Source organism: Xanthobacteraceae bacterium (assembly GCA_019454205.1).
Classification (GTDB): Bacteria; Pseudomonadota; Alphaproteobacteria; order Rhizobiales; family Xanthobacteraceae.
The window spans coordinates 2430575-2541677 of the sequence record CP075369.1 but is presented as its reverse complement, the minus strand read 5'-3'; the positions used below and the strand labels follow the sequence as shown (position 1 = coordinate 2541677).

Sequence of the window (111103 nt, the reverse complement as noted above, 5' to 3'; positions counted from 1 at the left end):
GACGGCGCTCGAATTCGGTTTCGTCCTTGATGCCCGCGCCGCGGCCAATGAAGACCTGCACGTGCACCGGCTCGGTCGGCTTCACGGACTCGCCAAGCGTCGAGTTGTCGGTCGGCACGTCGCGCCAGCCGAGCAGCTTCATGCCTTCCTCGGCAATCGCCTCGGCATAGATGTCGATGATGACCTGACGCCATTGCGGCTCGCGCGGCAGGAACAGGTAGCCGATCGCGTACTTGCCGGGGGCGGGAAGCTCGAAGCCGAGCTGCTTGGTCTTCTTCGTGAAAAACTTGTGAGGAATCTGGACAAGGATACCGGCACCGTCGCCGGCGCGGGGATCAGCGCCGACCGCACCGCGATGCTCGAGGTTAAGCAGAATCGTCAGCGCATCCTCGACGATCTGGTGCGACTTGCGGCCCTTGATGTCCGCGATGAAGCCGACGCCGCAGGAGTCTTTTTCGTCGCGCGGGTCGAACAGGCCCTGGGCTTCCGGCGCACGCCAATCCGCGCGCACGGTTTTCGTGCCAAGGGCCTTGGTACGATCCTGCGATCCCGATCCTCCGCGCCAAGCCGTCTTCATTGCCTTGCCCCTTTAACCTTTGTTTTTTCGCGGTACCCCGCAACCCGCGCCAACTTCGGCTCGTGGTCCGGTCCCGCGATTTGTTTGATCACGCGGTCTGCCAAGTCTCACGCCTCGGCAGGTCCGCCGTGCAAAGTCTGCGCCGGGCCGGCGAACCGGCTTTTTCCTGACGCTTCCGGCTTGTTTTATCGGCGAGCCGGTCGCCTTAGCCGCCTCTAAACTAGGACAGCATTGCTGTCTAATACCCTGACAGATTTTTTCCTGCCCCACAAGCGAGCAGATCGCTTTTCTTGCGGGGCCGCAGGTCCCCACGAAATAAACGGTATGTGGTGAAGCCGCCGGGCGCAATGTCATTGCGGGCAGGGTGCCGCATAGGCAGGTTCGGAGCTTGCGGTTAGGTTCTTCGCAGGGGGCCGTTCGTGCAGAAGTTCAGGGCAGGCGTTTTCTACGGGTGGCGGCGGCCGGTGGGCTGGCTAACTTCCTATGCGCTCGTGCTTCAGCTCGTCGCCGCGGCGCTGGCGGGCGGTGCGCTCTCCGCCCAGGCTGCGGAGCAGAACTGGTCCTATTTTGAAATATGCTACGGGCAGGGTGCCTCGGACGGGCAATTGCCCGACGGCGCGCCTGCGAAGCACAACAGCAAGTGCGCATCCTGCGTGCTTGCGGCGGCGGGTGGCGTAGCACTCCCGACGGAAGCCGCCATGTTCGCGGCTCCGGCTTTCGTCGTCACCAGTGCGGTCTGGATTCAGCGCGAGCAGCATCTCGCGCGTTCCGCATATTCACTCTCCCAACGGCAAAGGGCGCCCCCGATCGCTGCGTGAAGACCGGCCGACGCCGGACTCGTTCGCAGTTCTATCACTTTCAATTCGGGGCTACCCATGTCTTTTGTTCGCGCACTCGGTTGCGCGGCGCTTGCGCTGATCATCAGCGCTGCCGCGGCTTCCGCACACGTCGTACTCACCCAACGTTCGGCGCCCGCCGACAGTTATTTTCGCGCCGCTTTCGTCGTGCCGCATGGCTGCGACGGTGCGGCGACCACCAAAATCTCGATCTGGCTGCCGGAAGCGATCCTGCAAGCGCGCCCGCAGGTGAAGCCGGGCTGGCAGATCGAAATTGTGCGCGAGAAGCTCGATAACGAAGTCACCGGCCCGCATGGCGAGAAGATCACGCACCGTATTGCCAAGGTGATTTTCTCCGGCGGCAACGTGCCCGATGATTTCTTCGACGAGTTTGTCTTGCAGCTTCGCCTTCCCAAGCAGGTGGGCGTGTTCTCGTTCCCCGTCGAGCAGCAATGCGGCGACAAGGTTCGCCGCTGGAGCGAGATTCCCGCACCGGGCCAGAGCGCACACGATCTAGAGAGTCCGGCAGCGCAACTCACCGTAACCGAGAAGCGGTGAGAACGATGAAAAGGGTATTCATCGCCGCGCTGCTATGCGCGGTGGCAGCCGGCGCCCGTGCGCAGACGATGCTGCCAACCATCACTATCGAAGCACCGCGTACGCAAAACGATCAGGCTCCCCGCGGTCAGCAACCCGCGGCGGCTCCCCTGCAGTTGCCGCAATCGCTGACGGTGCCGAACGTGCTGGAGGCGATTCAGCAGATCCAGCGCACGCCGGGCGCGGTCAATGTTGTGCCGCGCGAGCAGTTTGGAAACAAACTGTCCGTCACGCCAAAAGACATTCTCGATTATGTGCCGGGCGTGTTCGTGCAGCCGAAGTGGGGCGAGGATTCGAAACTCTCCATTCGCGGCTCGGGCCTGTCGCGCAATTTCCACCTGCGTTCGACGCAACTTTATATGGACGGCATTCCGATTAACACCGCCGACGGTTATGGCGATTTTCAGGAGCTTGATCCGAGCGCCTATCGCTATGTCGAAGTCTACAAAGGAGCGAATGCGCTGCGCTTCGGTGCGAACTCGCTCGGCGGTGCGATCAACTTCGTGACGCCAACCGGCTATGACGCAAAGCGCCTGAGCGCGAGCGTCGATTTCGGTTCGTTCGGGTTTCAGCGTTTCCAGTCGAGCAGCGGCGGCGTGTTCGGTCCGGCGGATTATTTCATCACCGGCTCGTTTCAGGAGCAGGATGGTTTCCGCGATCACAGCTACGGCGACTCCATCCGCGCGTCCGCGAATTTCGGCTACAAGCTCTCTCCGGTTTTCGAGACGCGGTTCTACATCAACTCGAATACGATTCGGCAGCGGATTCCGGGTGAGGTGGACCGCAACACGGCGCTGACCTCGCCGCGAACCGCGAACGCGGACAATGTGAACCGTGATTTCCAGCGCAACATCGAATCGCTGCGCATCGCCAACAAATCCACGCTGCGTCTGGAGAACACCACGATCGAGTTCGGGGTGTTTGGCGTCGACCGGCACCTGAAACATCCGATCCCGGTATGGCTGGATTACGCTTATCAAGACTATGGCGGCTTTGTTCGTGCGGTGAACGAAAGCCAGATTGCGGGCTTTCGCAATCGTCTCATCACCGGCCTCAACATCCATAACGGCGAAGTGGATGCGCAGACGTTCGTCAATCTCGCGAATGCGGTGAAAGGCCCGCTGATCGGGCGCACGCGCGACAAGTCGCAGAACTATTCGGCGTATTTCGAAAATGCGTTCTACTTCCTGCCGGATGTGGCGCTCATAACGGGTACGCAATATCTGCTCGCTATCCGCGACCGCGTCACGCTGAACGGCGCGGCTGTGCCGGGGCGCACCAACCACGATCTATGGAGTCCGAAAGCAGGCCTGCTGTGGGACGTGGACCGCAACTGGCAGGTTTTCGCCAACGTCTCGCGCAGCGCCGAAGCGCCCAGTTTCGGAGAAGGCTCCGCGTTGTTTGGGCCGTTCACGGCGATCCGTCCGCAAAAGGCGACGACCGTCGAACTCGGCACGCGCGGCAATCGCGAAACCTATGCGTGGGATTTGGCGGTCTATCGCGGTAATTACCGCGACGAACTTCAATGCCTGAACAGCGGCGGCGGCATCTGCGAACTGACCAATGCCCAGCGCACGATGCATCAGGGTATCGAAGCGGGTTTCGGCTTTGCGTTGTTCAGCGGCCTCGCCGCGCCGGGCAAGAAGCCGGACCGGTTGTGGCTGAACACGGCCTATACGTTCAGCGATTTCCGCTTCGACAACGATCCGCTATGGGGCAACAACCTGCTGCCCGGTGCGCCACGGCATTATGTGCGCAGCGAATTGATGTACCGGCATCCGGCGGGATTCTCGTTCGGGCCGAACATCGAGTGGGTGCCGCAAGCTTATTTCGTCGATAACGCGAATACGATGCTGACCGCTTCCTACGCGCTGCTCGGCTTTCGCGCGGTGTACGAGGCGAACAGCAATTTCACGTTCTATCTCGATGCTAGAAACCTCACCGACGAGGCCTACATCTCGTCGGTCAGCATCGCGAACGTATTCGGCGTCGGTCCGACCAACCTGTTCAATCCCGGCAACGGCCGCGCGATCTATGGCGGGGTTCGCATCACCTACTGACAAAAATCCCGGCGCGGGCTTCCGGCCCGCGCCGCTCTCCAAATTGACGAGTTTTCAAACCGCTGACTACAAAGCAGCAATGAAAGGAGTACCGGCCATGCGAATGGTGAAGCACTTTCTCCTCTTGATCCTTCTGGCGATGCCCTCGGCGACGATGGCGCAGCAGGTCTACACCAAGGGCAACATCGAAATCCAAAGCCCATGGTCGCGCGCGACACCGGGCGGCGCGGATGTCGGCGCGGGCTATCTTGTCATCACCAACAAGGGCACGCAGTCCGAGCGATTGGTGTCGTTCACGACCGATCTCGCCGGTCAGCCGGAAATCCACGAAATGGGAATGGACGGCGGCGTCATGAAAATGCGCCCCTTGCCGAAGGGTCTCGAGATTCCTCCGGGCGCCACTATCAAGCTACAGCCCGGCGGCTATCACCTCATGCTGCTGAAGCTGAAAAAGCCGCTCTCGCAGGGGCAGCGCTACAAGGCCACGCTGGTATTCGAGAAGGCGGGGCCGATCGAAGTAGAGTTCGAGGTCCGCGCCATCGGCGGCAACAATCCAGGCGGCCACAAACACAATCACTGAGTCTTTCCGCGGGAGATCGCGGAAACCGCCGGAAAGTGCGCTTTCGCTTTCGCGAAAGCGCACGATTCCGGTCCCAACACCGCCGCAATCGAATTGCGAAATCCGGTCCCGGTGGGGGGCGGCTCGTCTTACAGGGAGAGCTGCCGTGGCTAGACGTTACGGGTTCTTGCGTACTGCGTTCGCGGCGATGCCTGCGGCGCTGGTGCTGATCGCCGGTTCGATACCGGCTTCCGCTCAATATCATTATCGCTGGGGACCGGACGCGCCGCCGCCCGGTTATTCCGGCCGAATCCCGCCGCAACATATCGAGGCGATGGTGCGCTCGCTCGGCTTCACGCCGGTCGCGGAACCGCGCCCGCGCGGGCCGCTTTGGGTCACCCATGCGGTGGACCGCAACGGGATGCAGGTGCGCGTCCTGATCGACAGTTTCTCCGGGCGCGTCATCGACGTGCTCAGCCGTCCTACGCCGCCGCGTCAGGTTGCGATGGTGCCGCCGCCGAACGGTCCGCGCGATTACCGGCCCTATGCCGCGCCCGACGACGAAGACGACGGGCCGGATTACGATTACCGCGATCTTCCGCGCAACCAGCAGCAACTGCCGCCGCGCAGCAATCTGGGTCCGCGCGTGAACGAACGTCCGCAAACGCCGCAAGGCCCGCACGTAATTCCGTACGGCGAGCGCGACCAGAAAGTGATGCCGCAGCGTAATTCGCAGAAGAAGGACGAGCCGAAGAAAAAGAAATCGGCCGCCATCGAAAAAGAAAAGCCGGAGAAGGAAAAGAAGGCCGCTACTCCGAAGGCTCGTCCGGCCGACGCGCCGAAAAGCGCGCAGAACATGCCTGCGACTGTTCCGCAGCGTTCCGAGATGCCGAACGATCCGAAGAATACGGGCACCGTTCCGCCAGCGCAGGGACTGGAAGTGAAAAAGGATGACGCGCCGAAGGGCGTGCCGCCAGTGCAGCCGCCGTTCTGATGCGGCCGGTACCCAAAATAAAAAGCGCCCCGGCAAAAACCGGGGCGCTTCTTCTTCAGGAGCGTTCCGCGTGCTTACGCGGCTTTCGCCTCGATGGTCTGCGCGGAAGCGGTGCCGATCGGAATCTGGCGCGGCTTCTTGGCTTCCGGAATACGGCGAACGAGATCGACATGGAGAAGGCCGTTCTCGACGCTCGCGCCGGTGACCTCGACATGGTCGGCGAGCTGGAAGCGGCGCTCGAACGAGCGCGCCGCGATGCCCTGATAGAGCACTTCCGGCCGGTCCTGCGTTTCGCTCGCGGTCCTGTCGCCGCGAATTGTGAGCGCGTTTTCTTTTACTTCGATGTTGAGGTCTTTATCGGTGAAGCCCGCGACCGCGACAGTAATGCGGTAGGCGTCTTCGCCGGTGCGCTCGATGTTGTAGGGCGGGTAGGTCTGGGCCTGACCCTCGAAAGCGCCGTCGAGCAGCGAGAACAGACGGTCGAAACCGACCGTGGAGCGGTAAAGGGGGGTAAAGTCGAATCCACGCATGGCATATCCTCCTTGAAGCGACATGCATTTGGTTGCGCGCCCGCAAAGCGGGCTTGCCGAAGCCAAGCCCCGCGGACGGTGCGGCCGGATGGCCCGCACGAACCGGATATGGGCTGGGGAAAGCGGCTTTCAAGCCCCGCCAGCCTTCCTCGCCGTGCTGAAAATGAACGGCTCCTGAAGGCGCTTTTCGGTTGACGTTCATGCTGCGGAGCGCAATTTGCAGTCTGTGCCCGCGGTTCGCCGGAACAACGATGCAACTCCGTAAATTTCTCCCCGGATTTCTAGTGCTGGCGGTGCTCTGCACCGGCGCAGTGGCCGGGAGCGTGTCGCACAAGGAAGAAAGCGGCAGCGCGCCGGTTTCTTTGCCGCACAAGTCGGGCAATGTGATCGCCCAGCGCGCGCCGACCGTGGAAGGCGCTATCCGCCTGCTGGAGCGGCAGGGCTATCGCAACATCACGAACCTGGTTCGCCGGGGTGAAAATTTCGTGGGGCAGGCGACCGATTCGTTCGGGATGCGGGTTCGTATCGTGATGAATGCGCGCACCGGCGACATCGTCGGTCTCTCGGCGGTCATCCCGAAAAAGAAATAACCGCCTCGTCATTTGCGGGGTGTGCCGCGCCATTGTAGGGCTTGGCCCGTTCAAGGCGCATCCGGAGCGGCCGGCCGTTCATGTCTCTCGTTTCCATTCCATCGAACCCGGTGCCGGAAGGCGCAGTCTCCGGAATGCTGACCGCCGCCGACGGCGTGAAGGTGCGCTATGCGCGCTGGCCCGCGACCGGCCCGAAGCGCCTCGGCACGGTCTGTGTGTTTCCGGGCCGTGCGGAAATGATCGAGAAGTATTTCGAGGTCGTCAACGAGTTGCGTGCGCGCGGCTTCGCGGTCGCGGCGCTGGACTGGCGCGGGCAGGGCGGTTCGGCGCGCGCGTTGCCCGATCCGCGCAAAGGTCATGTCGGCGACTTCGACGAGTATCAGCGCGATCTCGACGTATTTCTCCGCGACGTAGTGCTGCCGGATTGTCCCCCGCCGCATTTCGCGCTCGCGCATTCGATGGGCGCTGCGAATATTCTGCGCGCGATTCATGCTGGCAAACGCACCTTCGAGCGTGCGGTGCTGTGCGCGCCGATGCTCGACCTGTGGCTGCCGAAGTATCCGAACCTTTCACGCCGTTTCGCATGGCTGATGACGCTATTCGGCATGAAGCACCGCTATATCGCGCGCGGCGGACCGGCGGCGGTCACCAACCGGCCTTTCCTCGGCAATCCGTGCAGTTCCGATCCGGTGCGCTACGAGCGCGGCGCGAAGATAGTGGAAGCAGAACCGTCGCTCGGTCTGGGTTCGCCGACGTATTCATGGACGGCGGCTGCGTTCCGCGCGATCGAGGAATTCGCGTCGCCGACCTATCCGTCCGAGATGAATCATCCGGTGCTGATCCTCGCGGCAGGCGAGGACCGCCTGGTTTCGACGCCTGCAATCGAGAAGTTTGCGATTCGTCTGCGTGCGGGTGCGTTCTTCGTAATTCCGGGAAGCCGTCACGAAATCCTGATGGAGCGCGACTCCATCCGCTCGCAATTCTGGGCCGCGTTCGATGCGTTCGTGCCCGGGTCCGCGGCGCAGTCGCGTACGCGTTAGCTGTTCAGAAGTTTGACCGCGGCATCGACCAGCCGCTTGTCACCGGCCGCGATGATCTGTCCGCCGCTCGCGGCGCTGCCGCCTTGCCAGTTCGTCACCGCGCCGCCGGCGCCTTCGATGATCGGAATCAGCGGAACGATATCGTAAGCGTCCAGCCCCGCTTCGATCACGAGATCGACGTGACCGGCCGCGACCATGCAGTAGGCGTAGCAGTCGCCGCCGTAACGCACGAGACGCGCCTGCTTCTCTGCCTGGCGATAGCGCTCGCCTTCTTCCGGCGTGAACAGGTGAGGGCTGGTGGTGAAGAGGAGCGCTTCTTCAATGGAGGCGCAGGCGCGGGTCATCAGCTTTCGCTCGCCCGCAGGACCGCGATATTTCGCGCGCGCCCCGTCGCCGGTGAAGGACTCGCGGATGAAAGGCTGCGCCATCATGCCGTAAACCGGTGCGCCGTCTTTCATGAGGCCGATCAGCGTGCCCCAAACCGGCATGCCGGCGATGAAGGATTTAGTGCCGTCGATCGGATCGAGCACCCAAGTGTAGGGTGCGTCGCTTTTCACGTCCTCGAATTCCTCGCCGACAATGCCGTGGGCGGGAAAATGCTTCCGGATCAGCGCGCGCATCGCGGTTTCGGCGGCCCGGTCGGCCGCCGTCACCGGGTCGAAATCGCCCTTGCGTTTCTTGTTATCGATCGCAAGGGCGGTCCGGAAGAACGGCAGGATTGCGTCCCCCGCCGTGCGGGCGAGTTCATCGACAAACGCAGCGAAGTCGACTGCGCTCATGACGAACTAGCCGCCGAAGGCCCGCGCGTTGCAAGCGGGGATGATCGCCTTGATCGCGCGCGTGCGGACCGTGTCCTGGTTGCCGCCGAGTTCTTCGTTGAACTGGCGATAGCTCTGCGAAACGGCTTCCGAGCCGAGGCAGGCGCAGGAGCAATATTCCGGGCAGCGGTTGCGCTGGCTCGCGGAGACGTTCGGGTTCTTTTCGCAAGTCGCCGTGCAGCTGCTGCGGCAGGCCGAACGCTCGGCGTCGGTCCACTGCGCGGAAGCCGGCTGCAAGCCTGCGGCCAGCGCGAAGAAGGCGAATGCCGCGATGACGGCGAAGTACGATTTACGGATCATGGTTTTCTCTCCCTTTATAAAAAGTGTTCTGCTTATCCGCCGAAGACGCGCGCGTTGCACCCGGGGATTACCGAACGGAATGCTTCGACCGCAGGGCTGTTCGGATTCTTTTCGAAGTCTTCATTGAGTTTGTCGTAGTCGGGCGCGACACGCGCGCCGCCTTCGGCGACGCAGGTGCAGTAGTTCACGCACTTGTCCTTGTTCGGACCGGTGACGTTGTCGTTCTTCCGGCAAGAATCTTCGCAGCCTTCCACGAATTCTTCGATCTGGTCCTGGCTCCACTGGGCGAAGGAAGGCCGCGGACCAATGGCGAAAATACAGACGAGTGCGACGAGCAGCAGCGTATTGCGAATGTTCATGGGCGCTACCTCGGCCGGTTTTCAGCGCGCGAAGGCGCGGGCGTTGCAGCCGGGAACCAGTCCGCGGAATGCCTTTACTTCGTCAGTATCCTTGTTGGCGATGAAATCGCTGTTGAGCCGGTCGTAATTCGGCGCGACGCGTTCGCCGCCTTCGGCGACGCAAGCGCAATAGTCGACGCACTTCGTCTTCTGGTCGGCGGGCACCTTGTCGTTGCGCTGGCAGGAGGAGATGCAACCTTGTGCGAACTCGGATTTCTGGTTTGCATTCCACTGCGCGTTCGCGAACTGCGTGGTGGCGGCAAGGGCGAGCGCAACCGCGAGAGCGCGCATGCTGACGGAGATCATTCGGCTTTCCTTATATGAAAGGCCGGCACATTGCCGGCCCGTGACTTCAGATTTTAGCGCGAGAACGCGCGGACGTTGCAGGGCTGCGACAGACCCTGAAACTGCTTCACCCTAGGGGTCTCGTTACGCGCGGCGAAGTCGCGTTCGATCTGCTGGTATTCGTTTTCCGAGAACAGTTTCTGGCCTTCGTCGATGACGCAGTTGCAGTAGTCGGTGCAGCGCGGCTTCTGCGCATCGGGGACACGCGGGTTCTTCAGGCATGCGTCGTTGCAGCTTCCGAAGAATTCCCGCTTGAGGCCGTCCGACCACTGGGCGGAAGCCGGCGCGGCAAAAGCCACCAGCGCGGCCAACACGGCGCCCGCCAGAATCGAACTGCGAAGTTTCATGGATCGCTCCCCGGAAAGTGCGCAATCTATGCAAGCCATGTGTTCCCGGCAACGGCCTGCTGCGCCACAGCCGGTTGCCCGAATGGCCTGCCCATGGCACTCGCATTTGCTCACAAACAGGGCGAATGCCCGGAATATTGCAGGGAGACGACAGTGGGGGGCGAACCGAAATCCGGTTCCGGGGGGCCGGACGCGCCTGCGCCGCTGATCGACTTCCGCGCCGGGATCTGGCTGGTGCTGGTGCTCTCCACCGCGCAACTGGTCAGCCAGTTTCTGCGCAGCGCGGTCAGCGTGATCGCACCGAATCTCGTGACCGAACTGAACCTGAGCGCGGCGGGACTGGCGCTGCTTTCTAGTTCCTTTTTCCTCGCCTTCGCGGTCGCGCAGATTCCGGTCGGTATGCTGATCGACCGTTTCGGCCCGCGTTTCACCATGCTGATTTCGACCGCCATCGCGGTCGCGGGCTGCATTGTGTTCGCGCTCGGTCCTGATCTGAATACGCTGGTACTCGGCCGCGTATTGATGGCGCTTGGCTGTTCGAGTTTCTATGTCGCGCCGCTTGCGATCTATTCGCGCTGGTTCAAGCCGCAATATTTTTCGACCGTGGTTGGCGCACAGCTCGGCCTGTCCTCGCTCGGCCTGCTGGCTGCGACCGCGCCACTTGCTTTCGCCGCCGCGACGATGGGCTGGCGCGCCAGCTTTCTCATCGTCGCGGTGCTTGCGGCTTTGTCCGGGCTGGTAGTCCTGTGGTGGGTCAGCGACGATCCACCGGGGAAAGAAAAAGCAGCCGGAAAAAAAGAGACGCTCGGCGAAAGCCTGCGTGGGCTGCTCACCGTGATGCGCATTCCCTCGTTCTGGCCGATCTTCGCGCTACACATCACCAACTACGCGGTACTGATTTCCATTCTCGGATTGTGGGGCGGTCCGTATCTCGCGCATGTCTACGGCCAGAATCTCGAAACGCGCGGTTTCTATCTGTTTGTGCTCGCACTCTCGAGCGTGGTCTCGGTGTTTCTCTGGGGACCGGCTGACCGCGTTTTCGGAAGCTACCGGACCCCGGTGCTGATCGGGTCGCTCTCGACCCTCGTCATGCTGACGTGGATCGCGTTCGCGGGAAAACTGCCGCCGTCGCTGCTGCTGTTCTGGTTCGCCGTCTACGGTCTGGTTACGGGGTTCCCGCCGGTACTGACCGCGCAAGGCCGCTCGCTTTTTCCGCCGCAACTGGTGGGGCGCGGGCTTACGCTTCTGAACCTCGCCACCATGGGCGGGGTTTTCGTGTTTCAGTTCGTCACCGGGATCATTATCGAGGCTCTGGCACCGAATCAGACGGTCTATCCGGTCGCGGCCTATCAGGCGGCGTTCGGAGCCATGGCGGCGATGCTGGCGTTGTCCATTGGGTGCTACCTGTTTGCCAAAAAATCTTAGGCCAGCGCGCTTCTGGCGCTAAGGCTTTGATTCCGTTGCGGTTTGCTTCCGGCAATGGGCCTGCCATTCCCGAAAAAGTTATGTCAGGGCTACTTGCTTATTTTGCGGTGCGGGAGCATATTGTTGCGGTGCGATACGCGATGGCGTCGTGTTTTCGCCGCCCTCCTTGGGCGTTTCCTCCCTAGACTTGGGCCGCTACAGGCAACTGTAGCGGCCTCTTTCTTTTTCAGGGGTTCGGAGCCGGTTATTCGGCTGCGTCGGGCAGGGGCCGGGTTTCTGCCAGCGCAAAATGCGCGACCGCCTCGATCATGCGTCCCAGGTCAGCGCGCAGGCGATGGAAGGCCGCCGTCTTCTCGTAGAGCGCTTCATCCATATAGAGCGCCCGGTTCACTTCGATCTGGAGCGCGTGCAGGCCGGTGGCCGGATCGCCGTAGTGCTCGGTGATGAATCCGCCCGCGTAGGGTTTGTTGCGCAGAACCGTATAGCCCTGCGCGCGCAGGGTGCGCTCGATCAGGTCGGTAATGCCTGGCGCGCAGCTTGTGCCGTAGCGGTCGCCGAGCACGAAATCCGCGCGCGGCCGCTCGTCGCGTCCGCCCGCGTTCGACGGCATGGAGTGGCAGTCGAGCAGCAGCGCGAAACCGAAAGCTTTCTGCGCACGCGTCACCAGTTTGCGGAGCGTGCGGTGATAGGGCTTGTAGAAATTCTCGATGCGCGTGAGCGCTTCCGTCACCGGAATCCGCTTCGGATAAATTTCGCGCTGGTCGCCCACCACACGCGCCACCGTGCCGAGGCCGCCGGCGACGCGGAGCGAACGGGTGTTGGCGAAAGCGGGCAGGCGTCCCTCGAACATGCGCGGGTCGAGTTCGTACGGTTCGCGGTTCACGTCGAGATAGGCGCGCGGAAAATGCGCCCGCATCAGCGGAATTCCGAGGCCGGCGGCGTCGCCGAACAATTCGTCCACAAAGGTATCTTCGGAGCGGCGCAGCGCCGCCAGATCCAGCCGGCTCAGTTCCAGAAACGATGCCGGATAGGCCCGTCCGGAATGGGGGGAATTGCACACCACCGGCCCCGTCAGGCGGGCCGGTTCCTCCACGTCGAATGCCGGGAGCAGTTCGGTGACGATTTCAGCGCTCATTCCGGCCTACACACGCGCAGGTTAAGGAAAATGTCAGCTTCTCTTTGTGGCAAGCCCCATAGGCCTTGTGAAGGCCGGGGGTTCCTTTATGCACCTTCACCGGCCATTTACCGGATCGGCCCCAAATGGGCGCCGGAAAACGGCCGGAAATATGGGGCGTAAGGCGGCAATGCCGAAGATTCTGATCGCGGAAGACGACAACGACATGCGCCGGTTTCTGGCCAAGGCGCTGACCACCGCAGGCTATGAGGTCGTGCATTTCGACAACGGCCGCTCGGCCTACCAGCGGCTGCGCGAGGAGCCGTTCGAGCTGTTGCTCACCGATATTGTCATGCCGGAGATGGACGGGATCGAACTTGCGCGCCGCGCCACCGAACTCGACCCGGACATCAAGGTCATGTTCATCACCGGCTTCGCCGCCGTCGCTCTGGAAGCCGCGAACAAGAAGACCCCGGAAGACTCCAAGGTTCTCTCCAAGCCGTTCCACCTCAAAGACCTCGTCAACGAGGTGGAGAAGATGCTGGCGGCCTGAGCGCGCGCCTCTGGCAGCGCTTGCCCCTGCCGGGGGCAGCCGATATAGGGGGCCTCCCTTCGCGATGCGCGCGTAGCTCAGCGGTAGAGCACTACCTTGACATGGTAGGGGTCACAGGTTCGATCCCTGTCGCGCGCACCATTCCTTCCCATTTTCCGATCTGAAGGCCGTAAACCGCCGCTATCCCGCGACAGGTACGCGCATCTGCCGATTTTTTAGCCAGAAAATATTGCTCCGCCGCGGACCCCCGTGGCAAAGGTCTGACGCTTTTTTGAGCAGTCACGCCAAGTTTTTCAGGAGCAATGATGTCCGGTGAGAATCTTCTCGATATAGCCCTCGTTCGCCTCGACGACGCGGCACGTCACATACAAATCGACCCGGACGTTCTCGAAAAACTGAAATATCCGCGCGAAACCACCAAGGTTCGCCTGCTGATCCGCATGGACGACGGCTCGCGGAAATCCTTCCTCGCCTGGCGCTGCCGCTACGACGATACGCGCGGGCCGACCAAGGGCGGCATCCGCTTCCATCCCGATTCCACCGCCGACGAAGTCGAGACGCTGGCGTTCTGGATGACCTTCAAATGCGCCGTGATGAATTTGCCCTATGGCGGCGGCAAGGGCGCGGTGCGTATCGATCCGCGCAAGCTCTCCAAGTCCGAACTGGAGCGCCTCTCTCGCGCCTACATGCAGGCTTTCTCGCGCATCATCGGACCCGACCGCGATATTCCCGCGCCGGACGTCTACACCAACTCCATGATTATGGGCTGGATGGCCGACGAGTATGCGCAGATCGTCGGCGAGAATTCGCCCGCGGTCATCACCGGCAAGCCGATCGCGCTCGGCGGTTCGGTCGGCCGCGACGATGCGACCGCGCGTGGTGGTTTCTATCTGGTGCGCGAACTCGCGAAAGATCTTGGCCTCGGCCAGCAAATGCGCGTGGCGGTGCAGGGGTTCGGCAACGCGGGCCAGTTCATCGCGAAGCTGCTCGCCGCCGACGGCCACAAGATCGTCGCGGTCTCGGACTCGTCGGGCGGAATTCACTCGGCTGCCGGTCTGAATGTCGATCAGCTCATCGCCGCGAAGGCGGCCGGCAAGCCGGTCTCGTCTCTCGCAGGCGGCGGCATCCCGACGCTCGATCAGGACGGATTGATTGCCTGCGACTGCGATCTCCTGGTGCCCGCCGCGCTCGAGAACATGATCCACGAAAAGAACGCGGATCGTGTGAAGGCGAAGGCCATCCTCGAACTCGCCAACGGTCCGGTGACGCCGGAAGCCGACGCAATTCTCGCGAAGAAAAATATCATCGTGTTGCCGGACATTCTCGCCAATGCGGGCGGCGTCACGGTTTCCTATTTCGAATGGGTGCAGAACCGGCAGGGCTTCTACTGGCCGCTGGACGAAGTGCATCGCCGTTTGCAGGAAATCATGGTGCGCGAGGGCCGCGCGATCTGGAAGGTCGTGCAGGATAAGAAAGTTACCTGCCGTACCGCCGCCTATGTTCATGCGCTCGGCAGGCTTGCGAACGCGATCGAGGCGCACGGCACGCAGCAGTTCTTTACGAGCTGAGCGCGTAACGCGGCCTGATTTCGCCGTAGTCGAAAGTTATCTAGAAGCGGCGGGGACGACCCCGCCGCTTTTCATTTCACATTGCAGGGACGGCCCTGCGCGCATGGAGCTTCTCTCATGGCGTGGGCAAGCCTTTTTGTCGCCGGCCTGTTCGAAATCGGCTGGGCGATCGGACTGAAATACACCGACGGATTCTCGAAGCTGTGGCCTTCGGTTTGGACGGCCGCCTCGATGATCGTCTCGCTGCTCTTTCTCGAATATGCGCTGCGTACGCTTCCCGTCGGTACTGCCTATGCGGTGTGGGTCGGCATCGGCGCGGTCGGCACCGCGATCATGGGCATGTGGTTGTTCGGCGAGTCGCGCGACATCGCGCGGGTCGTTTGCCTTATGCTGATCGTGGCGGGCGTGATCGGGCTGAAGTTTGTGACGCCGAACGCGGGCTAACTTTCGCTCTCGATGATCTGGCGCAACGCTGCGACGTGCTTGGCGAAGGCGGCGCGGCCCGCAACGGACGCGGTCACGGTAGTCTGCGGCTTCTTGCCGACAAAGGCTTTCGTGACCGCGACGTAGTTCGCTTTCGAGAGTGTCTCGATATGCGCGCCGAGATTGCCGTCGGTCGCGCCGGTCAGCTTTTTCAGGTGGGAGAACTCAAGTCCCTTGCCCTTCGGCAGCGCGTTGAGCGCGGCCATGATCTTCAGGCGCAGCGGCTGGTGAATGACGTCGTCAAGTGCGGTCACTCCGTCAACTCCGCTGCATCCAAATGCCGCCGAGAATCAGTCCGATGCCGTTGACGAAAGCCATCCACAGGCCGAACCAGTCGCCGGAATAGAAATAGCCGATGAAGGTCAGCGCCATCACCGCCGAGCCGATCGCGACGAAAGCCCAGCCCAGCCAAAGCCCAAGCAGGATGTAGGGCAGCATGAAATAGCTGGTCCAGAATGCGCCGAGCTGGCGCGCGCCGAACTGGCCGATGGCGACGCTCCAGACAAATCCGAATGCGATGAACAGCACGAAGGCCGCAAATATGCGCGCATTGAAATTGTTTACGCCTTGACGCCTGGCCGTGACGACGCCGATCACGACCGATCCGGCGATGCCGAGGATCATGATTGCAATCCAGATATAGCGTGACACTTGTGGGGCGAAGAAGGTGATGAGGTATCCCGCGAAGGTCAGCGCTCCCCATAAAATGAGCATTGCGCTTGTCCGCCGATAAAAGAGAGATTGGCGCACGCGGGCGCCAATCTCTTCGATGTCAGCAAGAGCAGAATTTGCCTCGCGGCTGTCTATCATGAATGCCCCTCATCTCGTGGCGACGTCCTCCGCGATCAGGGCGGTTACGCGCGCATTGCTGACGACGTCCATGTGGTTGGTGTCCGGCAAGATCCGGACATCGACCTTGGGTGCCGTGCCTTGCACCGTTTCAGCGTATTTCTCGGAGAACATCAACTCGTCGTTCGCGCCCGCGATCAAGGTCAGGGGGCCTTTGACGCCGTTCAGGTCGACGCGATAGTCGCGATGCGCACTGAAATTCGCAAGCAGCCGGAACGAATACTGCGACGTCAGAATATTTTGCAGCTTGTCCGGCACGGCGAAGGCAATCACGGGAAGGTCTTCGCAGCAGAGGATTCCGGCATTGCGCAGGATGCTGAGCGCGATGATCCGTGGGATGTTGGGACTGGCCCAGCCGCCCGCATTGGGGCGTGTCGATGGCTCGTTCACGCCGAGGAATGGCGCAAGCAGGACAGTGCGCACGAACAGATTTTGGTTCGGGGATCCCGCGACCCGCAACGCGAAGCCGCCGCCGCTGGAATGACCCACCAGCGTCAACGGTGAAGCGACGCCGTTGCTGCGGATATGGGCGACAAGATCCGCCATGTCGTCGTCGAGCTGGCCGATATATGCGATGTCGCCGTGGGTGCCGGAAGCGCCGTGCCCGCGAATATCGGGCACGAAACTTTCGATGCCGCGGGCCGCGAGCGACTTGGCCAGCGGATGCATGGCGACGCTCGAGCCGGAAGAGCCGTGAATGAGTACGGTTACGCGGCCTGTCGCCGGACCCGTAGCCGGATAATGGCGATAGGCCAGATACGACCCGTCGCGCGCGCGGAAAAAGCGCATTTGCGGCATGCCGTCATTGTCGGACGTGCGTACGGCGTCAGCGATGAATGGCAATGCCGGCGGCAGCCTGAGCGGGTTTGCAATCATTGCAGCCAGTATCAGTGTCACGAGGCCGACGGCGGCAAACAGCCAGCGAGCGCCTCTCAAGATTCCCCAAACAGCAAACATTGTGCTTCTCCAAAATCAGCGGGTTTTTTGCTTTAGTAGAGTACTCTGTATTACAGAGTATAAACCAAAGCAAGGGGCTTTCTGAAGGGGTTTTTGATCTGGGACGGGGGGCGTGCGGATATAGTGCCGGGCTGGCGGAGCGCGGGAGACAGGGAGCGAAAAAGCTTCCGGGCGCGCGGAAGGAATGAAAACGCGCGGCTACTTTTCTACCAGCGCCTTGAGCTGCGCGAGGCCCTTGTCGAATTCCGCATTCATCATCTTGTTCATCGAGAACAGGACACTCATTGCGCGGAACATGAACGGCATCGGACCCTGAATCGCCCACGTCACGTCGGTGCCCGCTACCGACGGCCGCAGCAGAAACTCGATCTTATTGTGCGCCTCGAACGGGCGGGTGAAATCGATGTCGATATCGATGCGCTCGTTCGGCTTCGACGCCGTGATCTGCTGGCTGCCGGCGCCGATCTGCTTGTTGCCGTCCCATTCATAGCGCGCCCCGACGCCGGTATCGGGACCGCTATAGGCGCGCTTCATGCCCGGATCCTTCTGGTCCCACGGCGACCAGTAACGCTGCTGCTTCAGGTCGTTGAGGATCGGAAAAATCCTTTCCGCCGGCGCATTGATGCAGATGGAGCGCTCCACGCGAAAATGATTGGGCTTGAACGCCGCGATCAGCAGGATCGTGGCGAGGGCCGCAATGATCAGCGCGCCGAGGGTCAGCACGATATAGAAGGGCGTGAACATCATGGCCGGGTGTCTCCTTCCTCGCGACGGTATCAGCTTTTCGCGAGCGTGTGCGCGAAGCTCCACGAATGGCCGAACGGATCGACCACCTGCGCGTAGCGGTCGCCCCAGAAGGCGTCGTGCGGCGCCATGATCGTTTCCGCCCCCGCTTCGACCGCGCGCCGGAAGGCAGCATCGCAGTCGCTTACGTTGATATGGACGGTCGTGGACGTCGAACCCATGCGCGCAGGCGAACCGATTTTGTCGGGGCGGCATTCCTTGTATTCGGGGAAATCGTCGTGAAGGAAAACCTGCGCGCCGCCGATGTCGAGAGCGGCGTGCATCAGGCGTTTGCCGTCTTCGTGGGGCACGCGCATTACTTCGGTCGCGCCGAGCGCCTTTTTATAGAATTCGACCGCGTCGGCGGCGCCGTGAACACAGAGATGCGGAAAAATGGTTTGCGCTGTCATCGTCTCATGCTCCTTGCGCGTCAGGTTACGATGGTCTTGAAGCCGCCGAAGATCATGCGCTTCGTGTCGAAGGGCATCGCCTTCGGGTCCATCATCTTGGCGAGGCGTTTATCCTTCATCACGTTTTTCATCACGGCGTCACGGTGCTTGCGCGACTTGTACGTGATCCAGGAAAACACCACGGTTTCGTTCGGCTTGCGCTTTACGCTGCGCGGAAAGGAAGTCCGCTTGCCCCACGTCACGTCATCGGCGACACATTCGCGATAGTCGAGCGCGCCGTGATCGCGCCAGACCTTGCTCGCGAGTTTCGCGATCTTCTTGTATTCGTTTACTTTCTTTTTCGGTACCGGCAACACGAAGCCATCTACATATTCCATTTTCATCTCCTGCGTTGTCTTGTTGTTACGCCGCCTTGCGATAGGCAGCTTCAATGTCGGCGACGATGAACTTCTTCATCTTCATGAAGGCGTCCATCACGCTCTTCGCCTGTTCCGGCGTTCCTTCCGAAAGAATTCTGGTCATCATGGCGGGGAAGACCTGCCACGAGAGGCCGAAGCGGTCCTTCAGCCAGCCGCAGGGACCTTCCTCGCCGCCGCCTTCGCGCAGCTTGTTCCAGAAATAGTCGATCTCATCCTGCGTCTCGCACATGAGCTGGAACGAGATCGCTTCCGAGAACTTGAATTCCGGGCCGGCGTTCAGCGCGGTGAAGGTCTGACCGTTGATGCTGAATTCCACGGTGAGCACCTTGCCGGCATCCATGCCGTGGATTTCTTTGCCGGTGTCGGGGTAATAGGCGATCTTGCCGAGCTTCGAATCCGGAAAGACCGAAACATAGAACTCCGCGGCTTCCTTGCCGTTGCCATCGAACCAGAGACATGGCGTGATCGGGGCTGCGAGCTTCATGGTCGTACTCCTTTTCACTTTCTTGCTTATGCCGCGGCCAGCTTGCGCTGCGGTTTCGGATCGAGCGGGAAGAAGTTGAAGAACGGCTCGGCTTCCGCAAGCGCGCGCGAATAAGAAGGGCGCCCCATCAGCCGGCCGAGATAGGCGCGCGCTTCGGGATATTCCTTGCCGAGCGGATAGATCGTGTTCGCGTAGAACAGCGAAGGGGAGGCGGCGCAGTCGGCGAGCGAGAAATGCCTGCCGATCCATTCGCGGCCTTTCATGTGCCAGTCCAGCAGCGCGTAGAACTCGAAGATGCGTTTTTTACATTCCGCGACGCTGTAGGGATCGTGGCTGCCGTCGCTGCGGAACGAGTCCGCGACGACACGCTGCATGCTGTCATGCAGGTAGTTGTCGAAGAAGCGATCCCACATCCGCGTTTGCCAGGCTTCGTCGGCATCGGCAGGGACGAACCGGATCGCGCCTGGATAATGCGCGTCGAGATATTCGATGACGGTGGTGGCTTCGTTCACGACATGCCCGCGCGTCGTATCCTCCAGCGCAGGCATCTTCCCGAAGGGGGAGATCTTGCGGAACTCCGCCGCCGCTCCCTTGTCCATCAGGTTGAGCACGACCGGCTCGAACGCGGTGCCGTTCTCATAGAGTGCGATCAGTACCTTGTGGCAGTACGACGAGAGCGGATGAAAGTGCAGGCGAAGGGTCATGTGCGATCTCATGCGAATTGGGCTGCGAGTTTCTCAAGCGTGCCGGTCCAGCCGCGCTTGTGGCCGTCGGCGGCAGCCTGATCGAAGAACTGTTCGTGGAGGAGGGTGAGCATCGAGCCGTCGCCATCCGGACGAATGGAAACGGTGACGAGCGATTCGCGTTCCGGCGTCGTGTGCCACGCCCAGGTGAATTGCAGGCGCTCCGGCGGAAACACCTCGCGATAGGTTCCGCCGACCTTGTGGAAGTCGCCGTCGTCGGTGTTGAAGCTCACCCAGAACTTGCCGCCAACGCGCACATCCAGCTCTGCCTTCACGGTGTCGAGCAAAGTCTGCTGCGGACCGAACCAGCGCACTATTTTTTGCGGGTCGGTCCAGGCTGCGAAGACCTGCTCCGGCTTTCCGTTGATGTGGCGCTTGAGGGTGACGCTTGGCTTGGCGAGCATGTTTCGTCCTCGATGAACTTGGCGAGACGGTCGAGCTGCTGGGTCCAGAACTGTTGGTAGCGGTGGAGCCACTGCATAGCTTCCTCCATCGGGCCGGCGGTGAGTTGCACCGTCACGGTGCGCCCCGTCTTGGTGCGCGAAATCAGCCCGGCGTCGCCCAGCACGTCGAGGTGCTTCATCACGGCGGGAAGCGACATCGAGAACGGTTCTGCGAGTTCGCTGACGGACAGCGCGTCCTGCCCGGTGAGGCGCGCCAGCAGCGCGCGGCGGGTCGGGTCGGACAGGGCGGCAAAGGTGCGGTCGAGGCTGGGAACAGAAGGTGTCATCGCTGGTCAGGAGCTGGTTTATTACTTAACTAATTGGTTAAGTATTTCGGATGGTCTATGGAGTCAAGGAAAGAATGCCGGAACGCCTGCTTGGCTCCGGTAACGGGCAAAAAGGGGCAAAAGACGTTTGACAGGGCCGGTTACGGCCCCTAGAAACCCCGCCGAACCAAGGATTTGGCTATGAAAGTCCGTAACTCGCTGCGGTCCCTCCGCAAGCGCCACCGCGATAATCGCCTCGTGCGCCGCAAGGGCCGCGTCTACATCATCAACAAGACGCAGAAGCGGTTCAAAGCCCGTCAGGGCTGATTTCCGGCTTCCGAGAAGCGTTTTGCCCGGCGCACGAAAACCGTGCGCCGGTTTGCGTTTGTCTGCGCCCATTTTCGCCTTGCCGCGGCCCCGAACGGGCATAGACTCGAACGCATGAAGTTCGTCCGGGTCTTTGCCCTGATCGCTTTTGCCGTCGCGCTATGCGCGGCGCCCGCGGCTGCGCAGACCAGCGGACCGCCTGCCAAGAAGCAGGTGCAGAAAAAACAGCAGAAGAAAAAACTCGACCGCGCCCAGCAGCTCGACGGGCTGTTTGCCGCGCTGAAAGCCGCGCCGAACGCCAATATCGCGAAGGCCATCGCCGCGCGCATCGACGCCGCGTTGCTGGTGACCGAAAGCGATACGCTCAATCTCCTGATGGTGCGCGCGCGCACGACCATCGAGGCAAAGGAATTTCCGGTGGCGCTCGAACTGCTCGACGCGGCCATCGGCATCAACCCGCGCTACACCGAAGCATGGGCGCAGCGCGCGACGGTTTATTTCGTGCAGAAGGATTATTACCGCGCGCTTGCGGATTTGCGCGTCGTGCTGGCGCAGGAGCCGCGCCACTATCAGGCGCTCGCAGGCCTCGGCATCATCCTGCAGGATCTCGGCGAGGATAAGCGCGCGCTGGAAGCCTTCCGCCGCGCGCTCGAAATCAACCCGCATATCGAGAACGTGCCGGACCTCGTGAAGCGTCTCAAGCTGAAGGTTGAGGGACGCGAGATTTAATCCGCGCCGCCGTCGTCGGAGATGTAGGCGATCCTCACCATGTTGGTCGCGCCCGGCGTCCCCAGCGGAACGCCGGCGACCAGAATCACGCGCTGGCCCAGTTTCACGATGCCCTCGCGATAGGCGATGCTGCACGCACGCTTGATGGTGAGATCGAGGTCCTTCTCGTCTTCCATGTAAACGCAGTGCGCGTCCCACAGGATCGAGAGGCGGCGCACGGTTTCCAGCTTCGGCGACAATGCGATGATCGGCGGCTTCGGGCGCTCGCGTGCGACACGCATGGCGGTCGCGCCCGACGAGGTGAGGCAGAGGATCGCGGCGAGGTCGAGCGTTTCCGCGATCTGGCGCGCGGCCGCCGAAATCGCGTCGGCGCCGGTTGCCTCCGGCGCGAGGCGCTGCGCGGCGAGGCCTTCGAAATATTCGGACTCGCGCTCCACTTCCTCCGCGATCTTGTTCATGGTCTCGACCGCGAGAATGGGATGTGCGCCCGCCGCCGACTCCGCGGAAAGCATCACGGCGTCCGCGCCTTCGTAGACCGCGTTCGCAACGTCGGAGACTTCCGCGCGCGTCGGCACGGGCAGCGTAATCATCGACTCCAGCATCTGGGTCGCGACCACGACCGGCTTGCCGGCGCGGCGCGCGGCGCGAATGATCTTGCGCTGGAGCGCGGGCACGCGCTCCTGCGGCATCTCCACGCCGAGATCGCCACGTGCGACCATAAGAGCGTCGGTGAATTCGAGCAGTTCGGGCAGGCAGGCGATGGCCTGCGGCTTTTCGATTTTCGCGAGCACTGCCGCGCGGCCGCGCACCAGCTTCTTTGCCTCCGCGATGTCGTCGGGGCGCTGGATGAAGGAGAGCGCGAGCCAGTCCACGCCTGCTTCGAGACAGGCTTCGAGATCGGCGCGGTCCTTCGGCGTCAGCGCGGATACGCCAAGCGTGGTGTCGGGCAGGCTGACGCCCTTACGGTCGGAAATCTTTCCGCCCACCTCGACCCGCGTCACCGTGCGATCTTTCGCGGCGGACGTAACCGTCAGGCGCAGCTTGCCGTCGTCGATCAGCAGGCGATGACCCGGCTGCAATGCTTCGAGGATTTCCGGGTGCGGAAGATGCACGCGCTTCGTGTCGCCGGGCGCGGTATTTGCGTCGAGCACGAATTCGTCGCCCGCTTTCAGTTGCGCCGAGCCGCCCTGAAACGCGCCAAGGCGCAGCTTCGGTCCCTGCAAGTCGGCGAGGATGCCGATGGCATGGCCGTTGCGCTCCTCAATGGTGCGAATGGTGGTGATATAGGAGCGCATCGCCTCATGCGGAGTATGGCTCATGTTGATGCGAAACACATCGGCGCCGGCGAGAAACATCTTCTCGATGACGGCGGGGTCCGACGAAGCCGGTCCCAGCGTCGCCACGATCTTGGTACGGCGTTGACGTCTCATTGATTACGAAGCGACTGCGTTTTTGGATTGAGGCCGGGACCGCGCGGACTCTGGTTCTGTTCGGTGAGCTGGACGGTCCAGTTCTTCTGGTCGAGCGTATCGACTTCGAGAAAACCGGTGCGATTATACCCGCGTGCGAGACAATCCGTAACCCCTTGAATGGTGAACTCCTTGTCGCGCGTGCAGAGGTAGGCGCGGCCGGTCCACTCGCCACCCTGATCGTAGTCCTGTGCGTAGAGATAGTAGTAGCGGGCGATCAGTTGCCCGCGCACGAGCGTCTCGCAGGTGTTGGCCGGTATATTCCACCAGCCTTCGGTGACCCAGTGGTCGCCGTCCTTGTAGCCGAGCGCGACGCCGACGCGGCTGTCGGTTCGGTTGCAGACGCGAAAATCCGCAAGCGCGGGCGAGACCGCGGCGAAGAACGCGGCGGCCGCGAACAGCGTGCTCAGGATACGCGCCTTACACATCGGGCGGATCGCCTCGCTCCGTTTCTGCCACTGGAAGGAATGTGCGGTTTTTGTCCCGCTCACTCCTTGCTGTCAACGAGGATAGCCCGGAGGTCGTTTACGTTGGTGAAGGTCGGGCCCGGATTCAGCAGGTCGCCGAGCCGGTCAAAAAAGAAGGTCGAATTGTTGTCGGCGAGAATCCGGGCAGGATCGAGGCCGAGGTTTCGTGCGCGCGATAGCGTGGTTTCGTCGATGAATGCGCCTGCGGGATCGTCGGCATGGCCGCCGCCGCCATCGGTGCCATCGGTATCGCCCGCGACCGCCGCAATGTTCCTTGCGCCGCCGAGCGCGGCGGCTAGCGCCAGCGCATATTCCTGATTGGGTCCGCCACGGCCCTGGCCCCGGATGGTGACGGTCAGTTCGCCGCCCGAAAGAATCGCGGCGCGGCGATTTTCCTTCTGTAGCTGCAACGCGAGACGCGCGTGTTCGGCGGCAACATCGCGCGCTTCACCTTCCACATCCGCGCCGAGCACGACCGGCTCGTAGCCGGCGGCCTTCGCGGCTTCGGCAGCGGCCGCGAGCGATTGCGAAGGCTTCGCGACGATCTCGAAGCGCGTATTGGCGAAAGCCTTGTCGCCGGGCTTCGGCGACTCGTTCGCGGGATTTTCCAGCGCGCTCGCAACGGAGGCGGGCGGCACGATGTTGCGATCCGCGAGAATCTTCCGCGCATCAGCCAGCGTCGTCACGTCGGGCACGGTAGGACCGGAACCGATCACGGACGGATCGTCGCCCGGCACGTCCGAGATCGCCAGCGTCACGACATGCGCGGGCGCGAGGGCAACCGCGAGCCGCCCGCCCTTGATGCGCGAGAGATGCTTGCGCACGCAATTCATCTCGGTGATGTTCGCGCCGCTCCTGAGCAGCGCGCGGGTCAGTGCGCGCTTGTCGTGGAGGGTGATGCTCTCGGCGGGCGCGATCCAGTTCGCGGAAGCACCGCCGGACATCAGGATCAGCGCAAGGTCGTTCGCAGTCGTGCTTTCTGCGAGCGCGAGCGTGCGTGCGGCGGCGGCAATGCCTTCGGCGTCGGGCACCGGATGCCCCGCTTCGACCATGTCGATCCTGCGGAGTTTCCTGCCATAGCCATGGCGCGCGACGGCGATGCCGAGCATCATCTCGCGAGGGAAATTATGCCGGTCGAGATAGAAGGCTTCCGCCGCTTCCGCCATCGAACCCGCGGCCTTGCCGGCAGAGAAAATGAGGATGCGCCCATTCGCGGGCGGTTGCGGCAGATGCGGCGGCAGACAGTTCGCGGGTGCTGCGGCATCCACAGCCGCCCGATAGATTTTCTGGAGAATGTCGCGTTTGTTCATAACGCCGCTCCCGGTGCTTTGGCGCGCGGCCGCGCGACCCAGATGCCGAGCAGGATCAGCACGCCGCCGAGCCATTGCAGCGGGCCGAGCGCTTCGTGCAGTACCAGCCAGCCCAGCGCGGCTGCGCCGACCGCTTCGAGAAAGATCACAAGCGCGGAGAAGGTCGCGGGCAGCTTGCCGAGCGCGACCGCGAGCAGGCCTTGCCCCAGCACCTGCGAAACCAGCGCGAGTGAGAGCAACGTGAGCCAGCCGTTCATGGAGCGCGGAAAGAAATTCGTCTCCAGCAGCATCGCGACCACGAACATGCAGGCGCAGGTGATCGCCGCCGACATGAAGGCGAGGGAGCCTGCGCCGATTTTCAGGCGCATGCGCGCATTGCTGATAGCCAGCATGTAGAGGCCGAAGAAAAGAGAGGTCGCGAGCGCATAGCCGTCGCCGGCCAGCCGCTTCGGCGCGAAAGAGTAGCTCTGTCCGATCAGCGCCGCGCCGCCGAGCAGGCACAACGCGAGGCCGAGAAAGTTCCCCTGCGAAATCCGCTCGCGGAATACCAGCCAGGCACCGAACGCCACCCAGACCGGGGCCATGGTTCCGATGAAGGTTGCGTTCGCAACCGTGGTGGCGAGGATCGCGAGGTGCCAGAAAAACAGATCGCCTGCGAAGAACAGGCCGGAGAGCACGACCGCACGGTCGGTCGAGAACATTGCGCGGCTTTCCTTTGGTTCGCTCAGCGCCCAGAGCGCGAGGAAGGGAAGCGCGAGAAAGCAGCGCCAGAATGCGCTCGCATACGGGCCGACATCGGCGAGCCGCACGAAAATCGGCGAAGCGCCCATCGCGAAAGCGCCGACGACAAGCGCGGCGAAGGCGAAAGCGGTCTGGCGGGCGGGAATGGCAGCGGCGTTCACGGAGTGCTTCTTTTTGTTACGGCCTAGGTAAGCCAAGCCCGTGCAGGAGTCACGCCGCCGTTTACGATGCGGCGTCAGCAGGCTGGCGCACGCTGCATTGCATCATTATTATTTCCGTCATGCTCCAGCGTGTGGGCGATTCCGTTTCCGGCCGGGCGGATTCGTTCGAGATCATCGAAGGCCCCGCGGCGTCGCGTTACATTCTCGTTTGCGATCACGCATCGAACGCGATCCCGCCTGAATACGACAATCTCGGTCTCGATCCCGTACAGTTGAAGCGCCACATCGCTTACGACATCGGCGCGGCGGATCTCACGCGCACGCTTGCGCAGGAGATGGGTGCCCCCGCGGTGTTGTCGCATTTCTCGCGTCTGCTGATCGATCCCAACCGCGGCGACGACGACCCGACGCTGGTGATGAAACTCTCCGACGGCGCAGTCGTGCCGGGGAATGCGAAGGTCGATGACGCGGAAGTCGCGCGGCGTATTGCGCGTTTTTCCGCGCCCTATCACGCGGCAGTGGATGCCACGATCGACCGCGCGCTGGCGGCGGGGGTGCGGCCTGTCCTGTTTTCGATTCACACCTTCACGCCGGTTTTCCACGACGGACCGCGGCCGTGGCATTGCTCGGTGCTGTGGGAGCGCGATCCGCGCCTCGCATCGCCGCTGCTAGCGGCGTTGCGCGCCGAAGGGGACATCGTCATCGGCGAAAACGAGCCTTACGCGGGCGCGCTGGAGGGCGATTCCATGACCCGGCACGGACTGGACCGCGGTCTGCCCAATGCCATCGTCGAGGTGCGGCAGGATTTGCTCGACAATGCGCAGCATGTGGCGAACTGGGCGAAGCGCTTCTCCCGGATACTCACAGGGCTGAAGGTCGCCTAAGACTCCGCCTCTTTCGCCCGCTATAGAGTGGGGCGAGAGTTCCGGAGTATCCGCGATGGGCGCCATCGACGACAAAACCCGCACCGAACTGGAAGCCGCCGTGTTCCGCCGTCTGGTCGAACACCTGCGGAACCGCACGGATGTGCAGAACATCGACCTGATGAACCTGTCCGGGTTCTGCCGTAACTGCCTTTCGAACTGGTTGAAGGACGCAGCCGATGCGAAGGGCGTGGCCATGACCAAGGATGAAAGCCGCGAGGCGATCTACGGCATGAGCTACGAGGAATGGAAATCGCGGTACCAGAACGAAGCGAGCGCCGAGCAGAAAGCCGCGTTCGATAAATCCAATCGTCACTGAAGCAAGAGAACATGGCCGTCGCAAAGAAGAAAGAAGCCGCCGAAGAGGCGGAAAGCCACAACTTCGCGAAGTCGCAGCTTCGCTCCATCGTGGAGCGCATCGAGCGCCTCGAAGAAGAGAAGAAGGCGCTCGCGGACGACATCCGTGAAGTCTATGGCGAAGCCAAAGCCAATGGCTTCGACACCAAGGCGTTGCGCGCGGTGGTGCGGATGCGCGCGCAGGAAGCGAGCGAGCGGCAGGAGTTCGAGGCGATCGTGGATCTGTATCGCGATGCGCTCGGCATCGGCGGCAAATAATAAGGCGCGTTAGCGCGCCGCCTGCGCGGGCGGCGCGTCGAAGCCGATCACGTTCAGTTCAGGACGGCTCTTCTGGAAGCCGTGCGTCACCAGTTCGGGGCGTGCGCCGCTTTGGAACGTCATGTCGACAGCGGCCATTGCCGGTTGCGCAAAGCCGTGCAGCTTGCGTGCGTCCGGAGCGGCGAACTCTCCGGATAGATGGATCAGTTCGTTGCGGGTGACGCTGCGGTTTGGCTTGTCGGCGCCAGGCGCGAACGGTGCTGCGGTCAGCTTGCCCTGCGGGCGAATCTTCGGCGGGAAGGTGCGGTCGTTTTCGCGCGCGTAGCCAAGCGGCGCAGCCGTCCCGGTGGTCTGGGGTTCGTTGACGGCATTCGGGCCGGTGTTCCAGCGCAGTTTCGGTTGCGCGGCAGGCGGCAGTTGCGGCGTCACGCTCGCGACCTTGGTGTTTCGCTGCGGCTGCGGATTGTTTGCGGGCGGCGTTTCTTCATCCGCCTCCGCTTCCACTTCCACGTTTTCCTGCTTGCGGTTCGCGCCGAAGATCGACGCGATGAAATTCTTCAACTGGTTGCCGTCACCGGCGGTCGGCGCTGCGTTGGCGGTAACGATCGCGTCACGTTCACCGAACTGCCCGCGGCGCTGCAATTCGGCCACCGCCTGCTGGAAGTTCTTCATCGGGCCGCTGGCGGAGAGATGCACGGTCTTGCCATCCGGGAATACGCGCGCGAGCTGGTCGTGGCTCATGCGCGGCCAGTGACGGATCGAGCCGGTGTCGAGATGCACGAAGTTCGAGCCGGGATAGAAACCGACGCCACCGCGCTGCAGCCGCAGACCGGCGGCGCGCAGATCGGCAAGTTCGACATCCGGCAGGAAGAAGTCGATCGCACGGCCCTGCATATGCAGGCTGTATTGCGCAACGCCGCGCGAACGCGAACGCAGCATGGCGTTGGTTTCCGGCGAACGGAAGCTCGATACGATGTGGATCGGCTTCTGGGCCTTGGTGTCCCGCACGACTTCCCAGAGGATGTCGAACAGATGCGGGTCCATCTTGATTTCTTTGTCGTTGCGCCAGTCGCGCAGATAATTGTTGAGCTGTGCCAAAGCCGCTTCGTCGTAGCGCCCGTTACGCTTGAACGTGATGGTGATCGCGTCCTTGCGATGCGTATGGAAGAACGAGAGCGTGCGCGTGTCGCCGTTGGCCTGCACGCTTTGCAGCGCGTTCGTCGAGAGTACGAGCGCGAGCAACCCTGCGCCGGCAGCGCATAGGCTGCGGCGGGCTTTCCAGTCGATGCGACGGGCAGCGAAGGCTGTCAGCGGCAAGTATAAAATCCGGCGTGAGCGAGTTTCGCGCCCGGCCGAGGCCGCCGCAAAACGGGGTGAACGCAGTCTTGCCGGGTCCGGTTAACGAGGGGTCACCGGAATGCCCCCGACTGCATTTATCGCTACGCAGCGAAAGTGGCAGAAAAGGGTCGGGTCGTTACCGGGAAGTTAACGCCCTCGCGGCGCTGTCTCAGGATGCGGCAGCGATCCGTTTTTTCATCGCGGTAATCAGCTTGTCGCGCTGAACCGCCGGGGCGAACAGGAACCCTTGCGCAATGTCGCAGCCCATACTGCGCAGGGTCTGCGCCTCGCTGGATTTCTCGACGCCATCGGCCACGGCCAGTTTGCCGAATTTATGCGCGAGTTCGATGGCCATGCGGCTGAGGGAGGCCGCTTCGGCATCCTCGCCGCAGTTCGAGACCAGGCTGCGGTCGAGTTTGAGTTCCGAAAACGGAAGTTCCTTCAGGCGTGCGAGATGCGAATAGCCCGCGCCGAAATCGTCGATGGCGATGGAGATTTTATAGAGCCGGAGTTGCGTGGCGATCTCGTGGATCAGGTGGATGTCCTGAATCGCCTGATCCTCGGTGATCTCGATGATCATGCCGGGCCAGCGGTCGCTTTTCGGGCGATGCTCGCGCACGATCTGCGCGATTGGCAGTTTGACCAGCGTGGCTACGGACATATTGATGGAGATCTTGAACGGAAAACCGGCGTCATCGAATGCAGGCCAGTCGCTCAGGGCGCGGATGAGCTGGCGTTCCGCGAGCTTTGCCATCGTTGGCTCTTCGGCGCCGGGCAGGAAAGATCCCGGCATGACTAAACCGAATACCGGGTGGACGCAGCGAGCCAATCCTTCGACCCCGGCCGGTTTCATATTCTGGAGATCGATCTTCGGCTGATACCAGAGCTGAATCCAGTTGTTGCGAAGCACCTCGTCGAGTTGAAGTTTCTGATAGGTGGGATTGAATGAAGCCGCCTTGCGCGGCGTGTCCTGCATCAGTTCGGCGAAATTGTCCTGCACCAGTTGCCGGATCGTGCTCGCACGAAACGGCTTTCGCAGGGGAGGTAGCATACCGAGTTCGTGACGTTCGCCCACGAGACGCAGGTCGTTCAGCACTTCGGTATCGCTGCCGCTGATCAACTGCACCTTGCCGCGAAAGTGCGCGGCTCCAAGCCCGCGCATCACCTCGACGGCATCGGAACCATCCAGCGAGGCATCGAGAAAAACGAGATGTGGACGGGTCTTATAGATTCCCGCCAGCGCCGAGGTTGCATTCCTGAACATCTCCACTTTCACGCCGATCGGCGTGATTGCGGCGGCAATCAGATTTTGAATCGCTGGTTCGTCTTCGACGATAAAACAGACGAGTTCTCCGGCCTGCGCCGCAGGATGCCCGGGTGTAATACCGGAAGTCTTGTCCAGTTCCTCGTCGACATCGAGACGAGCCAGCAATTCCGGGTCGGTGGACATGTGTCACCGTGAGAAAATGAGCGCCGGGACTTTTCCTTCGGTTAGCGGCGGCAGGTTTGCTTTCCGGTACTTACACAGTGTTCTTAATTTTAAGACACGAATTTCGCGTGTCTTAATCGCTTGCACTCAATGTTTCGTTAGCGTGGAGAAACTTCGAATCACGCTTCTCTAATTTTCTGCGGGGAATAGGATCATTCGCAATACTTAACTTCGTTTGTCAGGCACAACGTGAACTCTCGGCAGTTTCTGGATACCGCTGAAGTACAAAACCGTGCTGCGCAGGAAGACGGTTTGCTGTCTTCGCGGCCTGCGGGGCGAAACGCAAAGATCGTCGCCGCCATGGTGGTCGCTGTTTCCCTGGCGTTTTTTCTTACCGCGATACCGTATGTGCGTACGCCATTACCTAAGCTGCAATCCTTCATCCCGATGTATGAGGTCGCGCTGATCGTGACGGATACGATCACGTCGATTTTGCTGTTCGGTCAATTTTCGCGCACGCGTTCCTGGGCGATGCTGGTGCTGGCATCAGGCTACCTTTACTGCGCGTTCATCACGATTCCGCACCTCCTGACGTTTCCCGGTGCGTTCACCGAAACCGGTCTGCTAGGCGCGGGCAGTCAGAGCACGGCCTGGCTTTATACCTTCTGGCACGCTGTTTTTCCGATGTTCGTGATCGCGTATGCGCTGCTGCGTAATCGTTCCTATGAGGAGATTCCGCAATCGCGTGTCGCAATAGCGATTCTGCTTGCGGTCGGAACGGTGGCTTCGATGGCCGTCGTCTTCGCGGCACTCGCCACGGCGGGAATGGATTTTCTTCCAATCGTTATGGAGAAAGACAATTACTCCAAACAGGTGACGAGCGGCGTCAGTCCGGCAACTTGGGCGTTGAGTGCGTTGGCCTTGATCGCATTGTGGCGGCTTCGCCGCGTCAGCACGCTCGATCTCTGGCTCATGGTCGTGATGTGCGTATGGATTTTCGATGTCGGGCTGTCGGGCGTGTTCGGTTCGGCGCGTTACGATCTCGGCTGGTATGCGGGCCGCAGTTACGGACTTCTGGCTGCAAGCTTTATCCTGGGCGTGCTGCTCGTGGAAACCAACCTGATGCACGGAAGGCTCGCGCGAACCAAGTCGCTGCTGTCGGAAGCGCTGGAAAAGAACGCGGCACGGTTCAAGGAGATTTTCGATAACGCGCCGCTGGTCGTGACGGTCAAGGATCTCCAGGGCCGCTATATTTTCGTCAATCGCGGCACCGAACAGTGGACCGAGCACACGAACGAAGAGCTGATCGGCAAGACCGTACGCGATCTATTCGGGGATTCCGATTACACGCGCACCCACGAAGCCGCCGATCGCGAGGTGATTGAAACGAAGAATTCGATTCAGCGGGAATTCATCACGCCGCATCCTTTGGGGCCGCAAGTATCCTTGTTCGCGAAGTTTCCGCTGTTCGACGGCCGCGGCGAGGTCGAGGGCGTCGGTTCGATCGCGCTCGATATTACCGAGCAGAGAAAGGCCGACGCGGCACTCAAACGCTTCTTTGAAACCTCTGTGGACTTGATTCTGGTTACCGATCGCAAGGGCGTCCTGCAGCGTGTCAGTCCGAGCGTCGAGACTGTGCTTGGCTACAAACCCGAGGAAATGACCGGCCGCAGCGCGATCGATTTCATCCATATCCCCGATCTCGAAGCCACACGGGAGCAGATGCGTCAGGCGCGCGTCGGCAAATACGCGCGCAATTTCGAAACGCGCTACCGTCACCGCGACGGCCGCATTGTGCTGATTTCGTGGACCGGTGTCTGGAGTGAAGATCTGCAACAGCATTTCTTCATCGGGCGCGATATGACCGAGCGGCAAAAGCTCGAACAGGAATTGCGCCAGTCGCAGAAGATGGAGGCGATCGGCCAGCTGACCGGCGGCCTCGCGCACGATTACAACAATCTGCTCACCGTCATTCTCGGCAACGCCGAATTGCTGCTGGAATCTTTAAGAGATCGCTCCGATTTGCTTCCGCTGGCGCAGGCAACAGTGGACGCGGCAGAGCGTAGTGCGGCGCTTACGCAACGGCAGCTGGCGTTCGGCCGCCGTCAGGCGCTGGAGCCGAAAACGACCGATCTCAACATGCTCGTTACCGGCATGATCGATCTCGTTCGCATAACCATCGGCGAGCAGTACAAGCTCGACCTCGCGCTGGAAGACGGTCCCTGGATTGTCGAGATCGACCAGAATCAGCTCGAAACCGCCCTTCTGAATCTCATCGTCAACGCGCGCGACGCCATGAAGGGCGGCGGGACGCTACGAATCGAAACAGCCAAGTCGACCTTCGACAAGGAGATGGGATCTGTCGTTCCCGGTGCCCGCGAAGGCGATTTCATGATGGTCGCGGTGCATGACAACGGCACGGGCATGGACCCCGAAACGCTGAACCGCGTGTTCGAGCCGTTCTTCACTACCAAGGCTCCGGGCAAGGGAACGGGTCTCGGCCTCAGCATGGTCTACGGTTTCGTGAAGCAGTCGGGCGGGCACATCACGGTCTATTCGGAAGTCGGTTTCGGGACGGCGGTGAAGCTTTATTTCCCCCGTTCCGAAAGTGCCGTTGCCGAGCGTCCGGTTCTTGAGGAGGAGAACTATCCTCGCGGCCAGGAGACGGTGTTGCTGGTCGAGGACGACGAGCCGGTTCGCATCAATACCGAGCGGCAGCTCGTATCGCTAGGCTATCGGGTCGTAGGCGCGCCAAACGGCAAAAGTGCAATCGATCTTCTGGAGAAGGGCCTCAGGCCGGATTTGCTGCTGACCGATGTCATCATGACTGGCGGGATGAACGGACGCGAACTCGCGGATTATTGCGGGGAGCGCTATCCGTCGCTGCGCGTATTGTTCATGTCGGGCTATACGTCCGGCGTGCTCGCCGATGATAGCGGCGCGTTACCCGCGAGCGTTCACTTCCTCGGTAAACCGTTCCGGCGCGGCCAGCTTGCGAAGGCCGTGCGTGAAGCGCTGGACACTTCGAAAAGCCCCGTTCCAGCCTGATCGTTTTCGTGCGCAAAAAAGAAGGGCCGCGAGAATCGCGGCCCTTTTTTATTTTAACTTCGGGTTCTGATCAGTAGGAGCGGAACAGACCGAAGAAGTCGAAACCCTGACTGCGGGGACTGTAGCCGTCGAGAGTGAGCTGCTGACGGTTCGGTGTCGGATCGGCATGCTTGACCGCGATCTCAAGCTGGCGGCGCTCGTTGCCGGTAGCCTTGAGGTTCTTGATCGTTGCCGCATCCACTTTGTAGAGGTCCTTGCGGATGATCAGTTTGTCATCGCGGACTTCAGCGGTGTTGTAGACGATGTGAACGGGAATGTTGTTCTTGAAGTCGAGCTTGTGCTCGGCGGTCCCGTACAACTTCTTGATCTTGTCCTGCGACCAGCCTTCGCCCGGACGCGCCATGTTCATCAACAGCTCGGCGTACTTCAGCGGATCCTGAACACGGATGCAGCCGGCGCTGTAAGCGCGTTCGTCATGCGCGAACAGGTGCTTCGTCGGCGTGTCGTGCTGGTAAACCAGGAACTTGTTCGGGAAGTTGAAGCGGAGGCGTCCGAGCGCATTTCCGTCGCCCGGCGGCTGCGAGAGGTGCAGCGTGCCGTCGGGACGGGTCTGGATTTTGATGCCCATTTGCTTCAGCGCGTCGGGATTGTTGCGCAACGCCGGAATGTAGTCCCGCGCGATGATCGACGGCGGCACGTTCCAGGTCGGGTTCACCGTGATGAAGCTCATCTCCTGGGTCGTGATCGGCGAAATCTTGGTCGGTGCGCCGACAACGACGCGCGTTTCCCAAACTTCCTTACGGTCCTGGAACACACGCAGGTAATAGCCGGGGATGCTGGTGATGACGTGGTTCGCGCCGAGATCGCGGGGCAGCCAGCGCCAGCGTTCCATATTGGCGATGATGATGTCTTCGATCTTGTCGGTGTTCGCCGGATTGAGCGCGGCGACAACGTCGTTCGTCAGCACGCCGTCGCCTTTACGTTTCCTGGACTTCTGGAATTCGGCTACAGCCTGCGCGAGTTCCTCGTCGTAGACCTTGTCGTCCTTGGCCTCGAGTTTGAAGCGCTGACGCAGCAGCGGCACGCGGGCATCTTCCTGATGCTTCTTCGCCTTGGCGTTGAAGCGTAGCACCGCACCATTCGGAATCCGGATCGGCTCGGCCTCGCCTTTGTTGCGTAGCTTCGCAAGCTCGGCTTTCAGCAGTTTGTACTGCTCGTGCGAAGGGTAAAAACCCGCGAGCGTTTCGCTCAGGTTCGCGGCGGACGCGATCTGGTTCAGGCTGTCCTGCGGATCAAGGCCGTCATGCTTGTACTCGACGTCGCGGAAGGTGCGTGACGGATGGATGCGGCCCGAGGATGCGTGACGCACGAAATCCAGCACTTCGCCCGTATAATTGAGTTCGGCTTCCGCGAGCTTGTCGGCGTCTGTCAGGTCGAAATTCGGAGCCGCGTAGTCGGCAGGGTTGAGGCCGTCTTCATCGACCTTCTTCAGGAACGCGATGGCTGCGTCGGCGCGCGGATTGAGTTTGCCGTTCTCGATCCAGAGCGGCTTGAAGCCGCGATCGCGATAGAACACCTCGACCGCGGAGAGTTCGTTCTTGCGCGAGAAGTAGCGCTCGCCGCGCTGCGCGAGAATTTCGCGGATCTTCTCGGCGATGGCGAGATCGGCGCCCGTGAGGCTGGCGACCGGTGCTTCGACGAGCTTGCGGCCGGTCAGCTTTTTGATCTCTTCGGAGACAACCGGCGCGGCGGCAGGCTGTTGAGGTTTCTGCTCTGCTGCAGGCGGCGGTGCCGGGGTCTGCGCGGCGGGAGGCGTGGTCTTTTCTTCCTTGCCATCGAGTCCGACCGGCTGTTCGTGCCGCGGCTCGGGGATCTGATTGATGAGTTCGCGATCACTCGGCGTATTCTGGCCGAAGGCCGGGCCGGCGAGCGCAGCCGCCACCAACAGACCACACGAAACGAGGCCTAAGTGCCTGTTCGGGTTCATTTCAATCTCCCGCGGAAATCTGGTTCCAATCGCTTTTGGCAAGTCCGGCAGCCCCCTTCAAGGGTACAATTACCTCGCAAGGGTGCTCGTTCCGAATTAGAGCCATTCTGTTACCCGCCAGCCACGCGGGCGCGTCACACATTCCCGTGATCGGCTCCGGCATCGGCCTCCAGACCGAGTTCCTTGAGCTTCCGGTACAGGGTCGAGCGCCCGATTCCGAGGCGGCGGGCGACTTCGGTCATCCGGCCCCGATAGTGCGCGATGGTGTAGCGGATGATTTCTGCTTCGAGCTGTTCCAGTGGGCGGACATGGCCGTGGAAATCGACCACATCCAGCCGTCCCGGCACGGGAGCGCTGGAAGCGCTTTCCTCGACAACCAGTAAGGGTGCGGCGGGCTGGGTCGCAGGCGAGGCTACAACCGGGGCGGGTGCTACGAACGCCGCCGCCTCGTAGCCCGGCACCTGTGCCGCGATCTGCGGGAATTCCAGCACGCCGATTTCGTCGGCCTCGGCCAACACGACCGAACGGAACACCGTGTTCTCGAGTTGGCGCACGTTGCCGGGCCACTTGTATTCGCCCAGCAGGCGCACTGCTTCGGCCGAAACCGAGCGCACGCGCTTGCCTTCTTCCGCCGCGAAGCGCGCGACGAAGCGGCGGACCAGATCGGGCACGTCTTCCATGCGCTCGCGCAGCGGCGGCAACGTCACCGGATAAATGTGCAGGCGGTAAAACAGGTCCTCGCGGAACGAAGCCTGGCGCACCAGCGCCATCAGGTCGCGATTGGTCGCGGAGATGAGGCGGAAGTTCACCTTCACCGGCTTGCGCGCGCCGACCGGATCGATCTCGCCTTCCTGCAACGCACGGAGCAGCTTTACTTGCGTGTCCTGAGGTAACTCGCCGATCTCGTCGAGGAACAGCGTACCGCCGTCGGCTTCCAGAAACTTGCCGATCTGCCGCTCGGCCGCGCCGGTGAACGAACCCTTTTCGTGGCCGAACAGGATCGACTCGACGAGGTTCGCGGGGATTGCGCCGCAGTTGACCGCGACGAACGGCTTTTTCGCGCGCGGACCGGCGGCATGGATGGCGCGGGCCAGCAATTCCTTGCCGGTACCGGACTCGCCTTCGATCAGGACCGGGATGTCGGAGGCGGCCGCTTTTTCCGCGAGCGTGAGTGCCGCCTGCATGCGCGGGCTTTTTGTGGTGAGGTCCTTCAGCGCGAGCTTGCCGTCGGCGGAGCGCTGCATGCGGCGTACTTCGTCGGCGAGCGTCGCCTGTGCCAGCGCATTGCGGATCGAAACCTGCAAACGCTCGGCGCGCACCGGCTTCACGCAGAAATCGACCGCGCCCGCGCGCATCGCCGAAACCACGGTGTCGATGGAGCCTTGAGCGGTCTGCACGATCACGGGAAGCGTGCTGCCGCGCTCACGCAGGCGGCCCAGCATGCCCATGCCGTCAAGGTCGGGCATCACCAGATCGAGCACGATACATTCGATGGCAGCGCCGTCGGCGCTATCCAGCGTTTTCAGTGCGGCTTCGGCGCTCTCGGCCATCACCGGCTCGTAGTCGAAGCGCTTGATCATCGCTTCGAGCAGCCGGCGTTGCACCGGATCGTCGTCCACCACCAGAATTCGCGCGCTCATCAGACCCCGCCCGCTACGCAAATGTGCCGTTTCGGGGCACATTGGTGTACGGGCGTTAAGAGAGTCTGAATCCGCCTATGCCACTGCAAAACCGCGTCGATCCGTTCGGAAACCTGTTCGCCGATGCCTCGCGCGGCACGCTGTTCGGCAATCGCGGCGGGAAGTTTCATAACGACGACCGCACGCTCGGCTCACGGCGTTATGCCTCCAGAGCGTGGATTTGCTGCGTGCTCTCCTTCAAGGGGCGGCAGCGCGACGTCTGGGGGCGCTACTACACCGAACTCTTCTTTATGGACGAGCCGACCGCGCTCTCCGCCGGGCATCGCCCGTGCTTCGAATGCCGGAGAAAAGATGCGCTCGCCTTTGCCGAAACGTTCAGCGGCGGGCACCGGCGGCTGCCCGCGCCGGCGATGGACAAGCTGCTCCACGAGGAGCGGTTGCTCGCCAGGGAGAAGCGCATCCACCGCCGCCCGCTCGACACGCTGCCGGACGGCGTCTTCGTCACGCTCGGCGGGAGCGATGCCTTTGCCGTAAAGGGAAAGAGCCTGCTGCGCTGGACGCCCAAAGGTTACGCAGACAGCCGCCCGCGTCTCGCCGGAATTGCCGCCGATATGTTGACGCCGCCATCTATCGCGGATGCCCTGAAGCGCGGGTATGCGCCGCAGTGGCATCCGAGCGCCGCTTCGTTGTGAGGTATGGGGCGCTGTGCGATAGAAAATGCATGCAGGAGATTTGCGCCCGATGAAAATTGCCTTCGAGAATCCGGCTTCCAGTTCTTCGTCCGGCGGTCCGCTGGGCGCGCTGCCCGAATGGAACCTCTCCGACCTCTATGCCGGAATCGACGATCCGAAGGTGCAGGCCGATCTCGCGAAGGCCGATGCCGACTGCATCGCGTTCGAGCAAGAGTATAAAGGCAAGCTGGAAGAGATCGCGAAGTCGCCCGCCGCGGGCGCGGCGTTCGGCGCGGCGGTGCGCCGCTATGAAGCGATCGACGACCTGCTGGGACGGCTGGTTTCCTTCGCGGGACTCGTGCGCGCCGGCGACACCAGCGATCCCGCGCGCGGCAAGTTCTACGGCGACGTAGTCGAGAAGATCACCGGCGCCTCGTCGCATCTCCTGTTCTTCACGCTGGAACTGAACCGCATCGACGACGTGCTGATCGAGCGCGCGCTCGAAGACCCGATCTTCGGCCACTACCGGCCGTGGGTCGAGGATACGCGCCGCGAGAAGCCGTATCAGCTCGAAGACCGCATCGAACTTCTGTTCCACGAAAAATCCGTGACCGGGCGCGGCGCGTGGAATCGCCTGTTCGACGAGACGGTCGCGGGCCTGCGCTTTGACATCGACAACGAGCGGCTGACGCTGGAGCCGACGCTGACGCTGTTGCAGGACGCCGACGAGAGCAAGCGCGCGAAGGCGGCGGGTTCGCTTGCGAAAGTGTTCAAGGAAAATCTCCCGACCTTCACGCTGATTACGAACGTGCTGGCGAAGGACAAGGAAATCTCCGACCGCTGGCGTGGCTTTCAGGACATAGCCGATGCGCGGCATCTCTCGAACCGCGTCGAGCGCGAGGTCGTGGACGCGCTGGTCGAGGTCGTGCGCGCGTCGTTCCCGCGGGTGTCGCACCGCTACTACAAGATGAAGGCGAAGTGGTTCGGCAAGGAGCGGTTGGAGCACTGGGATCGCAATGCGCCGCTGCCGAAGGTCGAGCAGCGCCTGATCGCGTGGCCGGAAGCGCGCGAGACGGTGTTGTCGGCCTATGCGGCGTTCTCGCCGCGCATGGCCGATATCGCGAAGCAGTTCTTCGACAAGAACTGGATCGACGCGCCGGTGCGTCCGGGCAAGGCGTCGGGCGCATTCGCACACCCCACCGTGCCGTCCGCGCATCCTTACGTGCTGCTGAACTACATGGGCCGTCCGCGCGACGTGATGACGCTCGCGCACGAACTCGGCCATGGCGTGCATCAGGTGCTGGCTGCGCCGAATGGCGCGCTGATGGCGCCGACGCCTTTGACGCTCGCAGAAACCGCTTCCGTGTTCGGCGAGATGCTGACCTTCCGTGCCTTGCTTGCGAAAGCCGCGCCCGCGCAGCGCAAGGCGATGCTGGTGCAGAAGGTCGAGGACATGATCAATACGGTCGTGCGCCAGATCGCGTTCTATACGTTCGAGCGGAAGCTCCACACCGAGCGCAAGAACGGCGAACTCACGCCTGAGAAAATCTGCGAACTCTGGATGAGCGTGCAGGGCGAGAGCCTCGGACCCGCAATCCACCTTGGCGAAGGCTACGAGACGTACTGGACCTATATCGGCCACTTCGTGCACGCGCCGTTCTATGTCTACGCCTATGCGTTCGGCGATTGCCTCGTGAATTCGCTCTACGCGGTCTACGAGAAGGCGGATGCTGGCTTTGCCGAGCGCTATCTCGCAATGCTGGCGGCCGGCGGCACCAAGCATCATTCCGACCTGCTCAAGCCGTTCGGGCTGGACGCGCGCGACCCGGCGTTCTGGCAGACCGGGCTGAAGCTCATCTCCAGCATGATCGACGAGATCGAGAAGCTGGATAAGGCGGCGTAAGCGCCTGCGGCACGCGCACGAAAATGTGCTTAGCGCTGCAAGGCGCGCCGATTGCCTTGCCCTTCGTTTCCGGGGAATGATGGCGTTACGCGGCCGGCGCCCGGTCCGCATGACTGGTCAGGAAAAAACAATGGTTCGTGCAGCGCTTGTCGCCTTCGCGGTTTTGTTCGGTGCGTTCTCAAGTTCGCCGGTGCAGGCGAAATACATGTTCGGCACCAGCGAGCACATCAACTTCATTCAGGACGTGACGGCGACCGGCGCGAACGGCGAGGCGCTCTATCTCGCCTACAAGACCAGCACGTTCAGCATCATCGCGGGCGTCAACGTCACCGACGACGGCTACGTGCTCGGCGTGAAGGGCGACAGCAAGCGCTACTACCACATGCCGACCGGCGCGGAGCTGGAGCGGCTGCAGCGCGGCGGCTTCCTGCCGAATCCGCTGCCGCCCTACAAGCTCGGCTTCTTCGATTACCTGATGGGCTACCTGCTCTGGATCGTGATCGGGGTAACCGCACTCTTTTATCTGGTGCCGTGGCTGCGCAAGCGTAACAAGCCGGCCGATCCGGAAGCCTCCGCGCCTGCCGCGTAAGATGGCGAAGGTCTGGATCGAAGCCGCGATCAACGGGCCGTGGGGCAAGGCGCGCCAGCCCGGCATTCCGGTTTCGACGAAAGACATCATCTCCGACGGCATCGCCGCCGCGAAAGCGGGCGCGGCCATCGTCCACCTGCACGTCTATGACGAGGCGACCGGGCAACAGCGCGACGACTGGCAACTCTATGCCGCGGTGGTCGAGGGCATTCGCGCGCAGTGCGATGCCATCGTCTATCCGACGATCCCGATCGCGGGTTCGTCCTATGCGAACGGCGAGATGAAAACCGCCCGCGAGCGCTACGAGCATCTCGAAGAACTCGCGAAGCGCGGACTTGCGGAGTGGGCTGTGGTCGATCCCGGTTCGTGCAACTTCGCGCGCTTTCAGGAAGTCGCGAAACTCGCTCCCGGTTTCGTCTATCAAAATCCCGACGACCACTTCTACGAAGGCATGCGCATCTGCGAAGAATATTCCGTGCATCCGAGCTACGCGATCTACGAGCCGGGTTTCACGCGCATGGGCGCGGCATCCGCGAAAGCGATGCCGAAGGTGCCGTCGCCGATCTACCGCTTCATGTTCGCGGAGGAATTCACCTTCGGCTTCCCGCCGAAGCCAGTGCATCTCGATGCGCACCTCACGTTGCTCCGTGAAACCGCGGGCGATTATCCGTGGATGGTCGCGGGTCTCGGCGTCGATATCCGGCCGCTGATCGCTTCCGCCGTGGAGCGGGAAGGGCATGTGCGCGTCGGCCTCGAAGACATGCCGTGGGGTGCTTCGCAGACCAATGCCGCGCTGGTGGAAGAAGCCGTGAAGATCATTCGCGCGCAGGGAAGCGAACCAGCTTCCGCTTCGGACGTTCGTACTGCGACGAAGGCGCTGAACCAGCGCCTGCAACGAGGCAGGGCGGTTGGCTGACAAGCCGGAAGACTCCGAGAGAAACCGTTTCTCCGCGCGGGCGGCGCGATACGCGCGCGTGGGTGCGAATGTCGGCGGCGTTGCAGCACGGTTAGGGGCGCAGCGCGTATTCGGCGGCGGTTCGCGCGATGCCAATGCGTCGGCGCTGGCGAGCGCACTCGGCGGACTGAAAGGTCCGCTCATGAAGGTCGCGCAACTGCTCGCGACCATCCCCGATGCGCTGCCGCCCGAATACGCTTCCGAACTGATGAAACTGCAATCGGAAGCGCCGCCGATGGGCTGGCCTTTCGTGAAGCGACGCATGGCCGCCGAACTGGGGCAGGACTGGGAAACGAAATTCGGTTCCTTCACCAAGGCCCCGGCTGCCGCCGCCTCGCTCGGTCAGGTGCATCGCGCGACCGCGAAGGACGGCGCGCTGCTTGCTTGCAAGCTGCAATACCCGGAGATGCAGTCCACCGTGGAAGCGGATTTGCGCCAGCTCGGCATCGTGCTTTCGCTGTACCGGCGCATGTCGCCGGAAATCGACACGCGCGAGATTCAAGCGGAGATCGGCGCGCGGCTGCGCGAAGAACTCGATTACCGGCGCGAGGCGAAACACGCCGCGCTCTACGGCGAGATGCTCGCGGATGTGCGCGAGGTGCGGGTGCCGAAGGTCTGGCCGGAGCTTTCCACCGGCCGCCTGCTGACGCTCGACTGGCTGGGCGGCGAGAAGCTGCTCGCCTACAAGGAGCGCGATCTCGAACAGCGCAACCGTCTGGCGGCGGCGATGTTCAGGGCATGGTGGCTGCCGTTCTCGCGCTTCGGCGTGATTCACGGCGATCCGCATCTCGGCAACTACACGGTATTCGAGGAAGCGGACCTGCCCGCCGGGATCAATCTCCTCGACTACGGCTGCATCCGGATTTTCCCGCCGCGTTTCGTCGGCGGCGTGGTCGATCTCTACCGGGGGCTGCGCGAAGGGGACGAGGCGCGCGTGGTTGCGGCCTACGAGGTCTGGGGCTTCAAGAACCTCTCGAAGCCCATGATCGAAGCCCTCAACATCTGGGCGCGCTTTATCTATGGGCCGCTGATGGATGACCGGGTCCGCACCATCGCGGACGGCATTGCGCCTGCGCAATACGGCCGCAGGGAAGCGTTCCGCGTGAAGCAGGCTATGCGCGAGTTCGGTCCGGTCACGGTGCCACGCGAATTCGTGTTCATGGACCGCGCGGCGATCGGTCTCGGCGGCGTTTTCCTGCACCTGCGCGCGGAAATGAATTTCCATCGCCTGTTCGAGGATGCCATCCGCGACTTTTCGGTGCAGGCGGTGGCGGACCGCCAGGCGGCGGCGCTCCGGCGTGCCGGGTTATCCGCCGATCACTGAAAGGGCATTTGCCCGCCCCGGCGCTTTCCGGTAATTCAACATGCAGCAATTTCCGGGAATTGGGGACCCTGATCATGGCCAGTCACGGCAAGACCGAATACGGCACCGCCAAGGGCAACGATTACGCCGAACACGAAAGCACCTACAATCTCTTCATCGAGATGGTGAAGTGGGGCGTGATCCTCAATGTCATCATCGTATTTTTGATGTTCTGGTTCCTGACCTGACCCTTTAGGCGAGTAACGCCAAATGAAGATCGCGATCCCGGCTGAAACCGAACAGGGCGAGCCGCGCGTCGCGGCAACCCCGGATACCGTCAAGCGCTTCGCCAATCTCGGCGCGAAAGTCGCGGTAGAGAAAGGCGCGGGCGGCAAGGCCGGCATTCCGGATGCCGATTTTTCCGCCGCCGGTGCTGAAATCGGCAATGGCGTCGCGAAGGACGCCGATATTGTCCTGAAGGTCCGCCGTCCGACGAAATCCGAGCTTGGTTCCTACAAGCCGGGTGCACTCGTCATTTCCATCATGGACCCCTACGGCAACGACGCCGCGCTGAAGGATCTCGCGGCGGCGAAGGTCTCCGCTTTCGCGATGGAATTGATGCCGCGCATCACCCGCGCGCAGGTGATGGACGTGCTTTCCTCACAGGCGAACCTCGCGGGCTACCGCGCGGTGGTGGATGCTTCCTCCGAATTCGGCCGTGCGCTGCCGATGATGATGACCGCGGCCGGCACCGTGCCCGCCGCCAAGGCCTTCATCATGGGCGTCGGCGTCGCCGGGTTGCAGGCGATTGCAACCGCGCGCCGCCTCGGCGCGGTGGTGACGGCGACCGACGTGCGCCCCGCCACGAAAGAGCAGGTCGAGAGCCTGGGCGCGAAGTTCCTCGCGGTCGAGGACGAGGAGTTCAAGAACGCGCAGACCGCGGGCGGCTACGCCAAGGAAATGTCGAAGGAGTATCAGGCGAAGCAGGCCGCGCTGACCGCCGAGCACATCAAGAAGCAGGACATCGTGATTACGACCGCTCTGATTCCGGGCCGTCCCGCGCCGCGACTGATCACGAAGGAAATGGTTGCATCGATGAAGCCGGGTTCGGTGATCGTCGATCTCGCGGTCGAGCGCGGCGGTAACGTCGAGGGCGCGGAAGCCGGCAAGATCGTGGACGTGAACGGCGTGAAGATCGTCGGCCACCTGAACGTGGCGGGCCGTCTCGCGGCCACCGCTTCCTCGCTCTACGCGAAGAACCTCTACGCCTTCGTCGAGACCATGTTCGACAAGGAAAAGAAGTTCGCGCCCAACTGGGATGACGAACTCATCAAGGCGACGCTGCTGACGCGCGATGGCGCGGTCGTCCACCCGAATTTCATGCCGAAAGGATAGGCGCATGTTCGAGAACATGACCGATCTGGTTTCGTTTGCGCTCACCGCCTGCTCCGACGGCTTCTACGAGTTCATGTCGAGCGACGAAAGCGTATTGCCGCTGAACGCGATGGCGACGGCTTCCGCCTCCGCGGCCAGCCCCTTCGTGTTCCAGATCTCGATCTTCGTGCTGGCCTGTTTCGTCGGCTACTACGTGGTGTGGTCGGTGACGCCCGCGCTGCATACGCCGCTGATGTCGGTGACCAACGCGATCTCGTCGGTGATCGTGGTCGGCGCGCTGCTCGCGGTCGGCGTGCCGCTGGCGGGCGATGCTTCCGCCGCGTGGTGGTCGCGCATCCTCGGGTTCTTCGCGCTGATCATGGCCTCTGTGAACATCTTCGGCGGTTTCCTCGTCACCCAGCGCATGCTGGCGATGTATCAGAAGAAGAAGTGAGGCGGCCATGAGCGCAGATATCGTCGCCGTCCTTTACCTCGTCTCCGGCGTCCTGTTCATCCTCGCGCTGCGGGGACTTTCGCATCCGACCACGTCGCGGGACGGCAACCGCTACGGCATGATCGGCATGGCAATCGCCATCGGCACCACGCTGGCTTACTCGCCGCCGGCCGACGCCATCGGCTGGGTGCTGGTGATCGCCGGCCTCGCCATTGGCGGCGGCATCGGCGCGGTGATGTCGCGCAAAATCGCGATGACGCAGATGCCGCAACTGGTCGCGGCGTTCCACTCCCTCGTCGGTCTCGCGGCCGTATTGGTCGCGGCGGGCGCGCTCTATGCACCGTCGGCCTTCGGCATCGGCAATATCGGCTCGATTGCCGCCGCGTCGCTGGTGGAGATGGCGCTGGGTGCTGCCATCGGCGCGATCACGTTCACCGGCTCGGTGATCGCGTTCGCGAAACTGAACGGCAACATGTCGGGCGCGCCGATCATCCTGCCCGCGCGCCACCTCATCAATCTCGCGCTGGCGGCGGCCTTGCTGCTCGCCGTCATCTTCTTCGTGCGCACCGAAAGCCACGCGCTGTTCTGGGCGATTGTCCTGCTGTCCTTCGTGCTCGGCGTGCTTATCATCGTTCCGATCGGCGGCGCGGATATGCCGGTCGTCGTCTCGATGCTGAACTCCTATTCGGGCTGGGCGGCTGCGGGCATCGGCTTCACGCTCGGCAATGCGGCGCTGATCATCACCGGCGCGCTGGTCGGTTCTTCCGGCGCCATCCTCTCGTACATCATGTGCAAGGGCATGAACCGCTCATTCATCTCGGTGATCCTCGGCGGCTTCGGCGGCGAGACTTCCGCCGCCGCCGGTCATGTCGAGACGCGCCCCGTGAAACAGGGTTCGGCGGATGACGCGGCCTTCATCATGAAGAACGCGGAGAAGGTCATCATCGTGCCGGGTTACGGCATGGCGGTCGCGCAGGCGCAGCACGCGCTCCGCGAAATGGCCGACAAGCTGAAAGAAGAAGGCGTCGAGGTGAAGTACGCGATCCATCCGGTCGCGGGCCGCATGCCGGGCCACATGAACGTGCTGCTGGCCGAAGCCAACGTGCCCTACGACGAAGTGTTCGAACTCGAAGACATCAACTCCGATTTCGGACAGGCGGATGTCGCCTTCGTCATCGGCGCGAACGACGTCACCAACCCGTCCGCCAAGACCGATCCGAAGTCTCCGATCTTCGGCATGCCGGTGCTGGACGTGGAAAAGGCGAAGACGGTGCTGTTCGTGAAGCGCGGCATGGGTTCGGGCTATGCCGGCGTCGAGAACGAGTTGTTCTTCCGCGACAACACCATGATGCTGTTCGCCGACGCGAAGAAGATGGTCGAGAACATCGTCAAGGGCCTTTAATCGCCTGGATCATGGATCTCCGCTTTCGCGGGGATGACAAAGATGAAAACGCTGCTACTCGCCGCGATTTCTATCTACGCCGCGCTGTGCGCGTTCATGTATTTCTCGCAGCGCAGCCTGATGTATTTCCCCGACCGCGTACGCACGATTCCCGCGGAAGCGGGGCTGGCGGATGCGAAAGAGGAAAAGCTCGTCACCGCCGACGGCGAGACCATCATCGTCTGGCATATCCCACCGCGCGACGCGCAGAAGCCGGTAGTCGTCTATTTCCACGGTAACGGCGGCGCGCTGAACCTGCGCGTGCAGCGTTTCGCGCGCCTCGCTGCGCAGGGCTTCGGGGTCGTCGGCGTTTCCTATCGCGGTTATGGCGGCTCGTCCGGCACTCCCAGCGAAGACGGGCTGATCGCGGATGGTGTCGCGGCCTACGAGTTCGCGGCGAAGCTCTACACGCCCGCGCGCGTCGCGTTATGGGGAGAGTCGCTCGGCAGCGGCGTCGCCGTAGCGGTGGCGTCCGAATCGCCGGTCGCGAAACTGGTGCTCGAATCCCCGTTCACGTCGGCGGCCGATGTCGGCGCGTCGGTTTATTTCTTCCTGCCGGTGCGGCTTCTGATGAAGGACCAGTTCCGCTCCGATCTGCGTATCGGGAACGTGAAAGCGCCGGTGCTGATCCTGCACGGCGAGCGCGACAGCGTGGTGCCGTTCGCTTTCGGGCAACGGCTGTTTGCGATGATCCCCGGCGAGAAGAAGTTCGCGCGCTTTGCGGACGGCGAGCACTACGACCTCGACCGCCACGGCGGCTTCGAGGCGGCCGCGGAATTTCTCGCGGCCATGACCCAAAAATAAAACGGGCGGCTGTATAGCCGCCCGTCGAAACTCAAATTGCCGGAACTCAGGAGCGCGGCGGGCGCGAACCGAAACCGCCGCCCTGGCCGCCACGGCCGCCGCCGGCCGCACCGAACGCCGGCTTGGCGGGCTTCGCCGGGAGGAGGCCTTCGCGCTGGAGCTTCTTGCGCGCCAGCTTGCGGGCGCGGCGCACGGCTTCCGCCTTTTCGCGGGCTTTCTTCTCGGACGGCTTTTCGTAGTGGCCGCGCAGCTTCATCTCGCGGAAAATGCCCTCGCGCTGCATCTTCTTCTTGAGCGCCTTGAGAGCCTGATCGACGTTGTTATCGCGGACGAGAACCTGCACGTGTGCTCCTGAAATTCCTGTTTTCCGACGGGTGGCCGGACATGGCGTCGCAGCCGAAGGCCGGGTGGGTATCAGACCGTTCCGGAAATGTCCATCCTGCCGTTTCCGGCTGGCGGGACAGCGGTTTCCCCTGCTAGTTCAAGCGCATGCGCATCACCAAAATCACCGACATCGTCGTTCCGATCTCGTCCTCGATCCGCAACGCCTTCATCGATTTCTCGACCATGACCGCGAGCGTGGTCGCCATCGAGACCGACGTGAAGCGGGCCGGGAAGCCGGTCACGGGCTTCGGCTTCAATTCCAATGGCCGCTACGCCCCGCAAGGCCTGCTGCGCGAGCGTTTCATCCCGCGGCTGCGCGATGCAAAGGACATCGAGGACGCGCGCGGCTTCATCGACCCGGCGAAGGCGTGGACCGCGATGATGCAGAACGAGAAACCGGGCGGGCATGGCGAGCGCTCGGTTGCGGTGGGCGTGCTCGACATGGCGATCTGGGACGCGCTCGCGAAGGCCGAGGGCGTGCCGCTCTGGAAACTGCTGGCGGACCGCTACAACGGCGGTAAGGCGGACGAGACCGCGTGGGTCTATGCCGCGGGCGGCTACTATTATCCGGGCGAGGACGTGAAGTCTCTCACCGAGGAAATGCGCCGCTACCTCGACCTCGGCTACTCGACAGTGAAAATGAAGATCGGCGGCGTGCCGCTGAAAGATGACATGACGCGCATCGAGGCGGTGCTGAAGGTCGTCGGCGGCGACGGCTCCAGATTATGCGTCGACGTGAACGGCCGCTTCGGCCTGCAAACCGCGCTCGATTACGCGCGCGCAATCGAGTCGCTGAACCTGCGCTGGTACGAGGAGCCGGTCGATCCGCTCGATTATCTGCTCCATGCCGCGCTCGCCACCGAATATGCAGGGCCGATTGCGACCGGCGAGAATCTGTTCTCGATGCAGGATGCACGCAACCTGATCCGCCACGGCGGATTGCGCGCCGACCGCGACATCCTCCAGATGGACCCGGCGCTTTCCTACGGCCTCGTCGAATATCTGCGGACACTCGCGATGTTGAAGCAGCACGGCTGGTCGTCGCGCCGTTGCGTGCCGCATGGCGGGCATCAGTTCGCGCTGAACATCGCGACCGGCCTCGGCCTCGGCGGCAACGAATCCTATCCGCAGGTGTTCGCGCCGTTTGGCGGCTTTGCCGACGATACGCCGGTGAAGGACAGCCGCGTGAAGATGCCGGATATTCCCGGCATCGGCTTCGAGGCGAAGAACGCGCTTTACGCGGTGATGAAGCCGATGCTGGCGGCGTGAGCGCTCAGCGCTGCACGCGGTTCCAGATCAGCGCGAAGAATGCGCCGAGGCAGTAGCTCACCGCGACGGTAAGCGCGACCAGCAGCGCGGCCGTGTCGATCTGGAACGGATTGATCGAATAGATCGGCTTTACGAAATGAAGCCGCAACACGAAGTTGGCCGCTTCCTGGCCGAAGCCGAGCGCGACGACTGCGCTCCAGAGCAGGTGGATGCTGCCGACAAAGGTTGCGAGTGTGAGGCCGGTACGATGAACGTTGAGTGCGGGAGACATGGCGAAAGCCTTTAAATAAGGCTCTCGCTATCGCGCCTTCGATCCTCGCGCGTTGACTTACATCAAGCGCGCAGGCTTCAGAGTTTTACCCGCGTGACATGGCCCATCTTGCGGCCGGCCTTGGCGGCGCCCTTGCCGTAGAGGTGCACGGACGCGCCGGGTTCTTTCGCGATCTTTTCCCAGCCGAGCACTTCGTCGCCGATCAGGTTGGTCATCACGGCGGATTTTCCGACTCGCTTCGCGGAATTGAGCGGCCAGCCAGCGACCGCGCGGATGTGCTGCTCGAACTGGCTTGCTTGCGCGCCGTCCATGGTCCAGTGGCCGGAATTGTGTACGCGCGGCGCGATCTCGTTGACGAGCAACTCGCGCTTCGCGCCCTTCTTCACGACGAACAGCTCCACCGCGAGCACGCCGACATAATTCAGCGCCTTCGCGATCTTGGTGGCGATGTTCACCGCTTCCTTCGCGAGCGCGGGCGTAATTTTCGCGGGCACCGTCGAAGTGTGGAGGATGTGATTGCGGTGCACGTTCTCGGCGGGATCGAAGGCCGCGGTCTTGCCGCTTGCATCGCGCGCGATCACGACCGAAATCTCGCGTTCGAATTTCACGAAGCCTTCCAGCACGGCGGGCTGCTCGCCGATGGAGCGCCACGCGGTGCCGAGATCGTCGCCTTTGTCCAGCTTGACCTGACCCTTGCCGTCGTAGCCGAGGCGCGCGGTTTTCAGGATCGCGGGCATGCCGATCTTGGCGAAGGCCATCGAGAGTTCGGTCGAGGAGTTCACCGGCGCGAACGGCGCGGTTGCGATTTTCAGCGAATTGACGAAGCGCTTTTCCTTCACGCGGTCTTGCGTGGTGGCGAGTACGTCGGCATTCGGGAACAGCGGCTTGCGCGCGGCGATGAAGGCCGCGGTTTCCGCCGGGATGTTTTCGAATTCGTAGGTGACGGCATCGACAGTATTCAGGAAGTCCGCGAGTCGCGCCCAGTTGTCGTAGGGCGCGCAGGTCGAGAGTTTCGCGACGTCGAAAGCGCAGGAGTCCTTCTTGTCCGAATAGATATGGACGCGGAAGCCGAGTTCGTGTGCGGCTTGTGCGAGCATGCGGCCCAACTGGCCGCCGCCGAGGATGCCGATGGTTGCGTCGGGCGCGAGCGGTTTATGCAGTGTCGTCATTTCGGTTTCAGCGGAATCTTCTTGGTTTGTTTCGCGCGGAAGGCGTCGAGTTTTTTCGCGAGCGAGGCGTCGGAAAGCGCGAGCACGGCGGCGGCGAGCAGACCCGCGTTCTTCGCGCCGGCTTCGCCGATGGCGAGGGTGCCGACAGGAATACCGGCCGGCATCTGCGCGATGGAGAGGAAACTGTCGACGCCCTTCAGCGCTTTCGATTTCACCGGCACGCCGAAGACCGGCAGCGGCGTGAGCGATGCGGTCATACCCGGCAGATGCGCGGCGCCGCCCGCACCCGCGATGATAACCTTGAAGCCCTTGCCTTTCGCCGACTTCGCGAAATCATAGAGCCGGTCCGGCGTGCGATGCGCCGAGACGACGAGGCTCTCGAACTTGATGCCGAAATCGTCGAGCGTTTGCGCCGCGTGTTTCATGGTTTCCCAGTCGGACTGACTGCCCATGATGATTGCGACGGCCGGTTTCCCCGCGCTCATAAATTGCCTGCCCCACGACACTTGGAAAGCGCGGGATTATAGGAGAGGGTGCCTTGCTTGCAAGAAGAGTCGCTTGCATCGCGAGAACAATCGTTAATGCCGCGAGAAAAGCCGCAGAATAAAAGGGCCGGGAACGCGCAGCGCGGCAACGTTGCGCCGCGCAAATCCGTGCCGGAGCGGGTATCGCCGGACAGCACGCCCGGCCTTGCCGCCGAGATCGAACGGCTCCGGCACGAACTACGAAAATCCGCAGTGCGAATCCAACAACTGGAGAAGTCCGCGCATGAAGATGCGCTGACCGGGCTTTTGAACCGGCGCGGTTTCGAGGCGGCGTTCGCGCGCACCGCTTCCTATCTCGCTCGCTATGGCGGCGATGCCGCGCTGCTTTATCTCGATCTCGACGGTTTCAAGCCGGTGAACGACCGCCTCGGCCATGCGGCAGGCGACGTTGTGTTGCAGGAGATCGCGCGGCTGCTGCGGGGCAGCGTGCGCGGTTCCGACATGGCGGCACGGCTCGGCGGCGACGAATTCGCGCTGTTGCTCCTGCACATCGACGCCGCGCAGGCAGAGAAGAAAGCGCGTGCGCTGGAGGAATTGATTAAGAGCGCTTCGTTCGAATTCGCAAACGAAAGGCCCGGCATCGGCGCTTCCATCGGTGCGGCTACGATCGGAGGCGGCGAGGCGCTGGACGACGTCATGCAGCGCGCGGATGCGGCGATGTATGCGCGGAAGCGGGAACGTAAGGGTTAGCGCCCCTCGTCATGCAGTGACGGGTTAGCGAAGAAACGGCGCCATGCCCTCGCGCGCGAGTTCGTCGGCGCGCTCGTTCTCCGCGTGTCCGGCGTGGCCTTTCAGCCAGTGCCACTCGACCTTGTGTGCGAGGGCCGCTTTCTCCAGCCGTTGCCAGAGTTCGATGTTCTTCACGGGCTTTTTGTCGGCGGTCTTCCAGCCGTTCTTCTTCCATTTCTTGATCCAGCCGGTAATGCCGCCCTTCACGTATTGCGAGTCGGTGTAGAGGTCTGCGTCGCAGTTCGCGGGCAGCGACTCCAGCGCCATGATCGCCGCCGTCAATTCCATGCGGTTGTTGGTGGTGAGCTGCTCGCCGCCCTTCAGCTCCGTGCGCTTGCCGTCACGCTCAATGATCGCGCCCCAGCCGCCGGGGCCGGGATTGCCTGAGCACGCGCCGTCGGAATGAATTTTCACACGGCTCATGCCGCGAGACCATAGTCCTGCGCGCGCTCGATGCGGCGGTGGAATTGCAGCTTCTTCATGTATTCCTTCGGGTCCTTCGGACGCACCAGCGCCCCCGCGGGCACGTTCAGCCAGTCCACCGTACGCGTGAGCAGGAAGCGCAACGCCGCGCCGCGCGCGAGCAGCGGCAGCGCCTCGACTTCCGGGTTCGAGAGCGCGCGCCCCGCGTTGTAGTTCGAGAGCAACGCCTTGCCCTTGGTGACGTTGAACGAGCCGTCGATCTCGAAACACCATGCGTTCAGGCAGATCGCGATGTCGTAGGCGTAGAAGTCGTTGCAGGCGAAATAGAAGTCGATCAGGCCGGAGAGCTTGTCGCCGAGGAAGAACACGTTGTCCGGAAACAGGTCGGCATGGATCACGCCTGCGGGCAGGTCTTTCGGCCAGCGCGCCGTGAGATAGGCGACCTCGTCGGCGATGAGATCGGAAAGTCCGGGCGACACTTCGTCGGCGCGCGGAATGCTCTGGTCGGCGAGTTTCATCCAGCCGTCCGGGCCAAGCGCATTGGCGCGCTTGATCGCGAAGCCTTCGCCTGCCTTATGGAAGCTGGCGAGCGCGCTGCCGAGTGCCGCGCAATGCGCGTTGCTCGGACGGCGCACCGAAATGCCTTCGAGGAAGGTGATAATCGCGGCCGGGCGGCCCGCGAGTTCGCCGAGCGCTTCGCCTTTTTTGTTTTTCACCGGTTGCGGGCAATTCAGCCCGCGCGCGGCCAGGTGCTCCATCAGGCCGATGAAGAACGGCAGGTCGCGCGGATCGACGCGCTTCTCGTAGAGGGTCAGGAAATAATAGCCGCGCTTGGTGTGCAGCATGTAATTCGTGTTCTCGACGCCCTCGGCGATTCCCTTGAATGCCATCAACTCGCCGATGTCGTATCCGGCGAGGAAGGCGGCGAGTTGGTCGTCGGAAACTTCGGTGTAGACGGCCATCGTTCTATCCGCTCAGGCAGGGAGAAGATGACATACGAAAATCGCGGAAATAAAAAAACAAATGTTTACTCCGCCGCGGTGTCGCGCAATTCGCGCGGCAGCGGGAAGAACACGTCTTCCTGCGGGCCGGCATAGGTCTCGACTTCGACCGAATATCGTTTCGCGAAGGCGTCGATGATTTCCTCGACCAGCACTTCCGGCGCGGACGCGCCCGCGGTGATGCCGAGGCTCTCGATGTTTCCGAATACGTTCCAGTCAATATCGTCCGCACGCTGCACCAGCGCGGTTGCGCGGCAGCCCGAACGCTCCGCCACTTCGCGCAGGCGCTGCGAATTCGACGAGTTCGGCGCGCCGACCACGATCATGGCCTGTACCTGCGGCGCGACGTTCTTCACCGCTTCCTGGCGGTTGGTGGTCGCGTAGCAGATGTCTTCCTTGTGCGGGCCGGTGATGTTCGGGAAGCGCTCCTTCAGGATCGCGACCATCTCCGCGGTGTCGTCCACCGAGAGCGTGGTCTGCGTGACATAGGCGAGCGCATCGGGATTCTTCGGCTGGATCGCGCGCGCGTCTTCCGCGGTTTCGATCAGCGTCACCGCGCCCGGCGTAAGCTGGCCCATGGTGCCGATGGTTTCCGGGTGCCCGGCGTGGCCGATCAGCAAAATCTCGCGGCCGCGCTTCGCGTGCACCATTGCCTCGCGATGGACCTTGGTGACGAGCGGGCAGGTCGCGTCGATGGCGAACAGCTTGCGCTGCCCGGCCTCGTCGGGGACGGATTTCGGAACGCCGTGGGCGGAGAAAATCACCGGCCGGTCGCCGTCCGGCACCTGCGCCAGTTCCTCCACGAAGATCGCGCCCTTCCGGCGCAGTCCTTCGACCACGTATTTGTTGTGCACGATCTCGTGGCGGACATAGACCGGGGGGCCGTATTTCCGGAGCGCCTGTTCCACCGCGTCGATGGCCCGCACCACGCCCGCGCAGAAGCCGCGCGGGGCGCATAGCAGCACGCGCAGGCGGGGCAGGGCGGGTTGGGGCGAAACAGCCATAAATTTCTAGCCTTTAGGGCGCTATTCGGCGCCGGGAACCGGGTAAGTCAACCATCTAGCCCATTCTGCGTTGCTTTGGACCGGGCCTCCCCCTATATAGGCGCCGACCCCGGTCATCCGTGACGTTACCGAGGCTCCCGCTACGAAAAATAGCGGCGGCACTCGCGAAACCGTACATGGCTGACGAACGTTGACCGCGTTAGAGGCGCGAACACCATGTCTCACATGCCGTTAATGCCCAAGGCGACCGCCGTCTGGCTGGTCGATAATACCTCGCTTTCGTTCGAGCAGATCGCCGACTTCTGCAAGCTGCACCCCCTCGAAGTGAAGGGGATCGCCGACGGCGAAGTCGCGCAGGGCATCAAGGGCCTCGACCCGGTGGCCTCCGGCCAGATCAGCCGCGAGGAACTCGATGCCGCCATCGCCGACCCGAACCACAAGCTGGTGATGTCGGAATCGAAGGTGCGCCTGCCGGAAGCCAAGCCGAAGAAAGGCCCGCGCTACACGCCGGTCTCGAAGCGGCACGACCGCCCGAACGCGATCCTGTGGCTGGTACGCAACCATGCCGAACTCAAGGACGCGCAGATCATGCGCCTCGTCGGCACCACGAAATCGACGATCCAGTCGGTGCGCGACCGTTCGCACTGGAATTCGCCGAACCTCGCGCCGATGGACCCGGTTACGCTCGGCCTCTGCTCGCAGATCGACCTCGACAACGAGGTGCGCCGCGCTTCCAAGAACCGCGTGGCCGAACCGGCCGAGCCGTCGCGCACGCTGCTGCCCGCCGAACAGACCACTGCGCAGCCGCAGGCCGACGCGGATCAGCCTCCGGTCGACGACCGCAAGCAGTCGATCGACGCGGAGAACGTGTTCGCGAAGCTCGGCGGCATGAAGCGCAGCGAGTAGTCTTCGCTTTTATGGAATTGAAAAGGCCGGGTTTTGCCCGGCCTTTTTGTTTGGCGCCTACTCCAGCGCCTCGTCCTTCACATCGACGATGTAATTAAGTGCGAGCCGTCCGCCGTCGGGGAAAATGGTTTCGCCGGTGACATAGCTGGCGTCGTCGGAAGCAAGGAACGAAGCAACGCTTGCGATTTCTTCCGGGCCGCCGATACGCTGCAACGGCGTGCGCGAGAGCAGCCGCTTCTTCGCGGCCTTGTCCTTCGCGACACCCGCGAGGATCTCGGTCGCAATCGAGCCGGGGCCGATGGCGTTCACGCGGATGCCGTAAGGCGCGAGCGAGAGCGCCATGACCTTGGTGAGTTGCTGGATGCCGCCCTTCGACACCGAGTAGGGAACCTGGTTCGGAATCGCGACGACCGAGTTCACCGAAGACATATTGATGATTGCGCCCGGTTTCCGGCCCGCCTTCGCCTGCGCGACCATTTGCTTCGCGGCGGCCTGACCGGCGAGGAACGAGCCTTTCAGGTTCACGCGCAGCACGCGGTCGAAATCGGATTCGGAAATGTCGAGGAAGTCGGCGGTGTGGATGATGCCGGCATTGTTGACGAGGATGTCGAGCGCGCCGAGTTTTGCGACCGTATCCTTCACCAGCGCTGCGACCGCGTTCGCGTTGCCTACATCGCAGGCGATGAAATGCGCGTTCGCGCCGAGCGCTTTCGTCGCTTCCCCGCCGACCTTTCCGTCGATGTCGGAGAGAACGATTTGCGCGCCGTCCTCGACGAAGCGCTTTGCAATGGCGAGGCCGATGCCACGCGCAGCGCCAGTGACAAGGGCGACGCGGTCTTTGAGGTTTGCCATCCTTATTGCGCCATTCCCTTGCTCTGGAGCGCGGCCTTGATCTCGTCGAGCGTCACCGGATCGTCGATGGTGGCCGGCATGTTCCACGGCTCCTTGTCGGCGATCTTCTTCATGGTACCGCGCACGATCTTGCCGGAGCGGGTTTTCGGCAGGCGCTTGATCACCATGGCGCTCTTGAACGCCGCGACCGGGCCGATCTTCTCGCGCACCAGTGCGATCAGTTCCTTCTCGATGGTTTCGTCAGGCTTGTTCACGCCGGATTTCAGGACGACGAAACCGACTGGCACCTCGCCCTTCATCGAATCCGCGACGCCGATCACTGCGCATTCCGCGACGTCGTTGTGGGAAGCGAGCACTTCTTCCATGCCGCCGGTGGAGAGGCGATGGCCCGCGACGTTGATGATGTCGTCGGTGCGGCCCAGCACATAGAGATAGCCGTCCTCGTCCTTGTATCCGGCATCGGCGGTTTTGTAGTAGCCGGGGAATTCGGCGAGGTACGATTCCCTGAACCGTTCGTCCTGCTGCCACAGCGTCGGGAAACATCCCGGCGGCAGTGGCAGCTTCACGACGATGTTGCCCATCTTGCCGGCATCGACCGGCTTGCCACCGTCATCGACGATCTGCACGTCGTAGCCAGGCATCGGCACCGTTGGCGAGCCGTGCTTCACCGGCAACATGCCGTAGCCCATCGGGTTGCCGACGATTGTCCAGCCGGTTTCGGTCTGCCACCAGTGGTCGATCACCGGCACGTTCAGGATTTTCTCCGCCCACTTGATCGTGTCCGGGTCGGCGCGCTCGCCGGCGAGGAACAGCGTGCGGAAGGAGGAAAGGTCGTAGTCCTTCACGCGCTTGCCTTCGGGGTCTTCCTTCTTGATCGCGCGGAAGGCGGTGGGCGCGGTGAACAGCGCGACCGCCTTGTGTTCGGACGCGACCCGCCAGAACGCGCCTGCGTCTGGCGTGCCGACCGGCTTGCCCTCGTACACAACCGACGTGCAGCCGTGAAACAGCGGGCCGTAGACGATGTACGAGTGGCCGACGACCCAGCCGATGTCGGACGAAGTCCACCAGACTTCGCCTTCCCTAATGCCGTACATGAACTCCATCGACCATTTCAGCGCGACGGCGTGGCCGCCGTTGTCGCGCACGACGCCTTTCGGGATGCCGGTGGTGCCGGATGTATAGAGAATGTAGAGCGGGTCGGTGGCCTTCACCGGCACGCATTCGGAAGTCTTCTTCGCGGCCAGCGCGGCTTCGCGAAGCGACGCCCAGTCGTGGTCGCGGCCCGCCTTCATCTCCGCCTTTGCCTGCGGGCGCTGGAACAGGATCACCGTTTCGGGTTTCGACTCCGCCAGTTCGATCGCGGCATCGAGCAGCGGTTTATATTCGACCACGCGCGTCACTTCGATGCCGCAGCTCGCGGTGAGCAGCAGTTTCGGTTTCGCGTCGTTGAGGCGCGTCGCCAGTTCCTTCGGCGCGAAACCGCCGAACACCACCGAATGAACCGCGCCGATGCGCGCGCAGGCGAGCATCGCCACCAGCGCTTCGGGGATCATCGGCATATAGATGACGACGCGGTCGCCTTTCTGCACGCCGAAATCGCGAAGCACCGCGCCGAAGGCGCTCACTTCGGTTTGCAGTTCGCGGTACGTGATGTTGCGCTTCGATTGCGAGACCGGGCTGTCATAGGCGAAGGCGATCTGCTCGGCGCGGCCGCGCTCTACATGGCGGTCCACCGCGTTGTAGCAAGTGTTCAGCACGCCATCGGGAAACCAGCGGCCATAGACGCCCTGCTTCCGGTCGAACACGGTTTTCGGCTTCTCGAACCAGTCGATTGCCTCGGCGGCTTGGCCCCAGAACCCGAAGGGTTCGCGCTGCCAGTGCGCATAGGCTTGCGGATAGCGGCTCGCCTTCGGCGTGGTCATGTTCTTCCCCGGTGCGTTTTGTCGTTTTGCGGGATTCTGGACGCCACGGGCGGCTTGGCAAGAGCAGCCTTGGTCGCAGGATTCATTTGTCATGGCGGGGCTTATGCCGGGCATGACGAGGTGAAAAGCTATGCTCGAACCTGCGTAGCAACGAAGGCAGTTGCTCTCTATAACCCGCGCCGCATGCTTTCCACCGATCCCGTCTTCTGGATTGTCGCGGCGATAGCCGTGACCTGCTTTGGCTTCGCCAAGGGCGGGTTCGGCGGCATCGGCATGGCGGCGACGCCACTACTCGCGTTGATCGTGCCGCCGTTGCAGGCGGCCGCGATCCTGCTGCCGATCCTGCTCATGCAGGATGCGATTTCGCTCTGGGCGTTCCGGCGCGAATGGGATGCGTGGAACCTGAAGGTGCTGCTGCCGGGCGCGGTTGCGGGAATTGGAATTGCGTGGGCGCTCGCCGCCTATGTGTCGGATGCGTGGGTCAAGCTCATCATCGGCGTGATCGCATGCGTGTTCGTGCTGAACCAGTGGTTCGGGTTGGGGAAGGCGGCGGAAGCGAAAAAGCCGAATGCCGCAAGCGGCGTATTCTGGGGCGCACTGTCCGGCTTCACCAGCACGCTGGCGCATGCTGGCTCGCCGCCGGTCAACATTCATGTGTTGCCGCAGAAATTGCCGAAAATGGTTTTCGTCGGCACCTTCACGATCTTCTTTGCCTGCGTGAACGCAGTGAAGGTGATCCCGTTCTTCTTTCTCGGGGAGTTCACGAAAAGCACGCTACTCACTGCGCTGGTGCTGATGCCGCTTGCGATCTTCACCAATCTTTCCGGTATATGGCTGGTGAAGCGCGTGCCGGAAAAACTGTTCTACCGCATCGCTTATGCGCTGATGTTCCTCGTCTCGCTCGAATTGATCCGGCAGGGCGCGGGCACGCTGTTCTTCCGCTAGATATTTTTCGCTCGCTTCGCCAGCAGCCGCGCAATGGCGGTGTATGCCAGCGCCACTACGGTGAAGAACGCGAGCATCGCCGCGCAATTCAAGAGCACCGCGCCCCAGCCAAGCCTGCCGGTTTCCAGAAACGGATAAGGCCAGAAATTCGCGAAGCTGCCACGCGCCAATACTACGATCACATAAAGTAACGGGAAGATCAGCCAGTACGGCACGTCGCGCCAGCGAAGCGAATCCTTCGGCACGAAGGCAAGCCAGAACAGCACATACAATACCGGCATTGCATAATGTAGCAGCACGTCTGCCAGCCATTGCGGGCCGGTGGGCGTCCAGAGCGCGCTCAGGATGAAGAAATAAACGATGCAGACCACTGTGATGTAGGCGGCAATCGCGGTCTGCACGCCTGCATGCGAAAAGAACGTATTGCGATGGCCAAGCGCGATGCCGAGCAAGGCTAGGGCGGCCATCGTGTTCGAGAGGATCGTGAAGTAGGAGAAGAAGCGGACCACGGTTTCGCCAATCCCGATGCCGGCCACGGCATTCACGCCGAGCACCAGCCGGAATTGCAGGACCAGCGCGAAGGCGCCGAGCGCCGCCAGTATTCCGGCAATCCAGCGCATCCGTGGCCGCTCCCGTTTGTCAAAAGCCAGATTGATCGAAACCCTTGTCGTTCGCTAGGGTCGCGCCAGCAAGGGGTTACCGTATGAAAAAGACCGCCTACGACACCGATCTCGACAAGAACCCGGCCAACTATCAGCCGCTGACGCCGATTGCGTTTCTGGAACGCTCGGCCGCGGTGTTCCCGGATCATGTCGCGATCATCCACGGGCCGATGCGCCGGACCTATCGCGAATTCCATGCGCGCTCGAAGAAGCTGGCATCCGCGCTTGCTAAGCGCGGGATCGCGCGTGGCGATACGGTCGCGGTGCTGCTCGCCAATACGCCTGCGATGCTGGAATGCCATTACGGCGTGCCGATGACCGGCGGCGTGCTGAACACGCTGAACACGCGCCTCGACGCCGCGATCGTCGCGTTCTCGCTCGATCACGGCGAGGCGAAGATTTTCATCGTCGACAAGGAATTTTCCAAGGTCGCGAAGGAAGCGTTGAAACTTTGCAAGGCGAAGCCGCTGGTCGTCGATTACGACGATCCCGAATACAAGGGCGACGGCGAGAGGATCGGTACGCTCGATTATGAGGCGCTGGTCGCGGAGGGCGGCGAAGACTATCAGCGCGCCGCGCCGGGCGACGAGTGGGACGCGATCTCGCTCAATTATACTTCCGGCACCACCGGCGACCCGAAGGGCGTGGTCTACCATCATCGCGGCGCGGCGTTGCTCGCGACCGGCAACGTGCTGACCGGCAGCATGAAGAAGCACGCGGTCTATCTCTGGACCCTGCCGATGTTTCACTGCAACGGCTGGTGCTTCCCGTGGTCGATTTCGGTCTGCTCCGGCACGCATGTCTGTCTCAGGCAGGTGCGCGCGAAGCTGATGTTCGATCTGATCGCGGAGCATAAAGTCACGCATCTCTGCGGCGCGCCGATTGTCATGGCGACGTTGCTCAACGCGCCGGAAGAAGAAAAGAAACCGCTGCCGCATGTGGTGGAGTTCTTCACCGCGGCTGCGCCGCCGCCGGAAGCGGTGCTGGCCGGCATGAAGGGTGCTGGCTTCAACGTCACGCACCTTTACGGCCTAACCGAAACCTACGGCCCGGCCGCGGTGAACGACTGGCATCAGGAATGGGATCTGCTCGATCCGGCGGCGCAGGCCGCGAAGAAGGCGCGGCAGGGCGTCACCATCAATCCGCTCGAAGGCCTTGACGTCATGGACCCGGAGACCATGCAGCCGGTGCCGCGCGACGGCGAGACGATGGGCGAGGTGATGTTTCGTGGCAACGTGGTGATGAAGGGTTATCTGAAGAACCCGTCCGCCACGCAGAAGGCGTTCGCGGGTGGCTGGTTTCACTCCGGCGATCTCGGCGTGATGCATGCGGATGGCTACATTCAGCTGAAAGACCGCTCCAAGGACATCATCATTTCCGGTGGTGAGAATATTTCGTCGATTGAAGTGGAAGACGCGCTCTACAAGCACCCTGCGGTGCAGGCGGCGGCGGTGGTCGCGAAAGCCGACGACAAGTGGGGAGAGACGCCCTGCGCGTTCATCGAACTGAAGCCCGGCAAGGAAGCGACTCGGGAAGAACTGATCGCCCACTGCAAGGCGAACCTCGCGGGCTTCAAGGTGCCGCGGCACATCGCTTTCGTCGAATTGCCGAAGACCTCGACCGGAAAGATTCAGAAGTTCAAGCTGCGCGAGATGACAAAGGAAGTTTGATTTTCTCCTCATGTTTCGAGACGCGAGTACACAAGTCGGCCTCGGCCGGCTTATGAATTCTTAGAATTCCGATGTCGGGTGAACCCGACATCGGTTGCTCGCTCCTCACCATGAGGCATGTTACTTTTTTAATCCTCATGCTTAGGATGCCGCGAAGCGGTTGTCCCGAAGGATGCGGAGAAGGAACTTAAAATGGCCGCTCCCCGCAAACAAAAGCTCCCACTTCAAAACGACATCGACTGGCGGCTGGCGCTGAAAGAACGGCCGTTTCTCGGCACGTTCGTGCTGTTCGCGCGCGGCACGATGCTGATCGCCATCGTCGCGACCTTCGTGATCGCCACCGCGCTGCTGATCTATGCGCTGTTTGAAGTGTATGAAGCGGTGAAGCTACTGCTCACCACGAAGTCGGACGGCAAAAAGCTGACACTCGCTGCCATCGAAGCGGTCGATACCTTCCTCCTCGTGACGGTGCTGCACATCGTCGCGATCGGCCTGTATCAGCTCTACATTCAGGATGAGATCCCTGTGCCGAAGTGGGTGAAGGTCGAAACCATCGACGATCTCAAGACTACGTTGTCCGGCGTGGTGATCCTGGTGCTTGCGGTGTTTTTCCTCGGCCGCACCATCATCGGCGAAGCCTCGCAAAACCTGCTTTTAATGGGCGGTGGGATCGGCGCGGTCATCCTTGCGCTGACGGTGTTCATGTTCATGCAGCATCACAAGAAGCAGAGCGAGAAGTAAGAAGTGTTCGAGCTTCGCAACGAAGGCGATATCGCTGTCCTCACGCTGCGTCATGGAAAGGCCAACGCGCTCGACGTCGAGTTCTGCAAGGCGTTGAAGAAAGAGTTTCGCCGGCTCGCGAAATCGGATGCGCGGGCTGTTATCCTCGCCAGCGAAGGAAAGATTTTCTCGGCGGGCGTCGATCTTCCACGTGCCGCAGAGGGCGGGCGGAAATATCTGCGCGCGCTCGTGGGTGCGCTCGATGAGATGTACGGGGAGATTTTCTATTTCCCGAAGCCGGTGATTGCCGCCATCAACGGTCATGCCATTGCCGGCGGCTGCGTACTTGCCTGTTGCGCCGATTATCGCGTGCTGGCGAAGGATGCCGGGCGTATGGGCGTGACCGAATTGCTGGTCGGCGTGCCGTTTCCGCCGTTTGCCTTTGAAGTGCTGCGCGCGACGACTTCGCCGCTACACTTCCCGAAGTTCACCGCGTCCGGAGAAACCTTCGATACCGAAGGCGCTCTCCGTTGTGGTTTTGCCGATCAGGCGGTAAGCGCCGAGCGCCTGATGGATCGCTCGCTTGAAATAGCCGCGCAACTGGCCGCAATCCGGGCGGATGCCTTCGCGGTCAACAAGCTCCACGTCCGCGCACCCGCGCGGCAATTCCTCAAGAACGACCGCTCCGGTCTCGACGGCAAGATCATGAAGGTATGGTCTGCGCCGGAGACGGCGGAGAATATCCGCGCCTATGTCGCGCGGACCTTCAAGAAGTCCTGAGCGCTACTTCGGCTGCTGGACCACGAAGCTCGCGAGCCATTGTGAAAATGGCAGCATGAATGAGGCTGCGGGGAAGGCAACGAACCACGATGCGGGCCATGCACTGGACCAAATCTTCAGCGCCAGCAGGCTTGGGCCAACCGCGACCAGCGTTGAAATGCCGGACACGATAGCGGTCATGAAGAATGTCAGCAGCGCTGGAACGATTATGCGGCCATAGCGGGGGTGGAGCTTTTGCATAAGAGGACAAAGCGGATGTTGCGGAAATGTGAGCGCGCAGTCGCGCGGGACGGAAAGTTTCGCTAGGCTATACTGACGGGAAACAACAGCGGCAAGCGAAGCCGCGTGCGCATTGCGCATGAGGAATGCGGGAGACATGCATGGACGCGGACGTCATCGTCGTCGGCGGCGGACTGGCGGGGCTGGTCGCGGCGGCGGAAGTCGCCGATGCCGGAAAGAAAGTCATCCTGCTCGATCAGGAGCCGGAGCAGTCGCTCGGCGGACAGGCGTTCTGGTCGTTCGGCGGCCTGATGCTGGTGGACAGTCCCGAACAGCGCCGTCTCGGCATCAAGGACTCGCGCGAGCTTGCGTGGCAGGACTGGCAAGGCTCCGCCGCGTTCGACCGCGAGGAGGATTACTGGCCGCGCAAATGGGCCGAGGCCTATGTCGATTTCGCTTCCGGCGAGAAGCGTGCATGGCTGCACGCGCAGGGCGTGCGCTGGTTTCCGGTGCCGGGTTGGGCGGAGCGCGGCGGCTATACCGCGACGGGTCACGGCAATTCGGTGCCGCGCTTTCACATCACATGGGGCACGGGTCCGGCGCTGGTCGAACCGTTCGTGCGCCGTCTGCGCGAAGCGGAGAAGAAGGGACTTGTTTCATTCCGCTTCCGCCATCGCGTGACGAAGCTGACCGCGAGCGGTGGCGCGAATGACGGCGTCGAGGGCGAGATTCTCGAAGCCTCGAACGTGGAGCGCGCGGCGAAATCATCGCGCAAGGTGATCGGCGAGTTTGCGCTGAAAGCGCAGGCGATCATCGTGACGAGCGGCGGCATTGGCGGCAATCACGACCTGGTGCGCAAGAACTGGCCCGCGAACATGGGCAAGGCGCCCGCGCAAATGCTTTCCGGCGTGCCCGACCATGTCGACGGTCTGATGCAGGGCGTGGTGGAGCGCGCGGGCGGGCGGCTCATCAATGCCGACCGCATGTGGCATTACCCGGAAGGCATCGACAATTACGCGCCGATCTGGTCGCACCACGGCATTCGCATTCTCTCCGGTCCGACACCGTTATGGCTCGATGCACGGGGAAAACGTTTTCCGGTGCCGCTGTTCCCCGGCTATGACGGCCTCGGCGCGCTCGCGCACATCACGAAGCATGGCGATGACCATTCGTGGTTCCTGCTCAACCAGCGCATCATCGGAAAAGAATTCGCGCTTTCCGGGCAGGAGCAGAATCCCGATCTCACGGGCAAGAGCATTATGGGCGTGCTCAAGCGCGGGCGTGGTACGCTGACGCCCGTGCAGAAGTTCATCAACGCCGGAAAAGATTTCGTCACCGCGAATTCGCTGCCCGAACTCGTTTCCAAGATGAATGCGCTGACCCAGAAAAACCTGGTCGATCTGGAAACCGTCACGCGCGAAGTGGAGTCGCGCGACCGCGACCTGAACAATAAATATGGCAAGGATTTACAGATCGCGGCGATCCGCGCCGCGCGCGTCTATCTCGGCGACAAGCTGATCCGCACCGTGAAGCCGCATAAATTGCTCGATCCGGCGGCGGGTCCGCTGATCGCGGTGCGGCTGTGGGTGCTGACGCGCAAGACGCTCGGCGGACTGGAGACGGATTTGACCTCGCGCGTGCTGAAGGACGGCAAGATGCCGCTCGGCAATGTGTTTGCAGCGGGCGAGGTCGCGGGCTTCGGGGGCGGCGGCGTGCATGGCTATCGCGCGCTGGAAGGCACGTTCCTCGGTGGCTGCATTTTCTCCGGTCGCATCGCGGGCCGGGAAGCGGCGAAATTGGCGGGGTGATTGAATCAAGCAATCATGCGATTGCTGTTATCCTGCGTCATGCCCGCGCTTGTCGTGCGCATTCACACCTTTACTGTAATGAGCGTTGCAAGACTTGGATGGCAGCAAAATTCCGCTTGCGCGACTTCTGAATAAATAAGGCCTGAGTCGGGCGGATCCGATTTGGGTGATAACTCCGGCCATGACGAATTTAGGATCGTGAATGACCGACACCACCGCGAACATCAAAGCCGGCATGACTGGCGCAGCCGAACTCGTAGTCGGCGAAGAACACACCGCGCCGCGCGTAGGTTCTGGAAAAATCCGCGTCCTCGCGACGCCGGTGATGATCAACCTGATCGAAGCGGCGGCATTGAAGGCCGCGGAACATCTGCTCCCGGCCGGTCATCAAAGCCTCGGCACGCTTTTGAACGTGAAACACATCGCGGCGACCCCGGTGGGCATGAAGATCAGGGCCACCGCGACGGTTACCGGGGTAGAAGGCCGAAATATCTTTTTCGACGTCACCGCCGAGGACGAAAAGGAAACCATCGGCGGCGGCACGCACGAGCGTGTTGTCGTTAATGTGGAGCGTTTCGACAAACGCGTGCAGCGGAAAATTAGCGGCCAGACGTAATCCTGTGTCGCGGGAGACGGGTAAAACTTGCCGAAAATTGTGGCAGCACATGTGTCATGGTTGATGACCTTTCTGCCACACACGCGAGCCAATCGTTTGATCGAAAAAATCCCTGAAAACCCCCGGAACGAAAGCAGGTTCAACAGGTTTAGCTACATCCGAGCGTATCGGACGACGATGACGGGGGACTGCTTGCGCCTTGACCTTGCCGCAAAAATCGAGTCTTTAGCGGCCCGCAACTTGGTTTTGGCTGGCCTTGCTACCACGCTCCCGTTTTGGGCTGCGCTTTCAAGACACTTCCCAAAACTCGGATTGTTATGGCACCCGCGATGGTCGGGGGTGCCGCTACGACCGCACATGAGCGTGCGTTTCTAAGGAGGCCGTGAATGGCTACTGGTACCGTGAAGTGGTTCAATACGCAGAAGGGCTACGGATTCATCCAGCCGGATGACGGCGGCAAGGACGTTTTCGTCCATATTTCCGCCGTGCAGCGCGCGGGTTTGACGACGTTGAACGAAGGTCAGAAGGTTTCGTTCGACATCACGACCGAGCGTGGCAAGGCCGCAGCCGCCAATCTGCAGGCCGGCTGAATCGCTTCGGACCAATCAAGAGAAAAGCCCGGCGCTCGCGCCGGGCTTTTTTTTGTTACCTTATGACGTTCGATCAGGGGTTCGAGATGCTCTGAATGAACTGGTAGATGCCGAGCGGCGGGATGAAGCAGCCGGCCATGTTCCAGAGTGCTTCTTCCGAAGTCGGCACCGGGCCATCGAGCGCGGCATTGATGATCGGGAACGCCGCGGAGCAAACCACGCCGCCGACGACATAAAGACCGGTCGCGCTGTGACCCTTCGGGCCGTAGCTCGGACCCTTCGGCTTCTTCACCTTATGGTGGCCGAACTTCTTGTGCTTGAACTTGCTGTACTTGAATTTCGGCGCCTTGAATTTCGTGTACTTGAACTTCGGCGCCTTGAATTTCGTCTGCTTGAACTTGGGCGCCTTGTATTTCTTGCCGCCGAACAGCACGCGCTCGACGTTATTCCCGGTGACCAGCATTTCCGGCGTGGCAACGCGCGCCGAAGCGAAATTGGCGGAAGCGACAACGGCAACCGCGGCAATCAATGCCAACACAATACGTTTCATTTTTTGCCTCTCCTGCGCCGGAGACCCGAAGGGCGCGCGGCGCTTCCTGTGAAGGCCGGAATGGATCGAGAGGCTGTGGCGGCTTATCTCTGCCGCAGGGTGCCGCGAAGAAAATCGCGGTCTTCAATTACGCAGCGACGCAACGCATAACGACCGATGCGCGCGACGATAGATAAAATTCGATTAGAGTCTTTCTTAACCTGCGGTTAAGTATAATAAGCAAGGTAAATCACTGCGCCGTAAAAATCCGTTCCAAAACAAAACCGCCGGCTGATCGCCGGCGGCATGACGCATTCGGGAACCGGTTCGCTTTAATGCACCGTCGCGCCGGCGCGTATCCGTTCGATTTCTTCTTTCAGCACGAGCTTGCGCCGCTTCAACTCGGCGAGCCGCAAACTATCGCTCGAAGGATGGGTACGTTCGGACTCGATCTCACGCTCCAACGCCTGATGCTTCCGCTGAAGTTCGGTCAAATGCGACTGAATCGACATGGGGGTGGTCTCTCCCTGTTTGCAGTTCGAGACGATCGAGTCTGCCATCGGCTTTATGGCAAGTCGACAGAAACCCGCACGGAAGGAGCCGAAAAAACGCCGCCTGTGGAACCCCTGCGGGAAAATCCCGCAGCGGCGGGCACTTGCGGGAGTTCCGCCGCGGCGCAATACTTTTTCGCGCGCGGCAATCCGCGCGTTTCGCATATGCGGCGGGGCGATGACGCGGGAAGAAGAGCGCGAGTTAACGCTGGAACTGGAGCGGCTGAAACAGGAGCATCGCGATCTGGATTCCGCGATCGACGCCCTGCTTTCGACCAGCGGGCACGACCGCATCCAGGTGCAGCGCCTGAAGAAGCGCAAGCTCCAGCTCCGCGACCGCATGTATGCGATCGAGGACCAGTTGTTTCCGGATATTATTGCCTGAGGGCTAGATCGCCTTCAGCAGGTTATCCGCGCCGGAGACTTCGGCCTTCGAGGTCACTTCCTCGACGTTCAGGACCTTCACCACGCCGTCTACGGCATAGAGTGCGTAGCGCCGGGAGCGTACCGGACCGAGCATGCGCTCAGCGGCATCGAAATCGAGGCCGATGGCCTTGCAGAAATCGCCATTGCCGTCGGCAAGGAAATCGATCTTGCCGGGATTGGCCTTCGCCCACGCACCCATGACGTGCACGTCGTTGACGGCGGTGACGGCGATGGTGTCCACGCCCTTCGCGAAAAACTCGTCGGCCCGCGCGATGAAGCCGGGCAGGTGGTTGCGCGAGCAGGTCGGCGTGAACGCGCCCGGCACGCCGAACAGCACGACCTTCTTGCCCGCAAAGATTTCGGCGCCGGTCTTCGGCTTCACGCCGTCGGCGGTCATGATCTGGAACGTGGCGTCGGGCAGTTTTTCGCCCACCTTGATGGTCATTCTCGATCCTCGCGGGGTGTTTGCGCGCAGGAAACGCGGCGCGGGCGCATCCTAGTCAGGCGAGCGAATTAGTCGAGCGGGATTTCGTACTCGACCGCCTGCTCGTCCGCGACGAGCGTGAGGCGCAGCTTCGGCGGGATGTCGTTCATGCCCATACGCGAGCCGGAAAGCGGGATGGCGAAGGTAACGTTCCCGGCGTCGTTGCGCAGCAGTTCGGGCAGCGCCAGCGTCCATTCTTCGGTCGGGCCTTCGGCGAAGAGATCGAGCGGGCCAACGCTTCGCGCAAGCGCTTTCACGATGATCCGGCCGTCGGAGCCATCGGGATTTTTTCCGCGCTCGACGGTAGCGGATAGAATCGCGAATGGGCGCGGCTCGGCAAGTTTTGCCTTTTGCGGCACGAATTTCTCTGCGTCCGCTAGGTCAGCGTCCTGCGGCGCGGTGGTTGTTACGTCGAGTGCGAGCAGGGCTTCGGCGGGGATGCAGATTTTCTCGCAGGTCGCGAAATCGAGTTTCAGTTTCAGCGACACCGGCTTCGTTGCGTCCTTCGGCACGATGCGTAACGGAAAAATTACGCGCTTCTCATAGCCGATGGAGGCCTGTCCGCTGCCGTCCTCGATACGCTTCGGCGCGGGATAAAGCACCTCGACGCTCGCCACATTCTCGGAACCGTTCCAGTCGAAACGCGGCGGAATCCCCGCGTCGCCGGGATAGCGCCAATAAGTCTTCCAGCCTTCGTTCAGCACGACTTCGACACCGCCGGAAAAAACTGGCGCGGAATTTGTATTGTTCAAACCCGATGCAAGCAGGCGCACGGTTGCCTGCCCGGCGGCAACGGGCAGCGAACTCACGGCGTTGCCGTAGCCTGTGCTTGCGGCAAGGAATGTCATGGCGACAGCCGAAAAACGGATGAAGGAACGAAAGTTGCGCAGACGCATTTTTTCACCACGGCGAGAATGTTTCTAAAGCACCGGACCGGAAGGATCCCAAGCACGAATGCGTGAACCAGACCCGCGATTCGCCGCATTTTCCCGGCACCTGTCTTCGGATAGGATTCAAACCATGAAGATCGGCCGCGATTCTTCCGAACTTCCGAACGAAGGCTATCTCGACGGCCAGGTTCTGGTCGCGATGCCGACCATTCGCGACGACCGTTTCACCCGCAGCGTGATCTATCTCTGCGCCCATTCCTCCGAGGGCGCGATGGGCATCATCGTCAACCAGCCCGCGCAGAACATCCGCTTTTCCGATCTGCTGGTCCAGTTGAGCGTGGTACCCGGCGGCGAGGGCGATATCGAACTGCCAGCCCATTGCGAGGCCGTGCGCGTGCTGCGCGGCGGCCCGGTGGAAACGCAGCGCGGCTTCGTTCTGCACAGTGCCGATTATTTCGTCGAGAACTCCACGCTGCCGATCGACGATAGCGTTTGCCTGACTGCCTCGCTCGACATCCTCAAAGCCATCGCCACCGGCAAAGGCCCCGCGAGCGCGGTGCTGGCGCTCGGCTACGCCGGCTGGGCGCCGGGGCAACTGGAAAACGAAATCCAGGCGAACGGCTGGCTCAACTGCGATGCCGACCCTGAATTGATCTTCGGCCTGCACGCGGACCAGAAATACGAACACGCGCTGCGCAAGATCGGCGTCGATCCCGCGAAACTTTCTTCCGAAGCCGGACGTGCGTGAAATCTAGACCGCTGCCTGCGCACGCGCTTTCGGGCGCGCGCCGATGGCGTCGGGAACGATGAGCTTGCGCGCCTCATCCGCGGTCATCGGCTCGCCGAAGGCATAGCCCTGCGCGAATTCGCATCCGAGCTGATACAGTTCGATCGCATCCGAATCCGACTCCGCCCCTTCCGCGACCACTTCCATGCCGAGATCGTGGGCAAGCTGGACGATGGCTCGCAAAATCACCGGACGCGCATTGCGCCCCTTGCCGGTGCCTTTCACGAATTGCTGGTCGATCTTCAGCGTGTCGAATGGAAAGCGTTGCAGATAGGCAAGCGATGAATAGCCGGTGCCGAAATCGTCGAGCGACAGTCCCGCGCCGAGTTCGCGGATCTTCGTCAGCATCTGCGCCGCCAGTTCCGGGTTCTCCATCACCAGCGACTCGGTGAGTTCGAGTTTCAGCGTGCCCGGCGATACCGCGTGGCGCGAGAGGATGCCCTTCACGTCCTGAATGAGATCGTGGCGCAGAAGCTGGCGCGAGGAGACATTCACCGCGACGAACAGCGGGTTCAGGTTCGGCAGCGCGCGCTGCCAGATCGCAAGCCGGCGCGCGGCGCGCTCCATCGCGAAGCGGCCGAGTTCGATGATGATGCCGGTCTCTTCCGCAAGCGGGATGAATTCGGCGGGGCCGAGGCGGCCGAGTTTCGGGTGGTTCCAGCGCATCAAGGCTTCGAACCCCGCGATGGTGCGGTCTTCGAGGCGCATCACCGGCTGGTAGAGAATGATGATCTCCTCGCGCTCCAGCGCCTTGCGCAGGTCGGATTCCAGCGTGACGCGGTCGATGCGCTCGTTGCGCATGGAGGGCTTGAAGACTTCGATACGGTCGTTGCCCGCCTGCTGCGCGGCGTGCATCGCGAGTTCGGCGTTCTTCAACACCTCGTCGCGGTCCTTGGTCTGGCCGTCGACCAGCGCGATGCCGATTGAGGCGGTCAGGAAAATCTGGCGCTCGCCGAAGCCGATGGGCGCTCGCACGGTGCGGCGGATGGTGTCGGCAAAGGCGGTGATGCGGTCGGCTTCGCGCTCCGAGAGCAGGATGATCGCGAACTGGTCGCCGGAGATGCGGGCCAGCGTGTCCTGCGGCTTGAGCAGGCGTTTCAGGCGGCGCGCGACGGTGAGCAGGATCGAATCCCCGGCCGCGGTGCCGACCGAGGTGTTCACCTGCTTGAACTTGTCGAGATCGACGATGACGAGGGTGGGGCGCACCTTGTCGTCGGCGCGGGCGAAGCCGAGCGCGGCATCAAGGCGGTCGAGGAACAGTTCGCGGTTCGGCAGGCCGGTGAGGTTGTCGTTCACGGCGTCCTGCAGAAGCCGCTCCTCGGCGGTCTTCCATTCGGTGATGTCGTTCATGGTGCCGACCACGCGCAGCACCTCGCCGTCGGTACCGACCACCGGCCGCGCACGCAGCGCGAACCAGAAGTAATGGCCGTCCTCCGCGCGCAGGCGAAGCTGCTGCATGATGCGGCCGCGGCGCTGGTCGAGGATGCCGTCGAGCGCCATGCGGAAACGGTCGCGGTCGGCCTGATGTACGAATTCCAGCCAGCCCGCGGCTTCGGTATCGAGCGTGCCGCGCGCAAGGCCGAGCAACTGCTCGGCTTCCGGGCCGACATATACGCGGTCGCGGATCACGTCCCAGTCCCAGACAATTTCAGCGGCGCCGGTCAGCGCCAGCGCGCGGCGCTCGATGTCGCTCATCATGCCTTCGGCGGTGACGCCGGCGAAGGCATGCTGCATCACCGTGAAGCCGATCAGCATCACGATCAGTTCGAGGCCGCCGAGCAGAGCGGGCGGAGCGAGGTCGTTGGTAATCAGGCCGCCGACGGCGAAGCCCGCCGCGAGCACCCAGACGGTCAGCAGGAACCAGGTCGGGATCAGCAGCACCGCGCGGTCGAAGCCGTGGGTCGCGAGATAGACGACCAGCGCGAAGCCGAACACCGACACGATCAGGAGCGACAGGCGCGCGATGCCGGCGGCAATCGCCGGATCGAACAGCGCGAGCGCCACCAGCGCGGAAAGGAAGATCAGCCAGCCTGCGGCAAGCTGCGCATAGCGCACATGCCAACGGCTGAGATTGAGGTACGCGAACAGGAAGACCACCAGCGTCGCCGCGAGTATGGCTTCGCCGGAAGCGCGCCAGAATTGCTCCGCGGCGGGCGAGAGCGAAAACACCTTGGCCCAGAAGTTGAAGTCGATGCCGATGTAACCGAGCACGGCCCATGCCAACGCCGCAGCGGCGGGGAACATCACGCTGCCCTTCACCACGAAGAGAATGGTGAGAAACAATGCGAGCAAACCGGCGACGCCGATGACGATGCCGTTATAGAGCGTGAATGAATTGACCTTGGCCTCGTAGGCGCGCGGATCCCACAAACGAAGTTGCGGAATCTGCTCCGAGGCAAGTTCGACCACGAAGGTCACGGTCGAGCCAGGGTCCATCGTGATCAGGTAGACTTCGGCGTCGGAATGGTTCTGGCGTTCCGGGCGGAAGCCCTGGCTCGGCGTGAGGTTGACGATTCGCGCCGCGCCGAGATCTGGCCAGAACACACCCGATCCCGACATCAGGTAGTTCGGCGCGACCAAGAGGCGATCGAGCTGTTCGTCGGAATTATTGGTGAGCGCGAAGACGATCCAGTTTGTGGTGCCGCTGGATGCGCGGGCGCGGACTTCGATGCGGCGCACGATGCCGTCGGTGCCCGGTGCGGTGGAGACCTGCAGGCGGTCGCCGTCGGTCTGATGACGCTCTACGGCGGGCAGGAGATCGAGGGCAGGGACGCCGGCGCGGACGGTGATGGCTTCGACCGCGCGCGCAGGCTCATGTCCCGCGGCAAGTGCCAGCAGGGCCATCGACGCAAGCAACAGCCTTCCGAACCGCAAAATCCCGCCCTCCGGGGAGAGGCCCGAATTCCCCCTCCGGACCAGAGGCGAGAAGTAGCCGCCCCATGCGGCGGCGGCAAGGCAAGGAAATATCGAGGTTAATTGGCTTGATCGGCGCTCCTCGACGACGTCTCAGCCCGCCGTCAGCACGATTTTCCCGACGTGCCCGCTCGACTCCATGCGCGCGTGGGCCTTCGCGGCCTCTGCGAGCGGAAAGGTGGAGTCGATCACCGGCCTGATCTTGCCCTGATCGAGCAGCGGCCACGCCTTTTCGAGGAGTGCTGCGGCTATCGCGGCCTTGTCCGCGACCGGGCGCGGGCGGAGTGTGGAGCCGGTGTAGGTGAGGCGCTTCGACATGATCTTGATGAGGTTCATCTCGACCTTGAAGCCCTGCTGGGTCGCGATCTGCACGATGCGGCCTTCGACCGCCGCGGCGTCGAGATTGCGGTCCACGTAGGGGCCGCCGACCATGTCGACGATGAGATCGGCGCCCTTGCCGCCGGTATGCTCCTTGGTCAGTGCGACGAAATCCTGTGTCTTGTAGTCGACCGCCACATCGGCACCGAGCTTCACGCAGGCATCGCATTTTTCCTTCGAGCCTGCGGTGACGATCACCTTCGCGCCGAAGGCTTTCGCCAGCATGATCGCCGTGGTGCCGATGCCGCTGGAGCCGCCGTGCAGCAGCAAGGTCTCGCCCGCGCGCAGGCGTCCGCGCTCGAACACGTTGTGCCAGACGGTGAAGAAGGTTTCTGGGAGTGCGGCCGCTTCGGTGAAAGAGAAGCCTTTCGGCACGGGCAGCGCATTGCTCTCGTCGACGATCGCATATTCGGCGTAGCCGCCGCCCGCGACCAGCGCGCAAACCTTGTCGCCAAGCTTCCAGCGCTTCGCGTTCGCGCCGAGTGCCGCGACTTCGCCCGCGATTTCGAGTCCCGGATAATCCGGCGCGCCCGGCGGCGGCGGATACTTGCCCTGCCGCTGCATCACGTCGGGGCGGTTCACGCCCGCCGCCAGCACGCGAACCAGAATCTGCGTGCCTTCGGGTTTCGGCACGGGACGCTGTTCCGGCTTCAGCACTTCCGGCGCGCCGGGAGTGGAAACGGCGATAACGGTCATCTGTTCGGGCAAGGACATGATATTCGCTCCGGCAATTTATGGCCTGTCCTTAGAGCGCCCGCGCAGCCATGACAAATCACCGGCCTTGCGCGATACACTGGGCAACGGATGCCGGGAGGAAAAAATGGAAGACGATCGTCCGAAGAAGAAAGTCGTGCACGAAATCGGCGCCGACCTCTCGATGATTTCCGCCGGCGAACTGCGCGAGCGCATCGCGCTGCTGAAAGAGGAGATCGCACGGCTGGAAGCCGACATTGCGAAGAAGGAAGCCTCGAAATCGGCCGCCGACAGCTTTTTCAAGCGTTGAAATTCATCGCAATTTTACGAATTAACCACTCATTAAGGTTTCGAGATCACTATTCGAATTGTCCAGTTTCTGGACGTCGAGTGGCTCCTGTCCACTCTGTTTGACGCCTCCCTGTGAACAGACTTCGAGCCGCTCTTTTGGGCGGCTCTTTTTTTGTGCCGTTCCCGCACAGTGTGCGCGGCATGCAACGTGCACTGAAAAATCGGCGGCAATCGCCGACGATGCCGCATGTGCCGCTTCTTCCCGCTTGGGCGGGAACGCGAGCGGCGGTACAAGACTGCCGGGGAAGGACATGTCCGACGCAATTAAGAAATCCGGTTTTCCCGTTCACCTCGCCGAGCGGATGGTTTCGGGCGAACAATTCGCCGCGCTGTTCCGCGAAGGCATGGCGCTGGTCGAAACCACGGCTGCCTATCTCGACGGGCCGGGCCGCGCGGAAGCGAAAGCGCTGAACCGCGCCGGCGCGCTGGCCTATGCAACCGAATCCATGCGCCTCACCACGCGGCTCATGCAGATCGCGTCGTGGCTTCTGCTCCAGCGCGCGGTGAACGAAGGCGAACTCACCTTCGACCAGGCGAAAACCGAAAAGAGCAAGGTGAAGCTCTCGAACTGGCAGACGCCCCACGAAGAATCCATGGCGTCGCTGCCCGTGCGCCTGCGCAGCCTGATCGAATCTTCCCGCAATGTTCACGAGCAGGTCACGCGGCTCGACCAGCTCATCTACAATCCGGAAACCGATGCGCCGAAAGCGGCGGTCAATCCGGTCGAGCATCAACTGGGATTGCTCCGCGCCGCCTTCAGTACGGCCAAGGGCTGAGCGCTTCCACGCGCTGAAACAAAAAACCCCGCGGTCGCCCGCGGGGTTTTGTATTTCCGGTTGCCCGAAGAATTACTTCTTCTTCGCGTCTTTCGCGGGCGCGGCCGGAGCCTTGTCGCCAGCCGGAGTACCGGCTGCGCCGATCGAACCGAACTTGTTCTTGAAACGCGACAGGCGGCCGCCGCGGTCGAGCAGTTGTGCCGAGCCGCCGGTCCATGCCGGGTGCGTCTTCGGGTCGATGTCGAGGTTCAGCTTGTCGCCCTCCTTGCCCCAGGTCGAGCGCGTCGTGTATTCCGAGCCGTCCGTCATCACGACCTTGATGGTGTGGTAGTCGGGGTGAATGCCTTCTTTCATCGCCAATCCTCTTCACTCAGGCGCGAAAGGGGCCGCGCCAGGTCAATCCATAAGCCTCGCTGATTGGCGGGCGATATAGCCGAGGGCGTCCTGTGACTCAAGCCGAGCCTGTTCCACCCTCCGGGGCTGCCCCCTCGCGGGCTTCCGCAGGCCCGATCCGCCCGCTTTTGGCCCTTATGCCCTATGTCCTGCGCTACCGGGGGCGTTTTGCCGCGGCTGTCGCGGCCCTGTTCGTGGCGGCGGTGGCGACGCTGGCGATCCCGCTGGCGGTACGCCGGATGATCGACCTCGGCTTCGCGCAGGATGCGGGCGGGACCGTCAACCAGTATTTCGGTGCGATCCTCGGCGTGGTGGCCGTGCTCGCGCTGGCGAGTGCCGCCCGCTACTACCTCGTGACGACAATCGGCGAGCGCGTGGTCGCGGACCTGCGGAATGCGGTGTTCGGCCAAGTGATCGCGCTTGATGCCGGTTTTTACGACAGCGCGCGTGCGGGCGAGATCACCTCGCGCCTTACCGCCGACACCACGCAGATCAAATCCGCGGTTGGTTCTTCTGCTTCGGTCGCGCTGCGTAACGCGCTCCTGCTGATCGGCGCTATCGCGATGATGGTGGTGACGTCGCCGAGGCTGTCGCTGCTTGTGCTGATCGCGATTCCCGCGGTGATGCTGCCGCTGTTCGGCTTCGGGCGCGCGGTACGCAAGCGCTCGCGCATGGCACAGGACATGCTGGCGGATGCGACCGCGTTCGCATCCGAAGCGATAGGCGCGGCGAAGACCGTGCAGGCGATGACCGCCGAAGACGCCGCGCGTTTGCGCTTCTCCGGCGCCGTTGAGCGCGCATATGAAGCCGCACAGGCGGCGACGAAATCGCGCGCGCTGCTCACAGCCATTGCGATTTTCCTCGCCTTCGCTTCCGTCGTGCTGATTTTGTGGTCCGGTGCGCAGTCGGTGCTCGCAAAGGAAATGTCGCCGGGTACGCTCGGCCAGTTCGTGCTCTATGCGGTATTCGCGGCGGGGGCGCTCGGCGCGCTCTCGGAAGTCTGGGGCGAAATCTCGCAGACCGCGGGCGCGGCGGAGCGCATCATCGAATTGCTGAACGTGCAGCCCGCGATCGTCGCGCCCGCCGCGCCGCTGGCTTTGCCTGCGAAGCTGCGCGGGGAAGTGCGCTTCGAGGGCGTGACCTACGCCTATCCGTCGCGCCGCGATACCAACGTGCTGACGGACGTGACGTTCACGGCTGCGCCCGGCGAACGCATTGCGATTGTCGGTCCTTCCGGTTCGGGCAAGAGCACGCTGTTTCATCTGCTGCTTCGCTTCGACGATCCGCAGGCGGGAAGGGTGCTGCTCGACGGCATCGACATTGCGAAGGCCGATCCGCTTGGCGTTCGCAGGAACATCGCGCTGGTGCCGCAGGATCCGGTGATCTTTGCGGCTTCCATCGCCGAGAACATCCGCTACGGCAGGCCCGATGCGAGCGACGACGAAGTAAAGCGCGCCGCGGACACAGCGCTGGTGTCGGAGTTCGTGGCCGCGCTTTCGCAAGGTTTCGATACGCCGGTCGGAGAGCGTGGCGTCACGTTATCGGGTGGGCAGCGGCAGCGGCTCGCGATTGCGCGTGCTGTGCTGCGCGATGCGCCGGTGCTGCTCCTCGACGAGGCCACCTCCGCGCTGGACGCTGAGAGCGAAGCGCTGGTGCAGCAGGCGCTGGAGCGCACGATGGAAGGGCGTACGTCGCTGGTGATCGCGCACAGGCTCGCCACCGTGCTCGGCGCGGACCGCATCGTCGTGTTGCAGAAGGGTCGCGTGGCGGAAGAAGGTACGCACGCGAAACTCTCCGCGAGTGGCGGGCTTTATTCGCGCCTCGCGGCGTTGCAGTTCGGCAATCATTGAGGCCTCATCCTGAGGAGCCGCGCGAAGCACGGCGTCACGAAGGATGAGGTTCATGGCTCGAGACGCGATGCACACAAGTCGGCTTTAGCCGACGTGTGCATTTTTTAAATCCGATGTCCGGTAAACCCGGCATCGGTGCATCGCTCCTCACCATGAGAGAAGTCAACGCTCGGTGATCTTCAGTTCGATGCGGCGGTTGCGGCGGTAGGCATCGTCGTTGTTCGCGGGGTCGATGGGCTGGAATTCGCCGAAGCCCGCGGCGACGAGGCGGTCGGGTGAGAGGCCCTTCGTCATCAGGTATTTCACGACCGAGATCGCGCGCGACGAGGAAAGCTCCCAGTTCGAGGGAAAGCGCGCGTTCGAGATCGGCCGTACGTCGGTGTGGCCGTCCACCCGCAGCACCCACGGAATATCCTTCGGGATTTTGTCGACCAGTTCGAGCAGCGCGGCCGCCAGCTTGTCGAGTTCGGGCGCGGCGCTGTCCTTCAGGTCGGCGGAGCCGGGATCGAAGAACACTTCCGACTGGAACACGAAGCGGTCGCCGACGATGCGGATTTCCGGGCGGTTGCCGAGCACTTCGCGCAGCCTGCCGAAGAAATCGGAGCGGTAGCGGTTTAGTTCCTGCACGCGCTGCGCGAGCGCGACGTTGAGGCGGGAGCCGAGATCAGAAATCTTGGTCTGGCTTTCCTTCTCGCGCTTTTCGGAGGCCTCCAGCGCCGCTTCGAGTGCCGCGATCTGGCGGCGCAGCGCGACGAGTTGCTGGTTCAGGAGCGTGATCTGCGACACCTGTTGCGAGCTGAGTTTTTTCTCCGCTTCGAGGTCGGCGGCGATTGAATCGATCCGCGTTTTCGCGTCGCCAAGGCCGACGCCGTCGCCGCGCAGCTTATCGCGCTCGGCTTCGGTGGCGCGCAGGCTCGCGCGCAATCCGGAAAGCTGGTCTTCGAGCGAAGCGGAAGTCGCGCGCTCCAGCGACAGCAGGTCGGCAAGCTGCTTGAGCTGCACGTTCAGGCGCGTGAGCTGGTCCTGCTTGCCCGCGATCTCGCGTCCAAGAAAATACTGCGCGATCATGAAGACCGAGATCAGGAAGATGAAGACGAGCAGCAGCGTCGAGAGCGCGTCGACGAAGCCCGGCCAGTAGTCGATCCTGCGGTCGGCGCGCGAGCGGCCCAGCGCCATTAGCTAGTGTCCCGTATCCGGCGTTCGCTTAGGGGTTCGGTGGCCTCCGAGCGAACGCCGGATACGAAGGACACTAGCCATTTATAACTGCGGTGATCCTTTGGTTCTGACATTCGCAAATGAGTTCGCGAGTAGCGCCGTACGAATGTCAGAACCGGATCACCGCCTCCGTTCGCCGGTTTCCGCGCGTGCGATGCGCTCCAGCAGTTCGCGGATTTCACCCTGCCGGTCGGCCTGCGCCTCCACCCAGTCGCGGAGCATCTGCTGTTCGGTGCGCATGTGCTGGACGAGTTCCTGCAAGCTGCCGGCAAGGTTCGCCATCGCTTTCGTGCCGCGTTCTCCACCGGAAGCCTCGATGGTTTTTTCGAGACGCTGGATCGCAGCGGCCAGTGGCGCGGCCGAAGCGGCGCCCGCGCCGGAAACATCCGTCTGCGCCACGCCGAGATCCTCGACCGTGGTCGAAAGCCAGTCTTCGAGATCGGTATAGAAGCGGTTCTGCGCCTGGCTCGCTTGCAGATCGAGGAAGCCGAGCACCAGCGATCCGGCAAGGCCGAACAGCGACGACGAGAACGCAATGCCCATGCCGCCGAGCGGCGCGGCAAGGCCGGATTTCAGATCGTCGAAGATGCGCGCGGAGTCGCCGCTCGCATCCAGCGAGGAAATCACCCGGCCGATTGAGCCGACGGTTTCCAGCAGGCCCCAGAAGGTGCCAAGCAGGCCGAGGAACACGAGCAGGCCCGCGAGATAGCGGCCGACGTCGCGCGACTCATCCAGCCGCGTGCCGATGGATTCGAGAATGCCGCGCATGGTGAGTTGCGAGATGGTCATGCGGCCCACGCGGTCGCGCAGCAGCATCGCCATCGGCGCGAGCAGCACCGGCGCGCGATCCACCGCAAGGCCCGGATCGGCGACGCGGAATTCGTTCACCCAGCGCACTTCCGGAAACAGCCGCGCCACCTGCCGCACCGAGAGGATAATGCCGATCAGCAAGACGCCGAGGATCAATCCGTTCAGCAGCGGGTTCGCGAGGAAGGCGTTGTAAATCTGTTTGTAGAGCAGGGTCGCGATCAGCGCCGCGAGCACCAGAAATACCGTCATGCGGAGCAGAAAAATCCGCGGCGAAGAAATCTTCGCGTATCCGTCGATACCGTCCGTCGCTTTCGCCTTGCGCGCCATCTCCTGCCGCCACTCCACGGTTTACCGCCACCCGTGACGAGTATCGCACGGGAAACAGCCAAATAAAGTCCGGTGACGGCAGAATGACGGCGGGTGCGATGCGACCCGTTACGCGCTTTTGAGCAGCTTCAGGATTTGCGGCTGCAAATCGGGATTGGCGATGACGATGTGACCCTTGGTCAGCATGTCGGGGCCGCCATCGAGATCGGTGACGAAGCCGCCGGCCTCCTGCAAGATCACGATACCAGCGGCCATGTCCCATGGCGAAAGATCGCGTTCCCAGAATCCGTCAAAGCGTCCGCTTGCAACCCACGCGAGATCAATCGAGGCCGCACCCGTGCGGCGCAGGCCGGCGACTTCCGGCTGCATGCGCTCGATCTCGCGGCGGAAGCGCGCGAGATCCCCGCGGCCCTGATGCGGGATGCCGCAAGTGATGACGGAGTCGGCGAGGGTGCGGCGCGCGGCGACGCGGATGCGGCGGTCGTTGAAGAACGCGCCCTTGCCGCGCTCGGCGGCGTAGAGTTCGTCCATGATCGGATTGTAGATCACGCCCGCGACCGGCACGCCGTCCTTCACGAGACCGATGGATACCGCGAACAGCGGAATGCCGTGCAGGAAGTTCGTGGTGCCGTCGAGCGGATCGACGATGAAGGTGTGCGAGGCGTCCTTGCCCTTCACTTCGCCGCTCTCTTCCATGACGAAGCCGAAGTCGGGCCGCGCCTTGGAGAGTTCGTTGAAGATGATCTGCTCGGCGCGCTTGTCGGCGGCGGAGACGAAGTTGCCCGGCCCCTTCACCGAAACTTGCAGATGCTCGACCTCGTTGAAGTCGCGCACCAGCGCGCGGCCCGCCTTGCGCGCGGCCGCCGCCATCACGGTGTAATTTGCGGAACGGAGCAAGCCGCTTACTCGGCGCGGCGGACGTAGGTGATTTCGTTGGTATCGACCACGACCTTCTCGCCGGTGCCGATGAACGGCGGCACCATCACGCGCAGGCCGTTCTCGAGCTTGGCCGGCTTGTACGAGGACGCCGCAGTCTGGCCCTTCACGACCGGATCGGCTTCGACGATCTCCAGCGTGACGTAGTCGGGCAGCTTGATGCCGATGGGACGCTCGTCGTGCATTTCCAGCGTGACGGTCATGCCGTCCTGGAGAAAGAGCGCTCGCTCGCCGACGAATTCTTCCGCGAGGCTGATCTGTTCGTAGGTGTCGGAGTCCATGAATACGAGGTTCTCGCCCTCTTTATAGAGGTACTGGAAATCCTTCTGCTCCAGCCTGCCGCGCTCGACGCGCTCGTCGGAGCCGAAGCGGTTGTTGAGCTTGCGGCCGTCGATCAGGTTTTTGAGTTCGACCTGATTGTAAGCGGGGCCTTTGCCCGGCTTCACCGCCATGGTCTTCACCGCGACCCAAAGGCTGTTCTGGTACTCGATCACGTAGCCGGGGCGGATTTCGTTGCCGTTGATTTTCATGGATGTTCCTCGAAGCGCGGGGCTTCGTGCCGCGCATCGCGAGTGCCGTCAAGCCGGAAGTGAATAATCAGGTATTCGAGGCTACCCGCGAGCGCAGCCACTCCCGCAGGATGTCCTCCGCCTTCTTCTTGTCCTCGGCTTTCATGTCACCGAAGGCATCGTCCAGCATGGGGTCGGAGACGTTCTGCGAGCGGGCGAGGAGGTGCCAGGCCATCGCCTCGATCTGGTTCTTTTCGACACCACGGCCGAGCAGCAGCATCCGGGCGAGGCGGTTCTGGGCCACGGGATTTCCCTTGAGGGCAGCGCGGCGCATGGTCTGTGCGCCGAGTTGCTCATCCTTATCGGTGCCCTTGCCGTTGAAAATGGCAATCGCCAGTTCGACGGTCGCGGGGATGTGGTCGTTCTGCGCGGCGCGGCGAAGCCAGCGCACCGACTCGGATAGGTCCTGCTTCACGCCCTGACCTTCCTGATGGAAAATCGCCATCGCGTGCTGCGCGTCGGGGATGTCTTTTTCCGCGGCCACGCGCATCAGTTTCGCGGCCTCGGCAAAATCCTGCCGGAACACCTGACCTTCGAGATAAAGCAGCGCGAGGTTGTAGGCGGCGGCGGCGTGACCCTTGTCGGCGGCGCGGCGCAGCCACTTTGCGCCTTCGTCGCGGTCGCGCTTCACACCAATACCCTGCATGTATTGCATGCCGACCGCGAACAGCGCGGAGACGTCGCCTGCCTTCACGGCGCGCTGATACCAGTCGAAGGATTTTTTCAGGTCGCGTTTTACGCCGAGGCCTTCGCCGTAGATTTCGCCGAGCAACGTCATCGCTTTTGCGTCGTTCAGCTTCTCGGCGCGATATTCCGCCGCCTGTACGGCTTCGAGATAGCGGTGACCCTGAAATGCAGCGAAGGCGAAGTTCGGGTCTTTCGCGGCGTCTGCCACGACGAAGGGCTGGTTGCGCGCAAGCGGAACGGTGATCGTGTGCACCAGCACGCGGCCGGTTGGGGAAAGTTTTTTGGTATTCGCCGCGGGCGGGAGAATGTTCTCGTCCGCAGCGAAGGCTGAAGAGACGCCAAGCGCAAGCGCGAGGCAGAATGGCAACGCGAACTTGTTCATCAGGCGTGTTCCCGAACCCTCGCCAGTCCGGCAGCGCGCGCGATAATTGCGGCCGGACCTTCCGGCGCGGTCCAGAGCATCTCGCCGAACGCGATGAAATCCGCGCGCGCGTTCAAGAGCAGGGAGGCCTCGTCGAGATTTCCTGCATAGGCGCAGCAAGACGTCTGGAAAATCTCGGCCCACCACGACACACGCTCGACCAGTGCGGAAAAGCCGGGACGCTTGCCTTCTGCATCGGGTTCGCCGAACAGCACGAAATCGACGCCCGCTTCGGCTGCGACCATCGAGTCGTGGCGCGTGACCAGTCCGCCGACACCGGCGATGCGGCCCGGCGCGAGCGAAGGCATCGCAGCTTGCAGCAGCGGCAGCGAAGGAAAGAATGCGCCGTCGGCGCCCGCGACGCTGACCAGATCGTTCTGTTCCGAAAGCAGCAGTGCTGCGCCGGAAGACTGCACCGGCGTCGCCAACGCGCGGAATTGCGTGAGCGCGGCTTCGCCGGTTGCATTCGAGCGCGCGATGACGGCTGCGATTGGCGCCGCGCGGCAGGCTTCGCCGAGCACGGGCGCGAATGCCGCCGCATCCTCGAGCAGAGGCGTAATGAGGATCAGCCGTTTGGCTGCGTTTTCTGCCGCTTCCGACACGCGATCTCCTGTCCCGGAGGTTTGCCGGAGAAGCGGGGCGAAAAAGGGGCTTCTCCGAATCGGCGGCGTCCAGCTTATCCGCTTCGGGTTCCGGCGGAAGGTTCCGCGGTACCTGTTGCGTGCAACATTTGCGTTTCTATGATGCCGCCCGCGAAAGCACTGGAGCGCATGCAAAAATGAAAACGGTTCGGTTGCCGGTCCCGGCGTTCATCCTCGCCATTGCCACGGGAGTCGTGCTCTGGCCGTCCGCCGGGAATGCGCAGGAAATCTTCGGCTGCTGGGAAACCGACCGCAACGCCGACGAGGCGCGGAAAATCTGCATCAACCGCGACCTCGACCTCGATCAGGTGACGTTCCACAGCCGGGGCGACTCGGGAAGCTGCGACTATTACCCCGTGGTGCGCGGAGTGCGCGAAGGCGTCATCTACGTTTTCACGGTACCGCCGGGAACCGACAACTGCACGGACCATCACGGGCGCCGCACCGGGTCGGTGCCGGGCACGATGCGCTGTCAGGTGATGGACGAGAAGCGGATGGCCTGCGAGACGGCGTGGCTCGGCTACGACACCATCCAGCAGATCTATTACCGGAAGTGACGCGCGGCGATCAGGCCGCGCGCTTCTCCAGATCGTTCTTCCATTCGCCCGTGGAGGCGAGGCCGTTCATCTTCGCGCGGTGCGCGAACGCGGCTTGCGCGGACGCGACGTTCGCGCTCTTGCCGCCCCATGCCTTCTGCGGCGCGGCCTGCAACGCGCGGCCATAGGAGAAGGTCAGCTTCCAGGGCAGGTTGCCGATCTTGTTCATGGCGTCGAGATGCGCGGTCGCTTCTTCGTCCGACTGGCCGCCGGAGAGGAAGGCAATGCCCGGCACCGCGCCCGGCACGCAGGCCTTCAGCAGCTTCACGGTTTTTTCCGCGACTTCCTGCACGCCTGCACGCTTCGCGGCTTTCTTGCCGGAGATCGCCATGTTTGGCTTCAGCACGATGCCTTCGAGCGGGACGCGCTGGAAATAGAGCTGCTGGAAGGTTTCCTTCAGCACCCACTCGGTGACTTCGAAGCAGCGGTCGATGGAGTGGTCGCCGTCCATCAGGACTTCCGGCTCGACGATCGGCACGATCTGGGCGGCCTGACAAAGCGCGGCATAGCGCGCGAGCGCGTGCGCGTTCGTCATGATCGCCGTGTGCGAGGGGATGCCCGGCGCGATGTCGATGACCGCGCGCCACTTCGCGAAGCGCGCGCCCTGCTCGTAATATTTCGGCAGGCGGTCGGCGAGCTTGTCGAGGCCGATGGTGATGAGTTCGCCGGGGCAATTCGGCAAGGGCTTGGTGCCTTCGTCTACCTTGATGCCGGGAATCGAGCCGGCCTTCTTGATGATGTCGACCAACGGCGTGCCGTCCTTCGCCTTCTGCCAGATGGTCTCGTCATAGAGGATGACGCCGGAGATGTGCTTCATGCCTTCGGTGGAGCGGAACATCAGCTCGCGATAGTCGCGGCGATTGTCTTCCGTGCTTTCCACGCCGATGGCGTCGAAACGCTTCTTGATGGTGCCGGAGGATTCGTCGGCGGCGAGGATGCCTCTGCCCGGCGCGACCATCGCTTCCGCGACCTTGTTCAGTTCTGCGAGATTCATCGTTCTCTCCCTCACGATCTCTTCTTTTGCGATTACTTTACCGCAAGCGCGGCGACGCCGGGAAGCGTCTTGCCTTCCAGCCATTCGAGGAATGCGCCGCCCGCGGTGGAAATGTAGGTGAAGCGGTCCGCCGCGCCGGCGTGTTCGAGTGCGGCGACCGTATCTCCGCCGCCCGCGACCGAGCGCAGCTTTCCGGCCTGCGTCAGTTCGGCAGCCGCTTCCGCCACTTCGTTGGTGCCCATGTCGAACGGTTCCATCTCGAACGCGCCGAACGGGCCGTTCCATACCAGCGTCTTGGAGGACGCGAGCGCGGCAATGATATGGCCGATGCTCTCGCGGCCGATGTCGAGGATCATGTCGCCGTCCCCGACCTTGTCCGCACTGATCGCCTTCGACGGAGCATGCGCCTTGAACTCGCCCGCGACTACCACGTCGCTCGGCAGGATGATCTCGCAGTCGTTCGCCTTCGCCTTTTCCATGATGGCGCGGGCGGTATCGAGCAGGTCTTTCTCAAAGAGCGACTTGCCGACCGGCTTGCCCTGTGCGGCAAGGAAGGTGTTGGCCATCGCGCCGCCGATGGCGAGCTTGTCCACCTTCGCGAGCAGGTTGCCGAGCAGTTCGAGCTTGGTCGAAATCTTCGCGCCGCCCGCGACCGCTATTACCGGACGCTCCGGCTTTTCGAGCGCGCTCGCGAGCGCTTCGAGTTCGGCTTGCAGGGCGCGGCCTGCGAAGGCCGGCATCTTGTGCGCGAGGCCTTCGGTCGAGGCGTGCGCGCGGTGCGCGGCGGAGAAGGCGTCGTTCACGTAGACGTCGCCGTGCCTTGCGAGCGCCGCCACGAAATCCGGTTCGTTCTTTTCCTCGCCCTTATGGAAGCGGGTGTTTTCGAGAACGAGGGTTTGCCCCGGCTGCAGGATCGAAACCGCTTTCTCGGCGTCCGGCCCGATGCAGTCGGGTGCGAACAGCACCATCCTGTCGAGTGCGGTCGCGAGCACGTTCACGAGCGGCTCCAGCGACTGGGATTTGTCCACGCCCTTCGGTCGTCCGAAGTGCGAAAGCAGGATCACCTTCGCGCCCTTGTCCGCGAGTTCGCGAATGGTGGGCAGCACGCGCGCAATCCGCGTCATGTCGGTGACGCGGCCATTTTCCATCGGCACGTTGAGGTCAACGCGCACGAGGACGCGCTTATTCTTTACGTCGGCCTGGTCGAGAGTTTTGAAAGAGGACATAACGCTACAAAAGATTGAGACAAGAAAAAACGGGACTCACTATTGTGAGTCCCGCTTGGACCAGAGATAGAGCGAGATGACGAGCATCACGCTGAAGAAAGCGAGACCGGCATAGCCTACGATCTGGTCGATGGTCATGGTCAGCCGAGCTTGCCCATCGCAATTGCCGTGTCGGCCATGCGGTTCGAGAAGCCCCACTCGTTGTCGTACCAGGACAGCACGCGCACCAGCGTTCCATCCATCACCTTGGTCTGGTCGAGGTGGAAGATCGACGAGTGCGGATCGTGGTTGAAGTCGATCGAGACGTTGGGCTGGTCGGTGGTGCCGAGGATGCCCTTGAGCTGCTGGGCGGCCGCGCGCTTCACGGCTTCGTTGATCTCTTCCTTGCTGGTCGCTTTCTTCGCGACGAACTTGAAATCGACCACCGAGACGTTCGGCGTGGGTACGCGGATCGAGACGCCGTCGAGCTTGCCGTTCAGTTCGGGCAGCACGAGGCCGACCGCCTTCGCAGCGCCGGTCGAGGTCGGGATCATCGAGAGAGCGGCAGCGCGCGCGCGATAGAGATCCTTGTGCATGGTGTCGAGCGTCGGCTGGTCGCCGGTATAGGCGTGGATCGTGGTCATGAAGCCTTTTTCGATGCCGATGGCATCGTTCAGCACCTTCGCAACCGGCGCGAGGCAGTTGGTGGTGCAGGAGGCGTTCGAGACGACCTTGTGGTCCGGCGAGAGCTTGTCGTGGTTCACGCCGTAGACGACCGTGAGGTCGGCGCCATCGGCGGGAGCGGAGACCAGCACGCGCTTCGCGCCAGCGGCGAGATGAGCGGAAGCCTTGTCCTTCGACGTGAAGATACCGGTGCATTCCAGCGCGATGTCGACGCCGAGATCCTTGTGCGGGAGCTTCGACGGGTCCTTTTCCGCGGTGACCTTGATCGGGCCGAAGCCGACGTCGATGGTGTCGCCCGCGACTTTCACGTTGCCGTTGAAGCGGCCATGCACGGAGTCGAAGCGGAACAGGTGCGCGTTGGTCTCGACCGGGCCGAGATCGTTGATCGCGACGACCTGAATATCCTTGCGGCCGTTCTCCGCGATGGCGCGGAGAACATTGCGGCCGATGCGGCCGAACCCATTGATTGCAACCCGAACAGCCATTTCTCTTCCTCGCTGGTAGTCGTTATTGCGCGGCGGACTTCTTCGCCGCGGCTTGCGTGGGCAACGCCTTCGTTGCCGCTTCCACGATCGCTTCCGCAGTGATGCCGAAGCGCTTGTAGAGTTCCTTGTAGGGCGCGCTCGCGCCGAAGCCGTTCATGCCGACGAACAGGCCGTCCGCGCCGATGATCGAATCCCAGCCCATGCGGATCGCGGCTTCGCTCGCGAGCTTCACCGGCGCATTGCCGATCACCTTCGCGCGGTAGCTTTCCGGCTGGTCGAAGAACAGGTCCATGCAGGGCACGGAGACGACGCGCGTGGGGATGCCGTTCTTCTCAAGCGCCGCCTGTGCGGCGATGCAGAGCGAAACTTCCGAACCGGAAGCGAACAGCGAGACTAGCGCTTCGCCGCTCGCGGGCGAAAGCTCGTAAGCGCCCTGCTTGCAAAGGTTGCCCTTCTCGTTTTTGAGGCGAAGTGCAGGCAGGTTCTGGCGGGTGAGGGCCAGCACGCTCGGCGCTTCCTCGAGGCGAAGGGCGGCGTCCCAGCACTCGGCGGTTTCGACCTGATCGGCAGGGCGAAACAGGTAGAGGTTCGGGATCGCGCGCAGCGCGGCGAGGTGTTCGACCGGTTGATGCGTCGGACCGTCTTCGCCGACGCCGATGGAGTCGTGCGTCATGACGTGGATCACGCGAATGCCCATCAGTGCCGCAAGGCGCAGCGATGGGCGGCAGTAATCCGCGAATACGAGGAAAGTGCCGGAGAAGGGGATCACGCCGCCATGCAGGGTCATGCCGTTCATCGCGGCGGCCATGCCGTGCTCGCGGATGCCCCAGTGAATAAAGTGACCGGCGAAGTTGTCGGCGGAGACCGCCTTCATCGCCTTGGTGCGCGTGTTGTTGGAGCCGGTGAGGTCGGCGGAGCCGCCGATCATTTCCGGCGCAACCGCGCAGATCGCTTCCAGTGCATTCTCGGAAGCCTTGCGGGTCGCAATCTCCGGCTTCTCGGCAACCGCCTTTTCCTTCAGCGCATCAATCGCCGCGCCGAGACCGGCGGGCAGCTTGCCGTGCAGGCGGCGCTCGAACTCGGCCTTCTTCGGAGAAGCGTCGAGACGCTTGCGCCAGCTGGCGCGGGCATCGGCCGCGCGGGTGCCGGCCTTGCGCCATGCTTCCAGAATGTCGGCCGGGATTTCAAACGGGCCGTAATTCCAGTTGAGGTTCTTGCGCGCGCCCTCGATTTCCTTCTCGCCGAGCGGCGAGCCGTGCGCGCCTGCGGTATCGACCTTGGTCGGCGCGCCGTAGCCGATATGCGTCTTGCAGGCGATCAGCGTCGGGCGGTCGGACTTCTGCGCGTCGAGGATAGCTTTCTCGATGGCGACCGGATCGTGGCCGTCGATGCGAAGTGCATTCCAGCCGGAAGCCTTGAAACGCGCGACCTGATCGGTGGAGTCGGAGAGCGAAATCTTGCCGTCGATGGAGATGCCGTTGTCGTCGAACAGCACGATCAGCTTGTTCAGCTTCAGGTGCCCGGCAAAGGCGAGCGCTTCCTGGCTGATGCCTTCCATCAGGTCGCCGTCGGAGGCGATTACATAAGTAAAGTGATCGACCAGATCGTTGCCGAACTCGGCGTTGAGCAGCCGCTCGGCGAGCGCCATGCCGGTCGCGTTCGCGATGCCCTGGCCGAGCGGGCCGGTCGTGGTTTCGATGCCACGGGTCACGAAGTTCTCGGGGTGGCCCGGTGTTTTCGAATCGAGCTGACGGAACCGCTTGATTTCGTCGAGCGTCACGTCCTCGTGGCCGGTGAGGTACAGGAGGGCGTAGAGCAGCATCGAGCCGTGGCCAGCGGACAGCACGAAGCGGTCGCGGTCGGGCCAGTCGGTCGCTTTCGGATCGAATTTGAGGATTTTGGTGAACAGGACGGTCGCGATGTCGGCCGCGCCCATCGGCAGGCCCGGATGGCCGGATTTCGCCGCTTCCACCGCGTCCATCGCGAGCGCGCGAATGGCGTTTGCCAAACGGTCATGCTGCTCGCGGCTCATCGCGTTTTCACCCTTGGTTCCGGGGGCTAAGAAGGTGGCGTTGCCATAGCACCCCAACCCCTTGTGTCAAAGTCGCGACGCGCGGTTGACGTGGGGATAAAGCCGCCCCTTTACTGCAAAATCGGACTTCGGCGGCGGACCGATCCATGCGGCAAAAGACAGACGAACCGGTCGTGATCGAGAAGGCGCGCAGGCGCCTCGCGAACGCGCTCGACCTGTTGGAGGCTGCGGTCAATCGCCGCCGCGAAAGCGACCGCCAGCGCGCCGAACTGGAAGCCCAGATTCAGGCGTTCGGCGCCGACCGCTCGCGCCTCGCCGGCGAACTCGACCACGCCCGCGCGCAGGCCGCGACCTTGGACGCAACCAACCGCGAAGTGGCGCAGCGGCTGGATCAGGCGGTCGATACCATCCGCGCCGTTCTGGAAGCGCAGGAGCGCTGAGCGATGGCCGAGGTTTCCGTCACCATCAACGGCCGCGTGTATCGCATGGCGTGTGATCCGGGGCAGGAAGATCACCTTGCGCGGCTGGGGCGCGAACTCGACCAGCGCATCTCGCAGCTTCGCGAATCCTTCGGCGAGATCGGCGACACGCGCCTCGCCGTGATGGCCGCGATCATGGTGGCCGACGAACTCGCGGAGACCAAGCGCAGGCTCCGCATCGCCGATCAGGAAATCCAGAGCCTGCAGGATGCCCGCGAGCACGCGGCGCAACGCTCGGAAGCGAACGAGCGTGCAGTCGCCGATATTCTGGAAACCACCGCCGAGCGTATCGAGCGCATCGCGCAGGGGTTGAACGGCGGCGTCAACGGCGGCGTGGCGCTCGGCTAAAAGTCAAGACTGGCGCTTCTCGTTTGTTCTCCCTAGGTTTGACGGGCGGTGCTGCGGGATGCGACGGAGTAGTATTCCCGGGGCCTTATCGATCCCAACGGGAGCTGTCCCTGATCTGGACCGTGGTCCTAGTCATATGGCGCCCACCTACTTCGTAGGTTTCCCGGGATCGAAGCTCTGACGGTCTCTGCGGCCCGCACTTAATTCTTATGGCCTTATCCATTCCCGAACAGAAACGCGCCCTGCGCAAAGAAATGATCGCGAAGCGCGATGCGCTTTCGCCGATCTTTCGCACGCAGATGGCGGAGAAGATTGCAAAGACAGATGTGCCGTTCGATGTCGCGGAAGGCGCGGTCGTTTCGGGCTGGTTTGCAATCGGCAACGAACTCAACCCCTATCCGCTGATGAAGCGCCTCGCGAAAGAATACGGCGCGACGCTCGCGCTGCCCGCGATTGCGGACGGCAAGCTGATATTCCGCGCGTGGGTACCGGGTATGCAGTTACAGCGTGTCGGCTTCGGGCTATCCGAGCCGGGACCAGAGGCGAAGGAAGTGGAGCCGGATATTCTGTTCGTCCCGATGCTCGCCTTCGATCTGCGCGGCTATCGCATCGGCTACGGCAAGGCTTACTACGATGGCGGGATTACCCGGTTGCGCGCTGCAAAAAAGATTACCGCGGCGGGTCTCGCCTTTGACGCGCAATGCGTCGAGCATGTTCCGGTGGAACCGCACGACCAAAAGCTCGATTATGTGATAACGGAAGCGGGCGTGCGTTTCTCTGCCGGTACGGACTGATGCGAATTCTTTTTCTTGGCGACATTGTCGGGCGTTCGGGCCGCATCGCGGTGGTGGACGTGCTGCCGAAGCTGGTCAAGGAATGGAAACTCGATTTCGTCGGCATCAACGGCGAGAACTCAGCCGGCGGCTTCGGGATCACCGAAGCGATCTATGAAGAACTGTTGGAAGTCGGCGCCGACGCGGTCACGCTCGGCAATCATTCGTGGGACCAGCGCGAGGCGCTGGTTTTCATCGAGCGCGCCCCGAAGCTGATCCGCCCGGTGAATTATCCGCAAGGCACGCCAGGACGCGGCGCGGCTTTACTCGAAGCGAAGAACGGCAAGCGCGTACTGGTCATCAATGCGATGGGCCGCATCTTCATGGAGGCGCTCGACGATCCGTTCGCCGCGATCGAGCGCGAACTCGAAGCGTGCAAATTGCGCGAGCAGGCCGACGCCATCATCATCGACTTCCACGCGGAAGCGACCAGCGAGAAGCAATCCATTGGTTATGTCGTCGATGGCCGCGCATCGCTCCTGCTCGGCACGCATACCCATGCTCCGACTTCCGACTACCGCATCCTGCCTTCCGGCACCGCCTATATCTCCGACATCGGCATGTGCGGGGATTACGAGAGCGTGCTCGGCATGAACCGCGACGAGCCGGTCCGCCGCTTCCAGACCAAGATTCCTTCCGGGCGCTTCGAGCCTGCAACCGGCCCCGCGACGGTATGCGGGATCGCGGTGGAGACCGACGACGCCACCGGACTGGCGGTAAAAATCGCGCCGGTGCGTATCGGCGGCGTGCTGGAACAGGCGCGTCCGGGTTTCTGGCAAGGCTAGCTTTCTTTCGTAAGACCGCTTGCTATAACCCCGCGCATTCCGATCGGGACTCACCACATGGCCGGCCATTCGCAATTCAAGAACATCATGCACCGGAAGGGACGGCAGGACGCCGCCCGTTCCAAGCTGTTCGGCAAGCTCGCGCGCGAAATTACCGTCTCCGCCAAGATGGGGCTGCCCGATCCCAACATGAATCCGCGCCTGCGGGCGGCGATCATCGCCGCGCGCGCAGAGAACATGCCGAAAGACAACATCGAGCGCGCGATCAAGAAGGCCGCGGGCGGCGAAGGCGACAACTACGAGAACATCCGCTACGAGGGTTACGGCCCCGGCGGCGTCGCGCTCATCATCGAGGCGCTGACGGATAACCGCACGCGCACGGTCGGCGAAATCCGCTCCTTCTTCACGAAAAGCGGCGGCGCGCTCGCGGAAACCGGCGCGGTGTCGTTCATGTTCAGCCATGTCGGCGTGATCGAGTACGACGTCTCCAAGGCGAGCGACGACGCAATGCTGGAAGCCGGCATCGACGCCGGCGCGGACGACGTGCTCTCTTCCGAAACCGGCCACGAGATCATCACCGCAGCGGACAACCTGAACGAAGTGCAGAAGGCGATGGAAGCCAAGTTCGGCGAGCCGAAAAAGAGCGGCCTGGTCTGGCGTCCGCAGAACACCGTTGCGGTCGACGACGAGACCGGCGAAAAGCTGATGAAGCTGGTCGAGAACCTCGAAGAGAACGACGACGTGCAGAACGTCTACGGCAACTTCGAAATCTCCGAAGCGCTGATGGCGAAACTTTCCGCGTGAACAATTCTCGCGCGACAGGTTATCTCGCGGTCATCTCCGCGGTGACGATCTGGGGCGCTTGGGTCGCGCTCACGCGCTACGCAGTGATCGGCACGCTGACGCCTGCCGCCGTCACGTTGCTTCGCGTCGGCATCCCCGTCATCTTGCTGGCGCCGGTTCTGTTTCGCACCGGAGTTTGGCCGAAGGGGAAGTCGCTTCCGTTCCTGTTCTGCATTCTCGGCGCGGGCGCGCCGTTTCTTCTCATCATCGGCAACGGGATGCGCTATGCGCCGACGGCCGATGTCGGGCCGCTGGTGCCGGGCACGATGCCGCTGATCGTGGCGCTGCTCTCGGTCGTATTGCTCAAGGAAAAACTTGGCTGGTCGCGCGCGCTCGGCTTCGCGCTATGCGCCGCGGGCGTGCTGACGATTGCGGGCCGCAGCATCCTGACGTCGAGCGGCAATACTTCGTTCGGGCATCTCCTGCTGATCACGGCTGCGTTCTGCTGGGCCTGTTACACGGTCGCGTTCCGCTTCGTCGGCGTGACCGCAATCGAGATGGCGGCGCTGGTGAGCTTCTGGTCGGCGATTGTGATGGTGCCGTTCGGCCTGCCGCCGCTGCTGGAAGCCTTCAACAAGGGGGCCTACAACGACCTCATCGTGCAGGCGATCATTCAGGGCCTCGGCTCCGGGCTGGTCGCGCTGGTGCTCTACAACATCGGCCTTGCGCGGCTCGGTGCATCGCGCGCGGCGGCATTCGTCGCGCTGGTCCCCGCACTCGCGACGGTGATCGCGATTCCGTTGCTGAAAGAAATCCCCGATGCCGCTTCGATTTTCGGCGTGGTCACGACCGGCCTTGGCGTGCTGCTCGCGAGCGGCGTGCTGAACGAGTTACGAGCGAGCCGATCCTGACATTCGCAAATCTTTTCGGCGGACTCTAAATCTACCCACTACCGAAGAAGCCGGTCGAATAGCGGCACGCTGGTGATCGCCGCGATCAGGATGATGAAGTAGGCCGCTTTGCGGTAGCTCGCGTCCGGCACGAAGGCGAATACAAGCGAGCCTATGCTCGCGCCCGCAAGGAACGGCAGGATCATCGCCAGCCCGAAAAACACCGGTTCGTTGGTCAGCAGGCCGCCGAAGCCATAGGCGGCGAGCGACACCACGTCGAACAGCGCAAAATATGTGATCAGGTTGGCGCGCACTGCGACCGCGCTCAGGACGCCGCCGAGCCAGAAGATGATGACCGGCGGGCCGGGGATTTGCGTCGCGCCGCCAAGCAGGCCGGAAGTTGCGCCGACACCGAGCGTCACGGGCAGCGAGGGCTGGCCCTTGTAGCGCCAGCCGCTCGCCAGCAGCACGACGAAGATGACGATCAGCGCCGCAATCGCCCAGCGCAACGGCGTGGGATCGACGTAGATCAGCGCGGCGGTGCCGAGCGGGATGGTGAGGGTGGCCGCGAGAATCATCGGGTTCAGTTCGCGCCAGCGCACATGCGGGAGCGCTGCGATCAGGAACGGCACCGTGCAGATGAAATCCACGATCAGGATCGACGTCACCGCGAAGCGCGGGCCGTAGAGCGCGCCGATCAGCGGCACGTAAATCATGCCCGCGCCGAAGCCGGAAAAGCCGCGCACGAAGCCGGAGCCGAAGGCGATCAGCGCCGCGAGCGCGAGCGTGTCGGCGTGAACCGCGATACTGGCGGGGATAAAGGAGAGCAGGGACAAGCGGGGAGTGCCTTTCCGGAGGGCGCGGGAGTAGCATTTGCCTAGGCAGATTCAGGCGGCAAGGCTATCCAAAGCGGAGATGACGCGCGCGAATCGCATACTCGGCATCGACCCCGGCCTGCGGCGTACCGGCTGGGGCGTGATCGTTTGCGAAGGCAACAAGCTCGGTTACGTCGCCTGCGGCTCGGTGAACTCCGACGAGCGCCAGACGCTTGCCGAACGGCTCGCCGCGATTCATTGCGGGCTTTGCGAAGTGATCGCGCAGCACCGCCCCGACGAGGCGGCGGTGGAAGAGACGTTCGTCAACGCCGATCCGCGCGCGGCGCTGAAACTCGGACAGGCGCGCGGCATCGCGATGCTCGCGCCCGCGCAGGCGGGGCTGACGGTCGCGGAATACGCGCCGAACCTGATCAAGAAAACTATCGTCGGCGCGGGGCGCGCGGAAAAATCGCAGATCCGCATGATGCTGCGCGTGCTGATGCCGAAAGCCGATCCTAAAACCGACGACGCGGCGGACGCACTCGCCATCGCCATTTGCCACGCGCATCATCGAACCTCCGCCGACCTGATGAGCCGCATCGCGGGAGGCGTGTGATGATCGGCAAGCTCAAGGGCATCATCGACAGCTACGGCGAAGACCATGTGCTGATCGACGTGCAGGGCGTTGGCTATGTCGTGCATTGCTCGGCGCGCACGCTGCAATCGCTTCCGCCACAGGGCGAGGCTGCGAGCATTTCCATCGAGACGCATGTGCGCGAGCAGGAAATCAAGCTGTTCGGCTTCACGAACGATATGGAGCGCGAGTGGTTTCGCATTTTACAGAGCGTGCAGGGCGTCGGCGCGAAGGTGGCGCTGGCCGTGCTCTCGACGCTGAAGCCTTCCGAACTCGCGAATGCAATTGCGCTCGGCGACAAGACCGCGGTGTCGCGTACGCAAGGCGTCGGGCCGAAGCTGGCCGCGCGCATCGTTGCCGAACTGAAAGATAAAGCGCCCGCGTTTGCGACGGTCGATCCTTCGGTCGTGCAGTTGCAGGGCGACCTGAACGAGCGCCGCGCGCCGCAGCCGGTAGCGGATGCCGTCTCCGCGCTGGTTCATCTCGGCTACGGGGAAATCCAGGCGAGTGCGGCGGTCGCTGCGGCGGTGCGCGCATCCGAAGAAAACGCGCCGGTGGAGACACTCATTCGTCTGGGCTTGAAGGAGCTGGCGCGATGAGCGCTCCCATCACTACACCGCCGGTGAATCTGACGCGAAAAACGGTGCTGACTTATTTGTTGTGGGGCACTTTATTCTTCGCGCTCGTTCAGATCCTTGCAATTCTTGTAATTTTTTATGCGGGAGTGCTGGTTGGGCGGAGCGATCTCGGGTTCTTCGGCTACACGGTCGGCGCATTCTTCGGCGGCATCTACGCCATCTTGATCTTCTCGCCGGCGTGGGTGTTGTCGACCGTGGTTGCATTGCCGCTCCTGATTGCCTGCGGCTTTGCGGTCGCAGCGTGGAATCGGAATAACGACCGGGTCAGCTTCGTCGGTCCTGTAATTCTTGGCGCGGTATTCGGTGCGCTCGGCTACCTGCTTAAAAGCTGGATTGAGTCGCGGGGGCTGGAATTTTTCCCGCGTACGGGCTGGGATGCCGCTACCGCGGATGTCCTTGCGATGGTGTTCGCCTCCACGATGTCGTGGCGGAGATTCCGCAAAAAGAATCCGGTGACACCATGAACGGCGAAACGGCTACGCCAGCCCGCAAGCTGGGTATTTTTCGGACGCTCGTGGTTTTCGTGCTGCTCGGACCATTCTTCGGCGGCCTGCTGCCTTATCTTGTCGTGCTCGCGGATGTGCTCGGGTCCGCGTCCGGTTCGCGCTCGACGTGGTATGGCACCGCCCTGTCGTTCCCTCTTTTCGCGTTGATCGGCATTCCTTTCGCGGTGTTTTATTTTTACGCCTTCGGTTTGCTGCCTGCATTGCTCAGCGGCGTGATCGTCGGGTTGAAGGAGCGCAAAAGCGGCCCCCATTCGCTTGCGTTCAACATTGCGGTGGGCGTCGCGGTTGGCGTTCTCACTGCCGCGGCCTTCACCTTTCTGATCGCCTACACGCCGCTGTGGCCTGAAGTTTCGGAAATCCCGGTGCGGGGGCTTCTGCTGTCGAACGCGAGAATCCTGCCATTCGCGATTGTCGCGGGTTCGGTGCTGAGCATCCTGCTTTGCAGCCGCATCATTGGCCGGGGCTTGAAATCGTCATGAACTCGCGTCTCGTCTCCGCAGAACAACGCGACAACGATTCCGCAGACGCACATCTGCGTCCGCAGCGGCTTGCCGATTTCATCGGGCAGCAACAGGCGCGCTCCAATCTTTCCGTATTCATCGAAGCGGCGAAGACGCGGAAGGAAGCGCTCGACCATGTGCTGCTCGTCGGTCCGCCGGGCCTCGGCAAGACCACGCTTGCGCAGATCGTCGCGCGCGAACTCGGCGTGAACTTCCGCGCAACCTCCGGGCCTGTGATCGCCAAGGCGGGCGATCTCGCCGCGTTGCTCACCAATCTCGAAGATCGCGACGTCTTGTTCATCGACGAAATCCACCGGCTCAATCCGGCGATCGAGGAAGTGCTTTATCCCGCGATGGAGGATTTCCAGCTCGACCTCATCATCGGCGAAGGGCCGGCCGCGCGCTCGGTGAAGATCGAACTGGCGAAGTTCACGCTGGTCGGCGCGACCACGCGCTCCGGCCTGCTCACCACGCCGCTGCGCGACCGCTTCGGGATTCCGGTGCGGCTCGGTTTCTACGAAGTGGACGAATTGCAGACCATCGTCGAGCGCGGCGCGCGGGTGCTCGGCATCGGCATGAACGCGGACGGTGCGCGCGAGATCGCGCAGCGCGCGCGCGGTACGCCGCGCATCGCGGGGCGGCTGCTCAAGCGCGTCCGCGATTTCGCGTCCGTGGATAAGGTGACGAAGATAGACGCGAAGGCCGCCGACAAGGCGCTCGTGCAACTTGAAGTCGATGCCGCCGGTCTCGACGCGATGGACCGGCGTTACCTGCGCATCATCTCGGATCACTATGGTGGCGGTCCGGTCGGGATCGAGACGCTCTCCGCCGCGTTGTCTGAGCCGCGCGACGCGCTCGAAGACATCATCGAGCCGTTTCTCATCCAGCGTGGCTTCGTGCAGCGCACGCCGCGCGGGCGCATGATGACCGCGCATGCCTACAAGCATCTTGGGTTGACGGAGCCAAAGCGGGATGCTTCGCAGATGCCGCTGTTCGATCAGGGCGATGAATGAAAACTCCGAAAAGCTGGCCCGATCTGGCCGGGCGTATCGTGGACGGCGCGCACATGATGGCGGTGCGCGTCTATTACGAGGACACGGATTTCTCCGGCGTGGTCTATCACGCAAGCTACCTGCGCTTCATGGAACGCGGGCGCACGGATTTTCTGCGCCTGCTCGGCGTCGATCACCGCGCGTTGTTCGAGGAAGCGAATCAGGAAGTGCCGGGCTTCGCCTTCGTCGTGCGCTCGATGAACATCGAATATCTCAAGCCTGCCCACATGGACGACGTGCTGACCATCAAGACCTCGCCCGCGGAGGTTGCGGGTGCGTCGCTGACCATGAAGCAGGAAGTCTTCCGCGGCGAAGAATTGCTGCTGGAAGCGATGGTGAAGGCTGCTTTCGTGTCGGGCGGACGCGCCCGGCGGATACCGGAGGCGCTCCGGAAGGCCATGGGAACGCACATGAGCGCGCACCAGCGCTGACTGCCGCGCCGCTTTGCCGCCGCTAACGTTTCGTTAACCCCATAAGCCATTCTGTTATAGGAATGCCCCGGCTGGGGGTGCCCCAGTTTGGACAGATTCGACGCCGTATTGACGGGCTTATCCGGGGACGGGTTCAGGGCGAGCCGAATTGCCGGTCCTGAGGTTCGCGAAACTTCCGACGCTCCCGATTTCTGCCTCCCGCTTTCGCGGCGCCGGCTGGCGTTAGGACCGGAACGCAAAAGGAATTGCAATGTTCGACGTGCTGCAAGGGACGATCAACGATCTCTGGCTTTGGGTTTCCCATTTTCAGCCGGATATGTTCGCGCAAACGGCGGTGCCCGCGCCGGAAGTGATCCAGCAGAACGCGCCGCCGCCGGCCGCCGATCTCTCGCTGTGGGCGCTGTTCTGGCAGGCGCATCTGGTCGTCAAGTTCGTGATGATCGGCCTGCTGGTTTCCTCGATCTGGGTCTGGGCTATCGTCATCGACAAGACGATCCTCTACGCGCGCACGCGCAAGCAGATGGACCGCTTCGAGGAAGCGTTCTGGTCGGGCAACAGCCTCGAGGACCTCTACCGCAATCTCTCCGCCAAGCCGGTGCACGCAATGCCCGCGCTGTTCGTCGCCGCGATGCGCGAGTGGAAGCGCACCTACGAGGGCGGCGGGCGCGCGGTCGCGAGCCTGACTCAGCGCATCGACAAGGTGATGAACGTCACGATCACACGGGAAGTGGACCGCCTTGAGCGCCGGCTGCTGGTGCTGGCGACCGTCGGCTCGGCCGGTCCCTTCATCGGCCTGTTCGGCACGGTCTGGGGCATCATGACCAGCTTCCAGTCGATCGCCGCCTCGAAAAACACCAGCCTCGCCGTGGTTGCGCCGGGTATCGCGGAGGCGCTGTTCGCCACCGCCATCGGCCTTGTCGCCGCCATACCGGCGACGATTTTCTATAACAAGTTCATTTCCGAGGTGAACCGTCAGGCGCAGCGCATGGAAGGCTTCGCCGACGAATTCTCGGCAATCCTTTCGCGTCAGGTCGACGAGCAGTCATAGGCCAATAGGGTACGGGCACCAATATGGGCGCAGGAAGTTCTTCAGGCGGAATCAGCCGGCGTTCGTCGCGCGTGCGCGGCCGCGGCGTGATGGCCGAAATCAACGTGACCCCGCTGGTCGACGTGATGCTGGTGTTGCTGATCATCTTCATGATCGCGGCGCCGCTGCTCACCGTCGGCGTGCCGATCGACCTGCCGCAGACGCAGGCGCGCTCGGTCGAGCAGGATCGCGAGCCGCTGACGCTTTCGGTCAACGACAAGGGCCAAGTCTTCCTCCAGAACACGGAAGTGAAGATCGAGGAACTGGTCGAGAAGCTGAAGGTCATCGCCAAGCAGGGGCAGGACGAACGCATCTTCGTGCGCGGCGACAAGAAGGTGGATTACGGGACGGTGATGAAGGTGATGGGGCGCTTGCAGGCGGCGGGCTACCGCAAGGTCGCGCTCGTCACCGAAGTCGAGGGAAACTAAGCCTCCCGTGCGTCCCGGTCTGACGATCTCCACCGCCTTTCACGCCCTTCTGCTGGCGTGGGGATTGATCCAGTTTTCCAGCGTGAAGCCGCGCGAAGCGCAGCCGGTCGAGTCGCTACCCATCGATCTCGTCTCCGACGTCACCAAGACCAAGGTCGGCGTGAAGAAGGCACCTGAAAAGATGCTGGAACCGGTGACCAAGGTGGACAAGGTTCAGCCGAGCGATCCGATCAAGCAGTTGATCGACGCTCCCGTCGACAAAAAAGATCTGAAGGCAACTCCGCCGCCTCCGAAGGCGCAGGAACAGGCCGAGAAGACTCCCGAAAAGCAGGAAGAAAAGAAGCCCGACCCGGCGCCGTCTCCGGATGCGAAGCCGCAACCGAAGAAGGAAGAAGTCAAAAAGAAAGAAGAGCCGAAGAAGGAAGAGAAGAAGGTCGCGAAGACAAAGCCGCTCGACATCAAGACGAAGCGCAAGTTCGATCCCGACGAGATCGCAAACTTGATCGACCGGCGCGATCCGACGCGCAAGCAGATCACCGGCGAGAAGAAGACCAACGCGACGCTCGGCACCAAGACCGGCGACTCGAACCAGCTTTCGATGGACGAGCTGATCGCCTTCACGCGGCATCTGGAGAAGTGCTGGAACCTGTTGCCCGGTGTCGGCAACATGGAGCGCGCGGTGGTGCAGTTGCGCGTGCAGCTGAAGCTGGACGGCTCGCTGTCGGCGCAGCCGCAGGTGCTGAACCGCGGCGTGGGTCCGGCCTTCGCCACCACGGCGGAAACCGCGCTGCGCGCCGTGAATGCCTGCGCGCCCTATAAAATGTTGCGCCCGGAGAAGTATAATGTCTGGCGCGACATGATCATCGATTTCGTGCCGCCGGAAACCACCCGCGGCTGATAACGGTTTAACGACTTTCGGAATAGACAGGACTTGCCTCGCATGACCTTCGAGATTTCCCGCCGAAACCTGTTGCTCTCCGCCGGTGGCGCCGCTGCGGCTTCGCTCACCGGCGCGGGCGCGCTTGCGCAGACACGCATCGAAATCACCAAGGGCACGATCCAGCCGCTGCCGATTGCGATCACCGAGTTCGTCGGTGGCGGCGACAACGACATGGCGCGCAACATCAGTGGCGTCATCACCAACAACCTGCGCCGTTCCGGTCTGTTCGCGCCGGTCGATCCAGCGGCCTTCATCGAGCGCATCGCCGACATCGATCAGCAGCCGCGCTTTCAAGACTGGCGCGTGATCAACGCGCAAACGCTGGTCACGGGCCGCGTGCGCCGCTCCGGCGACGGCCGCTACGAGACCGCGTTCCGGCTGTGGGACGTGACCGGCAGCAAGTATCTCGACGGCAAGCAGTTCATCACGCAGCCGGAAAACTGGCGGCGCATCGCGCACATCATCTCCGACCTGATCTATCAACGCCTCACCGGCGAGAGGGGATATTTCGATACGCGTATCGTTTACGTGGACGAGACCGGCCCGAAGGATCGCCGCGTGAAGCGCCTCGCGATCATGGATCAAGACGGCGCGAACGTGCGTTATCTCACGCGTGGCGAGGAACTGGTGCTGACGCCGCGCTTCAGCCCGACTTCGCAGGAAATCGTCTACATGGCCTATGGCCGCGAGAATCCGCGCGTCGTGTTGTTCAACATCGAAACCGGGCAGCGCGAAGTGGTCGGCAACTTCCCCAACATGTCGTTCGCGCCGCGTTTCTCGCCGGACGGCCAGCGCGTGGTGATGAGCCTGCAACAGGGCGCTGCGTCGAGCATCTTCCTGATGGACCTGCGCACCCGCCGCACGCAGCGGCTCACCGATACGGCGGCCATCGACACCGCGCCGTCGTTCTCGCCGGACGGAAAGCAGATCGTGTTCGAATCCGACCGCGGCGGTTCGCAGCAGCTCTACGTGATGAACGCCGACGGCTCGAACCAGCGGCGCATTTCTCCCGCCGACGGCGGGCGCTTCTCGACGCCGGTATGGTCGCCACGCGGCGACGTGATCGCTTTCACCAAGCAGGGCAGCGGCTCGTTCTCCATCGGCGTCATGCGCACCGACGGCACCGGCGAGCGCATCCTCACCGAAGGCTTCCACAACGAAGGCCCGACCTGGGCGCCGAACGGCCGCGTGCTGATGTTCTTCCGCGATCCGGGCGGCAATGCCGGCCCGTCGCTCTTCACGGTCGATCTCACCGGCTACAACGAGCTGAAAGTTCCGACCCCGGCCTATGCCTCCGATCCGGCCTGGTCGCCGCCGCTTTCGTGAGGGCGCTTGCTGACGCGGTGAAAGTTCCGCGTTAACCCCCGGCTAACCACGTTCCGCGGTATTCGACTCGTATTTTCACGGAACGCCCGCCCACACCGCGCCGCAAAGATTTCGTCAAGGTTGATGGAATATTCGCGAGGTGAGGGTGAATTTGACCGGGGGCATTTTCCGGTCGTTAGGGACCATAAGGGAGTAACCGGCATGACGGGTGCGATGCAGCTCGTGCGCGGCGCGCGTTTTGCGGCTTTGATCGCAGTAGCGTTGGCGGCGGCGGCTTGTTCGACCAACCAGGTCACCGATCCGAATAACCAGAATCAGACGAACGCACCTCCGGGTAGCGTGCAGGATTTCGTGGTCAACGTGGGTGATCGCGTATTCTTCGAAAGCGATCAGTCCGACCTGACCGTGCAGGCGCGCGCGACGCTCGACAAGCAGGTGCAGTGGCTGCAGCAATATTCGCAGTATTCCTTCACGGTCGAAGGGCACGCCGACGAACGCGGCACGCGCGAATACAACATCGCGCTCGGTGCACGCCGCGCGCAGACGGTGCGCGACTACCTGATCTCGCGCGGGATTTCCGCCCAGCGGATGCGGACCATTTCCTATGGTAAGGAGCGCCCGGTCGCGGTCTGTAACGATATTTCCTGCTGGTCTCAGAACCGCCGTGCGGTGACGGTGCTCAACAGCGCGCCGGGATCGTAAGGCTCATAATTGAAATCGGAAGCGGCGCCTCCCTGGAGGCGCCGTTTCGCGTTTCAGCCCGGCCCAACTTTAGGCAAAAACCGGACGCACAGGTTCCATCATGAGTTATCTCCGCTGGGGTCTTACGGCGCTCGCCGCAGTCACGTTCGTCATGCCCGCGTCCGCGCAGAACGCGCCGGGCATCAATCCGATTCAGCTTGCGCAGTTCTGGCGCAGGGACGAGCAGCCGGTGCCGCCGGGCGGCATGCGTGGCGACCGCGAACGGGGTGAGAACGGCGACGATAGCGAACTCCTCGGCCGCATCCAGCGCCTCGAAAATTCGCTGCGTCAGCTCACTGGGCAGGTCGAGCAGTTACAGTACCAGAACGATCAATTGCGCCGTGCGCTCGAAGGATTGTCGCAGGGCGATAACCAGCCGCCGCGCACGCAGCTCCAGAAACAGCAGCAGCAACGCAACATCCCGCCGCTCACCCAGCAGGCACCGCCGCCGCAGGTGCAGCAGGACGTTCCGCCGCCACAAGGTCCGCGCGGGCGCAACGATGTATTCGATCCCGATGCGAATCCGAATGCGCCGGGAGCGCCGCGCAATCTCGGTCAGGTGAAGCAGCAGCAACAGCGGCAGCAGGGTCCGCAAGGTCCGATGGTGTTGTCGCCGAACGACCGCAACGATCCGCAGGATCTGCCGCCGCCGGGTGGCAATCCGAACCAGCCGAATGTGGGACCGCAGGCGGTGTTACCGCCGTCGGGAAGCCCGAAGGACGAATACGATCTTGCCTACGGCTACATCCTGCGCCGCGATTACGCGCTGGCGGAGCAGTCGTTCCGCGGCTTCCTCGACCGCCATCAGGGCGACCGCAACGTGCCGCAGGCGACCTACTGGCTCGGCGAGAGCCTGTTCGCGCAGAAGAAATACAACGATGCGGCGGAAGTCTTCCTCGACATCTACAACAAGTATCCGAATAGCCAGCGCGCGCCGGATGCGCTGCTGCGCCTCGGTCAGTCGCTCGCGCTGCTGAACAAGAAGGAAGCGGCTTGCGCTTCGCTCGGCGCCGTGTCTTCCAAGTATCCGAAGGCTTCGGCCCAGGTGAAGAAGAACGTCGAGGATGAGCAGAAGCGGCTCGGTTGCTGACAAGACACCCATCGCGGACAGTGAACTGTCCGCGATCTTCGATGACTTTTCCGGTGTGAAAAAACTCCTGCTCGCCGTATCCGGCGGGCCGGATTCCACCGCGCTCCTGCTGCTCGCCGCGCGCTGGCGCGCGAAACTGAAGCGTGGCCCTGAACTCTGCGCCGCCACCATCGACCATGGTTTGCGCGCCGCTTCGGCGAGGGAAGCGAAAGCGGTCGCGAAACTCGCAGCAAAACTGAACATCCCGCACGCCACGCTGCGCTGGACCGGGAAGAAACCGATCACTGGCTTGCAGGAAGCGGCGCGTGAGGCGCGCTACGCGTTGTTCGTGACGCATGCTGAAGCCATCGGCGCGGACGCGCTCACGACTGCGCATACCCGCGACGATCAGGCGGAGACGGTGCTGCACCGGATTGCGCGCGGCTCCGGCATCGGTGGCCTTGCGGGGATCCGGCGCAAGCGCACGCGCGGAAAAAATCTTCTGCTGGTGCGCCCGTTTCTCGATCTGCCGAAATCGCGGCTGGTGGCGACACTGAAAAAGGCGCGCATCCCATTCGCGAGCGACCCGACCAACCGCGACGACAAGTATCTCCGCGCGCGGTTACGCAAGATTGCGCCGGTACTGGCGCGGGAGGGCATCGACTCCGCAAAGCTCGCATTGCTCGCGAAGCGAATGCTGCGCGCGGAGAAGGCGCTGCGCAGCGCGGCCGATGCGGCAGTTGCGGATCTTTCGCGCGGGCAGGGGGACGGCACGTTTGATGCGGCCGGGTTCTTCGCGCTTCCGGATGAAATCGCGGTGCGCGTTCTGCGCGGCGAGATCGACCGCCGCGGCACCGAGGGTCCGTCGGAACTCGCGAAGGTCGAAAATCTCCATCCCGCGCTGGTGCTTGCGCATGGCGCGCGCGAGGGGGTGAAGCGCACGCTGGCCGGGGCGCTTGTCGAGCTTTCCGACACGGAGCTGCGCATCACCGCCGCACCTGCCAGAAAAGTGAAGGCTGCGAAGGATTTAGGCGTTTAGTATCCGGCGGTTTTCGGCGCCCGTTCCCTTGGCAAGGCGGGGGGTCGCGCCTACATTCGAACGTAAACCGGCTCTAATCCGGTCCGGAAGCTATTTACGTCACGGTTTCAGGCCCTCCGGGCCTCGCGAAAGGTCAGCGATGAACGCGAATCTGCGGAATTTCGCCCTCTGGGTGATCATTGTTCTTTTGCTGCTCGCGTTGTTCTCGCTGTTCCAAAGCCCCAACCAGCGTCAGGTCACGAACGACATCTCGTTCTCGCAACTGCTGACCGAGGTGGACGCGGGCAAGGTGCGCGACGTGGTCATTCAGGGCCACGAGATCACCGGCACCTTTACCGACGGCCGCCAGTTCCAGACTTATGCACCGAACGACCCGTCGCTGATCCAGCGCCTCTACGGCAAGAACGTCGCGATCACCGCGAAGCCGCAGGGCGAGCAGGTGCCTTGGTTTATTTCGCTCCTGATTTCGTGGCTGCCTTTCATCGCGCTGATCGGCGTGTGGATTTTCCTCTCTCGCCAGATGCAGGGCGCGGGCGGCAAGGCGATGGGTTTCGGTAAGTCGCGCGCGAAGATGCTCACCGAAGCACATGGCCGCGTAACCTTCGAAGACGTTGCCGGCGTGGACGAAGCGAAATCCGATCTCGAAGAGATCGTCGAGTTCCTGCGCGACCCCGGCAAGTTCCAGCGACTCGGCGGGCGCATCCCGCGCGGCGTGTTGCTGGTCGGCCCTCCGGGTACCGGCAAGACGCTGATCGCACGCGCGGTCGCGGGTGAAGCCAATGTGCCGTTCTTCACGATCTCCGGCTCCGACTTCGTCGAAATGTTCGTCGGCGTCGGCGCGTCGCGCGTGCGCGACATGTTCGAGCAGGCGAAGAAAAACGCGCCGTGCATCATCTTCATCGACGAAATCGACGCGGTCGGCCGTCATCGCGGTGCAGGCCTCGGCGGCGGTAACGACGAGCGCGAACAGACGCTGAACCAGTTGCTGGTCGAGATGGACGGCTTCGAGGCGAACGAAGGCATCATCCTGATCGCCGCCACCAACCGTCCCGACGTGCTCGATCCGGCGCTTCTGCGTCCGGGCCGCTTCGACCGTCAGGTCGTGGTGCCGAACCCGGATGTCACCGGCCGCGAGCAGATTTTGAAGGTGCATGTCCGCAAGGTGCCGGTCGCACCCGACGTGAACCTGAAAACGGTTGCGCGCGGCACCCCGGGATTTTCGGGTGCCGATCTCGCGAACCTCGTCAACGAAGCGGCGCTCATGGCCGCGCGCCGCAACAAGCGCATGGTCACGCAGCACGAATTCGAAGACGCGAAGGACAAGGTGATGATGGGCGCGGAACGCCGCTCGCTCGTCATGACCGAGGACGAGAAACTGCTCACCGCCTATCACGAAGGCGGCCACGCCATCGTCGCGCTGAATGTGAAGGCTACCGATCCGGTCCACAAGGCGACCGTGATCCCGCGCGGCCGTGCGCTCGGCATGGTCATGCAGCTTCCCGAACGCGATAAGCTTTCTATGAGCTACGAGCAGATGACCTCGCGCCTCGCCATCATGATGGGCGGCCGCGTCGCCGAGGAAATGATCTTCGGCCACGACAAGGTCACGTCCGGCGCGCAGTCCGACATCGAGCAGGCCACCCGGCTTGCGCGCATGATGGTCACGCGCTGGGGCTTCTCGAAGGAACTCGGCACCGTTGCGTATGGCGAGAACCAGGAAGAAGTGTTCCTCGGTCACTCGGTATCGCGCACGCAGAACATCTCGGAGTCGACCGCGCAGAAGATCGACTCGGAAGTGCGGCGTCTGGTCGAGGCTGGTTATGTCGAGGCACAGGAGATTCTCAGCACGAAGCGCGCCGATCTCGAAACGCTGGCCAAGGGTCTCATCGAATACGAGACGCTCTCCGGCGACGAGATCAAGGATCTGCTCAAGGGCAATCCGCCGGTGCGCGGCGAGCCGGAAGCGCCTGCGCCGCGCTCGAACGCCGTGCCGACCGGCAAGCGTCCGCGGCCGGGCGGGGCCGCTGGCACGGGTGGCATGGAGCCACAGCCGCAAGCGTGATTATGCTCTGACGAACACAAAGCGCCCGCCGTTATGCAACGGCGGGCGTTTTCTTTTGAGCGGTGTCCGCGGACATGATCTCGATCAAAGCGCGTGACTGCACGCGGAGGCACAAAGGCGTGTTGCCGGAGTGCTTTCATGTCCATTCCCGCCGCGTTGTCCCGCCGCCGCGATTATGCCGGTCCCGCCCTGCTGTCGGCCGGGTTTCGTCCGTTCTTTCTTGCCGCCGGGGTTTGGGCGGCGATTTCGGTCGCGATCTGGATTCCGGTTCATGCCGGGATCGTCGCATTGCCGGAGCGAGTGAGTCCGCTCGACTGGCACATCCACGAAATGCTCTACGGCTATGTCGCGGCCTCCATAGCGGGTTTCCTGCTCACGGCGATTCCGAACTGGACGGGCAGGCTTCCGGTCAACGGCAAGCCGCTGGCTGCATTGGCGCTGGTATGGCTTGCCGGAAGGGTTGCGATGATCGCGCCTCCGGTTGCCGGTACGTTTGCCGCGGCGGTGATCGATATGGGTTTTCTCCTCGCGTTGTTCGTCGTGGCGGCGCGCGAGATCATTGCCGGAAGCAATTGGCGCAATCTCCGCGTGCTGTTGGTCGTCGCTGTGTTCATTACCGGAAACGCGGTCTTCCATTTCGAGGTGCTCACGGCAGGCAATGCGTATTACGGCGTGCGTATCGCAATCGCGGCCGTGATCTTGTTGATTATCCTGATCGGTGGCCGCATCGTGCCGAGCTTCACGCACAACTGGCTTACACAGAACAATCCCGGCCGCCTGCCGCGCCCGTTCTCGCGCTTCGATGCGCTGGCCATTGCGTGTGCAGCGCTTGCGCTCGGCGGATGGATTGCGGCTCCCACCCAGGCCGTTGCTGGCTGGCTGATGGTTGCCGCCGCCGTGTTGCACTTTGTTCGCCTCGCGCGCTGGGCGGGTGACCGCACGTTTTCCAATCCGTTGGTTCTGGTGCTGCATGCGGCTTATTTTTTCGTCCCGCTCGGTTTTCTGCTGAACGGACTCACCGCGCTTTCTTTCGCGGTGCCGCCTAGCGCGGGAATTCATGCATGGACCGCCGGCGCGGCGGGGATGATGACGCTTGCGGTGATGACGCGCGCGAGTCTTGGCCATACCGGACGGGCGCTTGCCGCTTCGAGAGCGACGCAGGCGATCTATGTGCTTGCTGCGATCGCCGCCTTGTCCCGAATCGCCGTGACCTTCAATGGCGAGGTTGCGCTCTTGCATCTCTCCGCCCTGGCATGGATCTCGGCATTCGGCGGTTTTGCGCTGGCATACGGCCCGATTCTCATCGGGACGCCACCGGCATGGCAAAGAGGCGGCTAGGGCTGCTTTCGCCCGTTAACGCGCCTTTCCATGGTCGCGCGTTAACATCCCTCACAAATTTTGAAGACAAGGGAAAAGGCTGCGGCTGGCGTCCGGGGCGGCATGGCGGTATGCCGTCGCCGCGGGCGGAGACCCGTAACGGTCAGGGTTCATGGCACGAAAGCATTTCGGCACCGACGGCATTCGCGGCCGTGCGAACAAGGTGATCACGCCCGAACTGGCGCTCAAGGTCGGCCAGTCTGCCGGGCTGATGTTCCAGAACGGCGATCACCGCAACCGCGTCGTGATCGGCAAGGACACACGCCTTTCCGGCTACATGATCGAGAATGCGCTTGTCGCGGGCTTCACTTCGGTCGGCATGGATGTATTCCTGCTCGGCCCGATGCCGACGCCCGCGGTCGCCATGCTGACGCGCTCCATGCGCGCCGACCTCGGCGTGATGATCTCGGCCTCGCATAATCCATTCGACGATAATGGCATCAAGCTGTTCGGGCCGGACGGCTACAAGCTCTCCGACGCGATCGAGGACGAGATCGAGGCGCTGATGGCCTCCGATATCTCGAAGCGGCTTTCGGACCCGGCCAAGCTCGGCCGTGCCAAGCGCATCGACGGCGTGCAGGACCGCTACATCGAATTCGCCAAGCGCACGCTGCCGCGCAATCTCTCGCTCGAAGGCATGCGCGTTGTGATCGACTGCGCCAACGGAGCAGCCTACAAGGTCGCGCCCGCGGGCCTGTGGGAACTGGGTGCGGAAGTCATTTCCATCGGCGTCGAGCCGGATGGCTTCAACATCAACCGCGACGTCGGCTCCACCGCGCCGGAAACGCTGGCGCAGAAGGTGCGCGAGATGCGCGCCGACATCGGCATTGCGCTCGATGGCGACGCCGACCGCGTGGTCATCATCGACGAGAAGGGTCATGTCGTAGACGGCGACCAGTTGCTGGCGCTGATCGCGGAGCGTTTCCGCGCCGAGGGTCTGCTCGCGAAGGACGGCGTGGTTGCAACCGTGATGTCGAACCTCGGTCTGGAGCGCTATTTCGAGGAACTCGGCATCGGTTTCGTGCGCACACCGGTCGGCGACCGTTACGTGCTCGAGAAGATGCGCGAGACTGGCTACAATGTCGGCGGCGAGCCTTCCGGTCACATCATCCTGTCCGACTATGCGACCACCGGCGACGGGCTGGTTGCGGCGCTACAGGTGCTGGCGATGGTGAAGAAATCGGGCCGCCCGGTTTCGGAAGTCTGCCATCGCTTCGAGCCGCTGCCGCAGGTCATGAAGAACGTGCGTTATGCCTCCGGCAAGCCGCTGGAGAATGCGTCGGTGAGCAACGTGATCGATGCCGCCAAGCGCCGCCTCGGCAAGGCGGGCCGCCTCGTCATCCGCCCGTCCGGCACCGAGCCCGTGATCCGCGTAATGGCGGAGGGCGACGACCGCGCGCTGGTCGAGGAAGTCGTCGACGTGATCGTCGCCGCGCTGAGCAAGGCGGCCGCGTAAGAATTATTTCCTTCGCGAAGTTTCCGCGCCGCCTCCGGGCGGCGCAGTTTTTTATGGCGATTTTTTCGCGCGTTAACTTGCCGGAAATCTCTTCCTTAACCGTTCTCAATCTCTTTCCTAACGCGCGTTAACGCAATCGACCGCGAAGCGTTGATTTCATTCGTGTGTCGGGTAGCGCGCGAGTGTGCGATTAAAATTCGCGGTTAAGAGTTAAGGTTAAGCCGTCTTTAAACAGTCGCTGCGAAACTCATCCTCGTCAGTAGTTGTAGGCGAGAGCGCGCGTTCGATTCCGCTCACGCCATGAAAAAGGATTGAGTGAGATGGGCAGCGTAAAGAAACTCGCGCTCGCAGTAATCAGCGCAAGCGCCTTCGGCATGAGCGGCGCGCTCGCGGCCGACGTGCCGCAGCCGTGCCCGCCGCATAACCCCTATGGTCCGCCCCCGCCGCCGCATTGCGTGATGCCGCCGCCGCCTCCGCCGCCCGTGATCGAAGAGTTCGGCGGCTGGTACATTCGCGGCGATATCGGCATGACCAACCAGGCGGTCAGCCGCCTCGATAACGCGCTGTTTGCAACCACGAACGACCTGCGCGTCATTGACCGCAATTTCGAGGCCGGTTCGGTGTTCGGCATCGGCGTCGGCTACAAGTGGAATAGCTGGCTGCGTTTCGACATCACCGGTGAATATCGCGGCGAAACCGGCTTCCACGGTCTGGATCTCTGGACCGCGATTGCGCCAGACCCAAACCCGGGTCCGCGCTTCAACAATTACACGGCGAAGAAATCCGAGTGGCTGTTCCTCGCCAACATCTACGCCGACATGGGGACCTGGTATGGCGTAACCCCATTCGTCGGCGCGGGTCTCGGCTTCAGCCGCATCGGCATCCACAGCTTCCGCGATATGGGCACCAACGGCATTGCGCCGACGCTCGCCTACGCGGACTCCGGCTACACGTGGAATTTCGCCTGGGCGCTGCACGCGGGCCTTGCCTATGAAGTGACCAAGAACTTCACCGTGGAACTGGCCTATCGCTACACCTATCTCGGCGACGGCCAGAGCGGCGACATCATCGCCTTCGACGGCACCAATACGATCTACAACCCGATGCACTTCAAGGGCATCGACTCGCACGATCTGAAGCTCGGCATCCGCTACACCTTCGCCACCGGCTACCAGCCGCAGGAGATCGTGCAGCCGCTGATCCGCCGCTTCTGATCGCGGAGCGAAGAAAACAAAACGGCGCGACGGGAAACCGCCGCGCCGTTTTTCTTTTTGCCGGTCATTTTTTTATTCGCGCGGAAGGCGGCGCTTATCCGAATGTTAACCCTAACAATTTCATAATCCTGCTCACGTTCCAGTAATCGCGGCGGGGCGTCCGCCGCGGCAAGCCCAGTGAGTACGCCATGAAAAAATTTCTGATCGCCGCCGCTCTTTTCTTCGCCGCGTTCGCGCCCGGTGCGCACGCTGCCGACATGCCGGAGCTGCCGCAGATCATCCGCGCGCCGCAGATGCCGTGGGTCGAGTTCGGTTCGAACTGGTATCTGCGCGGGGACTTCTCCTATCGCCAGTACGACAGCCCGTCGGTCACCGATGGCACGCAGGCGCTCACCAATACTTCGCTGAAAGACGCGGCGGCGTTCGGCCTTGGCGTCGGTTACAAGTTCAACGACTGGCTGCGCGGCGACATCACCTACGACTACGCTTTCAAGAGCACGTTCCGCGGCAACAACACTTGCGCCGATCCGTGCGGTGGTCCGGGTCTCGGCGGCATTACGAACGATACGACCAACCTGCGCAGCATGACGCTGCTCGTGAACGGCTATGTCGATATGGGCACCTGGTGGGGAATTACGCCCTATGTCGGCGCCGGCGTCGGCGCGGCGTATCTCTCGACCGGCGGCTATCAGACGACGACGCCGCTCAACGTGGTCACCGCGTTTCCGGGCGGCAGCGTCTGGAACTTCGCGTGGAACGCGACCGCGGGCGCGGCCTATCACGTCTCGCCGAACCTCTCGTTCGATTTCAACTATCGCTATCTCGATCTCGGCGGCTTTCAGGCCAACCCGTATTCCAGCGACAACATCACCGCGCACGAATTCCGGGTTGGCTTTCGCTACCTGATCGACTGAGTTACCCCCGGCGCGATTAGGCTCTCGCGCAACTGGCCGCGATCCGTAAGGGGATCGCGGCCTTTTTCTTTTCCGTGCCGGTTTCTGCTGGCGCGCGGGCTGCGGCAAAAAGTTGATAGCTGCTTTGCTGCAGCGCACTTGACCGGCCAGCAAACTCTGGTATCTGCGGCGGCGGGACACCCCTCCCCAACGAGGGGCTTCTATCTGGAAGGATAGGTCATGACGACACAGCCTACCGCGCGCCCGCGCGTAAACCATTTTTCGTCCGGCCCCTGCGCCAAGCGCCCGGGGTGGAAACTTCAAAACCTCGAAAAAGCTCTAGTCGGCCGCTCGCACCGTTCGAAGCCGGGTAAGGCGCGTTTGAAATACGCGATCGAACTCACGCGCGAAGTGCTTGGCGTGCCCGCTGACTACAAGATCGGCATCGTGCCGGCTTCCGACACTGGCGCCGTCGAAATGGTGCTGTGGTCGCTGCTCGGTGCACGCGGCGTCGAAGTGCTGACCTGGGAATCGTTCGGCGAAGGCTGGGCGACCGACGTCGTGAAGCAGCTCAAACTCAAAGACGCGAAGGTCACCAAGGCGCCCTATGGCGAGCTGCCCGATCTCGCGAAAGTCGATTTCAAGAACGACGTGATCTTCACGTGGAACGGCACCACTTCCGGCGTGCGCGTCCCGAATGCCGACTGGATTCCTGCGAATCGCGAAGGCCTGACCATTTGCGACGCGACTTCCGCCGCGTTCGCGCAGAACCTCGACTTCGCGAAGCTCGATGTCGTCACCTATAGCTGGCAGAAAGTGCTCGGCGGCGAAGCCGCGCACGGCATGCTGATCCTCAGCCCGCGCGCGGTCGAACGGCTAGAAAGCCACACCCCCGCATGGCCGATGCCGAAGATCTTCCGCATGACCAAAGGCGGCAAGCTGATCGGCGGCATCTTCGAGGGCGAGACCATCAACACGCCGTCGATGCTTGCGGTCGAGGACTACGTCGATGCGCTGGAATGGGCGAAGTCGGTCGGCTCGCTGAAAGGCTTGCAGGCGCGCGCCGACAAGAACTTCGCGGTGCTCGCGAACTGGGTCGCGAAGACCCCGTGGGTCGCTTTTCTCGCCAAGAACGAAGCCGAGCGCTCGAACACTTCCGTGTGTTTCGAAGTGGTCGATCCCGCGATCAAGGCGCTGCCTGCCGACGCACAGAATGCGTTCGCGAAATCGCTCGCTTCTCTGCTTGAGAAGGAAAACGTCGCGCTCGACATCGGCCACTATCGCGACGCCCCTCCGGGCCTTCGCATCTGGACCGGCGCGACCATCGAGGCTTCCGACCTCGAGGCGCTGACGCCATGGCTCGACTGGGCCTTCGCGCAGGCTAAGGCTGCTCAGGCGAAGGCGGCGTAAGCCGCCTCGCTATTCCTTCCCCAATTTTCCTTCTCACATAGCTGGAGGCCCGTGATGGCACCCCGCGTTCTCATTGCAGACAAGCTTTCCCCG

Annotated in this window: 124 protein-coding genes, 1 tRNA gene and 1 other RNA gene (2 of these 126 cut by a window edge); 71 read left to right on the top strand and 55 right to left on the bottom strand. The window is 62.7% G+C overall.

Annotated features, from left to right (window positions below; translation table 11 throughout):
• Positions 1–577, bottom strand: partial view of a glutamate synthase large subunit gene (gltB, locus tag KF794_12860; GenBank protein QYK44645.1) — the start only. The gene continues 4109 nt to the left of window position 1, outside the view; the window shows 577 of its 4686 coding nt (coding positions 1–577); the start codon lies at positions 575–577; its stop codon lies beyond the left edge, outside the window.
• A 419-nt stretch (positions 578–996) separates the two neighbouring features.
• Here gltB and KF794_12855 point away from each other — a divergent pair, with 419 nt between their 5' ends.
• From KF794_12855 to KF794_12835, 5 genes are all read left to right on the top strand, one after another.
• A complete protein-coding gene (locus KF794_12855; GenBank protein ID QYK44644.1) occupies positions 997–1395 on the top strand; it encodes a DUF2946 family protein in 399 nt (132 codons plus the stop codon).
• 57 nt (positions 1396–1452) lie between these two features.
• On the top strand, positions 1453–1971 hold the full coding sequence (locus KF794_12850; GenBank protein QYK44643.1) for a YcnI family protein: 519 nt from the start codon (positions 1453–1455) through the stop codon (positions 1969–1971).
• Between the two features lie 5 nt (positions 1972–1976).
• On the top strand, positions 1977–4070 hold the full coding sequence (locus KF794_12845) for a TonB-dependent receptor (protein QYK44642.1): 2094 nt from the start codon (positions 1977–1979) through the stop codon (positions 4068–4070).
• Positions 4071–4167: 97 nt separating this feature from the next.
• Positions 4168–4650 (top strand): copper chaperone PCu(A)C, encoded by a 483-nt coding sequence (locus tag KF794_12840; GenBank protein QYK44641.1) that lies wholly within the window; start codon positions 4168–4170, stop codon positions 4648–4650.
• 145 nt (positions 4651–4795) lie between these two features.
• A complete protein-coding gene (locus KF794_12835) occupies positions 4796–5623 on the top strand; it encodes a hypothetical protein (protein QYK44640.1) in 828 nt (275 codons plus the stop codon).
• Between the two features lie 74 nt (positions 5624–5697).
• Here the strand turns inward: KF794_12835 and KF794_12830 are convergent, their stop codons facing one another.
• Positions 5698–6153 carry an Hsp20 family protein gene (locus KF794_12830; GenBank protein QYK44639.1) on the bottom strand — a complete coding sequence of 152 codons (456 nt, stop codon included), beginning with the start codon at positions 6151–6153 and terminating at the stop codon, positions 5698–5700.
• Between the two features lie 251 nt (positions 6154–6404).
• Between KF794_12830 and KF794_12825 the strand changes: the two genes are divergently transcribed.
• Both KF794_12825 and KF794_12820 read left to right on the top strand, forming a co-directional pair.
• Positions 6405–6743 carry a hypothetical protein gene (locus KF794_12825; protein ID QYK44638.1) on the top strand — a complete coding sequence of 113 codons (339 nt, stop codon included), beginning with the start codon at positions 6405–6407 and terminating at the stop codon, positions 6741–6743.
• Between the two features lie 80 nt (positions 6744–6823).
• Positions 6824–7783, top strand: a complete 960-nt coding sequence (locus KF794_12820) for an alpha/beta hydrolase (protein ID QYK44637.1) — start codon at positions 6824–6826, stop codon at positions 7781–7783.
• On the opposite strand, the gene hisN is transcribed toward KF794_12820, so the two are convergent.
• From hisN to KF794_12795, 5 genes are read right to left on the bottom strand one after another with little or no spacing between them, the layout of a single operon-like run.
• The gene (hisN, locus tag KF794_12815; protein QYK44636.1) at positions 7780–8562 is read right to left on the bottom strand and encodes a histidinol-phosphatase; all 783 of its coding nucleotides are present in this window, start codon (positions 8560–8562) and stop codon (positions 7780–7782) included. The two genes, KF794_12820 and hisN, sit on opposite strands and share 4 nt — an antisense overlap.
• A 6-nt stretch (positions 8563–8568) precedes the next feature.
• On the bottom strand, positions 8569–8901 hold the full coding sequence (locus KF794_12810; protein ID QYK44635.1) for a hypothetical protein: 333 nt from the start codon (positions 8899–8901) through the stop codon (positions 8569–8571).
• Between the two features lie 32 nt (positions 8902–8933).
• On the bottom strand, positions 8934–9260 hold the full coding sequence (locus KF794_12805) for a hypothetical protein (GenBank protein QYK44634.1): 327 nt from the start codon (positions 9258–9260) through the stop codon (positions 8934–8936).
• Between the two features lie 21 nt (positions 9261–9281).
• Complete coding sequence (locus KF794_12800; protein QYK44633.1) at positions 9282–9605, bottom strand: hypothetical protein; 324 nt, start codon at positions 9603–9605, stop codon at positions 9282–9284.
• Positions 9606–9658: 53 nt separating this feature from the next.
• On the bottom strand, positions 9659–9991 hold the full coding sequence (locus tag KF794_12795) for a hypothetical protein (protein QYK44632.1): 333 nt from the start codon (positions 9989–9991) through the stop codon (positions 9659–9661).
• Positions 9992–10144: 153 nt separating this feature from the next.
• Between KF794_12795 and KF794_12790 the strand changes: the two genes are divergently transcribed.
• On the top strand, positions 10145–11416 hold the full coding sequence (locus KF794_12790) for an MFS transporter (protein ID QYK44631.1): 1272 nt from the start codon (positions 10145–10147) through the stop codon (positions 11414–11416).
• Between the two features lie 244 nt (positions 11417–11660).
• Here KF794_12790 and KF794_12785 read toward each other — a convergent pair whose 3' ends face one another.
• Complete coding sequence (locus KF794_12785) at positions 11661–12551, bottom strand: N-formylglutamate amidohydrolase (protein ID QYK44630.1); 891 nt, start codon at positions 12549–12551, stop codon at positions 11661–11663.
• Positions 12552–12720: 169 nt separating this feature from the next.
• On the opposite strand from KF794_12785, the gene KF794_12780 reads away from it, so the two are divergent.
• From KF794_12780 to sugE, 4 genes are all read left to right on the top strand, one after another.
• Positions 12721–13083, top strand: a complete 363-nt coding sequence (locus KF794_12780) for a response regulator (GenBank protein QYK44629.1) — start codon at positions 12721–12723, stop codon at positions 13081–13083.
• A 66-nt stretch (positions 13084–13149) separates the two neighbouring features.
• Positions 13150–13224 (top strand) — tRNA-Val (locus KF794_12775).
• Between the two features lie 164 nt (positions 13225–13388).
• The gene (locus KF794_12770; protein ID QYK44628.1) at positions 13389–14651 is read left to right on the top strand and encodes a Glu/Leu/Phe/Val dehydrogenase; all 1263 of its coding nucleotides are present in this window, start codon (positions 13389–13391) and stop codon (positions 14649–14651) included.
• Between the two features lie 117 nt (positions 14652–14768).
• Positions 14769–15095, top strand: coding sequence for a quaternary ammonium compound efflux SMR transporter SugE (gene sugE / locus KF794_12765; GenBank protein ID QYK44627.1), 327 nt, complete (start codon positions 14769–14771; stop codon positions 15093–15095).
• On the opposite strand, the gene KF794_12760 is transcribed toward sugE, so the two are convergent.
• From KF794_12760 to KF794_12715, 10 genes are all read right to left on the bottom strand, one after another.
• A complete protein-coding gene (locus tag KF794_12760) occupies positions 15092–15388 on the bottom strand; it encodes a transcriptional regulator (protein QYK44626.1) in 297 nt (98 codons plus the stop codon). The two genes, sugE and KF794_12760, sit on opposite strands and share 4 nt — an antisense overlap.
• A gap of 4 nt (positions 15389–15392) precedes the next feature.
• Positions 15393–15944, bottom strand: a complete 552-nt coding sequence (locus KF794_12755) for a hypothetical protein (protein QYK44625.1) — start codon at positions 15942–15944, stop codon at positions 15393–15395.
• A 9-nt stretch (positions 15945–15953) separates the two neighbouring features.
• Positions 15954–16940, bottom strand: coding sequence for an alpha/beta hydrolase (locus KF794_12750; protein QYK44624.1), 987 nt, complete (start codon positions 16938–16940; stop codon positions 15954–15956).
• 198 nt (positions 16941–17138) lie between these two features.
• On the bottom strand, positions 17139–17687 hold the full coding sequence (locus tag KF794_12745; protein QYK44623.1) for an SRPBCC family protein: 549 nt from the start codon (positions 17685–17687) through the stop codon (positions 17139–17141).
• 29 nt (positions 17688–17716) lie between these two features.
• Positions 17717–18133 carry a VOC family protein gene (locus KF794_12740; protein ID QYK44622.1) on the bottom strand — a complete coding sequence of 139 codons (417 nt, stop codon included), beginning with the start codon at positions 18131–18133 and terminating at the stop codon, positions 17717–17719.
• 20 nt (positions 18134–18153) lie between these two features.
• Complete coding sequence (locus tag KF794_12735) at positions 18154–18510, bottom strand: DUF1428 domain-containing protein (GenBank protein QYK44621.1); 357 nt, start codon at positions 18508–18510, stop codon at positions 18154–18156.
• 25 nt (positions 18511–18535) lie between these two features.
• Positions 18536–19036, bottom strand: coding sequence for a VOC family protein (locus KF794_12730; GenBank protein QYK44620.1), 501 nt, complete (start codon positions 19034–19036; stop codon positions 18536–18538).
• 26 nt (positions 19037–19062) lie between these two features.
• Positions 19063–19740 (bottom strand): glutathione S-transferase family protein, encoded by a 678-nt coding sequence (locus KF794_12725; protein ID QYK44619.1) that lies wholly within the window; start codon positions 19738–19740, stop codon positions 19063–19065.
• An 8-nt stretch (positions 19741–19748) separates the two neighbouring features.
• Positions 19749–20183, bottom strand: coding sequence for an SRPBCC domain-containing protein (locus KF794_12720; GenBank protein QYK44618.1), 435 nt, complete (start codon positions 20181–20183; stop codon positions 19749–19751).
• Entirely contained in the window at positions 20093–20509 is a 417-nt protein-coding gene (locus tag KF794_12715; GenBank protein QYK44617.1) for a helix-turn-helix transcriptional regulator, read from the bottom strand. The genes KF794_12720 and KF794_12715 overlap by 91 nt, the downstream gene beginning before the upstream one ends.
• Positions 20510–20689: 180 nt before the next feature.
• On the opposite strand from KF794_12715, the gene ykgO reads away from it, so the two are divergent.
• Both ykgO and KF794_12705 read left to right on the top strand, forming a co-directional pair.
• The gene (gene ykgO / locus KF794_12710; GenBank protein ID QYK44616.1) at positions 20690–20815 is read left to right on the top strand and encodes a type B 50S ribosomal protein L36; all 126 of its coding nucleotides are present in this window, start codon (positions 20690–20692) and stop codon (positions 20813–20815) included.
• A gap of 114 nt (positions 20816–20929) precedes the next feature.
• On the top strand, positions 20930–21544 hold the full coding sequence (locus KF794_12705) for a tetratricopeptide repeat protein (protein ID QYK44615.1): 615 nt from the start codon (positions 20930–20932) through the stop codon (positions 21542–21544).
• On the opposite strand, the gene pyk is transcribed toward KF794_12705, so the two are convergent.
• From pyk to KF794_12685, 4 genes are read right to left on the bottom strand one after another with little or no spacing between them, the layout of a single operon-like run.
• Positions 21541–22974: a pyruvate kinase gene (pyk, locus tag KF794_12700; GenBank protein ID QYK44614.1), complete on the bottom strand. Its 1434-nt coding sequence runs from the start codon at positions 22972–22974 to the stop codon at positions 21541–21543. The two genes, KF794_12705 and pyk, sit on opposite strands and share 4 nt — an antisense overlap.
• Positions 22971–23441, bottom strand: coding sequence for a DUF1036 domain-containing protein (locus KF794_12695; protein QYK44613.1), 471 nt, complete (start codon positions 23439–23441; stop codon positions 22971–22973). The genes pyk and KF794_12695 overlap by 4 nt, the downstream gene beginning before the upstream one ends.
• Before the next feature lie 59 nt (positions 23442–23500).
• Entirely contained in the window at positions 23501–24790 is a 1290-nt protein-coding gene (locus tag KF794_12690) for a DUF4147 domain-containing protein (protein QYK44612.1), read from the bottom strand.
• Entirely contained in the window at positions 24787–25620 is an 834-nt protein-coding gene (locus KF794_12685; protein ID QYK46702.1) for a DMT family transporter, read from the bottom strand. The genes KF794_12690 and KF794_12685 overlap by 4 nt, the downstream gene beginning before the upstream one ends.
• Before the next feature lie 191 nt (positions 25621–25811).
• Here KF794_12685 and KF794_12680 point away from each other — a divergent pair, with 191 nt between their 5' ends.
• Genes KF794_12680 through KF794_12670 form a run of 3 tightly spaced genes read left to right on the top strand, consistent with a single transcriptional unit; the run spans position 25812 to position 27230 of the window.
• Positions 25812–26576 (top strand): N-formylglutamate amidohydrolase, encoded by a 765-nt coding sequence (locus KF794_12680; GenBank protein QYK44611.1) that lies wholly within the window; start codon positions 25812–25814, stop codon positions 26574–26576.
• Positions 26577–26631: 55 nt separating this feature from the next.
• A complete protein-coding gene (locus KF794_12675; GenBank protein ID QYK44610.1) occupies positions 26632–26934 on the top strand; it encodes a DUF1244 domain-containing protein in 303 nt (100 codons plus the stop codon).
• An 11-nt stretch (positions 26935–26945) separates the two neighbouring features.
• The gene (locus KF794_12670; protein ID QYK44609.1) at positions 26946–27230 is read left to right on the top strand and encodes a DUF2312 domain-containing protein; all 285 of its coding nucleotides are present in this window, start codon (positions 26946–26948) and stop codon (positions 27228–27230) included.
• A gap of 9 nt (positions 27231–27239) precedes the next feature.
• Here the strand turns inward: KF794_12670 and KF794_12665 are convergent, their stop codons facing one another.
• Complete coding sequence (locus KF794_12665; GenBank protein QYK46701.1) at positions 27240–28541, bottom strand: DUF882 domain-containing protein; 1302 nt, start codon at positions 28539–28541, stop codon at positions 27240–27242.
• 196 nt (positions 28542–28737) lie between these two features.
• Complete coding sequence (locus KF794_12660; GenBank protein QYK44608.1) at positions 28738–30018, bottom strand: EAL domain-containing response regulator; 1281 nt, start codon at positions 30016–30018, stop codon at positions 28738–28740.
• A 291-nt stretch (positions 30019–30309) separates the two neighbouring features.
• On the opposite strand from KF794_12660, the gene KF794_12655 reads away from it, so the two are divergent.
• Positions 30310–33045 (top strand): MASE4 domain-containing protein, encoded by a 2736-nt coding sequence (locus KF794_12655; GenBank protein ID QYK44607.1) that lies wholly within the window; start codon positions 30310–30312, stop codon positions 33043–33045.
• A gap of 70 nt (positions 33046–33115) precedes the next feature.
• Here the strand turns inward: KF794_12655 and KF794_12650 are convergent, their stop codons facing one another.
• The gene (locus tag KF794_12650) at positions 33116–35032 is read right to left on the bottom strand and encodes a L,D-transpeptidase family protein (GenBank protein QYK44606.1); all 1917 of its coding nucleotides are present in this window, start codon (positions 35030–35032) and stop codon (positions 33116–33118) included.
• 134 nt (positions 35033–35166) lie between these two features.
• Positions 35167–36672 carry a sigma-54-dependent Fis family transcriptional regulator gene (locus KF794_12645; protein QYK44605.1) on the bottom strand — a complete coding sequence of 502 codons (1506 nt, stop codon included), beginning with the start codon at positions 36670–36672 and terminating at the stop codon, positions 35167–35169.
• Positions 36673–36749: 77 nt separating this feature from the next.
• Between KF794_12645 and KF794_12640 the strand changes: the two genes are divergently transcribed.
• The 10 genes from KF794_12640 (at position 36750) to KF794_12595 (ending at position 46166) form a co-directional block, all read left to right on the top strand.
• Positions 36750–37364 carry a hypothetical protein gene (locus KF794_12640; GenBank protein QYK44604.1) on the top strand — a complete coding sequence of 205 codons (615 nt, stop codon included), beginning with the start codon at positions 36750–36752 and terminating at the stop codon, positions 37362–37364.
• A gap of 49 nt (positions 37365–37413) precedes the next feature.
• Positions 37414–39246, top strand: a complete 1833-nt coding sequence (locus tag KF794_12635) for a M3 family oligoendopeptidase (GenBank protein QYK44603.1) — start codon at positions 37414–37416, stop codon at positions 39244–39246.
• 130 nt (positions 39247–39376) lie between these two features.
• Positions 39377–39835, top strand: coding sequence for a hypothetical protein (locus KF794_12630; GenBank protein ID QYK44602.1), 459 nt, complete (start codon positions 39377–39379; stop codon positions 39833–39835).
• A 1-nt stretch (position 39836) separates the two neighbouring features.
• The gene (locus KF794_12625; protein QYK44601.1) at positions 39837–40751 is read left to right on the top strand and encodes a 3-keto-5-aminohexanoate cleavage protein; all 915 of its coding nucleotides are present in this window, start codon (positions 39837–39839) and stop codon (positions 40749–40751) included.
• Positions 40744–42114 carry an AarF/ABC1/UbiB kinase family protein gene (locus tag KF794_12620; GenBank protein QYK44600.1) on the top strand — a complete coding sequence of 457 codons (1371 nt, stop codon included), beginning with the start codon at positions 40744–40746 and terminating at the stop codon, positions 42112–42114. Before KF794_12625 ends, KF794_12620 begins: the two co-directional genes overlap by 8 nt.
• A 74-nt stretch (positions 42115–42188) precedes the next feature.
• On the top strand, positions 42189–42341 hold the full coding sequence (locus tag KF794_12615; protein QYK44599.1) for an aa3-type cytochrome c oxidase subunit IV: 153 nt from the start codon (positions 42189–42191) through the stop codon (positions 42339–42341).
• A 22-nt stretch (positions 42342–42363) separates the two neighbouring features.
• Positions 42364–43488, top strand: a complete 1125-nt coding sequence (locus tag KF794_12610) for a Re/Si-specific NAD(P)(+) transhydrogenase subunit alpha (GenBank protein QYK44598.1) — start codon at positions 42364–42366, stop codon at positions 43486–43488.
• Between the two features lie 109 nt (positions 43489–43597).
• A complete protein-coding gene (locus KF794_12605; protein ID QYK46700.1) occupies positions 43598–43921 on the top strand; it encodes an NAD(P) transhydrogenase subunit alpha in 324 nt (107 codons plus the stop codon).
• Positions 43922–43928: 7 nt separating this feature from the next.
• Positions 43929–45323 carry an NAD(P)(+) transhydrogenase (Re/Si-specific) subunit beta gene (locus tag KF794_12600; protein QYK44597.1) on the top strand — a complete coding sequence of 465 codons (1395 nt, stop codon included), beginning with the start codon at positions 43929–43931 and terminating at the stop codon, positions 45321–45323.
• Between the two features lie 33 nt (positions 45324–45356).
• Complete coding sequence (locus KF794_12595) at positions 45357–46166, top strand: alpha/beta fold hydrolase (GenBank protein QYK44596.1); 810 nt, start codon at positions 45357–45359, stop codon at positions 46164–46166.
• 46 nt (positions 46167–46212) lie between these two features.
• On the opposite strand, the gene rpsU is transcribed toward KF794_12595, so the two are convergent.
• Positions 46213–46509 (bottom strand): 30S ribosomal protein S21, encoded by a 297-nt coding sequence (gene rpsU, locus KF794_12590; protein QYK44595.1) that lies wholly within the window; start codon positions 46507–46509, stop codon positions 46213–46215.
• 146 nt (positions 46510–46655) lie between these two features.
• Between rpsU and KF794_12585 the strand changes: the two genes are divergently transcribed.
• A complete protein-coding gene (locus KF794_12585; GenBank protein QYK44594.1) occupies positions 46656–47819 on the top strand; it encodes a mandelate racemase/muconate lactonizing enzyme family protein in 1164 nt (387 codons plus the stop codon).
• Positions 47820–47823: 4 nt separating this feature from the next.
• On the opposite strand, the gene KF794_12580 is transcribed toward KF794_12585, so the two are convergent.
• From KF794_12580 to purE, 3 genes are all read right to left on the bottom strand, one after another.
• Positions 47824–48090, bottom strand: coding sequence for a hypothetical protein (locus KF794_12580; protein QYK44593.1), 267 nt, complete (start codon positions 48088–48090; stop codon positions 47824–47826).
• A 77-nt stretch (positions 48091–48167) separates the two neighbouring features.
• Complete coding sequence (locus KF794_12575; protein QYK44592.1) at positions 48168–49259, bottom strand: 5-(carboxyamino)imidazole ribonucleotide synthase; 1092 nt, start codon at positions 49257–49259, stop codon at positions 48168–48170.
• Complete coding sequence (gene purE / locus KF794_12570) at positions 49256–49744, bottom strand: 5-(carboxyamino)imidazole ribonucleotide mutase (GenBank protein ID QYK44591.1); 489 nt, start codon at positions 49742–49744, stop codon at positions 49256–49258. The genes KF794_12575 and purE overlap by 4 nt, the downstream gene beginning before the upstream one ends.
• 96 nt (positions 49745–49840) lie before the next feature.
• On the opposite strand from purE, the gene KF794_12565 reads away from it, so the two are divergent.
• Positions 49841–50494, top strand: a complete 654-nt coding sequence (locus tag KF794_12565; protein QYK44590.1) for a GGDEF domain-containing protein — start codon at positions 49841–49843, stop codon at positions 50492–50494.
• A 24-nt stretch (positions 50495–50518) separates the two neighbouring features.
• Here the strand turns inward: KF794_12565 and rnhA are convergent, their stop codons facing one another.
• The 3 genes from rnhA to ispH all read right to left on the bottom strand — a co-directional run bounded on the left by rnhA (position 50519) and on the right by ispH (position 52961).
• Complete coding sequence (gene rnhA / locus KF794_12560; protein QYK44589.1) at positions 50519–50956, bottom strand: ribonuclease HI; 438 nt, start codon at positions 50954–50956, stop codon at positions 50519–50521.
• The gene (thrB, locus tag KF794_12555; protein ID QYK44588.1) at positions 50953–51918 is read right to left on the bottom strand and encodes a homoserine kinase; all 966 of its coding nucleotides are present in this window, start codon (positions 51916–51918) and stop codon (positions 50953–50955) included. Before thrB ends, rnhA begins: the two co-directional genes overlap by 4 nt.
• A gap of 65 nt (positions 51919–51983) precedes the next feature.
• Entirely contained in the window at positions 51984–52961 is a 978-nt protein-coding gene (ispH, locus tag KF794_12550) for a 4-hydroxy-3-methylbut-2-enyl diphosphate reductase (GenBank protein QYK44587.1), read from the bottom strand.
• 216 nt (positions 52962–53177) lie between these two features.
• On the opposite strand from ispH, the gene KF794_12545 reads away from it, so the two are divergent.
• Positions 53178–53867 carry a DUF1013 domain-containing protein gene (locus KF794_12545; GenBank protein QYK44586.1) on the top strand — a complete coding sequence of 230 codons (690 nt, stop codon included), beginning with the start codon at positions 53178–53180 and terminating at the stop codon, positions 53865–53867.
• A gap of 57 nt (positions 53868–53924) precedes the next feature.
• On the opposite strand, the gene KF794_12540 is transcribed toward KF794_12545, so the two are convergent.
• The gene (locus KF794_12540) at positions 53925–54719 is read right to left on the bottom strand and encodes an SDR family oxidoreductase (protein ID QYK44585.1); all 795 of its coding nucleotides are present in this window, start codon (positions 54717–54719) and stop codon (positions 53925–53927) included.
• 2 nt (positions 54720–54721) lie between these two features.
• On the bottom strand, positions 54722–56641 hold the full coding sequence (locus KF794_12535; protein QYK44584.1) for a propionyl-CoA synthetase: 1920 nt from the start codon (positions 56639–56641) through the stop codon (positions 54722–54724).
• 183 nt (positions 56642–56824) lie between these two features.
• Between KF794_12535 and KF794_12530 the strand changes: the two genes are divergently transcribed.
• Positions 56825–57586 carry a sulfite exporter TauE/SafE family protein gene (locus tag KF794_12530; protein ID QYK44583.1) on the top strand — a complete coding sequence of 254 codons (762 nt, stop codon included), beginning with the start codon at positions 56825–56827 and terminating at the stop codon, positions 57584–57586.
• On the opposite strand, the gene KF794_12525 is transcribed toward KF794_12530, so the two are convergent.
• Positions 57583–58206: a Pr6Pr family membrane protein gene (locus KF794_12525; GenBank protein ID QYK44582.1), complete on the bottom strand. Its 624-nt coding sequence runs from the start codon at positions 58204–58206 to the stop codon at positions 57583–57585. The two genes, KF794_12530 and KF794_12525, sit on opposite strands and share 4 nt — an antisense overlap.
• An 83-nt stretch (positions 58207–58289) precedes the next feature.
• Here KF794_12525 and KF794_12520 point away from each other — a divergent pair, with 83 nt between their 5' ends.
• The 3 genes from KF794_12520 (at position 58290) to KF794_12510 (ending at position 61418) form a co-directional block, all read left to right on the top strand.
• Entirely contained in the window at positions 58290–59918 is a 1629-nt protein-coding gene (locus KF794_12520; protein QYK44581.1) for an acyl-CoA synthetase, read from the top strand.
• Between the two features lie 192 nt (positions 59919–60110).
• Positions 60111–60659 carry a YqhA family protein gene (locus KF794_12515; protein ID QYK44580.1) on the top strand — a complete coding sequence of 183 codons (549 nt, stop codon included), beginning with the start codon at positions 60111–60113 and terminating at the stop codon, positions 60657–60659.
• A gap of 3 nt (positions 60660–60662) precedes the next feature.
• The gene (locus KF794_12510) at positions 60663–61418 is read left to right on the top strand and encodes an enoyl-CoA hydratase/isomerase family protein (protein QYK44579.1); all 756 of its coding nucleotides are present in this window, start codon (positions 60663–60665) and stop codon (positions 61416–61418) included.
• A gap of 3 nt (positions 61419–61421) precedes the next feature.
• Here the strand turns inward: KF794_12510 and KF794_12505 are convergent, their stop codons facing one another.
• Entirely contained in the window at positions 61422–61598 is a 177-nt protein-coding gene (locus tag KF794_12505; GenBank protein ID QYK44578.1) for a DUF2798 domain-containing protein, read from the bottom strand.
• Between the two features lie 200 nt (positions 61599–61798).
• Here KF794_12505 and KF794_12500 point away from each other — a divergent pair, with 200 nt between their 5' ends.
• The 3 genes from KF794_12500 (at position 61799) to KF794_12490 (ending at position 64651) form a co-directional block, all read left to right on the top strand.
• Positions 61799–63445, top strand: coding sequence for an FAD-binding dehydrogenase (locus KF794_12500; protein ID QYK44577.1), 1647 nt, complete (start codon positions 61799–61801; stop codon positions 63443–63445).
• 202 nt (positions 63446–63647) lie between these two features.
• Positions 63648–64061 carry a thioesterase family protein gene (locus KF794_12495; protein ID QYK44576.1) on the top strand — a complete coding sequence of 138 codons (414 nt, stop codon included), beginning with the start codon at positions 63648–63650 and terminating at the stop codon, positions 64059–64061.
• Positions 64062–64447: 386 nt separating this feature from the next.
• The gene (locus tag KF794_12490) at positions 64448–64651 is read left to right on the top strand and encodes a cold-shock protein (protein QYK44575.1); all 204 of its coding nucleotides are present in this window, start codon (positions 64448–64450) and stop codon (positions 64649–64651) included.
• Between the two features lie 73 nt (positions 64652–64724).
• Here KF794_12490 and KF794_12485 read toward each other — a convergent pair whose 3' ends face one another.
• On the bottom strand, positions 64725–65201 hold the full coding sequence (locus KF794_12485) for a hypothetical protein (GenBank protein ID QYK44574.1): 477 nt from the start codon (positions 65199–65201) through the stop codon (positions 64725–64727).
• Between the two features lie 311 nt (positions 65202–65512).
• Positions 65513–65692, bottom strand: a complete 180-nt coding sequence (locus KF794_12480) for a DUF465 domain-containing protein (protein QYK46699.1) — start codon at positions 65690–65692, stop codon at positions 65513–65515.
• Between the two features lie 217 nt (positions 65693–65909).
• On the opposite strand from KF794_12480, the gene KF794_12475 reads away from it, so the two are divergent.
• Positions 65910–66116: a DUF465 domain-containing protein gene (locus tag KF794_12475; protein QYK44573.1), complete on the top strand. Its 207-nt coding sequence runs from the start codon at positions 65910–65912 to the stop codon at positions 66114–66116.
• Between the two features lie 3 nt (positions 66117–66119).
• Here KF794_12475 and KF794_12470 read toward each other — a convergent pair whose 3' ends face one another.
• Both KF794_12470 and KF794_12465 read right to left on the bottom strand, forming a co-directional pair.
• Positions 66120–66602, bottom strand: a complete 483-nt coding sequence (locus tag KF794_12470; GenBank protein ID QYK44572.1) for a redoxin family protein — start codon at positions 66600–66602, stop codon at positions 66120–66122.
• A 68-nt stretch (positions 66603–66670) separates the two neighbouring features.
• Entirely contained in the window at positions 66671–67489 is an 819-nt protein-coding gene (locus KF794_12465; GenBank protein ID QYK44571.1) for a hypothetical protein, read from the bottom strand.
• 172 nt (positions 67490–67661) lie between these two features.
• On the opposite strand from KF794_12465, the gene KF794_12460 reads away from it, so the two are divergent.
• Positions 67662–68279: a YqgE/AlgH family protein gene (locus tag KF794_12460; protein QYK44570.1), complete on the top strand. Its 618-nt coding sequence runs from the start codon at positions 67662–67664 to the stop codon at positions 68277–68279.
• A 3-nt stretch (positions 68280–68282) separates the two neighbouring features.
• On the opposite strand, the gene KF794_12455 is transcribed toward KF794_12460, so the two are convergent.
• Together KF794_12455 and KF794_12450 are read right to left on the bottom strand one after the other, a co-directional pair.
• Complete coding sequence (locus KF794_12455) at positions 68283–71162, bottom strand: EAL domain-containing protein (protein ID QYK44569.1); 2880 nt, start codon at positions 71160–71162, stop codon at positions 68283–68285.
• Positions 71163–71324: 162 nt separating this feature from the next.
• On the bottom strand, positions 71325–72326 hold the full coding sequence (locus KF794_12450) for an NAD(P)H-quinone oxidoreductase (protein ID QYK46698.1): 1002 nt from the start codon (positions 72324–72326) through the stop codon (positions 71325–71327).
• A 103-nt stretch (positions 72327–72429) separates the two neighbouring features.
• Between KF794_12450 and KF794_12445 the strand changes: the two genes are divergently transcribed.
• Entirely contained in the window at positions 72430–72612 is a 183-nt protein-coding gene (locus KF794_12445; GenBank protein QYK44568.1) for a DUF1192 domain-containing protein, read from the top strand.
• 292 nt (positions 72613–72904) lie between these two features.
• Positions 72905–73429: a DUF1465 family protein gene (locus KF794_12440; GenBank protein QYK44567.1), complete on the top strand. Its 525-nt coding sequence runs from the start codon at positions 72905–72907 to the stop codon at positions 73427–73429.
• 72 nt (positions 73430–73501) lie between these two features.
• On the opposite strand, the gene rpmE is transcribed toward KF794_12440, so the two are convergent.
• The gene (gene rpmE, locus KF794_12435; protein ID QYK44566.1) at positions 73502–73783 is read right to left on the bottom strand and encodes a 50S ribosomal protein L31; all 282 of its coding nucleotides are present in this window, start codon (positions 73781–73783) and stop codon (positions 73502–73504) included.
• Between the two features lie 59 nt (positions 73784–73842).
• Here rpmE and KF794_12430 point away from each other — a divergent pair, with 59 nt between their 5' ends.
• Complete coding sequence (locus KF794_12430) at positions 73843–75672, top strand: ATP-binding cassette domain-containing protein (protein ID QYK46697.1); 1830 nt, start codon at positions 73843–73845, stop codon at positions 75670–75672.
• Positions 75673–75834: 162 nt separating this feature from the next.
• Here the strand turns inward: KF794_12430 and KF794_12425 are convergent, their stop codons facing one another.
• From KF794_12425 to KF794_12400, 6 genes are all read right to left on the bottom strand, one after another.
• On the bottom strand, positions 75835–76848 hold the full coding sequence (locus tag KF794_12425) for a peptidoglycan -binding protein (protein ID QYK44565.1): 1014 nt from the start codon (positions 76846–76848) through the stop codon (positions 75835–75837).
• A gap of 159 nt (positions 76849–77007) precedes the next feature.
• The gene (locus KF794_12420) at positions 77008–78024 is read right to left on the bottom strand and encodes a flagellar motor protein MotA (protein ID QYK46696.1); all 1017 of its coding nucleotides are present in this window, start codon (positions 78022–78024) and stop codon (positions 77008–77010) included.
• A gap of 108 nt (positions 78025–78132) precedes the next feature.
• Positions 78133–78921, bottom strand: coding sequence for an inositol monophosphatase (locus tag KF794_12415; GenBank protein ID QYK44564.1), 789 nt, complete (start codon positions 78919–78921; stop codon positions 78133–78135).
• Positions 78922–78926: 5 nt separating this feature from the next.
• On the bottom strand, positions 78927–79490 hold the full coding sequence (gene efp, locus KF794_12410) for an elongation factor P (protein ID QYK44563.1): 564 nt from the start codon (positions 79488–79490) through the stop codon (positions 78927–78929).
• Positions 79491–79557: 67 nt separating this feature from the next.
• A complete protein-coding gene (locus tag KF794_12405) occupies positions 79558–80598 on the bottom strand; it encodes a sel1 repeat family protein (protein ID QYK44562.1) in 1041 nt (346 codons plus the stop codon).
• Entirely contained in the window at positions 80598–81239 is a 642-nt protein-coding gene (locus KF794_12400) for a thiamine phosphate synthase (GenBank protein ID QYK44561.1), read from the bottom strand. The genes KF794_12405 and KF794_12400 overlap by 1 nt, the downstream gene beginning before the upstream one ends.
• A gap of 176 nt (positions 81240–81415) precedes the next feature.
• Here KF794_12400 and KF794_12395 point away from each other — a divergent pair, with 176 nt between their 5' ends.
• Positions 81416–81835, top strand: a complete 420-nt coding sequence (locus tag KF794_12395; protein ID QYK44560.1) for a hypothetical protein — start codon at positions 81416–81418, stop codon at positions 81833–81835.
• A gap of 10 nt (positions 81836–81845) precedes the next feature.
• Here KF794_12395 and KF794_12390 read toward each other — a convergent pair whose 3' ends face one another.
• The 4 genes from KF794_12390 to tkt form a co-directional block, all read right to left on the bottom strand.
• A complete protein-coding gene (locus KF794_12390) occupies positions 81846–82868 on the bottom strand; it encodes a fructose-bisphosphate aldolase class I (protein ID QYK44559.1) in 1023 nt (340 codons plus the stop codon).
• A gap of 32 nt (positions 82869–82900) precedes the next feature.
• A complete protein-coding gene (locus KF794_12385) occupies positions 82901–84094 on the bottom strand; it encodes a phosphoglycerate kinase (GenBank protein ID QYK44558.1) in 1194 nt (397 codons plus the stop codon).
• A gap of 140 nt (positions 84095–84234) precedes the next feature.
• Positions 84235–85242 carry a type I glyceraldehyde-3-phosphate dehydrogenase gene (gene gap, locus KF794_12380; GenBank protein QYK44557.1) on the bottom strand — a complete coding sequence of 336 codons (1008 nt, stop codon included), beginning with the start codon at positions 85240–85242 and terminating at the stop codon, positions 84235–84237.
• 22 nt (positions 85243–85264) lie between these two features.
• Complete coding sequence (gene tkt / locus KF794_12375; GenBank protein ID QYK44556.1) at positions 85265–87274, bottom strand: transketolase; 2010 nt, start codon at positions 87272–87274, stop codon at positions 85265–85267.
• 146 nt (positions 87275–87420) lie between these two features.
• On the opposite strand from tkt, the gene KF794_12370 reads away from it, so the two are divergent.
• The 7 genes from KF794_12370 (at position 87421) to KF794_12340 (ending at position 91413) form a co-directional block, all read left to right on the top strand.
• Complete coding sequence (locus KF794_12370; protein ID QYK44555.1) at positions 87421–87714, top strand: DUF4164 domain-containing protein; 294 nt, start codon at positions 87421–87423, stop codon at positions 87712–87714.
• Positions 87715–87717: 3 nt separating this feature from the next.
• Positions 87718–88101, top strand: coding sequence for a cell division protein ZapA (locus tag KF794_12365; protein QYK44554.1), 384 nt, complete (start codon positions 87718–87720; stop codon positions 88099–88101).
• Between the two features lie 45 nt (positions 88102–88146).
• Positions 88147–88300, top strand: a non-coding RNA gene (gene ssrS / locus KF794_12360) — 6S RNA.
• Between the two features lie 10 nt (positions 88301–88310).
• Positions 88311–88895, top strand: a complete 585-nt coding sequence (locus KF794_12355; GenBank protein QYK44553.1) for a 5-formyltetrahydrofolate cyclo-ligase — start codon at positions 88311–88313, stop codon at positions 88893–88895.
• The gene (locus KF794_12350) at positions 88895–89719 is read left to right on the top strand and encodes a TIGR00282 family metallophosphoesterase (protein QYK44552.1); all 825 of its coding nucleotides are present in this window, start codon (positions 88895–88897) and stop codon (positions 89717–89719) included. Before KF794_12355 ends, KF794_12350 begins: the two co-directional genes overlap by 1 nt.
• 57 nt (positions 89720–89776) lie before the next feature.
• Positions 89777–90523, top strand: a complete 747-nt coding sequence (locus KF794_12345) for a YebC/PmpR family DNA-binding transcriptional regulator (GenBank protein ID QYK44551.1) — start codon at positions 89777–89779, stop codon at positions 90521–90523.
• Positions 90520–91413, top strand: coding sequence for a DMT family transporter (locus KF794_12340; GenBank protein QYK44550.1), 894 nt, complete (start codon positions 90520–90522; stop codon positions 91411–91413). The genes KF794_12345 and KF794_12340 overlap by 4 nt, the downstream gene beginning before the upstream one ends.
• Before the next feature lie 38 nt (positions 91414–91451).
• On the opposite strand, the gene KF794_12335 is transcribed toward KF794_12340, so the two are convergent.
• The gene (locus KF794_12335) at positions 91452–92228 is read right to left on the bottom strand and encodes a sulfite exporter TauE/SafE family protein (protein ID QYK44549.1); all 777 of its coding nucleotides are present in this window, start codon (positions 92226–92228) and stop codon (positions 91452–91454) included.
• 79 nt (positions 92229–92307) lie between these two features.
• Here KF794_12335 and ruvC point away from each other — a divergent pair, with 79 nt between their 5' ends.
• From ruvC to serA, 20 genes are all read left to right on the top strand, one after another.
• Positions 92308–92823 carry a crossover junction endodeoxyribonuclease RuvC gene (gene ruvC, locus KF794_12330; protein QYK44548.1) on the top strand — a complete coding sequence of 172 codons (516 nt, stop codon included), beginning with the start codon at positions 92308–92310 and terminating at the stop codon, positions 92821–92823.
• Complete coding sequence (gene ruvA, locus KF794_12325) at positions 92823–93440, top strand: Holliday junction branch migration protein RuvA (protein QYK44547.1); 618 nt, start codon at positions 92823–92825, stop codon at positions 93438–93440. The genes ruvC and ruvA overlap by 1 nt, the downstream gene beginning before the upstream one ends.
• Entirely contained in the window at positions 93437–93943 is a 507-nt protein-coding gene (locus KF794_12320) for a hypothetical protein (GenBank protein QYK44546.1), read from the top strand. The genes ruvA and KF794_12320 overlap by 4 nt, the downstream gene beginning before the upstream one ends.
• Entirely contained in the window at positions 93940–94464 is a 525-nt protein-coding gene (locus tag KF794_12315; GenBank protein ID QYK44545.1) for a hypothetical protein, read from the top strand. Before KF794_12320 ends, KF794_12315 begins: the two co-directional genes overlap by 4 nt.
• Positions 94461–95498: a Holliday junction branch migration DNA helicase RuvB gene (ruvB, locus tag KF794_12310; protein ID QYK44544.1), complete on the top strand. Its 1038-nt coding sequence runs from the start codon at positions 94461–94463 to the stop codon at positions 95496–95498. Before KF794_12315 ends, ruvB begins: the two co-directional genes overlap by 4 nt.
• Positions 95495–95968, top strand: coding sequence for a tol-pal system-associated acyl-CoA thioesterase (gene ybgC / locus KF794_12305; protein ID QYK44543.1), 474 nt, complete (start codon positions 95495–95497; stop codon positions 95966–95968). The genes ruvB and ybgC overlap by 4 nt, the downstream gene beginning before the upstream one ends.
• 316 nt (positions 95969–96284) lie before the next feature.
• Entirely contained in the window at positions 96285–97016 is a 732-nt protein-coding gene (gene tolQ / locus KF794_12300) for a protein TolQ (protein ID QYK46695.1), read from the top strand.
• A 23-nt stretch (positions 97017–97039) separates the two neighbouring features.
• Entirely contained in the window at positions 97040–97483 is a 444-nt protein-coding gene (gene tolR, locus KF794_12295; protein ID QYK44542.1) for a protein TolR, read from the top strand.
• A gap of 7 nt (positions 97484–97490) precedes the next feature.
• A complete protein-coding gene (locus KF794_12290; protein ID QYK44541.1) occupies positions 97491–98381 on the top strand; it encodes a hypothetical protein in 891 nt (296 codons plus the stop codon).
• A gap of 42 nt (positions 98382–98423) precedes the next feature.
• On the top strand, positions 98424–99749 hold the full coding sequence (tolB, locus tag KF794_12285; GenBank protein QYK44540.1) for a Tol-Pal system protein TolB: 1326 nt from the start codon (positions 98424–98426) through the stop codon (positions 99747–99749).
• 201 nt (positions 99750–99950) lie between these two features.
• Positions 99951–100451 (top strand): peptidoglycan-associated lipoprotein Pal, encoded by a 501-nt coding sequence (gene pal, locus KF794_12280; protein QYK44539.1) that lies wholly within the window; start codon positions 99951–99953, stop codon positions 100449–100451.
• Between the two features lie 244 nt (positions 100452–100695).
• Positions 100696–101580 (top strand): tol-pal system protein YbgF, encoded by an 885-nt coding sequence (ybgF, locus tag KF794_12275; protein QYK46694.1) that lies wholly within the window; start codon positions 100696–100698, stop codon positions 101578–101580.
• Complete coding sequence (gene tilS, locus KF794_12270) at positions 101555–102598, top strand: tRNA lysidine(34) synthetase TilS (GenBank protein QYK44538.1); 1044 nt, start codon at positions 101555–101557, stop codon at positions 102596–102598. The genes ybgF and tilS overlap by 26 nt, the downstream gene beginning before the upstream one ends.
• Before the next feature lie 139 nt (positions 102599–102737).
• Complete coding sequence (gene ftsH / locus KF794_12265) at positions 102738–104660, top strand: ATP-dependent zinc metalloprotease FtsH (GenBank protein ID QYK44537.1); 1923 nt, start codon at positions 102738–102740, stop codon at positions 104658–104660.
• Positions 104661–104798: 138 nt separating this feature from the next.
• Entirely contained in the window at positions 104799–105998 is a 1200-nt protein-coding gene (locus KF794_12260; protein ID QYK44536.1) for an NnrS family protein, read from the top strand.
• Positions 105999–106149: 151 nt separating this feature from the next.
• Positions 106150–107493, top strand: coding sequence for a phosphoglucosamine mutase (locus tag KF794_12255; protein QYK44535.1), 1344 nt, complete (start codon positions 106150–106152; stop codon positions 107491–107493).
• A 320-nt stretch (positions 107494–107813) separates the two neighbouring features.
• Complete coding sequence (locus KF794_12250; protein QYK44534.1) at positions 107814–108707, top strand: porin family protein; 894 nt, start codon at positions 107814–107816, stop codon at positions 108705–108707.
• Between the two features lie 188 nt (positions 108708–108895).
• A complete protein-coding gene (locus KF794_12245) occupies positions 108896–109621 on the top strand; it encodes a porin family protein (GenBank protein ID QYK44533.1) in 726 nt (241 codons plus the stop codon).
• A 219-nt stretch (positions 109622–109840) separates the two neighbouring features.
• Positions 109841–111010 carry a phosphoserine transaminase gene (locus KF794_12240; protein QYK44532.1) on the top strand — a complete coding sequence of 390 codons (1170 nt, stop codon included), beginning with the start codon at positions 109841–109843 and terminating at the stop codon, positions 111008–111010.
• A gap of 51 nt (positions 111011–111061) precedes the next feature.
• A protein-coding gene (gene serA / locus KF794_12235; protein ID QYK44531.1) for a phosphoglycerate dehydrogenase crosses the window boundary here: on the top strand, positions 111062–111103 show its start. 1542 nt of this gene lie beyond the right edge of the window; 42 of the gene's 1584 nt are visible here — the first part of the coding sequence; its start codon is at positions 111062–111064; its stop codon lies beyond the right edge, outside the window.

Excerpts from the sequence above, each read along its gene's own strand:
- ruvA (QYK44547.1), top strand. The coding sequence starts at position 92,823 with ATGATCGGCAAGCTCAAGGGCATCATCGACAGCTACGGCGAAGACCAT.
- KF794_12825 (QYK44638.1), top strand. The coding sequence starts at position 6,405 with ATGCAACTCCGTAAATTTCTCCCCGGATTTCTAGTGCTGGCGGTGCTC.
- KF794_12490 (QYK44575.1), top strand. The coding sequence starts at position 64,448 with ATGGCTACTGGTACCGTGAAGTGGTTCAATACGCAGAAGGGCTACGGA.
- rnhA (QYK44589.1), bottom strand. The coding sequence starts at position 50,956 with ATGAGCCGTGTGAAAATTCATTCCGACGGCGCGTGCTCAGGCAATCCC.
- ybgF (QYK46694.1), top strand. The coding sequence starts at position 100,696 with ATGCGTGGCGACCGCGAACGGGGTGAGAACGGCGACGATAGCGAACTC.
- KF794_12660 (QYK44608.1), bottom strand. The coding sequence starts at position 30,018 with ATGTCCACCGACCCGGAATTGCTGGCTCGTCTCGATGTCGACGAGGAA.
- hisN (QYK44636.1), bottom strand. The coding sequence starts at position 8,562 with ATGAGCGCAGTCGACTTCGCTGCGTTTGTCGATGAACTCGCCCGCACG.
- KF794_12390 (QYK44559.1), bottom strand. The coding sequence starts at position 82,868 with ATGAATCTCGCAGAACTGAACAAGGTCGCGGAAGCGATGGTCGCGCCG.
- KF794_12260 (QYK44536.1), top strand. The coding sequence starts at position 104,799 with ATGTCCATTCCCGCCGCGTTGTCCCGCCGCCGCGATTATGCCGGTCCC.
- KF794_12345 (QYK44551.1), top strand. The coding sequence starts at position 89,777 with ATGGCCGGCCATTCGCAATTCAAGAACATCATGCACCGGAAGGGACGG.
- KF794_12530 (QYK44583.1), top strand. The coding sequence starts at position 56,825 with ATGCTTTCCACCGATCCCGTCTTCTGGATTGTCGCGGCGATAGCCGTG.
- KF794_12425 (QYK44565.1), bottom strand. The coding sequence starts at position 76,848 with ATGGCGCTGGGCCGCTCGCGCGCCGACCGCAGGATCGACTACTGGCCG.
- KF794_12470 (QYK44572.1), bottom strand. The coding sequence starts at position 66,602 with ATGACCATCAAGGTGGGCGAAAAACTGCCCGACGCCACGTTCCAGATC.
- KF794_12520 (QYK44581.1), top strand. The coding sequence starts at position 58,290 with ATGAAAAAGACCGCCTACGACACCGATCTCGACAAGAACCCGGCCAAC.
- KF794_12455 (QYK44569.1), bottom strand. The coding sequence starts at position 71,162 with ATGGCCCTGCTGGCACTTGCCGCGGGACATGAGCCTGCGCGCGCGGTC.
- KF794_12715 (QYK44617.1), bottom strand. The coding sequence starts at position 20,509 with ATGACACCTTCTGTTCCCAGCCTCGACCGCACCTTTGCCGCCCTGTCC.
- KF794_12350 (QYK44552.1), top strand. The coding sequence starts at position 88,895 with ATGCGAATTCTTTTTCTTGGCGACATTGTCGGGCGTTCGGGCCGCATC.
- KF794_12315 (QYK44545.1), top strand. The coding sequence starts at position 93,940 with ATGAACGGCGAAACGGCTACGCCAGCCCGCAAGCTGGGTATTTTTCGG.
- KF794_12830 (QYK44639.1), bottom strand. The coding sequence starts at position 6,153 with ATGCGTGGATTCGACTTTACCCCCCTTTACCGCTCCACGGTCGGTTTC.
- ykgO (QYK44616.1), top strand. The coding sequence starts at position 20,690 with ATGAAAGTCCGTAACTCGCTGCGGTCCCTCCGCAAGCGCCACCGCGAT.
- KF794_12485 (QYK44574.1), bottom strand. The coding sequence starts at position 65,201 with ATGAAACGTATTGTGTTGGCATTGATTGCCGCGGTTGCCGTTGTCGCT.
- KF794_12525 (QYK44582.1), bottom strand. The coding sequence starts at position 58,206 with ATGCGCTGGATTGCCGGAATACTGGCGGCGCTCGGCGCCTTCGCGCTG.
- KF794_12635 (QYK44603.1), top strand. The coding sequence starts at position 37,414 with ATGAAAATTGCCTTCGAGAATCCGGCTTCCAGTTCTTCGTCCGGCGGT.
- KF794_12420 (QYK46696.1), bottom strand. The coding sequence starts at position 78,024 with ATGGCGCGCAAGGCGAAAGCGACGGACGGTATCGACGGATACGCGAAG.
- KF794_12605 (QYK46700.1), top strand. The coding sequence starts at position 43,598 with ATGGCGACGGCTTCCGCCTCCGCGGCCAGCCCCTTCGTGTTCCAGATC.
- KF794_12695 (QYK44613.1), bottom strand. The coding sequence starts at position 23,441 with ATGTGTAAGGCGCGTATCCTGAGCACGCTGTTCGCGGCCGCCGCGTTC.
- KF794_12465 (QYK44571.1), bottom strand. The coding sequence starts at position 67,489 with ATGACATTCCTTGCCGCAAGCACAGGCTACGGCAACGCCGTGAGTTCG.
- KF794_12850 (QYK44643.1), top strand. The coding sequence starts at position 1,453 with ATGTCTTTTGTTCGCGCACTCGGTTGCGCGGCGCTTGCGCTGATCATC.
- KF794_12685 (QYK46702.1), bottom strand. The coding sequence starts at position 25,620 with ATGGGCGCTTCGCCGATTTTCGTGCGGCTCGCCGATGTCGGCCCGTAT.
- KF794_12250 (QYK44534.1), top strand. The coding sequence starts at position 107,814 with ATGGGCAGCGTAAAGAAACTCGCGCTCGCAGTAATCAGCGCAAGCGCC.
- KF794_12795 (QYK44632.1), bottom strand. The coding sequence starts at position 9,991 with ATGAAACTTCGCAGTTCGATTCTGGCGGGCGCCGTGTTGGCCGCGCTG.
- KF794_12405 (QYK44562.1), bottom strand. The coding sequence starts at position 80,598 with ATGAACAAGTTCGCGTTGCCATTCTGCCTCGCGCTTGCGCTTGGCGTC.
- KF794_12615 (QYK44599.1), top strand. The coding sequence starts at position 42,189 with ATGGCCAGTCACGGCAAGACCGAATACGGCACCGCCAAGGGCAACGAT.
- KF794_12730 (QYK44620.1), bottom strand. The coding sequence starts at position 19,036 with ATGAAGCTCGCAGCCCCGATCACGCCATGTCTCTGGTTCGATGGCAAC.
- pal (QYK44539.1), top strand. The coding sequence starts at position 99,951 with ATGACGGGTGCGATGCAGCTCGTGCGCGGCGCGCGTTTTGCGGCTTTG.
- KF794_12480 (QYK46699.1), bottom strand. The coding sequence starts at position 65,692 with ATGTCGATTCAGTCGCATTTGACCGAACTTCAGCGGAAGCATCAGGCG.
- ruvC (QYK44548.1), top strand. The coding sequence starts at position 92,308 with ATGACGCGCGCGAATCGCATACTCGGCATCGACCCCGGCCTGCGGCGT.
- tilS (QYK44538.1), top strand. The coding sequence starts at position 101,555 with ATGAGCAGAAGCGGCTCGGTTGCTGACAAGACACCCATCGCGGACAGT.
- tolQ (QYK46695.1), top strand. The coding sequence starts at position 96,285 with ATGTTCGCGCAAACGGCGGTGCCCGCGCCGGAAGTGATCCAGCAGAAC.
- ybgC (QYK44543.1), top strand. The coding sequence starts at position 95,495 with ATGAAAACTCCGAAAAGCTGGCCCGATCTGGCCGGGCGTATCGTGGAC.
- KF794_12820 (QYK44637.1), top strand. The coding sequence starts at position 6,824 with ATGTCTCTCGTTTCCATTCCATCGAACCCGGTGCCGGAAGGCGCAGTC.
- KF794_12255 (QYK44535.1), top strand. The coding sequence starts at position 106,150 with ATGGCACGAAAGCATTTCGGCACCGACGGCATTCGCGGCCGTGCGAAC.
- gap (QYK44557.1), bottom strand. The coding sequence starts at position 85,242 with ATGGCTGTTCGGGTTGCAATCAATGGGTTCGGCCGCATCGGCCGCAAT.
- KF794_12515 (QYK44580.1), top strand. The coding sequence starts at position 60,111 with ATGGCCGCTCCCCGCAAACAAAAGCTCCCACTTCAAAACGACATCGAC.
- KF794_12500 (QYK44577.1), top strand. The coding sequence starts at position 61,799 with ATGGACGCGGACGTCATCGTCGTCGGCGGCGGACTGGCGGGGCTGGTC.
- KF794_12535 (QYK44584.1), bottom strand. The coding sequence starts at position 56,641 with ATGACCACGCCGAAGGCGAGCCGCTATCCGCAAGCCTATGCGCACTGG.
- sugE (QYK44627.1), top strand. The coding sequence starts at position 14,769 with ATGGCGTGGGCAAGCCTTTTTGTCGCCGGCCTGTTCGAAATCGGCTGG.
- tolR (QYK44542.1), top strand. The coding sequence starts at position 97,040 with ATGGGCGCAGGAAGTTCTTCAGGCGGAATCAGCCGGCGTTCGTCGCGC.
- KF794_12735 (QYK44621.1), bottom strand. The coding sequence starts at position 18,510 with ATGGAATATGTAGATGGCTTCGTGTTGCCGGTACCGAAAAAGAAAGTA.
- KF794_12690 (QYK44612.1), bottom strand. The coding sequence starts at position 24,790 with ATGAACAAACGCGACATTCTCCAGAAAATCTATCGGGCGGCTGTGGAT.
- purE (QYK44591.1), bottom strand. The coding sequence starts at position 49,744 with ATGAGCGCGGGGAAACCGGCCGTCGCAATCATCATGGGCAGTCAGTCC.
- KF794_12240 (QYK44532.1), top strand. The coding sequence starts at position 109,841 with ATGACGACACAGCCTACCGCGCGCCCGCGCGTAAACCATTTTTCGTCC.
- KF794_12505 (QYK44578.1), bottom strand. The coding sequence starts at position 61,598 with ATGACCGCTATCGTGTCCGGCATTTCAACGCTGGTCGCGGTTGGCCCA.
- KF794_12595 (QYK44596.1), top strand. The coding sequence starts at position 45,357 with ATGACAAAGATGAAAACGCTGCTACTCGCCGCGATTTCTATCTACGCC.
- KF794_12445 (QYK44568.1), top strand. The coding sequence starts at position 72,430 with ATGGAAGACGATCGTCCGAAGAAGAAAGTCGTGCACGAAATCGGCGCC.
- rpmE (QYK44566.1), bottom strand. The coding sequence starts at position 73,783 with ATGAAAGAAGGCATTCACCCCGACTACCACACCATCAAGGTCGTGATG.
- KF794_12680 (QYK44611.1), top strand. The coding sequence starts at position 25,812 with ATGCTCCAGCGTGTGGGCGATTCCGTTTCCGGCCGGGCGGATTCGTTC.
- KF794_12365 (QYK44554.1), top strand. The coding sequence starts at position 87,718 with ATGGCCGAGGTTTCCGTCACCATCAACGGCCGCGTGTATCGCATGGCG.
- pyk (QYK44614.1), bottom strand. The coding sequence starts at position 22,974 with ATGAGACGTCAACGCCGTACCAAGATCGTGGCGACGCTGGGACCGGCT.
- KF794_12805 (QYK44634.1), bottom strand. The coding sequence starts at position 9,260 with ATGAACATTCGCAATACGCTGCTGCTCGTCGCACTCGTCTGTATTTTC.
- KF794_12755 (QYK44625.1), bottom strand. The coding sequence starts at position 15,944 with ATGATAGACAGCCGCGAGGCAAATTCTGCTCTTGCTGACATCGAAGAG.
- KF794_12675 (QYK44610.1), top strand. The coding sequence starts at position 26,632 with ATGGGCGCCATCGACGACAAAACCCGCACCGAACTGGAAGCCGCCGTG.
- KF794_12705 (QYK44615.1), top strand. The coding sequence starts at position 20,930 with ATGAAGTTCGTCCGGGTCTTTGCCCTGATCGCTTTTGCCGTCGCGCTA.
- KF794_12385 (QYK44558.1), bottom strand. The coding sequence starts at position 84,094 with ATGTCCTCTTTCAAAACTCTCGACCAGGCCGACGTAAAGAATAAGCGC.
- KF794_12780 (QYK44629.1), top strand. The coding sequence starts at position 12,721 with ATGCCGAAGATTCTGATCGCGGAAGACGACAACGACATGCGCCGGTTT.
- KF794_12575 (QYK44592.1), bottom strand. The coding sequence starts at position 49,259 with ATGACGACACTGCATAAACCGCTCGCGCCCGACGCAACCATCGGCATC.
- KF794_12645 (QYK44605.1), bottom strand. The coding sequence starts at position 36,672 with ATGAGCGCGCGAATTCTGGTGGTGGACGACGATCCGGTGCAACGCCGG.
- KF794_12640 (QYK44604.1), top strand. The coding sequence starts at position 36,750 with ATGCCACTGCAAAACCGCGTCGATCCGTTCGGAAACCTGTTCGCCGAT.
- KF794_12840 (QYK44641.1), top strand. The coding sequence starts at position 4,168 with ATGCGAATGGTGAAGCACTTTCTCCTCTTGATCCTTCTGGCGATGCCC.
- KF794_12810 (QYK44635.1), bottom strand. The coding sequence starts at position 8,901 with ATGATCCGTAAATCGTACTTCGCCGTCATCGCGGCATTCGCCTTCTTC.
- tkt (QYK44556.1), bottom strand. The coding sequence starts at position 87,274 with ATGAGCCGCGAGCAGCATGACCGTTTGGCAAACGCCATTCGCGCGCTC.
- tolB (QYK44540.1), top strand. The coding sequence starts at position 98,424 with ATGACCTTCGAGATTTCCCGCCGAAACCTGTTGCTCTCCGCCGGTGGC.
- KF794_12580 (QYK44593.1), bottom strand. The coding sequence starts at position 48,090 with ATGTCTCCCGCACTCAACGTTCATCGTACCGGCCTCACACTCGCAACC.
- KF794_12630 (QYK44602.1), top strand. The coding sequence starts at position 39,377 with ATGGTTCGTGCAGCGCTTGTCGCCTTCGCGGTTTTGTTCGGTGCGTTC.
- KF794_12370 (QYK44555.1), top strand. The coding sequence starts at position 87,421 with ATGCGGCAAAAGACAGACGAACCGGTCGTGATCGAGAAGGCGCGCAGG.
- KF794_12625 (QYK44601.1), top strand. The coding sequence starts at position 39,837 with ATGGCGAAGGTCTGGATCGAAGCCGCGATCAACGGGCCGTGGGGCAAG.
- thrB (QYK44588.1), bottom strand. The coding sequence starts at position 51,918 with ATGGCCGTCTACACCGAAGTTTCCGACGACCAACTCGCCGCCTTCCTC.
- ftsH (QYK44537.1), top strand. The coding sequence starts at position 102,738 with ATGAACGCGAATCTGCGGAATTTCGCCCTCTGGGTGATCATTGTTCTT.
- KF794_12475 (QYK44573.1), top strand. The coding sequence starts at position 65,910 with ATGACGCGGGAAGAAGAGCGCGAGTTAACGCTGGAACTGGAGCGGCTG.
- KF794_12565 (QYK44590.1), top strand. The coding sequence starts at position 49,841 with ATGCCGCGAGAAAAGCCGCAGAATAAAAGGGCCGGGAACGCGCAGCGC.
- KF794_12545 (QYK44586.1), top strand. The coding sequence starts at position 53,178 with ATGTCTCACATGCCGTTAATGCCCAAGGCGACCGCCGTCTGGCTGGTC.
- KF794_12585 (QYK44594.1), top strand. The coding sequence starts at position 46,656 with ATGCGCATCACCAAAATCACCGACATCGTCGTTCCGATCTCGTCCTCG.
- KF794_12740 (QYK44622.1), bottom strand. The coding sequence starts at position 18,133 with ATGACAGCGCAAACCATTTTTCCGCATCTCTGTGTTCACGGCGCCGCC.
- KF794_12320 (QYK44546.1), top strand. The coding sequence starts at position 93,437 with ATGAGCGCTCCCATCACTACACCGCCGGTGAATCTGACGCGAAAAACG.
- KF794_12800 (QYK44633.1), bottom strand. The coding sequence starts at position 9,605 with ATGATCTCCGTCAGCATGCGCGCTCTCGCGGTTGCGCTCGCCCTTGCC.
- KF794_12395 (QYK44560.1), top strand. The coding sequence starts at position 81,416 with ATGAAAACGGTTCGGTTGCCGGTCCCGGCGTTCATCCTCGCCATTGCC.
- KF794_12725 (QYK44619.1), bottom strand. The coding sequence starts at position 19,740 with ATGACCCTTCGCCTGCACTTTCATCCGCTCTCGTCGTACTGCCACAAG.
- KF794_12770 (QYK44628.1), top strand. The coding sequence starts at position 13,389 with ATGTCCGGTGAGAATCTTCTCGATATAGCCCTCGTTCGCCTCGACGAC.
- KF794_12720 (QYK44618.1), bottom strand. The coding sequence starts at position 20,183 with ATGCTCGCCAAGCCAAGCGTCACCCTCAAGCGCCACATCAACGGAAAG.
- ispH (QYK44587.1), bottom strand. The coding sequence starts at position 52,961 with ATGGCTGTTTCGCCCCAACCCGCCCTGCCCCGCCTGCGCGTGCTGCTA.
- efp (QYK44563.1), bottom strand. The coding sequence starts at position 79,490 with ATGAAAATCAACGGCAACGAAATCCGCCCCGGCTACGTGATCGAGTAC.
- KF794_12245 (QYK44533.1), top strand. The coding sequence starts at position 108,896 with ATGAAAAAATTTCTGATCGCCGCCGCTCTTTTCTTCGCCGCGTTCGCG.
- KF794_12540 (QYK44585.1), bottom strand. The coding sequence starts at position 54,719 with ATGGCAAACCTCAAAGACCGCGTCGCCCTTGTCACTGGCGCTGCGCGT.
- KF794_12495 (QYK44576.1), top strand. The coding sequence starts at position 63,648 with ATGACCGACACCACCGCGAACATCAAAGCCGGCATGACTGGCGCAGCC.
- KF794_12785 (QYK44630.1), bottom strand. The coding sequence starts at position 12,551 with ATGAGCGCTGAAATCGTCACCGAACTGCTCCCGGCATTCGACGTGGAG.
- KF794_12460 (QYK44570.1), top strand. The coding sequence starts at position 67,662 with ATGAAGATCGGCCGCGATTCTTCCGAACTTCCGAACGAAGGCTATCTC.
- KF794_12650 (QYK44606.1), bottom strand. The coding sequence starts at position 35,032 with ATGAACCCGAACAGGCACTTAGGCCTCGTTTCGTGTGGTCTGTTGGTG.
- ruvB (QYK44544.1), top strand. The coding sequence starts at position 94,461 with ATGAACTCGCGTCTCGTCTCCGCAGAACAACGCGACAACGATTCCGCA.
- KF794_12600 (QYK44597.1), top strand. The coding sequence starts at position 43,929 with ATGAGCGCAGATATCGTCGCCGTCCTTTACCTCGTCTCCGGCGTCCTG.
- KF794_12745 (QYK44623.1), bottom strand. The coding sequence starts at position 17,687 with ATGATGTTCACGCCCTTCTATATCGTGCTGACCCTCGGCGCGCTGATC.
- KF794_12355 (QYK44553.1), top strand. The coding sequence starts at position 88,311 with ATGGCCTTATCCATTCCCGAACAGAAACGCGCCCTGCGCAAAGAAATG.
- KF794_12670 (QYK44609.1), top strand. The coding sequence starts at position 26,946 with ATGGCCGTCGCAAAGAAGAAAGAAGCCGCCGAAGAGGCGGAAAGCCAC.
- KF794_12610 (QYK44598.1), top strand. The coding sequence starts at position 42,364 with ATGAAGATCGCGATCCCGGCTGAAACCGAACAGGGCGAGCCGCGCGTC.
- KF794_12440 (QYK44567.1), top strand. The coding sequence starts at position 72,905 with ATGTCCGACGCAATTAAGAAATCCGGTTTTCCCGTTCACCTCGCCGAG.
- KF794_12750 (QYK44624.1), bottom strand. The coding sequence starts at position 16,940 with ATGTTTGCTGTTTGGGGAATCTTGAGAGGCGCTCGCTGGCTGTTTGCC.
- KF794_12845 (QYK44642.1), top strand. The coding sequence starts at position 1,977 with ATGAAAAGGGTATTCATCGCCGCGCTGCTATGCGCGGTGGCAGCCGGC.